Raw genomic sequence first — 115,343 nt, forward strand, 5'->3', positions numbered from 1 at the left:
AAATTAAATGATAAGGTAATTGAGAACAGAGATATGGACTTGGAAGCAATAAAAAAAGCAAATGAAGAAATTGAAAAAGCTATTAATGATCTCTAAAAAATAATTCTTCACCATTTGTGTATATTAAAAATTGATTCTAGAGTATTTAAAGAAAATAATAAACAGTTTCAGAAAACTACCTTATTTGGTATAAAACTGATTAAAAATCATATTAAACCAAATGTTTTTTATATAATCTCTGTAAAAATTAAGCGTTTATTATTTGCTTTTAGTGAAAAGGTTTATTTGTTATTATTAATTTCTTAAAGTGAGCGTTCTTTGATATACTCATCTCGCTGTTCTTTCCCCTCTCACCTTTTATAATGAAATAAAAAAGAATTGCCTTTTACTTTCCCTCGAATTAAAATTGCCTTGTATACTTGTTTTTTGTTTTTACGTTGTGAATTTGGAACACAGTTATTTTAGAACAAATAAAAAAACACCCAGAGGTGTTTTTTTATTTATAAGTTCTCGCTGTAGATTGTAAAACCACCTGTCCTTGCACTCTAAATAATCAAAATATATTTGGTATTCCCCCTTTTTCTTTTTCTTTTTCTAGAGTAATTCAAGATATGCTTTACATATTAAAACACTTCATATCGGAAGCAATTCATTATATCGTTAAATCCCCTTCTCACCCACTTATACTACCGGTTATGAGAATGAGAATTCTGGCTATACTTCGTTAAATATATATAATATATATTATGGGGCTATATATAACTCGTTAGTCTTTAATACATTTGTTTTTTATCCTATATAGAGAGAGATGATTAAACTGACGAACGAAGATAATCAATTAGAAATTCAGAGAAATGCTGTTATGAATGCATTGAAGTGTAAATCTGTAGAAAAATTTGTAGCAACAACGGGAGATTTAGCGCGCATAGATGCTAAAATTGCCAATACTTCCATTATATATATGATAGATGGGAAAATGGTAAAAGAGTATCCTAGTGGGAAAATTATAGAAATTGATGGTGAAATCGATGGATAAGGTAGCAGGATGTCCAATTTTGATTGTGTTTGCAGGTAACAATGGTAGTGGTAAAAGTAGTTTAAGAGGATTTATAGAACCGATGAAACTGAATGTAAAAACACACATAGATCCGGATTTGATAGCAAAGCGATATAAGTTAAATGGTGAAAAAAACCCTAATGGAAAAGCTGGGAGAGAGACTGTTCGATTGATAAATCAACTAATTGAAAAAAAGAAAGTTTCTCTTACGAATGCACTCTTTCGGGTAAAAGCGCAATAGAGCGAATACGAAAAGCAAAAGAAAACGGATATAAAATTATAGTGTTTTTTGTTGGGATAGATTATAAGGGTGAAAATGTAGCCCGTGTAAGAATGCGCGCTGCTCTAGGTGGTCATTATATTCCTGAAGAAGATATTTTAAGAAGAAGTAAATCAATAATGAAAAATTTAATTGAAAATATACAACTCTTTGATTTTCTTTATGTTGTTAATAACGATTTTGAATATCTTAGGGTAGTTATACAACGTGAAGCCTCCAAGTTAATCTATTGTTCCGAAGAATTACCTTCTTGGTGCAATGAACTAGCGGAGGTTCTACGTAAAATAGAAAAATAAGCAATAAATATTATACGGCGCTTTTAACGAGTGCCTTTTTTTATGTTTTCCGTACGTTATATCCATAATTTCATATGCTGTTTCCATAATACAACCCTCTAAAGTAGATACTTCCTAGATATTTAAAAGTTGCTTTACAAATGTAACTTATGAATACCTATTGATTTATTTCACGAATTTCTCAAAAACTAGTAAAATGATTGTAGAATTAACGAGAGTTTAATGAAATAAACTTTCTAGGATATACAACTTTAAAAAGGCTGAATATTACTGAACGAACAATATAGTTTGGAGTTGAAATAATATGAATACGGATTGGAAACAACATTTATCAATCAAAGAAGCGGACATTTGTTTGTCCTTAGCTTGCAAAGTTAATGTGAATAATCAAATAGACCTAACAGAAGAACAAATGTATAAATATTGTCACTATAAAAGTTTTAGATACTTCAAAAATCACTTGTATGGATTAATTGAAAAGAATATTATCATAAAGATTGAAGAACAATCTGATAAACCATACTTCTTTAATCCCAATTATATTAGGTATTACAATGAATTGGGACCAATAATCTTTAACCGTCCTTTAGAGATTTACCAAAACTAAAACTAAATTAAATAAGAGACCGCTGATATATATCATTGGTCTCTTTTACATTAGGGTTTATTTCTTCTTTTCATCTTCTGAAGTTGATCCTACTCCACCAGTTCTAACTCTGTTGCTCTTCACTTCATCTGATAAAGTATAGTACTTTTCAGTTTTCCACTTAAGTAGATTCGTTCCTATTGGTAAGGTAATTGCCTCGTTTTTTAAGTTAATGAGAGCAACGAAGCAATGACCAAAATTGTCTGTATATGCATAGTCTCTATCTATTACTCCATTCTGATTAGCAAGCATCACCTTATCCTTACAGTCTTTATGGGTTGTAATAGATGTCCAAGTTCCTTCATCAATTAAGCATCTTAAACCTGTTGCAAAGATCCTCTTTTCATTTGGTTTGAGTGTGATTGGTTCTTGAATAATATAATCGTAAACATTTGGCTGCACTTCAATTATTTTAGAAGGCATTATATTGTGTTTTTCTGCTTCAGTAAACGGCACATCTTCTATTACAGTTTTACAGATTTCTGGCTTGCTATCTGAAATGATAAATTGAGCAAAGTGCTCCCCTTTTCTTATCAATAAATCTTCTGGTCCTTCGTTTATTAAATCGATTACATAATTTTCTTCTGACAAATCAATCGTTAAACACTCAATATTTTTGTTTTCCTTGTAGACTAGTCGTACGTCCTTCTTTATCCCATATGAGCTTCTGTCAAATAAACGGATTTGAACACCTTGTTCTAAATCTCCATAGAATGTAAATGGTAGTTTTAAGCTTACAATTTTATTTGAAGGTAAAAGAATGTCTTTGTGCGCAAATACATCGTACCCCGCACTACCAATTGTAGACCTCATTGGTGTTTTCATATTTACTTGAGTTGTTTTTATAAATAAGTTTTCTTTAATATTTTGCATAATAAAGCCCCTTCTGCTAACTAAAGTATTTGATATATAAATATTTTACTAAAAAAGAAAAAGGGATTGGAAATTACTTGCCCTTTTTCTTATCAAATGATTAATTATTTATTTTCAGATTTGTACAGTTCCATACACTTATCAATTGTTATTGCTTGTTTTGTTTCTAAGTAACTCTCAAATTTCTTTAACATAGAAATGTTGTGTAATTCCTTCTCTAGCATTGATAAAGTATTTATTTCGTACTCTTTCTCTCCTTTGTCGTGATACAATTTATCAATTAATTGTTCGTTCTCTTCAATTTGTTTCTTGTAAAAGCTTCTATTGATCCTTTCAGCTACTACACTACCTCTAAAAATAAAATATAAAACTGGAAATAATAAAAGGTGTAATCCTACAAAACTAATCGCTAAAGATGCAAACAAACCGATCCACCCGAGGTTAACAACAGTCGCTATCATTTTTTTATGTAAACCAGTTAATGGTTCTTTGTAAATATCACCTATTTGGTCTTCAATCACTTTAAGTTCTTCTAATCCTTTTCTTGTAGCAGAGATGTTTTTGAGTAAATCATTTCTTGTTAACTCTGTTTTAATCATAGAATCCCTCCTCTTTTGATATTTAAGTATGAAAAAAGCATTTCCCTATGTTTTTTACTAAATTTATTTATAGTATGTAAAATTAAAGATAAGAGCATCAAGGGAGGCGAAAAAATGTCTATAGATAATGACGAACAGTTAAACAATGAAGTTTCTGAGCAAGATGAGTTCGATAAGTTTAGAAAATTATTTGAGCAATATATGGATTTTTATATTGAACATAAGAAAGCATCATTTAAATTGGATTACATAAAAGAACAATTTAAAATGCATTACGAGAAACAAGAGGATAAAACACTTAAAGTTGACGGTGTTATAACAAGAGTAAAAAGAAAAAAAGAGTATGTTACGGATGAAGGCATCTACGAATATTTAGAAGATCACGGTTATTTACCGCTTGTTGTGACTGTAAATAAAAGTATTGAGAATCGTTTCAATCTTGAGAAGGCAAAAATTGATTACAAACAATCTGTTCGATTATATACCGGTGGTAAATCTATAGTTGATAGATTTGAAGTGACATCTAAATTAGATTACATTTTAGATTATTCTCTAGAGCAACTCAGTGAATCATTTAAACGTTCCTATACCGATGAGAAATTGAAAAAGGCAAGATTAGATGAAGCCAAAGAGCGTTTAATGGATGGAATGCCTTTTTCATCTTGTACTACCGAATATGGTACCCTGAAGAAAACCTCCTCCTACGATTACGATTTAGATGTTGTATTCGATGGAATATCTGGTAAAAAAGAAATTCTTATAAGAAAGCTTGAAGACTCATTTGAAATTAAACTTTTTCCAGATGATCAAGTTAATACTGTACCTATGAATCACTGTTTTGGAGAAATTAGTTTAGCAGATTTGTATGAAAACAATTTATTGGAACCTGAAAGTGTTTTTATTAAAAAGAGAGAGTTGAAAAAACATTTAAAAGATGGTTTTGTTTTTAATCAATTCGAAGTACCGGTTGATCCCTATGAATTTTATAGAAAATGCCCTATTTCGAAAACAAAAATCAACGAACTTATTCAAGAGGGTATTATTGATGAAAAAGAAATAGAAAAATTCATTGAGGTAACTGAAGAAACGTTTCACACTGAAGTTATTAGTGAGGGTTCTATGGAACAACAAGCGACTTTAAATCAACAAAAATTTAGGGATCGTTCTGAAAATATTCGTCGTAGACACGATGATAATTATGTTGAAACTCATAACCCCTATACTGCACCAAATCCTTATATTGAATTAGGAAATTTTTCATTTTGATTCTAGAAAATAAGAGATGTAGGATATCGATTATTATATCCCTACTCCCTTATTTTTCTTTTAACTTATCGTCCATATAATATTTAAAAATAGAAATGGTTTTTTATTTTTCGTGAGAATGGTTAAAAGAATGCATAGTGAAGGAAACCGTAAATATTTTTTATTTTTTGGTACTTTTATATGAATTAATATGAATTTTTTCTAATGGCCACTCTTAACCAGGAAATACAATTTACAGGAGGTGTAACTCCTGGTTTCAATTTCCTTTAAAAGTTTTGTTTGCTGGTTTTGAAATCTCAATGTTAAGGTTTATTTTTTATATTTATTATAAAATCTTCAACCGTGAGGCATAAAATCCTACTCATCTCCCCCTTCCTGGTCTGGGGGAAAAGTTTTGAAACCAGGATATTATGTGAAAAAAATATCTAAATGGATTATCATTTCTTTTTGTTTGTTCTTAGTAATTTCAGCGCTTCTGTCAGCTCTTCTACCCGCTCTTGCTTCTGCTGAGAAAATTGATGGACCTAAACTATATTCGGAATCTGCATTCCTATATAACTTAGGTACTGATGAGGTGCTTTATCAAAAAGCTGATGATAAACAAATGCCAATTCATAGTTTGGCTTCTCTTATGACTACATACATACTTATTGAAGATCTTGAAAGTGGTAAAGTTTCTCCCAAAGATAAAGCTGATATTAGCGAAAAGGCTTGGAGAGCACCTGAGCCAAGAATGTTTCTTGAAGTTGGAAGAACTGTTACTGCTCAAAAATTACTTGAAGGATTAATAATAGCTTCTGGTAATGATGCTGCTATCACTACTGCTGAATTTTTAAGTGGTAGTACAGATAAGTTTGTAAAGAGAATGAATAGTACTGCTAAAGAGTTAGGTATGAAAAATACTAAGTTTAGCACTCCTAACGGAAGCAGTAGCGATTTATCGAGTGCAAAGGACTTATTCATATTAACGAAGGCTCTTATTGATAAGTACCCAAAATATCTAAAGTATTTTACGAAATCAGAAACGAAATACGACACAAGACCTGGAAAGCCTGTATTGTTACGAAATCAAAATAGCTTTATCAGTGAAAACCCAAATGCTAATGGTTTAAAAAATGGCTGGGGAAAAGGTAGTTATCATTTAATTGGAACTGTTAATAAAAATGGTATGAAATTATTAGCTGTAACACTAGATACTTCAAGTCCTAGCAAACGTTCACAAGATGTTTCAAGGCTCTTAAACTATGGTTATGATCAGTACCAAGTATTAACTATTGCTCGTGCTGGCCAAAATTATTCAGAGTTTGGTGTATATAAAAGTGATACTCCGGGTCCATCAAATGTGATTTACAAAGAAGATACTAAAGTTGTTACACGAAAAGGTGTAAGTATCGATGATTTAAAGAAGGAATATGAAGGTCAAAACTATGTTGCTGGTGGAAATAAAAAAGGCGATGTATTAGGGACAGTTAATATATATCACGAAGATAAGTTATTAACTAAGGCTCCTATTGCTGCTACTGAAACATTTAAAGAAACAACTGGATTTAAATCAGCAATTGATTCTATTGCATTAATGTTTAAGAACCTATTTGATTGGATTACTAATTCCAAGGGTTAATTTTTTAGGAGGTTTTATACTTGAGAAAAGGCGATATAATTTTTGGTGTTTCTGTTACTACGTTGGCTATTGCTGTGCTTGGAGGAATGTACTTTTATAAAGAAAAGGCTGCTCCAGAAGGGCAAAAAACTGCTTCACACGTTTCTGAAACATTCTATGATGTGAATACTAATAAACAACCTATTTTAGGTAAAGAGGATGCCCCAGTAACTTTAGTTGAATATGGCGATTACAAATGTCCTGCTTGTGGATTCTTTACTAATTCCATTATGCCTGAAATTAAAGAAAAATACGTTGATACTGGTAAGGTTAAAGTTGTTTACAAGCATTTCCCGTTTATTGCGAAGGACTCTGCTAGGTCTGCGATATTTACTGAAGGTGTATTAGATAAATTAGGTAATGATGCATTCTGGAAGTTGCACGAAAAATTATTTGCTTCTCAAGAGGATCCAAGTAAAGAAAGCGAAGATCATTTAACTGAAGTCTTCTTAATGAAAACTGCGAAAGAACTATTTACTGAGGACCAAGTGAAGAAATTAGATGGTATTCTTGAAAACAAAACTTATACTACTGATGTAAGTAATGACTACGAAGAAGGTAAAAAAGAAAAAATACAATCAACACCTACTGTATTTATTAATGGTAAAAAGGTCTACAATCCAATGGTAGTTAATGAAGTTTCTGCTGCAATTGATGACGAATTAAACAAAAAGGAGAAATAATATGAATAAGATAAATATGTTTCTCTTTCCTTGGTTAGTTTCCATTGTGGCTACTTTAGGTAGTTTGTACTTTAGTGAGATAATGGAGTTTGTTCCTTGTACATTATGTTGGTACCAAAGAATATTAATGTATCCGCTATCTGTACTATTTGCTTTTGGATTCTTTACTCGCGATCGAAATTTATTTAAATATACTTACCCTCTTATTCTTATAGGGAACGTATTAAGTTTCTATCATTTTGGAATGCAAAAATTAGGTTTTGGTGCATCAATGCCGGTATGCTCACAAGGTGTATCGTGCGCCGGTTTCTATATTAACTGGTTTGGGTTCATCACTATTCCCCTACTTTCATTTGTTGCATTTTCATTGTTACATATTTACTTTTGGATTCAATTCATTAATAATAAAAAGCGCTCATAATCTGGGCGCTTTTTTCATTGATTTGCAAAAAATCATATTAACATATATACAGAAATTGCTCTATGGAGTTTTTTTTTATATGATGGAAGAAATGATTAAATAAGGTGGTGGCGAAATGAGCAAAGAGTTTTCAAATTATATAGATAGAAATGGAAAATTAAATTTTGCCAATGCTAGTGATGACATATTTCTAGAAGCATTTAAAAAGGTTGAACTCTTCCCTCCTGCTAAACAATTATCCGAAAAAACATATGATGGATATAATAAAGATTTAACTATATTTACTCTATTTCTTCATAGAGAGAATATTAAATTGAACGAAGTCAATGTTATTACAGTGCAGGACTATCAAGCATATCTTATGAAACAATATGCAGCACGTTCAGTGGTTCGGAAATTAACAATACTAAAAAGATTAGTTTCTTTTGGATATAAAACTAATTTTTACTCCTTCTCAATGGCGGAATGGATTGAAAAACCGAAAGTACCTAAGTATCATTATTCATCTAAATCCGATCAAAAAAGAAAAGAAATCCGCGAGCTTGATTTAGAAACAGCTAAAATAATAATAAATGCGTTAGACGATGTAGTTGAAACAACTAGGAAAGAACGTGAAGCGCTAAAGTCTAGAAATAGATTACTAGGGTATTTCTTATTAACAACTGGAATGCGTGCAAGTGAAATTAAAGGTCTTTACTGGTCCGATATTATAAAGAAGAAGGGCCGTTTGTTAGTGGAGTTTAAGGGAAAAGGAAACAAATATAGAAAAATCCCTCTAAACGAGCGTGTAGTTGAAGAGATATTTCTTTATAGAAAACTACTAGGCTACTCTGAGAATTTTTTAGACGATGAGCGCCCTATATTCATAGCATTTTCAAGAAATAAGAATGAACAGATAAGTTATGATTTGTTGTATAAGCTAATTAAAAAGGTCGTAAAAAGAGTTGAAGCGAATGAACATATTTCTCCTCACTGGTTTAGACACACCTTTATTACAAGTTTATTAGAACAAGATGTTCCTTTGGCCGTAGTAAAAGAGTTAGCTGGGCATTCAGATATTTCTACAACTAACTTGTATCTTGAAAGATTGAATGAAAATACTGTTGAACGAGAATACGATAAAGTTGATTTCGGCATATAAAAAACCACCAATAGGTGGTTTTTTTGTTTCTGCTTATAAAGTATCTCCATCTGCCATCATAACCTGAATAGGCACTTTAGAAGAAGAACTAACCTTAGCTTGATCAGTAGATTGATTATTGCTATTACCTAATAAAACAAAGGTAAATGCAAGCCCCGCTAAAATGAAGCTCAATTTTTTCATTTTAATCTCTCCTTCTCTTCAATTTTCTTCTTCGCCTCATAGCTTAAGTAGAAGTATTCACTTGCTTTAGCTGAATTGCCAGCCTCCCGGAACTGTAATGCTAAGTATTCAAAATAGAACTGTACATACTCATATAAATTTTCTATTTCGAAGTGTTTGTTTCCTTCTAATATCACAGTTTCTAATTTTTCTATTGGCGCTTTTTCAATCCTTGCCATTAATATTTCTATACGATAAATATATTCTTTATTACCCTTTTCTTTGCAGATGTTATAAGCCATACTTGAAAGTCTGCTCGCTTCTTCTAATTGACCTAGTTTAAACCTCTCTCTAGCCTCGATAAATAATGCTTTATAATGTCCGTCTATATTTTGATTAACTTCTTCTAAGTACCTAACAGCAAGCTCAGATAGATCTTGTTCTGCATACATTAATCCAATGTTATGGCGTACTTTTAGGATTAATTTGTGAGCCCCGTTTTTCTTAAAAGTATCTATTGCTGAAGTAAAGTATTCTTCTGCTAATTCATACTCCCTTAAATATGAACAGGCCAAGCCAAGTAAGTTATTACACGCTGCAATGTTCATTTCGTAGCCACTATGTTTTGAGAATTCATCTTTAGCTTTTGTTCCGTAAGTTATAGCTAAAACAGCTTGATAGTTATGGTAATAGAAAGTAGCTAAATTATAGTTATATTCTGATTTTTCTATATCATCCGTGATGAAATGAATTAGTTGATTGGCCTTATCAAAGTACTCTCTCGCTTCTTTATAATTACTAATACTAGTAGAATGCAAGGCTTTAAAAAAGTTGTAATAAAACGTTAGCTTACTCGCAGCAGGAATTTCAAAGGAGTCTATCTCATTGAAGCTATTATTGTTGATGGAAAGATTATCTTGTAGTAAGTTAAATCTAAAATTTATTAGATGGAAATATAGAAGAGTTTCAGATTCTTCGATGCTCGGATTTTCTTTACTGATCCCACTCTGATTTAATTGTAAAATTTGTTCCTCTAAGGTATTTTTAATTGATTCTGCTTTTTCTATATTTCGTTCCCTTATCTCTTTATACCAGTTGTTAATGGTTTGAATCATCTGCTCATTTGAAATTAAAGGTACGCTCATTTAAACCCCTTCCCCTCGACTATGTTTTGAATATTTAAAATAATGGTAACACTAGTTAACTAAGTGTAGCAAGATATTATTATATGAATGACTTGAGAAATATATTTTGCACTTGAATTTATAAGTTTTCTTTAAAAAAACACAAAAAAACCACCTATTGGTGGCTTTTTGCAACTGAATCTTTTTTATTTTTTAATATGAATTTATTTTAAAGCTTAAAAACATAAAAATCAACTTTTAATCTCTCTGAAATATCGATTAGTATCTCTTCGACTCTTCCCCATTCTCCACCGGCTAAATCTGATCCCAGTTTATATGGAAGCCCTATTTTATACTTTCTGTTTTCCTTTAATTCCTTTTTTAGTAATACTTGTATAAATGAAGTGATACTACTTTCTAAATATAAGTATCTTTCGGCTTGTTCCCTAATACTCTTTGCTTTACCAGGGAAGTTCTGAGCATATAAATTAACAACCCATTTTTCCTCTTCTACTTTTGCAACAGAATATCTCCCTAATCTTTCTGCACCCTTTAAAGGAAACTCATTATCTACTCTCACTACTTGCGGGTATCTCGTAGCAATTTTAAGTGCTAGTCCTGCTCCCATCCTTTTTTGAGAGTTTGCCTGATGAAGAATAAAATTACAATTGCAGTTTAATAAATTACCTCTAGTGATACATAACATACAATATAGCTTCTTCCTATAACGACATATATGTTATTTTATTTTTGTTTTCTTTCATAAAAAAAGAACCTGCTTGTTTTTTCAGTAGTTCGACTTCCCCAGTAGTATACATAATAATATTATGAGTATTCATTTGGGGACTTATCTTTTCTGCTAATTGTGTAAGGTTTGAGATAATATAATTTGCAGGATTGATAAATAATTTGTCGGGCCATACCTTTTTCAGTTCTTTCTCTATTAAAGGATAATGTGTACATCCTAAGATCATAGAGTGCCAATCATCAGCACATACTTCATCCACTTCGTTTCGGAGTTTGATACCGCTGCCTATCGATATAGTACTAGAATCCTCAATTTCTTTTGCTAACCAAGAATTCCCCACCGATTTCATATCGATATCGGAAAATAAGTTTTGGTACCAACCACTTTTCACGGTATTATTTGTAGCTAATAATACAACCTTATCACTCGTAAAGTAACTTTTTTCTAAACCATCAGTTGTTCCAATTACCGGAATTGATAATGATGCTTGTATTCTTCCTTTAAACAATGCTGTCAAAGTGTTACAAGCTAAAACTACCACATCTACTTCCTTTTCTTTAATAACATCTATCCAATAATCCGCGATTGCCTCTAGCTCGGAAATTGATTTGTTTCCATAGGGACAATTTTTCTGATCCGCAAAATATAAGTATGTATGGTCTGGCAGTTCTGCTGTCATCTTCATTAAAAAGCTCCAACCACCAATACCTGAATCTAATAATGCAATTCTCATCGTTTTCACCTGTCTTCATTCAGTCTTTCAATTAAAAATAGAGATACAGAATAATTGTAACGTTTTTTCTATACTATACGGAAAAAACGTTACACAATATGTAGTATGGTCATTTTATTCTTTATAAAAATAAAAAAGGAACGACATAAAATTAGTTTCGTTCCCTTAAAATTTATTTAAATACCAAAAGACACTAGAAGTGCTTCTTCAATATTTTTGTAAAACTCCGCAGTTAAATCTGTATTTTGTACTACTCCTGTTACCCTTTCTTTATCTACAACCCTTACTTGTTCTAACAGCGCTATGCTATCTTTAAAAGTAGGGCTAATTAAATTTCCTGGTATTTCAACGTGTGTTGGTAATCTCTTTTTCTTTTTTAATTGCAATGGAGCTACAATTAAAGTGGTTGAATATTTGTTTCCAACATCATTTTGAATTACTATAGCTGGTCTATTGCCTTTTTGTTCATTTCCCATTCCGTTTAACTCTACCCAAACAACTTGAGGAATCCTAGGTGTACCGACACCAAATGAAATAAGCAGCGCATCATCAATCTCTTTCATAACTTCCTTTGATAAAATTGTTCGTTCAACTTGTATAATTCGTTCTTTTGAAATCACTCGAACTTGTTCACACAGAGCTATGCTATCTACTCTGTTTTTTCCTAATTCTTTTGATGAAATATTTACGTGTGTTGGTATTTCTGTTTTGAAGTTACTTGTAAGTGGAACAATGAGAGTAGTTGTAGAAGCTCTGTTTCCGAAATCATTTTGAACGACTACGGCCGGCCTCTCTCCTTTTTGTTCACTTCCTACGCAATTTCTATCTAAATCAAAATCTACCCAAATAATTTGTCCTTTCACATAATTCATTATGTGACCTCCTATACCATATTTTTATCTATACAACAGCAGCATATATAACATTTAAATACTCGATACTAATCCTTTTTTGGAACCTGATAGGTGGATGAGTGTCTTTATACATTTTTATTTATACTGAAAATTTCGGTTTTTAGAGAAGAATTTTAATTTTTATATACGTAATGGTAAATATTAAAATAATTTGTTTAGAATAAAGTATTGAGATTAATAAAAAGGAGAGAAAAGAGATGCATTTTTTTAGTTTGGATAAAGAGAATAATAAAATTTTAATATCACCTGGAGCTAAACCTGAAGATTTTGTTGCAGTAGAATATGGTTTTGTTGAATTTAATGGAGATCATTATACAATCCACTCAATAAATTCAGAGGATTTGTCAAAACAAGATATATATTCTAGTCTTATTTTTGGTTCTAATCTAGTTAATGATCCTTGTATACATTGTGGACGTATTGGTAATAGAATTCTTTTGGAAGAAGACTGCTCCCCTTGTACATTTATATACAACTATTATGATAGCGTTAATAATGGTTTCACACTTAATATGAAAAAGTTACAAACTGCCCTATTAGAAAAAGGCTACTTTAGAACATCGCTAAGTCAATTTAATTACTCGATATGGAAAAATAATAATTAATATTCATATAAAAACTTTAATATTATTTATATACCTAGGAAAATTCTTATGATTATAAAGCGCTCACATAATTTGAACCAGCGCAAATAAATAGACGTATTATATAATACGTCTATTTTATGTGTTTATTTTTTAGTTCTTTTGCGACACTCGTGATTTTATTTTCGATCCATCAGCTTTCACCGATACATTATCAACACTTACTGTAACGCTTTCGAAAATTTCCCCTAATTCTATGAACACTTCTGGATTATTTTTAATAACACCTACTACTATATCCAATTTTGATTGTGTATCTCTTTCATATGAACTGGAAAGCTCTGTGTTTGATTCTTGATTCTCTTGTGTTTGACCTTTAAGGAAAATTTTTTTTAACGCCTCTAATATATTTTTAGCCCCTTCTTTCGCAAACTCCTGGGCTACAACAGGAGTTACTTTCTCAAAGAGCCATTTCAACATCACAAGCAAAATTTCTCCATTGAATCCGAAATGAAGAAGGCCAGATGTACTGTGTACATTTGATACAGATGGCACTTGGACATAATTCTCCAAGCTTTCTTCTAAGCTATGTAAATGTTTTTTTGCATCATAAAAATCCACAAGTAATCGATTCGTTTCATACCACTCGTCAAATTCTGTCTCGGCCATTGTGAGCAAAGAAGAGAAATAATACGTCGATTTTATAGCTGTTATTAAATCCTTCACCTTCTCTAAAGATTCCTCATTATCCATCATTTGTTCTTTCCATTCATACTGTACTGTTAGAATTGTGTCGTTCTGTAACATACGTATTCTCCTTTTACAATCAAATTATTACCATATATCCATTTTACTATAACACTTGTTCGCCTTACTCGCTTTTGCAAAAATAAAAAGCCACCTAACGGTAGCTTTTTATTTAGAGTGTTATATAATTACGTCTATTTCACACTTAAACTATCATTTTCAACTGTAACAACAAAGGTCTTCTTATCTGTTTCTAAGATTCTGTTCGCAAGTAGATCTGTAATGTTTTCAACCTGTCTTTTAGCCTCTCTTGCACCAAATTCAGGTTTGTATCCTTCTTTTTTCAACCAATCTACTGCTTCCTCTTTAAAGTTTAAGGTATAGCCTTCTTTTGCAACCCTTTCACTTAACTCTTTTATATTTTTATCAATGATCTCTTTCATTGCTTCATCTGTTAGTGCATTGAAAACAATCATTGAATCTAAACGATTTAAAAATTCAGGTTTGAAGAATGAATCTCTTTTAACAAGTTCAATAACTTTTGATTCTATTTCAACTTGCTCTTTCCCTGCGTTATTTACTGTAGAGAAACCTAGATTTTTCTGTTTAGTATATAAATGGCTGCCTTTATTTGATGTAATAATAAATACTGCATTTTTAGCATCAACGGTCTTACCTTTATTGTCGGTAACTATACCGTCATCTAAGATTTGTAACAAAACATCTAATACATCAGGGTGACCCTTTTCTATTTCATCAAGTAATACGATGCTAAATGGTTTCTTTCGAAGTTCGTTTGGTAGTTTTCCTCCCTCGCTATGACCAACATATCCTGGAGGTGAACCAATTAATTTTGCGACACTGTGTTTTTCTGAATATTCTCCCATATCAAAACGAATAAATGCATTTTTATCGCCAAATAATTCTAGAGCTAAAGATTTTGCTAACTCCGTTTTCCCTACTCCTGTTGGGCCTAAGAATAAGAAAGCTCCTGTAGGTCTATTAGGGTCTTTAAGTTTTAATTGGGAACGTTTGATCGACTTAGATACAATTTGTATAGCCTTTTCTTGGCCTTTTACATTTTCCTTAAGGGCGTTTTCTATATTTTTTAGTTTCATCTTATTTTCTTTGTCTAAATCTTTTACAGGGATCCCCGTTCTCTTCTCTAAAATTTCTGTTAGATGTATTACAGATACATTTGAATTATTTCTTTTTTCATCATCGATATTTTGTTTTGTCTCTTCAATCTTTACTACCATTTCTTTTTCCAATCGATATCTTTCTTTTGCCTCTTCGAAACGCTCCTCTAAAATTAGCTTGTCTTTTTCTTTTGCTAACTTCTTCTTTTCGTTTTCAAGATTAGATAATTCTTCAGTTGAAATTGTACTATTAATTTTTCTAAATGCAGCAGCTTCATCAACTAAGTCGAGTGCTTTATCTGGAAGGTATCGTTCTGTTAAGTATCGTTTTGATAACTTAACCGCTTGTGAAACAACTTCGTCTTCGATTTTCACACTATGGTGTTCCTCAAATAGCGGAACTATCCCCTTAATTATTTCAATTGCTTCCTCTTCTGTAGGCTCCTCTACCTGAATGTTTCTCATTCTTCTAGAAAGAGCTCCATCTTTTTGAATGCTAGTTCGATATTCTTCAAATGTTGTAGCACCAATTACTTGGATGTCTCCGCGTGCAAGTGAAGGTTTTAATATATTCGCTGCATCAACTGAACCTTCTGCTCCACCAGCTCCTGTAATTGTATGGAATTCATCTAAGAATAAAATAACATTCTTCTTAGTTTTAACTTCATCGATAATTTTCTTAAGTCTTGCTTCAAACTCACCTCGGAATTTTGTTCCAGCAACTAAATTTCCTATGTTTAGTTCGATAATACGTTTATTTAATAAGTCTGTAGGCGCTGTGCCATTAACTATCCTCTGAGCTAGTCCTTCAACAATTGCAGTTTTCCCTACCCCGGGCTCTCCAATTAATAGAGGATTACTCTTGAATTTTCTGCTTAACATTAATATAGTTTCATCAATTTCTTTTGTTCTACCGATAACAGGAGTCAACTTGCCGTTTCGTGCTAGAGAAGTTAAATCTCTGCCGAAAGTTAAAACAAATAAATCTGACTCTTTTTCCGTTTGTTCTATATTATTAATTAGGCTTTCTTCGTTTAACTCGCCTTTTTCTGGAGTATCCTCTAGCATTTTCACAATCAATTCATATTGTTTTTCACCGAAAGAATGAATTTCACCTTTTCTCATTTTTTCTTCTAAACATATTGTGCAAATTTGATAGTCTTCTCCTAAAATATCTGATATACCTTTAAAAGCCATCCTATCATTACATACTGTACATTTTAATTCTGCATTATGAGTCATTGTTATACCCCCTGTTTCTCTATTAAGGAGTGAGAAAATATTTTAAATTTAATTGTTTTTTTCATAAGTTTTTGCTTAATCCTTATTTTGTTTCTGAGTTTTCATCGCGTACAACTTCGTACAAACAAAGTAAAGATAATTTATTTTATATTTATATACATAGTATTTGCGTATTCTTACTATCCGTTTTTCGATTGGAAGCAGTTTTTGTTTTTAAGTTTTCTTATCTATTGTGTATTAGATGATATTATGCATAGAGAAATCAATATCTTAATACCTCTTTTTGTAACAATTGTCATATTAATAATTAACCCTTCATTATTTGTATTCATTTCCCTTGTATTAGTGTTTTCTCTATTTTACACGCTACCTTTATTTGTTCATCTGTTGAATAAAGTGTTTACTAAAAATAAAACTATAAAAGAATATGATTCTAGGAATAAAGAACAACGTGTACAAGAAAAAGTTGTTGGGTTTCCATCCTATATCTCAAAAGTTTTTAATAAGTACTCAGGAATGGGTGCAGCTGACCCTTGGATTTTTTCTGCATTTCTATTATTTATACCTGTTTTCGATTGGATTTTATATTTACTGATTGTTTGGGTACTAATCATTTTATTCTTTGTTGCAAAGAAAGTCCTAAACATCAAAAGTGAATCAATTAAGATATTTTCCATTGCTAAAAATGCTACAAATGTTAAAACTAACTCTCTTCCTTTAGCCCCGATCCTATTACTTTCATTATCAATTTACCTATTATTCTTGAATTTCTCCTTTTAAATTTAAAGGAAATTTTTTCTTTTGTGGAAATAATTAACGGCAGTACATTACAGGAGGGAAAAACATAAATGACTAACCTTAGAGTAAAAAAAGAAACAAATTATAAGTCTCTAGCAGATGTTATTTCTTTTAAAATGCGTGAAGAGAACGTTATTCATATAGATGGTATCGGTGAAAGACCAGTTTATATCGCAATTAAAGCTATCGCTATTGCCCGCGGTACTCTTGCTTCAAGAGGTATTAACATTACTGCAACTCCTTCATTTGGCGAAGCGGTAATTGATGGTAATGAGCGCACGTTTATGAGATTAACTATTGAAAAAGTAGAGAAGTAATAAAAAACAAGTAGCAATCAGCTACTTGTTTTTTTGTTTAGGTGTTGTAATTTTAACTGCGCAATATAGGCTGTTAACGAACTACCTTTTGATAGGTTTACTAGTATTTCAGGCTCGTTAATTGACCAAACTAGCTCGCCCTCTTCTGTTTTTATTTCTTTGCATAATTGATTAATTATTTTTTTGTTTTTCTTTATTGTTTTTTCTAATTCCTGTTTTAAGCGTTTCATTTCCTCGTTATGTTTTTCGTCTCTCGCGTCCAACATTTCATTTTCATCATAAACATCGTATAGTCCTATGTATTCTGATCTAAGAAATGCTCGATGTCTTGCTCTCTTCCTTGCCATTATAGGTAAATTAGCTCGCGAAATTTGATCAGTGCAATTCATTCTATTTGCGATGCCATAATCAGAGTTTGTTTCATCGTTTGGGAAAACCACAGTCGCTTCTATCCAAACCTGCTCTCGATCTTGAGAAGGTGCATCGCATTGTTTTTCAATAGGATTAATCTTAGGGAACACTGCTCTTGTAGCAGATATCAATTTATTAACGCCTGAATCAGTTAAAATAGGTTTTCTCTTCTTCTTTGAGAACCAAATATCTGTTTCGGGATTAATAATTTCTTTAACAGGCTTAATTACTTCATTATTTTCATTATCCAGTACTCTAATTGAGTGATTAAGTACTCTTTCTATCCAAATTTCCGCTAATGGTTTCTCTTCAGAAGCATCTTCGTTATTAATATCTACTTGCTCGTCGTCAATAAGGCCCTCTTCTTCAGGTTGTTTAACTTCAAGGTTGTTGTTTGAATCTGTATTTGTATTAATTTTTTCCTCTTTTATCTTCTCGTTCAGTGGTTCTTGAATGTTTTTCTCTTTTGATTGGTTACTGTCTGCTGTTTTTGCCATAACATACCTCCAAGAAATATATAAATAATAAAATCGCTTTATTTATAATTTCTTTATAAAATAAAAAACCACTGTTTTATTTATTTTTTTTACCAAAAAAATAAAAAATCATTTAAACTAATTCCATAAGAAAAAGAAGAAACATATATGAAAAATAAAACAAATACATAATTTTAAGGAGTGTTTTTTAATGAATGGTATTCAAATGAAAAAATTAATTGTAGCGGTGTCTAAAGCGATTGCTAATAAGGAGTTTCGTAGTCAACCTCACTTTGTAAAACCTCCATATGTTCTTTGGGGTCCAAAAGGGTCAGGTAAAACTTACACTGTTAAAGCAGCAGGAACAATGAACAAATTTCCGGTAATCAACATTCGTCTAGGACAGGAATTGGCAGAAGATATGTCTTATCCTGAAGTTGTAGAAATTAATAACGAAAAATTCCTTACGAAAATTATCGCTGAAATGTTTCCGCGTTATAACCGTGATGAAGACGGACGACGTATTCCAAGAAAGAAAATTGTTGATGGCCAAGTAGTCACTTGTGAAGACGAATTCCAAATCAACTTTACAAAGATTAAAGAATATATTGAGAACTATGATGAATTAGAAGCATACTATGAATCTCTTGGTCTATCTATTAATGATGCACCTGGGGCTATTGTATTTCTTGATGAAGTAAACCGTATTGAGGATAAACAAATGTTCCAAATGATTTTCCAGTTATTCGATTCTGGTAAATTTAAAGGTTATGTAACACCTGAAGAAATTTCTTTCTTTGCTGCCGCTAACCCTAATGAAGGATATATTGTTTCAAACTGGTTTGCAGATCCAGCGTTTAGTAATCGCTGCATTCACTTAAAAACTCAATATGATTTTAATAGTTGGCTTGATTTCGCAGCTCAACCAGACTCTGGATATGATGATTTAACAATTGAATTCTACAAAGCTAATCCAAAAGCACTGTTTGATGAAAAGGAAAATAATTTTAAACTACCTAAATTCTCATCATCTTTCCGTAATCCCGCGTTCTTATCACTTTATGTAAATGGCGTAGATTATCAAGATGACGAAGTTAAAACTGAAGTATTGACAGCTATTATTGGTGATATGTATGTTGCAAACTTCCACCAAGTTGAAGAAAACCTTCAAGAATATGCTCCTTCAGCAGAAGAAATATTTGAAAGTTATGCTCTATACGATTTAGGATCTAACCCATTAATTCAGAAGGAAACTGGTAAAGCTCAAGATGGTACACCGGTTTATAACTATACAATTGATACTTTGGCTGATGCTATCGATGGACAGGAACAATCTACTCCGTTACGCGACCGAATTTTAAAACATCTTGAAGATAATAGACAAGATGTTATCAATGAGGTTTGTGAAAATATGGTGAATTACTTATATGCTAATTATGATGAAAAAGGATTCTTGACGGATTTAGAAACAAATACTGAAAGAAAGCTAAGATTTATTAGATTTATGTTCGATTTACCAAGAGGTAAATTCGGAACAACATTCCAACAAATTGTTGCCAATCCAGAGGTAGATAAAAAAGAGAAATCTGAAAATATCGCATCTTCTCTTACAAAAGGTGAAGCTGGAAAATACCTTGTAAATCTGATTAAATACAATCAAAAAAGAATTGCTGTAGAAAATTAAATTGTTAAAAGATTGATTCTAAGAATCAATCTTTTTATTTTGATCTTTTTTTGTTTTTTACTAAAAAAATAAAAATAAAACTATAATAAATATATAAAAACATAAATGGAACGAACACGTACATAGGAGGAAGAATAATGAATACTAAATTAAAATTAACAGAGGAACAAGAATACTTACTAAACAAACGTGCTAATAATGCTTTACAAGATAACATCTATCTTATGCTGAAAAATCATCCATTTTACTCTTCATTGCTATCAAATTTTAGACTTGAATTTAAGATTAATTGGATTCCGGTGGCTGCGGTTACAATAGAAAAAGGTTTTCCAGTTCGTCATACTAACCCGGTTGGTTATTTAACTTATCAACGGTTCGAACAAATTTTTATTGATATCCACGAAATTATTCATATTACAGACTGCCATCATTTAAGAATGGTTGGTAAAGATCCTGGATTATGGAATATTGCTACAGATATTGAAATTAATCAGTTGATTCAATCAGTTATTGCAATTTTACCTAAAGATGCTTTGATGTATTATCACTTTAATCTTCCAAAAGGATTAAGTGCAGAGGAGTATTATGACATTCTTGAAAGCAGAAAAGAACCAATTACACTACCTCCTGAATTACAAAATACTTTGATGAATGATATTATAAATGGTCAAAATGGTCAGGATGGTAATGGTAACGGCAATCAACAACAAAATAATGGTGGTACAGGAAATTCAGGGCCTCGTACTAAATCAGAAAAAGCACCTGGTTTCGAAAATCTTCATCCACATTGGGAAGAAGCTGCTAGTAAAAATCCAGAACTTCAAAAAGGTATTATACAAAGTATGGTTCGTAATGCGATAATTAAAAATGCGGGTAAAATACCTGGTGAAATGCAAGAGATTATTAAACGTTTGTTCGAAGCTCAATTAAATTGGCCTGAATTACTATCTACGTTTTCTCAGTCTTTATTAACAACTACTAGACGTAGTACCTGGTCAAGACCTTCTCGTAAGTATGGTAAATTAAAGATGGGTACATTAAGAAGAAAAGAACTAGAACTACTCGTTGGGATTGATACTAGTATTTCATTACAAGAGAAAGAGTTTATGCAATTTATCGCAGAACTTGATGTAATGAAAGATTATGCGAAAATCACTGTTGTACAAATCGACACTCAAATTCAATCAATTGAAACATTGAATGACCTTGAAACTGAAGATTTCACCATTAAAGGACGAGGTGGCACTTCATTCTTACCTTTATTTGAACTTGCAACTAAAGGTCAAGTAGGTGAACACTTTAAACTCGAAAATCGTCCAGATGGTATTGTATATTTAACAGACGGTGAAGGACCTGCTCCTGACCACTGCGATATTCCTACACTTTGGGTTCTTACTCCTGGTGGCAGAAAACCACATACAGTAACAGGTGAAGAAATATCTTGGGGTCAATTTGCATATTTAAACGAATAAAAAATTAAATTAATAAAAGACTGATCACTAAACAGTATCAGTCTTTTTTATTTATATATTAATAGAATTTCAGATTGTCTATGTATTCCATTACAACTCTACCCATATAATGTTGTTTGATATCGAATGTACCATAGTAACGGCTATCGGCAGAAATATTTCTGTTATCGCCCATTACAAATATTTCTCCTTTTGGAACTGTAACTTCATTGAAATTATTTTTAGTCATTGGTTCTTTAATGTAACTTTCTTTTTGTTTCTTTCCATTTAGGAATAATTCACCGTCTTTAATTTCTATCTTATCCCCTTCTGTACCTATTACCCTTTTAATCAATTTGGATCCTTTACTATTTTCAACTACAACTACATCCCCTTTTTTGGGTTCCAAGAACTTTAAGACAACTACTCTGTCGCCGTTTTGAATCGTGTTTTCCATAGAAGGACCTTCAACTACAGCAAAGCTAATAATAAATACTTTTAATATTTGAACTAAAATGAATGCGAATATAAAAGATAATCCCCATTCTTTTATTGATTGTTTGATATCTTTAGGCTTTTTTTCCTTACTTTTGATGCTCATTTCTTCGCCTCCTGTCTTAAGCTATGTAAAACAAAAGAGTGGTGTTTCCTTTAAATTTATTAAGAGATTTGCTAGGTTACACTCACATTTCTATTCAGGGAGGTGTTCTAATGGAGATTGATACGTTGTTATCTTTAGCTTCAAAAAATTATTCTGCGGAACATTCACAGCTGCTCGAACACTTACATAAATGCAGCAACCAGTTAACCTATTCAAGAAATAAAGACGACCTGCCTTTACTTATTTTTAAAACGAAAGAAATTTATCTTTGGATTAAAGATGATTCGGTCTTTGAACATCCCTTTTTGTTTTCTGAACCAGAAGAAATTCTTTATCTGTTATATCAATATTTTGGAACAGGAAACTCGGTGTATATTTCGAACGAGTTACCTGTGTCATTTTCAAAAAAATTTATTAAAGAGCAAATTGAGAAATGTTTATTGGAAGATGATATTGAGAGTTTTAATAATTGGGTCAAACAATTAAAAAGTATTGAGTAAACAATGTATTTTTGTTTTTTGTTAGAACAAAACAAGGAAATAATATATATATTGGGAGGATACAATGAATAGAGTTGCATTATTTGCCCCTTACCACTTAAATGATAAAGAATTAGAAACCGTTTTTGATTTTCTTTATGATGTTATCGATGAAACAAAATTTTCTATCTTGTTCTATCGAACTATTGATTTAGACATAGTTAGATTCTTCTTAGAGCTGCCGGAGGAGTATGCAAAGCATCTTGAAATACACTTACCAGGAACTCTAAACTCAATAGAAGATCCTGCATTAAAACAAGGAATAAAGTTCCTAAGTGAAAACGGAACAGAAATTGTAGAACATTTCTTTACTACTGAAGCTTTAATTGATAACCAATATAACTCCATTTTAAAAAAGATGATTATGAATGTGGATGAAGTTTTAAGCTTCTATAAGAGCGATGCAAAGCAGATCACAAAGCTATTAAGACCTTTCACCTTCTCTAAACAATATAAAAAAATTGGGTATATTAGTTACTTAGATAAAGAAAAAGATATAGAACTTGTCCCTTATTCAAATTAATTTATACTTTTTTTTCGCTTTTTTATATTTTTTTCTTATAATTAATGTATCGAAGAATTTATAAATAGGGAGTTGTTCCAAATGATGAATCGTGTAATCTTGGTCGGCAGACTTACAAAGGACCCTGACCTAAAATATACCCCAAATGGTGTTGCAGTAGCTACTTTCACTTTGGCAGTAAATCGTTCTTTCGCAAACCAACAAGGTGAACGCGAAGCTGATTTCATTAACTGTGTAATTTGGCGTAAACAAGCTGAAAACGTTGCAAACTATTTAAAGAAAGGTAGTTTAGCAGGTGTTGATGGCCGTATTCAAACTCGTAATTACGATGGACAAGACGGTAAACGTGTATATGTGACTGAAGTTCTAGCTGAGAGTGTTCAATTCCTTGAGCCACGTAACGGCGGTAACAACCAAGGTTCTGGTAATAGCGGTAACCAAGGTTCTGGTAACAATGGAAACCAAGGTTTTGGTAATAACGGTAATCAAGGTTTCAGCAATAGTGGTAACCAAGGTTTCGGTAATAGCGGTAACCAAGGAGGATTTACTAAAAATGATGATCCGTTTTCGAATGTCGGTCAACCTATCGATATTTCTGATGACGATCTACCATTCTAATATTCTAGCTCCCAAAGCTAAAATACATAAAAAACCTGCAAATATATCTTTGCAGGTTTTTTTATTGTTTCTTTATGGTGTAAATTAGAATTACACTTCTCTTTATATGTAAGATTACTCATCGAGTGAGACCAATTTAATTTTCAAACCTAAAGCAATCGCAACCTTAAACAGAGTTGTACTGTTGGGTATTGCACCGGAATTTTCTAGTCTCGCTATTGCTGGTTGTTTTAGTTCTGCCTTTTCTGCTAGCTCCTGTTGAGTCCAACCTAACTGCTTTCTTTTCTCTCTAATTACAGTTACGATTTCCGCTAGATATTCTAATTCCTTCTTTTCAGTATCACTGATACTCTTTATTGAAGTTTTAACTTCAGCCCACTTTACCATCTTTTACCTCCGTACAATGCTAAAATTATGCAACCACTTTTATAACACAATAGTTATAATATAACAAGAATTACATAAAATCAACTACAACGTTTTTGATCTTAATCTTATAGGAAGAATAAATGGAGACGTTTTTATAAGAGCTATTCTTTTATGTTAATCTAGATGATTAAACATTTAGATTAGTAAAGAGAATTATCCGTTTTGATGTGCATATCGACTACAAGCAGCAGCAACTAATGCACATAATATATCATCGAGGAAAGTATGAACTTCTCCCGGTCTTGCTTCTTTATCGTTAAAATGACCTATAATGCCTGGTTTGTTAATATCAAAGTTACCAAAATTTGAACTTGCGATACTTCCATAACAGTTTGTTATTGAGAAAGCTAATGTTTCATCCGGTCCATATAAACCTTCATCTCTAGCAATAATATCTTGGATCGGTCCTTCAAGAAGACCTTTCTCTGATGCAATATCAATTGCAATGCCAGTTAATACTGCGTGCTGCACTTCCCTCTTCTTCAAAACAGCTTCAATGTGTTCTAGTGCGATTTCTATTGTTAACTCAGCTGAATGTTTCTTTTGGGCATCATAGACTAAAATAGCTAATTCATTTAGGTCTACTCCCCTACCTTCCAAAGCTTCTTTTGCAGCTTGGAATAAATCTTCATTTTTTTTCATTTTTAACACACTCCTTGCCTAGTAACTTTTTAGAAAATTTATATTGTCCTTGTTAAATAGAAAAAAGGTGGAAAAATTCCACCTTTTTAATTCTTTTTAAAGTAATCATCGATACCTTGAGCAATCGCTTTTGCTACACCATCTTGATGTGTTGGGTTCTTCATTTTATTAAGATCACGGGAATCAGAAATAAAACCAACTTCTAGTAGTGTTGCCGGAACCTTATTTCTTCTTAATACATATAGATTACTATTTTTAACGTGTCTATCAGGGCTACCAAATGCCGGTTGATATCTATTATGAATTGCATTAGCTAATGCTAAACTTTTAGCAGGTTGCGCGTTCACAGTACCATCATAATCATTTGTAGAATTATAATAAGACTCAGTTCCCCACGCTCCAGGAAGAGCTGAGTTGATGTGAATACTTACAAATACGTCTGATTTCGCTGCTAAAGATTTATCTACACGACACTTCAAGTCTGCATTTAATTCGTATGGGATAACACAACTTGTATCTCCATTTCGAGTTACAGCTACTTTATAACCCATTTGTTCTAATTTTTGTTTTACTTTATTTGAATAGCTAAGTGTAAGATCTTTTTCGTAGTTACTACCATTTACTGCTCCGGCATCTACACCACCGTGACCAGCATCTAACCATACTAACTTACCTTTACTGTTTGAACTACCGCCTGTATTTCCGTTATCTCCGGTACTAGTTTCTTCTCTTAAGAATTCACTAGATGCCCAGCCTGTCTTTCCTCCGAACTTCACTTGGCTCCAGCCGTTTGATTTTGAAATCACTTCTACTTTTGTTCCATTTGGCATTGTTGCTACAACTGGGCCATTTATTGAACTACGTAGATTTAATGCTGATGCCGTTACGATTCCATAGGTTGTTACTTTAGGTGGAGTTACCGTTCCACCTGTTCCTCCAGAGTTCCCACTAGTAGTTTCTTCTTTTAAGAATTCGCTAGATGCCCATCCTGTCTTTCCACCGAACTTCACTTGAGTCCAACCGCTCGATTTTGAGATTACTTCTACCTTTGAGCCATTTGGCATTGTTGCTACTACTGGGCCATTTACTGAACTTCTTAAGTTTAGTGCTGAAGCAGTTACAATTGCATAAGTCGTTGTTTTTGGTGGTGTTACTGTCCCGCCGCTGTTTCCACTATTTCCACTGTTACCACCTGTATTAGTATTCGCTTCTTCTTTTAAAAACTCGCTAGATGCCCAGCCTGTTTTCCCTCCATACTTCACTTGTGACCAGCCATTTGATTTTGAAATCACTTCTACCTTTGCGCCATTTGGCATTGTTGCTACTACTGGGCCATTTACTGAACTTCTTAAGTTTAGTGCTGAAGCAGTTACAATTGCATAAGTCGTTGTTTTTGGTGGTGTTACTGTTCCACCTGTCCCACCAGTGTTACCATTATTACCACCTGTATTAGAACCTGCTTCTTCTTTTAAATACTCGCTAGATGCCCAACCTGTTTTTCCACCATACTTCACTTGTGTCCAACCGTTTGATTTTGAGATTACTTCTACCTTTGCGCCATTTGGCATTGTCGCTACAACTGGGCCATTTACTGAACTTCTTAGGTTCAATGCTGACGCTGTTACTTTTGCGTAAGTTGTTGTTTTTGGTGGCGTTACTGTTCCACCTGTCCCACCAGTGTTACCATTATTACCACCTGTATTAGTATTTGCTTCCTCTTTTAAATATTCGCTAGATGCCCAACCTGTTTTTCCACCATACTTCACTTGAGTCCAGCCATTTGATTTTGAGATTACTTCTACCTTTGCGCCATTTGGCATTGTTGCTACTACTGGTCCGTTTACTGAACTTCTTAGATTCAGTACTGATGCTGTTACCTTTGCATATGTAACTTTGCTAGTTTGGTTACCTGATTGGTTATTATTGTTTGTGTTTGTCTTTGAAACTATTAATTTTTGTCCTGATGAAATGATATCATTTTTTAAATTATTCCAATTTTTAATTTCAGAAATTGATACTTTATATTGGTTGCTTATCCCCCATAATGTATCACCGCTTTTTACAGTATGAAAAGTATCTGCTTTAGCAGTTACTAAAGGTGCGGCCATCATTAGGGCTGTTGATAATAACATAACTTGTTTTTTCAAAATGTATTCCTCCAATAATTCGCTTAAATTCAACTTTAATTATTTCATCTTAAATTAGGATTTTTTTTCTTTTCGATTAAAGAAAAAAAGACTACCTAAGCAAAGAAAGGTGATTTATATGAAATCAATTATTAGTTTCCCGTTTCGCTTTATCCTTGCGTTAATAAGGATTGTGTTTGTAGGATTTATTTCTGGTCTATTCTGTGTTTATACTGTTGATTATTTAACATCTTCAGCTTTCGGGACAAAGAACCTTGTTATAATCACATTTTATTTTTCTAGCATTTGTACTTTTTCTGTTATCTTTGTTGAAATGTTTTTATACCTACAAAGAAAATCGAAAAAAACAAATAAAGTAAAAAAAGATACAGAAAAATATGGGTTGAAATAATTTTGTTCGACTAAAAAATAGAGAGAACTTATGTTTTTTCTATTTTTTTTTATATTCACCTAAATTTCTTATAAAATATAAAAAACAGGATTCAAGGAGGATTTTTTTATGTCAGGTAGACCAAAATGCTTACAGTGTGATAATGAAATTAAAGAGGTGCTAGTATTCGATGGTAAGATGCTTCCAATTTGCAAGCAATGTTTCGATAAAGATCCCGAAAAATATATGGAAATTACCGCAAAAGCCAATGCTATAAAGTCAATGTTTCCAGGTTTAGGTGGCAAGGAAGAAGTTAATCCAGATGACTTTCTTACGAACTTAAACAAGGAAGTTGCAGAGGATTATGATCCAGTTCTATTCAGGGAAGAAGAAATAGAAAGAATTATTCAGATTCTACTTAGAAAGAATAAAAGTAACCCTATTATTATCGGTGAAGCTGGTGTTGGTAAAACCGCTGTAGTTGAAGAATTAGCATACCGAATTGAACAAGGTATGATTCCTCATCTAAAAAACTACACGGTATTCTCATTGGATTTAGCTGCTTTAATGAGTAATACAAGGCTTCGAGGAGAGTTCGAAGAAAAAATAACCGCTTTATTAGATGCCTTAGATTCTAAAAGTATTTTATTTATTGATGAGATGCATCTAGTTATGGGTGCTGGTTCAGGTAGTCAAAACGACATTGATTTCGCAAACTTACTTAAACCGCATTTATCTAGAGGGAAAATTAAGATCATTGGTGCAACTACATTAGATGAATTTCAATCTATTGAAAAGGACCCTGCTTTTAATCGCAGATTTCACCCAGTCAAGTTGGCGTCATTAGATAAAGAACAAACTTTAGTTGTTTTGAAACAACTATTACCAACTTATGAGGAACATCATAGGGTATCAGTTTCAGATAAATGTCTAGAGTTGATAGTTAATTTATCCGATGATTATATCAAAAATCGTAACTTCCCTGATAAAGCAATTGATATTTTAGATGAAACTTGTAGTACGATTTCATTAAAATGTAACGAAACATCATCAAGTGAGATCAAAGAATTAAGTAGCTCTTTTAATTCACTAGTTAAAAGAATTGATATTCCGGATCAACAAAAAGATGACATTCTAAAAGAACTCGAAAAGGCACAATCTAAAAGTCAATTTGCTGAGGTAGATGAAGAGACTATCTATGAAGTTGTTGAAAAAATGACTAATATCCCCATTACTAAAATAAATAATGAGGAAAAGCAACAATTGTTACAACTAGAAACTAAACTTAATGAGCATTTGATTGGTCAGAAAGAAGCGATTAGAACCTTAGCTAAAGCTGTTAAACGTTCTCGATTAAAAATTAAAAAGTCAAAAAAACCAACTGTATTATTTTTTGCAGGTCCAACTGGTGTAGGAAAAACCGAGTCAGTTAAATCTCTTAATAATATACTGTTTGGAACGAGTGAATCACTAATCCAATTGGATATGAGTGAATATATGGGTAACAACAGCTTTTCTAAATTAATCGGCGCAGAACCAGGTTTAATTGGATATGATGAAGAAGGCATATTAACGAAAAAAGTTCGTCAAAACCCCTACTCTATTATCCTCTTAGATGAATTTGAAAAAGCTCATCCTAGTGTTGCTGATTTACTTCTTCAGGTTTTCTCCGAAGGAAGATTAACTGACTCTAAAGGTAGAACTGTTGATTTTTCAAATACAATCATAGTTCTTACAAGTAATGTAGGTGTTCAAGAAAAACCTCAAGTAGGGTTTGGAGCTACTTCTGCTGAAGATAAAACTATGAAAGCTTTGCAAGCATATTATAAACCTGAATTCTTAAATAGAATTGATGAATTTATTACTTTTAATTCTTTAACTTCAGAAGATATGATTAAGATTGTAGATATTAAATTAATGGACTACAAAACTTCTCTTTCTTCTAAAGGTATTGAATTGAATGTTGATGAAAACGCTAAGTCCTACTTAGCGAAAAAAGGTTATGATCCAAGTATGGGTGCAAGACCATTAAATCGAATCATAACGAGAGAAATGGAAGACTTAATTGTAGACCATTTGATAGAAAATGATGAATGCAAGCACCTGCTTGTAGAAGAATCAAATGGACGATTATTAATTGCATAAAATATAAAACGCATTGAATATTCAATGCGTTTTTCTTTTTTAGAATCAAGGGGATTTCTAAAAATTACATAAGATAATTAGTATCTTTGGTCTTAGAAATAATCGGAGGTGCCGATAATGGCGAGAATAAAAGTATTATCTGTAATTGGAACTCGTCCTGAAGCTATTAAGATGATTCCTGTGATAAAAGCTTTAGAAGAAGAACCAGAAATTGAATCAATTTTTGTAAATACTGCGCAACATAGAGAGCAGCTTGATCAAGTTTTAGATTTGTTTCAAATTAAGCCTAAATATGACTTTAATATTATGAAAAATAAATCGAACTTAGTAGAAACTGTCTCAACAATTCTAATAGAATTAACAGATGTATTAGACAAAGAAAAGCCGGATATTGTTTTAGTACACGGTGATACAGCAACTACCCTAGCGGGTGCACAAGCTTCTTTCTTTAGTCAAATTCCCGTTGGTCACGTTGAAGCTGGCCTACGTACATATGAACGTTATTCCCCTTTTCCTGAGGAAATGAATCGCCAAGTTACTGGCAGATTAGCATCCCTTCATTTTGCTGCTACAGAAACGAATAAAATTAACTTGTTATCAGAATCGATAAACGAAGATGACATTTTTGTAATCGGAAATACAGTAATAGATGCTTTGTTAGATATCTCAAAAAAATCTCTTGAGATTCATTCTGATGTAAAGAAAATAATTGATTCCCCACTTAAAACTATCCTCCTAACGACTCATAGAAGAGAAAATCTTGAAGATTTAAATCATATCTATGAAGCTATAAACCACTTAGTTGACGAACATAAAGATATTCAAGTTGTGTTCCCAGTTCACAAGAACCCCTCTGTACGTGATAAAGTACGACAGTCACTTAAAGAAAGTTCTAGAATACATCTATTAGAACCAATTGATTATTATTCATTCGCAAAACTAATGAAACATAGTTATTTTATAATTACTGATTCAGGTGGTATTCAAGAAGAAGCTCCTCTATTTAAAAAGCCTATTTTAGTTGCTCGTACTTCTACTGAACGTATCGAAGGTTTAAAGGCTGGCACGTTAAAACTTGTTGGTACTGATAAATTAAAAATCATTGAAGAAAGCCGCAGATTATTAATTGATCCTACATATTATCAATCTTTTTCTCGAAATAAAAATCCATATGGTGATGGCACATCTTCCAAAAAAATTGTAGAGATTATTAAACAACGCTTTTCCAATTAAGGGGTGAACATCTTTGATAAAAAATGACGAATTATTTCATTCTTTAAAGCAATTAAGAAAACCCTCTTTAAATATGGTTTTCTTGAAATACGATTCTAATGAACCGTCGATTACTTCTCATTTAGGCGGTGTTCCTTATATTACAGCGAAGGACCTATGGCCTACTTGTGAAAAATGTAGAAATAAAATGACGTTTTTTATGCAGTTAAGAGAAATAACTAAAGACGAAAACGTTATATTAAGTACTTATTATAAATGTTCTTGTGATTTAAATAACTTTGAACCTCACATTCAAATACTTGAGTACGAAAATCCTCGATTAGAATATTGTGAAGTTCAAGATCAAGGGCCAGAACATTTACCTTTTGTTGAAATAAACTTCCAGGCTTCTTGGTCTATTCCTAGTTGGGCACTTCTACCAAAATATGATGAGGATCTTTATAATAAAGTGATGTCTATGAACGATAATGATAAAGATACTGCTGAAGATTACTACGATTCCTTACGATGGAATGAAAATTATTTAGCCACAGAACCTTATAGTCAATTTAGTGGTTATCCCGAATTTGTTGCAACTCCGAAAACTATTAAATGCGCTTGTTGCTCTAAAGAAGCTGAATTTGTCTTTCAGCTAGACAGTGACGATAGTTTAGGAATTGATTGGAACAGTGGAATTCTGTACTGCTATAAATGTCCTAGAACCACTATACGCCATTTTATAATAAATTAAGGTAAGAGGATTGAATCTAACAAGGTTTAATCCTCTTTTTGTTTGGTTCACTACCTGTCTAGGAATATGGTGATTATTAGTTCTTACAAACGATGCATTGTTTTGCAATGCTATACAATGCTTTGCATTATTTTACATTGCATCATCTGACAGGCCTCTCTTTCCTTGACTTTTCAAAAAAATATATATAATACTTCTAAATTATTAGGCGTGGAGGTGTTCAATGTCACACGAAGATTATTTAAGATCAATTGGTCAAAAAGGTAAAATTATGTCTGTTGAAAAGATAAATTTCGACACTTATTTTTCTAAGGTCACTAAAGACCCCAGAATAGCTAGAAACGCCGTTCAAAGGGTTTATGATATGATTATGTCTTATGGCACTTATACGGATGATTCTAATTGTTTAAGATATAATTTTTTCAAAGGTCGAATGTTTGGTGCTGAGAAACAAATTAATCAAATTATGGATTACTTTAAAGCTGCTAGTATGGGCTTGGACATTAAAAAAAGAATTTTGTTCTTCCTAGGCCCTCCTGGTGGTGGTAAAAGTATGTTTTTAACTTTACTAAAAAAAGGCTTGGCGGATTATACTAAAACTGATAAAGGAGCAATGTATAGAATCGCTGGCTGCCCCATAAATGAAGATCCTCTGCATTTAATTGAAGATGAAGAAACTAGAAAAGAAATATGGGCCAATTACGGTATAAAAATTGAAGGTAAATTATGCCCTGTATGTAAACATAAGCTAGATCACGATTGGAAAAATAATATATCTTATGTTGATGTAGAAAGATTTTTTGTTGATGAAGAAAGCCGTTCTGCAATAGGTACTTTTGCCCCTGCTGAAGAGAATGATATGTCTGAGTTATACGGTTCTCCGAATATTCGCAAAATGAAAGAAATAGGAAATGAGGCGGATCCTAGAGCTTATGACTTTAATGGTGAATTACATAAAGCTAATAGAGGTATTATGGAATTTATTGAAGTGTTGAAGGCTGATTCTGCCTTTCTGCATATCCTACTTACTTTAGCAGAAGAACAACAATTTAAAACACCACGTTTCCCCCTCCAATATGTTGATGAATGTCTAATTGCCCATACTAATGAAGGTGAATTCTATCGTTTCATTGCAGTTAAAGAGAATGAAGCAATTGTTGATAGATTATATATTGTTCAAATGCCTTACAATATGAATTATAAATATGAAGAAATGATATATCACGCTGCCCTAAAGACCAAGCTTGTAGTCAAAGGTATTACGGTTCATCCTGGTGCTGTTCGTTTAGCCTCCATCTTCGCTATTACAACTCGTAAATCTACAGATAACGATGAGTTACGTAATGGAATGCAAGGTATATCTCCCCGCTTCATTCTAAATGCTTTAGCTATATCAATGGTTAAGGCATCCTCCGAAACTGTTACACCTATCGATATGTATAATACATTACATTCTCAAATATCTAGTTATCCTGTTTTAGATTCAGACACCCGAAATAATTATTTAAATATATTAAATACATTAAAGCTGAAGATTGAAGTATTTAATCAAGTTTCGATGTCCGATGTTCTTGAAGAAAAAATTATTAATGGAAAAACTAAGTTATTTGACCGAATATGATTGGCGTAGTGCATATCCTGATGCGCGGTGGAGGGCACAGATTCCACCCTTCCTAATAAGGATGGAATAGAGGATAGAGCATATCCTGTCTAAGCGTATGGAGCCGCTAGTGTTGTGGTACCAAAAGTATTCCTCGAATACATTTGAGTTGCCCAGGTCTCGCTTTACCAACCGTTTCACCACGAAACATACCACAACCCACCTTGCAATGAAGCATCGAGCACGGGGTGTGTTACTCCCAATAAAAAAAGACCGCTCTTATGAGTAGTCTTTTTTTATTGGTTTCACTCTGGGAAGCTAACGCCCTTCTGACGGGCTTACATCACGAGGGTGAGTCGTGGTAGAGCTGGACGAGGAACTCTTACAATGATTTAACGTCTTTTTTGCATAATCTATTGCTTTCCAATAAATTATGGGCACTGGCCAGCTTAATAAAGTTGTACGTTCTTATATATGTATGCTATCAATTTTAAATTTCTTTTTATGTTTTCCTGATAATATATAAAAATAAAAAACTCCTTTTTATATAAAAAAGGATTCTGCTCTATTATATTAGTAAACTTTTAAATAAAACAAATACAATTTCTTCCTTCCTCCTATAAATACGTTGATTTATTCATTAAATACCTGTCCCCTACACTAATACTCCGTTGATTTTCAAGGGTTTATGGCATTTTTTTAGGGATATTATAATTTTTTTTATGAATTAAATTTAAGCATAAATAATCTTAGTTCAGGGATTGTTTATCATTTTTTTTAGGATATAATATGCCCAACTTAAGTAAGTACGGAGGTAATGTAGAAATGGAACTAACAGCGATAAATACACAGCAATTAAATCAGAAATTAAGAGAAAATGGACTGCGGGGCTGGTCGTTTGAATATGATTCCTCAACAGGTCGGTACTGCCTATCTATTTTTGATGCCCACAATCCAGATGATGAACTAGTTTTCTTTTTACATTCTTTTGAACCACATAATATTTCACACGCTATACGCTATAAAAGGGATGGGACGGAAAATCCTGTGGACAAGAAGCATTATTTCTATATCCAAGCAGATGAAATAATTTCTAAATTTATTTAATGTTTTTGACCCTTCCGTTTAATTCCCGTGCGATTTTTTTCGCTTTTTTTAATTCACCGTTTTGTAAGCATATGAATAATTGTTGTTTCATTTTAAAATATGAAACTTGTTTCTTCTTCGATTTTAACTTTTTTTCATAAATATCTAGTTTAGGTAATAGTTGTTCAACTTTCAGTTTGATTTCCTTATACGCATCCATTTTTTCATTTTGTTCTTTAATAAATTCGTAGGCAGCTTTAGTAGGTTTTAGTGGGTTAGTAAGTTGCATATCTCTCGCTTTTTCTTGTTCCGTTCTCATTCGATTAATGTCAAATACATATTCTTTTGGGTAGAACGTGCTTTGATTAACAAAGTCAGTTCTTTCTTCTATCATTTGTTCTAAAGTTATTTGAATTCCTTCCCATTCTTTGAATCCTTTAGCTATAGATTTTTTTAATTCGTTAATTCTTGTGATATCCTCATCGCGGATACCCTTTTTGTCTATCTCTTTCTTCAAATCTATTATTGTTTTATTAGTTTCGTCATAGTAAGCCTTTTCATTTGGTAGTTCGATAGCATCATCTTCAATTGAATCGTTAGGAACAACAGTGTTTATTTTTCCGATATTTTTATTTAAAAGCACTAAAATTAGAATTGCTAAAAATACTATTACTAGAATTGTCAAATGTGTCACTCCTTTCGACCTTATGGAAATCTAACATATAAAAAAAAGAACGCCAATTAAATCAGCGTTCTTTTTTGTTATATAATTACAGCTTTTTTAGAAATAATTTCTACTGCTTCTTGTACCACCTTTTTAAAGTGTTCTTCGTTTTCAGTACCTACACCAATCATTACCGTCCATCTAACAGCGATCTCCTTTACCATATCAGGTAACTGAATTTGATTTTCTAGTTCTTTTAGATGAAGTCTTATTTGTTGGAAATCACTTTCATCTTTGGCGTAGTTCTTGAACCAATTATCAATTTCAGTTCCTTCGTTTTTTGGCTGATATAAATCAAGAAATCTCATTAGTGCTGGATTTTCTTTTTCCGATGCTACTAATTCAGCCACTTTATAAGGTGATAGTAATACAAGTTCTTCGTTAATTACTTCCTTGATCATATTTAACACTTTACCATCGGTTAACTTAAATGTTTTATGATCGATTACTTCTCGCTTAATAAACTTAGTTTTCTTTAAAACCTTGATGAAATCTTCTTTGTTTTCTTTGTTATTAATTAGTTTTTCAACCTTTTTTGTTAACTCTTCTTTATCACTTGCAGCTTCACTTTTAAATTCTTCGATTTTAGCTGCTACTGTTGAACTATCCATATCTGAGAATTCCAATGCTTCCATAGCAGTTTGTAATGAAGAAATCTTAGCATTTTTAATTAAAACCTTATCATACACATCTTTTTGTAACTCCATCATCTCTTCTGAAACTGCTCTTTTTTTCATTTCATTATTTAAGTAATCTACTACTTCTTTTGAATACATCATAATCTCTCCTTAGTATTTGTTTTATTTATTCTACCTTTTTAAAAAATATTTTGTAAAAAAAATAAAAACTCACATTATGCGAGTTATATTTTCTCAATTTCTCTATTCCAAAATCCTCGCCAAGACTTGTCTAGATTTTGAAATTCCTTTTGGATATACAGTGTAATTAATTTTTTATCTTCAAATATATGAAACTCATTTCTTCCGTGAATTTTAATGAAATACCAGTCATTTATTTTCCCTAGATATGCTTTTTCTCCATCTGCCTCGTATTCTTTTTTTGAAAAAGTAAAATAATCTCCTACTGTTTCCTTTAACTCTTGTTCTTTTTGGATTATTTTTTCTGGCAATCCTTTTAATTCTTTAAAATGTGGATCGTTATAAAATTGCTCTACTCTAGTAGTCATTTTGCACCTCTACTTTTTTTTCACTTCGGTTTGGTTCGATAATATAATTAAAGAAAAATCTAAAGGAGATAGTACTTTGATTAGTGAACGGAAAATTGAAGAGTTGTTTCCTTATACAACTCAAGTTGATATAAAAAATTTCAAGAAAGTATTAGAACATATTGGTGTAACAGATCAAGGTATTGATGGGTTTATGCATCCTACAACTGAGCTATTTCATCATCCATTTAGAATGAAAGATATGGAAAAAGCGTTAGATCGATTGCTTATTGCTTTTAAAAATAAACAAAAAGTCCTTTTCTTTGGAGATTACGATACTGATGGCGTTACCACTACTGCCCTCTTTGTAAAAGTATTGCGCGACAAAGGCATTCACGTAGACTATTATGTACCTCACCGTCATAAAGATGGCTACGGTTTAAATCCTAAGAAAATGGAAGAATTCTCGAAGCAATACGATCTAATAATCACTGGAGATACAGGTATTAAAGAATTAGAAACAATACATAATTGTCCTATTGATGTAATTGTTACAGACCATCACGAGCCGTTCGTTACGTCTGATAAAGAGTTAATTGCAAAGTATAATGATGTTGCTGATATTGTTTCTATAGATGGTGAAACAATGTTAATTCCCAAGGCCTTTGCGGTTGTGAATCCTAAACAAATTGATTGTGATTACCCTAATAAATGCTTATCCGGTGTAGCTGTAATTTTTAAGCTTCTACAAGGCTTGTTTATCAAACAAAATTGGGACCAAAACGAATTAATTCCGCATCTTGATATGGTAGCTACTGGATTGGTAGCCGATTTAGTTCCTCAATTTGATGTTGAGCATCAAGACAGCGAAGTCAGATTGATGACAATCGCCGGCCTTCAAATAATGAACTCAAATCCAAAGCCTTGGGTAAGTTCTATTGCTACACTCGCAAAAATTAATGAAATTGATTTTGGTTCTCTTGGTTTTATTTTTGGTCCTAGATTTAATGCACCTGGAAGATTAGATAGCCCTTTTCCAGTTGTAGAGTTTTTATTAGAAGATGATTGGGAACTATCACTTGAAAAAGCAGAGCTACTTGAAGAATACAATAATAATCGTAAACAACTCCAAAAAGATGCTACTGAAAGCATAGTGAATTCCCTTAAGAAACAGGACTCTTCTTGGACAGATAGGATTATTGTGGTCAGAGCAGAGTCTCAGTATCATTCTGGGATTGCTGGACTCGTTGCAAGTATGCTTGTTGGACAGTATAATGTACCCGCTATTGTTCTTTGCGAAAAACAGGTTGATGGAGAAACTTTTTTAACAGGATCCTGTCGTTCTGTTGAGGGTGTAAACATCCTACAGCTCTTACAACTTACGGAGAAAAAAATGGGAAGCTATCGTTATGGTGGACACGAAATGGCTGCTGGTTTAACAATTACTCCTGATCAATTTGAAACATTTTGGGAATGTATTAGAGAAGCTGCCACTAATCTAGATGATTCTTTATTTGAAAGCCAATTGTATTACGAAATTGAAGTTCCGATTAATGAATTAACATTGACTCTAGTTCAATTTATAAGGAACTCTTTCTATAAAATTCGTTTATTGAGTAATGATAACTATCTATACTCTCCCCCTACTCCAATGAGCAGTGAATTAAACGCAAAAGTATTTCTCGAAAAAGACCGGGTGCGTTACATAGCAAACCTATGGGGAACTGGGAAAGAATTATGTATTAAATACTCTAAAGGGTCTTTCAACACACTTGATGTTGTATATAATGCAACTATTTGGAATGATAGAATCTCATTAGAAGTTGAAAACTATAAAATTAAGGGATGAAATTTTTTCATCCCTTTTATTTTGTAATTCGATTATAATTTGTTATCTTATTCTAAATTAGGGGGTGCCTTTTATGTCCGAAGTTTATTCTAAATGTACAGTATGTTATAAGGAGCTAACTCAAGAAGATGAAGAGTTTAATATGCAAGTAGAAAATTTGAATTTTCCTATTTGTATTAGTTGTTTGGAGGAAGCTGCTCATAAGATAGAAAAAGCTATAAAAAAATGAGTCTATAATAGACTCACTCTTTCATTAGTTTTTTAAACTAGGATCAATAAGAATCATCTGGTCTGCAATTTGCTCAATCGCGATATTTGCATAATGACAAGCACCATAGATAATATTTAAAATTTCTTTTCTTGTCTCAATACTTACTCCATCAAGTTTAACAAGAACATTTTTGTTTGCACGGATTTCTTCAACGACAATGTATGCGTCATCTTTATCTTTCATTTCCATCGCACCTACATTTTTGCTCTCGTTGATATAAATCGCTCTACGTGGCTTGTTCTTTTGAGATACTGTATTGATTAATCTACCAGAATAATCATTTTCAGCTTTATTTAAAGTGCGGCTGTATTTCTCCATCTTTTCTGCATTAATTTCTTTTGTATTTTTAGTGCTTGTACTACTTACACTCTCCGTTTCAGCAACTGCTACCTGCTGCTGATCATCACTTTTAAACGCGCTTGATAATGTACCAAATGTTTTCTTGATTTCTGAACCTAACTTATTAGCCATTTGTTTTCCTCCTCTATATTTTCAATTGCCCTAAGGAGGTGTGTTAGTATGAATAACGAACAATTTCTCCCAGGAAAATGGATCGATGAGATTGATGTTATTGATTTTGTTAATTTAAATAAAAAACCTTTCTTTGAAGAACCAATTTTTTTAGTTTCTTCGGAAAAACTTTCACCTTATGTGAATTTTTTAAGTTTATATGTTGGTAAGAATGAAATTTCTCAAATTGAAAATGAACGGCTATTATCCTTAGCTTTTATAAAACAGCATTTAGAAAGCTTACAGTTCGAAGACAAAACGTTCTCATTTTCTTTTACCGAACCTAAACGTTTTAAAGATTTATTTGAGGAAACTAGTTCTTCTGATTTGAGGAAAGCGGTTAAAATGGAGTTATTAGAAAGAAATTTCGGTTTACATATACCGCCTATATTCACACCTGATATTAGACAATTACCTCTTTATGGTGTTAAAAGGCTAATTGCAGATAAAAAGAATCATCTTAAAAGATTAGAAAGTTTTCTACAAACTACAAATTGGATGGAGAAAAGAATTGATTTACATAGACAAATTGAATCGTTAGAAACTTTTGAAGTGAATTTCCCTTTTCCTATGAAAAAACCCGCTATTAATTCTACAGATGCTATGAATGGACTCCTTTCCGCAGTTCTGTATTCTATTCAAGAAAATCCATTCGTCACATTCCATATACCATCATTGATTCATTTTCTAGATGTATATCTTGAAAGTGATATTCAACGTAATAAACTTAACGAAAATGATGCCCAACTATTAGTCAGTGAATTTTATACAAAACTGTTGTTTATACAGTACTTCTTTGAAAAGAAACAAATTAAGTTTCTTGTATTAGAAACGTTATTTTCTGCTGAACCAACTAAAACCACATATCGTTTCCTTCATTTCTATAACCAATTAAAGGGTCTACAATTTCCTTTAATGGTCATTCCTCATAATGAAACCCCATTACCTTTAAAGAATGCATACGATCAATTGATAAAGGAGAAAATGCCTGTTCGTTTTATGCACTCTAGACTATTCAAAGAGAATCAGTTCTACACAATCTCTCATCTTGGGTTTCCTTATAGACCTGATAATGAGGTTATTCTCTATAACAAGCCTTGTAACGCATTAAAATTATTTTATTTGACTATGAATGGTGGAAAAGATACTGAAACAAATCATAACCTCTTCCCCATTAGACAAAGATTTTCTGAGGAGAAAATTAACTTTGGGGAGTTCTGGCAATCGTTTGAAAAGACTGTGTCTTACCTTTTTACAATGTACTCTGAAGCAAATAATTTAATAATGCATCTATCTGAAAAATACTTCTCTCATCCCTTTAGAAACAGTTTTAAACAATACCTTTGGATTTATATGTATCATTTTTCATTCACACAATTAGATGCTTTAGCAAAAAATATACTTGCTATAAAAAACAACGAATTTACATTACATAGAAATCAAAAAGGTTATGTAACGGCAATTCAGCCTCTTACTGAGTTTAATGATGATGAAGTATCCGATATGATTAGCGAACTTGTAATGCTTTTTCAAGAACAAATTGACAGAGTTCCATTTTATCAGTCTGGAAAAGCAAGACTTCACTTCTTCCTTAATCAACCTCTTACATCCGTTAAGAAATACAAATACATCCTCCCTCCTCCGGAATATTTACCTGTACATTTTATTTACCACAATAAAGCCCGCTTCCAAAATTACGATCAGATTTTATCCATTAGTCAATTTGATGTCTTAGACATACAATTTTAGTTTTTTTAACAATTATCCCTATTCATAAATATAATTTCATAAAAACGGAAGGGGAATTATGATGAAAGCAATTCAATTCCACGAAGCACTGAAAAATTCAAATATTAAAGTATCTGATGTAATTACAAAGTTAGTAGAAACTGGTATGCTAACACCTAAAACATATCCTAACGCTTTTGATGAGCAAGGGAAACTTCGACTTACATATAACACGACTAAAAAACTTTTCCACACATATTGCCCTTATCACGATCTACAAAAACACGGAGATGCTTTCGCTATATATAACGATAGTAGTACTGTATTTTGCTATAGTGGAGCTTGCTCTGCTGGAAAACGACCTATGAATCTTATTGAGTTAGTAATTTCCTTAGGTTTCGAACAAGATCCTGCTGTTGCAGTAGATAAAGAACTATCTTTTCCTTACTTTTGGAAGGCAGCGCGTTTTCTTGGAGAACATTTCGGTAAAGAACTAGGTTTAAAATTAGAGGATATTAAATCTGATGGTGTATTTAAAGTCGATAAAAAACAAGAAGTTTTAAAAGCGGCTGCTGAATATTATCATTTTTTAGGTACTAAAACAAACTATGGTAAAAAGCTAGATGCATATATGGTTGAGCATCGTCATTTTAAATTTGGTAAAGTGGATTTTCAGGTTTTAAAAGAACGTTATATGATTGGAATTACCCCTCGTTCTGAAGAAAATAACAAGCTATATCAATATCTATCGAAAAAAGGTTTTTCAGATGATGAAATCCTTGAAGCAAACGTTTGTAAAAAAAGTGAATATGATGGGAAGATTAGAGACTTCTTTAGAAACCATTTAGTTATCCCTTACACATACAAGGGAAAAGTTATTGGTTTGTATGGTAGAAATCTTGATAAAAATTGCGAGGAGAAATATAGACATTTAAGATTGCAAGGTGTAGTTGAAATACCGAATAGTCTTGATGATATTTTTCTGTTTGAAGAATTCTTCTTGGTTGAAGGTGAAATTGATAAATTAGCCATTAATGCTATGGATTTAAGAAACGCTATGGAGGCTCGTGGTACGAAAGGGTTTAAACGTGCTCACGCTGATAAAATCTATCAGTATCGTCTAACGGATCCTTCTAAGTGTAAAAGAGCGTATATGGTATTTGATCCTGATAAACCGGGTCAAGATGCGGTAATGAATATTGCTAAAATGTTAGTTGAAGTTGGTATTGAAGTTTTAGTCATCAAATTACCTACGAAAACTGTTGATGACAAAGTTCTTAAATTAGATGCTAATGATATGCTTGGAGAATATCAAGATCAAGCTAAGGAAGAATTTCTACGTTTAAAAGAACAAGCGATTTCATTTGATGCATTTTGTCTACTGTATAAATTAGAACAAGAAAATGTAACTACACTTTCCGAGGCAAGAATGGCTATTAAACGAGTTTCGGAATACCTTGATGCTATCCCTAAATTAGAAAGAGTGTTCATTCTTGAAGAAGTATTAAACAATCTATCCCCCGCTTTTCTTAAAGTTGGTTTAGATAAAGATTTATTGCGTGATTATCTTAAAGAATTATGGGTTCACCAAGAAGTGAAAAATCCTATTGAAGGTTTAGAAAAAGCTGATACAAATAAACAACCTTCTTGGGTAGTAACTCGAAATGAGGAAACGTATGAAAAATTCAATGATAAATTATCGAATTTACTTTTAGTAAGAAATTTAAGGGTGTTTAAAGAAAAAATGGATGGTAAAAACCTTCTATTCGATGCGTCATTTGATAAGGACGAAATTATTGAATTCAAATCTTATACAAAAGTATTTGTTGGAGAGATAGATGAATCTGGTTCTGGAAAACCATTTCTTGGATCAATAGCACAATTGTAAATTTAAAAAATCCTATTTAATATTTGATAGGATTTTTTTCTTTTTTCTCTTTATTTTTCAATTTAGGTAGTAATATAACAAAAACATTGTGGTGGAATTATACTTTTTTTGATGTAAGAGGTGATTTTATGATTGTCATTAAACAATGTGTAAAGCGCGATGGCCGATTAGTACGTTTTGATCGTCATCGTATTCAAACCGCTATATCGAAGGCATTTAAAGAATCGAATGAGGGTAACCCAAATATCGCAAAAAAGGTGACAGAATCAGTGCTTGAAAGCATTTCTCGCTCTTTTGTTGAAATGGCTCCTAATGTTGAAGAAATACAAGATGCCGTTGAAGATACCCTGATGGAATTGAAATTCCGAAAAACTGCAAAATGCTATATCTTATATCGTGAAATGAGAAATCGTGAAAGAGACATAATCTAAGCACAAAAAATAGCAAAGCTTATAAAAAAGCCCTGCTATTTTTTAAATCTATTTAAAATGTTCATTACCTCTTTTATATTTTCTTCTAAATTTCCAGAAGCATCTACTTTATATACAGGGTGAGTACAAAACTCTTCATAATATTTTAAATAACCTTCTCTTGATTTCTTGTGAAACTCATAACTTTCGTTATCAATTCGGTCTTGTTTTGATGTCCTTTTTGATAGTCTTTCCATAGCGATTTCTGTAGGAACATCTAAATATATTTCAAAATCAGGTTTTTTCGTCAATGCTGGTTTATTAATAGCCCAAACTGTTTCAAACCCTAGGTTTCGAGCGTTTGCCTGATATGCCATTGAACAAGCTACACTTCTAGAACCAATTACTGTCTTCCCCTCTTTTAACATCGGGATTACAAACTTGTTGTTTGTTTCATTTCGAGAAGCAGCATATAAGTAGGCTTCCATCATCCCTACTTCTTTATCAGGTGCATCTTTAATGCTTTTAAACTGGTTAAACATATCGTGTGCTTTTAATACATAATTTTTTGTGATTGGTAGCAAGTCCATATTTAACGCTTGATCAAAGTACAACTTCCTCATTTCATCGTCGATACAAAGGATGATACCTCTAATGATTTCTGCCTCTACTGTTCCACCTGGCTCCCTAAAAGTCTCATACCCTTGCAAAGTTTTTAATACTTCTGATAAGATGCTATCTTTTCCAGCTCCGTCTGGTCCTGTGATATTGAAATAAATATTCTGAAGTTGCAATTAAATTTCTTCCTTTCAAAACTTTTTTCTTTTATTTTTTTTTACTAATTAACAAACAACCAAAAAAGTTATATAATAACACTGATAATCCATTGAAACGCGTTAAATGAATAAGTAAATATCCTTAAATAATCAATAAAAAATAAGTAAGTGGTGTAAGATATATTTACTAAAGTTAAGGAAATATTAATTTAAGTATGATACTATAAAAATCCACGAAAAATTGTTTGAAGTGTATCGGGATTTTATAGTGTTGATAATTTATTCTACCTTTTTATTTATGCGAGGACTATTGTTTGGTAATAATAAGCTATTGAGATAATTTGATACATATAATATAGAGTCGATAAATTTTTCAGTTTAAACACCAAACAATATCAATGGAATTTTATATAAAAATCTGTATATAATTAGTTTCAGGAGGTGCGTTATGCACAACAACAAGGCTAAAATTGTTGCTATTGATGGTGGCAAAGGGCAAGATAAAGAAATGATTACAGTTGGAAATGATGAGGCAGTTTTAATAGTTAATGGACAAGTAACTAAATTAAGTCAATTTATACTATGTGGTGATACTAAAGATACTCAAATTAATAAAGAATCTGACCGAGTACTTATGACATTTAATTGTACTTCTGATAATGCCTCTGGATATTTAAAGTGCCTTGATGTTGCTATAAGTGATAATATAAGAAGAAAATATTTTGGTTCTAGTAAATAGTAAGCCTGGTTACTTTGCGGCTTACTTTTTTATGTTTCTAATGCTGTTTTTTTATTTTCTTAAATAATATAATACCCTCACCTATTAAAAGTGAGGGTATTTTTTATTAATCATTTCTATATTTAAACATATTTTTCATTTGAACTTCAGGGATTGGTGTTGGATCTTTAGCTGGTAAAGGTGTTCTAAACCCTTCAATTTTTATCGTGCTGTAAACCTCTTGTGTCAGGACCATTTTAATATAAATATGTCCCTTCGATGCTTCAAGAACCTTCAATTTTTCTTTTCCGTGTCTATCGGTAACAACCTCAGTTGGTACGAAAATATCAAAAATATACTGACTCCATTTTGGATGTTCAGTTAGTTTTTTTAATTCGTTTGTAACCTTTACTTCGTGCCCAGAAGTTACTGCACAAGCAAACCAACCGGTTTTGTATTTTAAGTCTTCTGTCCATTCTGTCATATTAATCCCCTCTCTTACCTTCAAAAAAGGTTTCATTTCTTTTCTTAAAAATAATAATTAGAAGTCCTTTGACATTTTTATATACGAAAATTGAGGTGAATTCGATGACGAAACAACAGTATAACGAGGAACAAATCAAAGTTTTAGAAGGCTTAGAAGCTGTTAGGAAAAGACCTGCAATGTATATTGGGTCAACCTCTTCAAAAGGGTTACACCATCTTGTATGGGAAATTATCGATAACAGTATAGATGAAGCTATGGCTGGTTTTGGTAACGAAATTAATGTAACAATTCACCAGGATAATTCGATAAGTGTAAGAGATTACGGTCGTGGCATTCCTGTTGGTATACATAAGGAAAAAGGTATCCCCACAGTTGAAGTTGTTTTAACAGTCTTACACGCTGGTGGTAAATTCGGTGGAGAAGGCAGTGCTTATAAATCCTCTGGTGGTCTTCACGGAGTTGGCTCCTCTTGTGTAAACGCCTTATCAGAGAGTATGGTTGCCACGGTAAGACGTGATGGAGAAATTCACAGCATTGAATTTAGTCGCGGAGAAACTGTGAAAGAATTAACCGTTATTGGAACAACTGATGAAAGTGATACTGGCACTCTTATTTGGTTTAAACCGGACGGAGAAATCTTTAAAGAAACCCTGATTTATGATTATGACACAATTTATAAACGTCTAAGTCAATGTGCGTACTTGAATGCTGGTTTAAAAATAACTTTAACTGACGAAAGAGTTGTAAATAGTGATCAAGAGTATAAAAGTGATGTATTTTGTTATGAAAACGGGATTTTAGATTACATTAAATTCCTTAATGAAAAAAAGACCCCTCTTCATCAAAACATCATTCACTTAGTTGATAGTGATGAGGACGTTCGTGTAGAAGTTGGTTTTCAATATACATCGGACTATAAGGAACAAATCACTAGTTTCACTAATAATATTCGAACTTATGAAGGCGGCAGCCACGAGACTGGATTTAAGACTGCTATAACTCAAACCATAAAGAAAATAATTGAAGAAAAAGGTTTACTAAAGAATCCGAATGAGACAATTGATGGCGCGGATACACGCATTGGTTTAGTTGGTGTTATTTCAGTAAAGGTACCTGAGCCAGAGTTTGAGGGTCAAACTAAAACGAAATTAGGTAACTCTGAAGTTAGACCAATAGTACAAAAAATCGTCCAAGATCAATTCAATAAATTCTTAGCTGAGAATCCACAAGAGTTAAAACTAATTATTGATAAAGTAATGGCATCTTATGATGAGAGATTGAGACTAAAAAGAGCGCGTCAAGAAATACGAAATCAAAACAAACGTGAATCTAGTTCATTTATGTTACCTGAAAAATTAGCTGATTGTCGTCAAAGTACTCCTCCTGAAAAAAGTGAGATATATATTGTCGAAGGAGACTCAGCAGGTGGTACTGCGAAGGTTGGTCGCTTTAATGTTTTCCAAGCCGTACTTCCGATGAAAGGTAAAATATTAAACGTAGAAAAAGCTGCTCTAAATAAGATTCTAAGTAACGAAGAAATTAGAAACATTGTAGATGCAATAGGTACAGGTATGGGTGATTCTTTTGATATTTCAAAAGCGCGCTATCATAAAGTTATTATTATGACTGATGCAGATGATGATGGTGCTCATATCCAAATCTTGTTATTAACATTATTCTATCGTTTTATGAAGCCGTTGATTGATTTAGGCTATATATTCTTAGCTCAACCTCCTTTATACGGTATAAAGCGCGGAAGCAACATTTTAAAATTCGCTCGTAATGAGGAAGAACTAGCGCAAGCGAAAAAAGAATTCCCTAATGGATTTGTACAGCGCTATAAAGGTTTAGGTGAGATGAATGCAACAGAATTAAGAGATACTACAATGGATCCTGAATCTAGAATATTAATTCGAGTACGTAGTGAAGATGCTGAGCTTGCGAATGAAATATTCGAAGAATTAATGGGAGAATCCCCTGCAAAACGTAAAGTATTTATCGAAGAAAATAGTCATACAGTAGAACTTGATGTGTAAAGGGGTGTCTTCTCTTGGAACAAATGAATGAAAATATTGTCGATAAAGACTTACGAAGTGAAATGCAATCTTCTTTTTTACAATACGCAATGACGGTTATCAAATCGCGTGCATTACCTGATGCGAGAGATGGTTTAAAACCGGTTCATAGACGCATTATATTTTCTATGTTAGAAGAAAATATGGGACATAATAAAAGTTTTTATAAAAGTGCCCGTATTGTTGGAAATGTAATTGGTAAATATCATCCTCACGGTGATTCAGCTGTATATGAAGCATTGGTTCGTTTAGGACAAGCTTGGAATATGATGGCACCCTTAATTGAGGGACAAGGTAACTTTGGTAGTATTGATGGTGATAATGCAGCAGCTATGCGTTATACAGAAGCAAGAATGTCAAAATTAACAGATGAACTAGTGGTTGGCCTAAAAAAAGGAACTGTTGATTTCCGAGAAAACTATGATGGTAGAAATTTCGAACCAGTAGTTTTACCTGCTAGATTCCCTAACTTATTGGTTAATGGAACACAAGGGATCGCAGTTGGTATGGCGAGTAGTATGGCCCCTCATAATTTATCCGAGGTTATAGATGGAGTTATTGATCAACTTCAGAATCCTGAAATAACAATCGATCAATTGATGGAATATATTAAAAGTCCTGATTTTCCAACAGGTGGCTCAATTTATGGGACTAAAGGGATTGAACAGGCTTATAAGACCGGTCGTGGTAGCTTTACTGTGAGAGGTTCTCTACACATAGAAGAAATCGATGGGTCCCCTGCTATTGTAATTACCCAAGTTCCATACCAGGTAAGTTTAAGTACTCTTCGAAGTAAAATTAGAGAAATTCAAACTATGTTCGATGAGTACAAAAGTAAGAATAAAGGACAAAAGAATCGACGTTTCTACATTGAAAAACCATCAAGAGCGTTAGATTTTGTTGCTCAAGACGGAATTAATGATGAGACTGAAGCTGGAGCAAGTGAACACGAATTAAGACTTGTTATTGAACTAAAAAAAGGCGTTAACCCAAATGTAGTAATTAATCATTTATATAGGTACACTCCCCTTCAATCAAGTTTCAGTATTAACAATACAGCATTAATTCCTGTAGGTAATGGTAAGATGCGACCTAAACTTTTAAACTTGAAAGAACTGATAGATGAATTTATTAAACATCAGAAAGAAATTGTTGTTCGTGAAGCTAAGTATGACTATGAGAAAAAAGAAAAAACGTATCATCAGTTAAGTGGTTTGATGAAAGCACTTAAAGATTTAGATCGTACATTAAAAATTATTCGACAATCGGATACTGATGAAGAAGTTATTCAAGGACTTATCAATTTACTTAGAATTGATGAAGAACAGGCAAAATATATTCTTGATAGAAGAATTCGTACAATCACTAATTCGGAACAAAGTGATTTAAAGGTAAAATTAGACGAGATTACTTCCGAGTTAAATGAACTAAAAGGTATTTTAGAAGATGATGAACTTGTTAAACAAGTTATTCTAAAACAATTGGCAAACATCAAAGAAATGTATGGCCAAGAACGTAGAACTAAGCTTTATCCGGAGTTAAGCGAAATTGTAACTGAAGACTTAATTCAGAATGAGCGTATTGTAGTAACCCTAAGTAATGTTGGATATATAAAATCTACTAAGGAATCACATTATCGTACGCAAAGAAGGAATGGTCGAGGCGTTAGTTCGATGCAATTGGATGATGACGATTTCGTTAAAGAGCTTGAGATTCTATATAAACACGATACCCTTCTACTCTTCACTAACAAAGGTAAAGTGTTTAGTTTAAAAGGATACGATATACCTGATATGCAATCTAGTGCTAAAGGTATACATATATTTAACATCTTACCTGGTCTTGAAGATGATGAACAAATTCAATCTGTTGTTCCCGTTCGAGATTTCTCAAACGATTTATTCTTATTCTTCTCCACTTCAAACGGCATTGTAAAGAAAACCCCACTATCTGCCTACAAAAATATTCATAGAAATGGAATTCTTGCTATAAATCTAGATGAAACTGATCAGTTGGTTAATGTTTCCCTTACCAATGGTGAAAACTCAATTGTATTGGTAACACGTAATGGACAAGCTATCAAATTCGCTGAAAGCAGCGTTCGTGATACCAGTAGAAACACAATGGGTGTAAAAGGTATAGATTTACGTGAAGGCGACGTAGTTATTTCAGCAGACATAGACGAAACCTTTGGTGAATTATTTATTGTAACAGAGTTAGGTTATGGTAAACGTACTTCCCTTTCCCAATTCAAACTCCAAAAACGCGGTGGTGTTGGTAGTAAGGCTATTAAAACAAACGATAAGACTGGTAAAGTGATTGGTTCGCTTGTTCTTGATGTTGAAGATGTGGTATACGTACTATCTTCAAGTAGTTCATTAATAAAACTAAACGCGAATAGCCTATCTGCTTTTAGTAGAAAAGCTCAGGGGACAAAAGTTATTAATCTTCGAGAAAACGATACCGTACAAACTATAGCAAGGTTATCAGACGAAGAACAGGAACCTAGTATTCAGGAGTGATAAAATTGAAAAATAATAAAAGAACCTCTGTCCTTTGGACTGTAATTGCCTCTTTATTAATCCTCTTTTTGATACATCAAAATATGTATGTTGATCATAGATTCTCTAAAGGACATACCAAAAACGATATCCCTGAATCAAAAACTGTTTTCTTTACAGTTAAGGAACATCAATTTAATATCCAGAAAAAAGGATTTGATTCCCTATTTGAAAGTTTAAAATTGTGGGAGTATGACGAAGAAAAAGAAACTGTATACCTTAGGGAAGAATCATTATTACCAACCAAATATACACCCTTAATGGTGATATTTGATAAAGGTAATGATTCATTCGAAAAACAAGAAAACATTCTACCAATCAGTTCCTTCCCGTTTTCTTTAAAAGACTCTGGTTCATCTTTTCAGGTGAATCACGTAGATAAAGATGGAACGGTGTATTTCCAGTATAGAGATAAAGAACTGTCTGTGGCAGAAGGTGAAACTTATCGTTTGCTGTGGATGGAAGGATTCAGATTAAAAATGACAACTATCGAAAACCACGGTTTATTTAATAAAAAGCAGTTTAAAGTACTAAAGTCTGATGATAAATCAAATAATCGCAAATAGATAAACGATAGAAAAATCAGGGATTTCCCCTGATTTTTTTAATTAATTGATAAATGTAATGGGGTTCCCCCCTCTCCCTTTCGAATGCCGCCACATAATAATCGGTAATTCGATATTAATTCAATACTGGAAGGAGTGATTACTTGTGTTCTTTTCGATAGATGAAAAATCGATAAATAGAGCAGTTGATTTTATTCAAAAAGTTAATGGTGATTTGAAAGACGAAGCTGAAAACAAACAGGCTTATGAATTCCATCGTTTTATAGCGAAAAACCATAAAAACATTTTGGCTTCTATTGATGGAAGTCACCAAACTCTAAAAGGTAAAAGTTTTGTATTCTCAGCAATAAATAGTGGATTTGTATTATTCCAAGCTAAAGAGTTTGTACACACTGAAGTAAGTAAAACAAAGATCGAAATCTTAACTAAAGATAACTATAAAAAAAGACACGCAGAATACTATATCAATGTTACGGGTCAACGTCCTCAAGGTGATCTTGATTATGATAAATCCACAGAGCGAATTAGAACCTTATTGGAATGGGATAAAGTTAAGTACTTAATATCTATACTGAATTCCGGGGATATCATTCTGTTCGATGGTTCAATGATTTCAGGGGTAATATCAACTAATAAACAATTTTTTGATTCATTGTGTGAAACTGCAAAGAGTAAAGGGATTATATTAGCTGGATTATCTAAAGATACTTCACTTTTAAAAGATAATATACCGGTTCCGTTGCTGTTAGCCGAGCAGGCTAGACATCAAAACATCGTAGATAATTGGTATAGCTATTATGAACCTGAAAAAACTTACTTTGTAAAGTTTCGTAAAATGATAGATTTAGTGTTTCGATTGGATTTAGTTTTACCGGATAATTTAACAGCAGCAGATGTAATCCCATTGATAGCATCTTATTGTTATGACAGAGGTAATCCTGCGTATCCTTTCCCTCTTCTAATGATCCACGATAGCGTTAGAATAAGTGATCAGCAGTTTCATATTTGCCTAGAAACTTTTAAAGATGAATGTAGATTAAGAAAGATTCCTATGAATTTTGTTGGTGAACTATTTTCTATTTATCACGATCAGTTAGATACTATGTCATACGGTAGGTAGACATAATATTATTATGTATTCTTTTGTTCCATTGCGGATTAACTGCTTTGAATCTTTTCTGCGGATTCAATAATAATATCCGCGTTTTTAATAATTAGGAGTGAATTAATTTAGATGATGAAAAAAGTTTTTATTGGTGGACATATCTATGGGAAAGGCCTTTCAAAGGTACTTTTTGTATACGATTCTATTCAAAAAGTTAATGGTGAAATTATAAGAACCCCTATAGAGAATGGTGAAATACTTATTTCTGAAGAAGAGTATTCTCCTGAGAAATATTTCCTACGAGTTACTGATATCCTATATGGTCAAAGTGAGGCTTGGGCTCTAGAAATGGCTAGAGGTTATAATTTCTATGAGAAAAATAATGATTTAAGTGATGAACACGAAGATCCTCAAAATTTATATCAGGCTCCTCGAGAAGAACAAATATTTAATGTAGCTGTCTGTGAAATACTTGGTATCTCTAGGCAAGATAAGTTCGTATCCGCAAGAAGACCACCTTCTTATTTCTCCAAAGTAAGAAAACTACACAAAGATGATTTATTAGGTCCCCTCTCTCAAACCACTGGTGATTTAAAATTTGCCCATATACGTTCTGGTGAAAGTGTCATAGATTTTGAAGCAGGAATATTTAAAAAGAATATTTCAAAGCATACTTTTATTACTGCAAGAACCGGTGGTGGTAAATCAAATAGTATGAAAGTCATTGAAGGTAAAATAATGGAAAGTAATGGAGATGTTGCATCCCTTATATTTGAGCCTCACGGTGAATACATAAAAGATTTAAAACGTCATCCTTACGCTGCTCAACAACTTATTGTCTATAACCAAGATGGTAGAGATCAAGATAGAAAAATAAGGATTTCATATAGCCGTATTACTATTGAAAACTTACTAAATATAAAAAAACAAATGAAATGGTCTGAACCTCAAGAGCGTTTTATGTTTGAAGCTCAATCTCTTTTAAAGAAAAATTGGTTTAAAACAATTGTTGAAACACCTTTCGATGAGGCAGAATATCTAGCAATGAACGGCGGATTACAAGATGCTAGTAACGGGCTAGAGACATTTGTTCAAAATGAATTTTCAAAGGTAAGGCAAGAAACTCCGATTTACTTAAGAAATATTTTTAGTAATGTTCATCCTGATACAGTTAAAGCTACAAAATCGAAATTACTCCGTTTAGCCCGTTCCCCATTCCTTACTGCTACCGAAGAACAAGATGATATGGATCTCATAATGAAGTATCTTATTGATGGCAAAGTTGTACTAGTTGATATGGCCTCTCTATCAGGTCTTCAAGAATTATTCCTCTCCTCTATTCTTGCTGGTGAAGTATTAAAAAGACAAAAAGCAAGATACTCCAAAGAAAGAGATAACTTTGAAAATGGAAAGTATCCCCCTATCGCAATCGTTATTGAAGAAGCTCAAAGGGTGTTAGGTAAAGGTGAAGATTCTGAAGGGAATATTTTTTCTCAAATTGTGAATGAAGGACGAAAGTTCCTAACGGGATTAATAGCTATAACACAACAACCTAAACTAATGGATCCAGTTGTACTATCTCAAATGAACACCCATATTATTTTAGGTATCTCTGATGAAACGGATTTTGATATATTAAAGGGTCGATGTCAAAAACCTATTCACAATTTAAAACTAGAAATATCTCAATTAATGGCTGGTGAAGCAATAATATCATCTCCTGATTCCCCATTTGCTATGCCTGTTAAAATTTTTGAATATAACCAGTATATAGACAAGCTGAAAAAGAAAATGCCTAAAAGGCAAGATGATACGAACCGTTTTGCTAGCTTTCTTGTAGATTAATTTTCTAAAATTACAAACAAAAAAACAAAGGTGCTAACTCAAAATAGTTAGTACCTTTTTATGTTTAGGTTATCGTGTTGCCCAAAAACCTTTAGGATTGTGTGGGCTATATGTATCTTTGTGAATTATTGCTTTATCTCCAGCTTGATATTTTTCTAACAGTTCATCCCCTATTTTCATACATTCTTTCAAATCGGAGTTTCTATATTCTATATCACAAATTCCTATTTCACCCCTTTTATATAGCTGTACCTTATAACCGCTACCTAAAAGGGGGGAAATATATACATACACTCTACCTTTCACTTTTTGCAGGTGATAAAATCTCTTTGAAAAAAACCAATTAACTCTCATAATATTACCTCGTCTTCTTATATTAATTTTCCGTTATAGTGATTTAATTATATCTAGAAAATAACTAATATCAACAAAGTATATGATTTCCCCACTACCAATATTATCCTCAGATATTATTAATCCAAAATTTATTTATAAAACTTTTTTCATATTATGTTTTTACCTATTTTATAATTTAACTATAAAAATATAAAAAGAGGTGCAATATGGGCAAAAAAATTCGATTTTTACATACAGGAGATACACACAATGGGTACAGCGGAAATGCTAGTTCTCATAATGAATTTGAAGAACTTAAAGTTAATAAGACAACAGAGTCAGGGTTGAACATTAGAACGGATGATGTAAATAAGGCTTTTGCGCAAGTCATTGACATTGCTATTGAAGAAGATGTAGATTTCGTTACTCACTCCGGAGACGGAATGAATCATTGGGGATATAAACATCCAGCTCAATTTAACTTCTATATGAAACACGTAAAACGTTTTACTGACTTAGGGAAACATTGGTTTGAAATAGCTGGTAATCACAACTTCGCGAAAAAGTCTGAAGTTGGTAGTGATCTATTTAAATTATCACTACTACCTAATGTGACTACTGTTTATAAAGGTTTTTATGAGCAATATGAAATCCCAGGTACCAATGTAATTTGTCACGGCCTCCCCTCTTCTTTTAACAAGGACGTATTTCAGTCTGAATTGAAAAAAATTAATAAAGTTGATGACAAAATTAATATTCTTGTGGCTCATTGCGGTGTATCAACTATCCCTCAATATACGAACAATGAAAGTTCTATTGTTGTCCATCTTGACGATTTAGTTAATTTGCAAATGGATTATGTAGCATTAGGAGATTTCCATCGTTTTACTGACCTAGGGCATAACATTATTTACCCGGGACCGATTGAACATCTAGCTTTTGGCCAAGAAGAAAACCCGCGTGTTCTAATTGTTGAAATCGATACTGAAACAAAAGAAGTAACGATTAAACATCGTTTTTTAAATGTTAGACCGATGATTGATATGAAGCCGATTGATGCTAAAAATAAAGAGTTAAAAAACATTCAAGAACAAATCCTAAAGAGATTTAAAGAATGTGATGTTGATGGAGCAATTGTCCGCTTAAGAATAGAAAATTTATCAAAAACTTTAAAACATAGACATTTATTTTTAACCGATGAAATCAGAGAACAAATTGATAGATGCTTGTACTTCAAATTTGAGTTCAAAAACAAAATAGAACTGTCTGAAAGTATCCGGCTTAAAGACGATATCCCTTTTGAAAGTTTACAAGATGGTTTAACTAGTTTCATTAAACAAATGCCTGAGGATCCTAACTACTCTTTAAATGAACTACAATCGTGTGCAGCAAAGTACTTATCGGAGGTATTAGAAAATGATTTTGAATGAGTTAACTGGTGAATATGTACGTCAATTTAAAACAAATCTAACTGAAAACCCTATTGTTTTCCCCGAGGGCGGATTGATTAATGTAAATGGTGATAATGGTGGCGGAAAAACAACAATCTTTATGCTTGTTGAGTTAGCCCTGTTCGGAAGTATTACTGGTGTGAAAGCAACGGAAATAAAAAATAATGAAGCCAAAAAAAATCAAAAGTGGTTTGTAAAATTAACATTCACCATCAGCGAAAAACAATACACTGTCTATAGACACGAAACTACTGCAAAAGCGTATCTTGAGTATAATGGCGAACAAATACAAACTGGTCAACTCGAAGTTACGGATTACATTGAAAATACAGTATTAGGAATGGATCAAAAAACATTTGTAAATACTTTCTATGCAAAGCAAGATGAATTTGACAACTTAATTAAAATGACAAACGAAAAGCGCAAAAAAGAAATCTCTCGTCTACTACGTTTTAATCAGATTGATAAAGCGCTCGAAAACGTTCGTAGAGATAAAAATAAATTAGTAACTGTAATCGATGAAAGTAGTAGACATATTAAGGATCCTGCACTTTTTACTGAGAGAAAAAGTGAACTGAATACTTCTATTACCGATTCAGCTGCTAAGTTAAGTAAACAAGCGGACTGCGTAAAAGAAAATGAAAAAATATATAATGAACTTTTACTTAAAAAAGAACGATTAGATGAACAATTTCAACAGTATCAGCAAAAAAATTCACTTTGTAGAGAATTAAACAAAGAAAAAAGTAATTTAAATGAACTGACATTAAAAAACGTACAAGTTCAATTGGACGAAATTGAACATCTAAAAAAAGAATTCTCAAGTTTGCAGCAAGAAGTAATGGATTTTGATTCTTTGACAAAACAATTACAAGAAATGCAAAGTAATAGAGTTGTATTTGCACAAAAAGAACAACTGCGTGAACAAACCCAAAATTTAAAACAAAGATTAACGTCTAAGAAAGAACGATTAGATAATCTAAAAGAGAAGTTATCGTCGCAAGACTTTAGTGAAAGAATCTTTGAGTTAGTCTCCTCTATTTCTAACGTTGAACAAGCAATATCAACACTTAATGACGAAATAGTCGATATCAGAAGTACACTGGCTTATGTAACTAATGAAGGAAAAAGATTAAAAAACGAACGAAGTCATATCCAACAACTTGGTGCGGAATCTTCTTGCCCTACTTGTAAGCGCGCTATGGGTGAGCATTTCAGTGCTCTTACAAACCACTTTAACGATAATTTGCAGAAACTTTCTAAACAATTTACTGATTTAAATACACAACTTAAAAATAAAGAAAATGAAAAGATTAACAAACAAAATGAAGTAAACACTTTAAAGCAAGAAAAAGGAAATGTTGAATCTGCGCAGCACTCAGCGCGTATTACTCAAAATGAATATCAAACGTTACAACAAGATTTCCAAAATGATAAACAGTTTTATTTATCTACTCAAAAGCAATATGAAGAAATGGAAGATGTTACTTTTGATTTAAATGCATTCAATGATTTATCAAATAAAATTACAGAATTACAAGCTAAAAAAGAAAGATATAATTACATATCTGCGGTTATTGCAAATGAGTCCCCTCTTAAAGAACAAAAGAATGAAGTTATTAAAAGAATTGATGAAATTAAAGATCAGATTAAACATATTGAAAAAGATATCGAATCATTAAACTTTGATGAAAATACATATAAAGAATTCCAAAGTAATATTAATGAATCTGTTGCTGCCCTTCGCAATTCTGAAAAAGAATATTCTTACCTGAATGAGAATGTGAAAACCTATGAAATACAATTAAATCAACTTCTTGATGAAGAAAAAGAAAATGAATTAAAACAAAAAGAATTGGATTCGAGAAAGCACCAACTGGGTCTTTTACTAATGACAGAGGAAATATACAAAAATTATAAGATTGATCGGATGTCTAAAATTGCTCCTTCAATTGCCCGAATTATGGAAGACTTAATCTCCTTTATGACGAACGGGAAGTATGACCGTGTTGATTTAGACGATCATTATAATATTTTCGTTTATCGAAACGGGATAAAACAACCGTTCCACCTATTCTCTGGTGGTGAACAGAAAATGATTGCTTTGTGTATGCGTCTAGCCGTTTCAAGAATTTTATTATCTCAAGGTAATCATAGACGTTTTGATTATTTAGCCTTAGATGAAGTTTTAGGTTCGATGGATGAGAATCGACAAGTTTCAATTGTTAATGCGTTGAAAAAGTTACTTGCAGTATTTAAACAAATCTTTATGATTACTCATAATTCGAATATTAAAGACCTATTTGATTACACTTTACAGGTTGAACAATTAAACGATTTATCCTCAAGAGCCTTTTGGATTGACGAGGCCGCTTAATCAGATTCTCGAAGACATAAAAATTTATAAATAAAAGAGCAGGAAAAGTAATTCTTGCTCTTTTATTTATGTTTTCTATATAATATAATTTCACATAAGAAAACATATTTATATTTATCTTTTATTTTTTACATAATTATCAAGGAAAAAATATAAAACATAACAAATGTTTTAGTGATGTTATTTGCTGAAAGGGGTGCACAGTCGCGTTATTTTCGCGACGATTAAAATATGAGCGTTCAATTAAAAACTGATTCTGTTATTGTTTCTGGCAATACGAAACTATTCGGTACTGTTACAACACAAGGAAGTAAAAATGCAGCATTACCTGTATTATCTTCATTGGTTCTTGTTCCGGAAGTTGAGTTATCCAATCTACCTGATTTATCTGATATTCACGTTATGGTGGATATTTTAAAATACTTAGGAGCAACCGGTTCTTTTAAAGAAGGTGTGCTTCGGTTAGATTTAAGAAATTTAAAAAGTCGCCCTATCTCTGAGGAATTCTCAACAAAACTAAGAGCATCTTCGTTATTTATGGGCCCGTTGCTTGGTAAATTCGGCGAAGCTCGAGTTGGAATGCCTGGTGGTTGTGTAATTGGTAGTAGACCGTTAGACATTCATTTAAGCGGTTTTAAATCCCTTGGCGCGGTTGATCATAAAGACTCTGGAAATATTACTGTAAGTGCGGAATCATTACAAGGCCAATTCACGTTACCGTTCCCTTCTGTAGGAGCAACTCAAAACCTGATTTGCGCATCAGTCTTTTCCCCTACTTCGGTTCAATTAAATAATATTGCTGTAGAGCCTGAAGTATTTGAATTGGTTAATTTCCTTAATGCTGCTGGAGCGGATATTACTTTTTCACATCCTAAATCACTTACTATTAAAGGTGTAAAAGAATTAAAACCTGTTAAATTCAAAATTCAACCAGATCGTATTGAAGCATTCACACTACTTGTTGCAGGAGTTGCATCAAAAGGTTCTGTCAAAGTTACCGACTGTGTTCCTGAGCATTTAAGTGCTCCGCTTCAAGCAATAGCTGATATGGGCGTTAAGGTTGAATACGGAGAAGATTGGATTAAAGCTTCTTATGTTGGTCCTTTACAAGGTATTCAAGTTGAAACGGGTGTTTTCCCTGCTTTCCCTACTGATTGCCAACAACAAATTTCTATTTTAATGACTATGGCAGAATCTGATTCTATCTTAGCTGAAAAGGTGTTTAATAGTCGCTTCCGTCATCTTGATGACTTAAGAAAAATGGGCGCAGAAATGAAGATTGAAGGTAATATTGCAGTAATCCAACCTTCAACTTTAACTGGTTGTCGTGTAAACAGTTATGATCTTAGAGGTGCGGCTAGTATGATTATTGCTGGCATTACTTCTTCTGGTGTCACTACTGTTAAAGATTTAAGATATCTATATCGCGGATATGAAGAGTTTATCGAGAAATTAAACTACTTAGGTGCAGAAATATCTTACCGTTAATTAGATACTAAACACCTTCAAATAAAATGTAATATAAAAAGAAGAGAGTGGATTCCACGCTCTTCTTTTTATTTCGATTTTTATATAAAGGGTATACTAAAAAGTTGTATAATATAACAACGGGTGCAAAACCCTTAATATTATGCAATCAATAGATTGTTTTGGAGGTATTTTACAATGAATAAAACAGATTTAATTAACGCGGTTGCTGAGCAATCAGAACTAACAAAAAAAGACGCTACAAAAGCAGTTGACGCAGTATTTGATTCAATCACTGGAGCATTAGCAGCTGGCGATAAAGTTCAATTAATTGGCTTTGGTAACTTCGAGGTTCGTGAGCGCGCTGCACGTAAAGGCCGCAACCCACAAACTGGCGAAGAAATCGAAATTGCAGCAGCTAAAACACCTGCTTTTAAAGCTGGTAAAGCATTAAAAGATGCCGTTAAATAATTAAATAATTTAATTACATACAACATATATTAAAAACGAGTTCTTAACGAACTCGTTTTTTTATAAATTCAAATTAAATTTTATGAGTAACAAGTTAGGGGCTATTTTTTTGAAAGAAACAGATGAAATGTATGATTATTTCTATAATGTTGGTAAAGAAGCTATCCTTGAAATGGGCGATAACTTTAAGCCTTATTTATCTATAATGTTACAAAAAGGGATTAAGAATCATAATGAGAGCGTTATCTTGTTTGGAGCATACTTATCTAAAATAAATAAAGATAATGCGGGTTATAAAATGATATCCAAATTTAATTTCGAGGAATTCATCGATGAACTAATAGCTTTAGAATAGTGAAAAACCTCTTGAATTCAACAAGAGGTTTTAACTACCGGTCTATTTATTTTTTTGATTCATTAGTACTACGTTATCTGTGTTATCTTCACGATCGTTATCAGGCTGAACTAATTCTCCACCTTTTGGTGAACAATTTATACACTTCTTCATACCTGGTGCTGTCATTTTATATTCATTATCACATACTTCGCAATGTGCAACAGTGGGTTTTCTTCTCATACGGTGAACAACGGCTTCTCTTTTATGTTCTTTCTCACTTTTAGCTGCACAAGACTTACAGAAAAATTGAGCTGGATGATCTGGACTAAAGATTTCATTGCACTCAGTACAATTTCTATCTTCAGGGTTCCAATTGATTTCACGTTTCACAGGAACAAAAGTCTTCATAGAATCATTTTCAATTACAAATTGTTTTAAATCGTCTTCTGAATTAAAGACTTGAAATTTTGTTTTTTGCATATTATCCCCTCCTAATAAACGATTACTTTAATATATTTTTCAACGGTTTTTTATTTTTTATACATTTTATGATACCAAGGTTTTTTAAATAAAACAACTAAATATTCTTTGGGTGATATAAATGAAAATAGATCGTTATGATATGTTTTATGGTATATCTGAAACAACTAAAGAAAAAATAATGTATTGGATTTATTCAACTATATTTTCTGTAATATTAATGTGTTGGATTAAAGAAAAAAATGAAACGTTTTTACAATTAAGTATATCTTTGAACCCTAGACTGGTTGCTTCTCTCTTTCTAAGTATATTTATTCTTGGTTTAATTTTGTATTTTATTGTACTAGTTGTTATGAGTGTTCTTGACCTAAAACATTTTAAAAAAATCAAAAGTAGATACTTAATACAAACTAAAGTATTAAATCCATCACAAAAAGAAAGAGCTTTAAAGAAGATTCAAATGAGAAAAGGATTATATTCTGTAGTCCTTTCCCCAAGAAATATTTCTTCTAATAAAAAGTTAAGCAGCAAACAATTAGAATTCTATACAAAAAAATTGGGTACTAAAAATGAAATAGCATCTAAAATGAGATTCTTAGAAATTGTAGAATCAAAAATCGTTCAAGAGGTACAACTAAAAAATAGTGAAGTAGAATATCTAAATGACTTATTATTCTCCAGCGAAGATATCAAATTGTTCCAACGTTTACAAAAAGATTTAAAAAAATAAAACCTTCTTTCATAATTGAAAGAAGGTTTTTTCTTATACGCTTTTAATTTTTTCTAATACTTCGTTGTAAATTGTATCGAATAGTTCTGGGTTTTCCATCAAGAAAGCTTTTGAGTTTTCTCTACCTTGTCCAAGGCGTTCTTCTTTGTATGAATACCAAGCACCGGACTTCTCTATAATACCTTCTTCACATCCAATATCTAAAAGCTCTCCAGTTTTAGATATGCCTTGTCCATAGACAATGTCTACCTCAGCAACTCTAAATGGTGGAGCTACTTTATTTTTAACGACTTTTATTCTTGTTTTGTTACCTACTATGTCATTTCCAATTTTTATAGCTTCTGCTCTTCTAACATCTAACCTAACTGTTGAATAAAATTTCAACGCGCGACCCCCGGGCGTCGTCTCGGGCGAACCAAACATCACGCCCACCTTTTCACGGATTTGGTTAATGAATAAAGCGATACATTTTGATTTATTAATTGCTCCTGAAAGTTTTCTAAGAGCTTGTGACATTAATCTTGCTTGCAAGCCAACGTGAGATTGCCCCATATCCCCTTCAATTTCTGCTTTGGGAACAAGTGCAGCTACGGAATCGATTACAATCATATCGATTGCCCCACTTCTCACCAATGCTTCTGCGATCTCAAGTCCTTCCTCACCAGTATCAGGTTGAGCTAGTAATAATTCATCAACATCTACACCTAAACTTCGAGCATATTCAGGATCCAAAGCGTGCTCCGCGTCTATAAACGCTGCTTTTCCACCGTTATTTTGACACTCTGCAATTGCGTGTAGGGTTACTGTTGTTTTACCTGAACTTTCCGGTCCATATATTTCTACGATACGTCCTTTAGGATAACCGTATACACCTATCGCTCTATCTACCGCTAATGAACCCGAACTAGAAACCTCAATTTTAGTAGAAGTTCCCTCACCCAGTTTCATAATAGATCCTTTTCCGAATTGTTTTTCAATCTGTTTTAATGCCATATCTAAAGCTGCTTGTCTACTCATAATAATACCCTCCATTAAATGTTCTAAAAATATTATACTTTGTTTTTATACACTTATTAAAAAATATAAGAAAAAATAAAAAGAGCCGAATAACGGCCCTATTTATTTTTCACTTTTGATTTTTTTATGCTTTTCTTTTCTTTTTTTCTTTCGTTGTTTGCAATGATTGCATCAGCGATTGATTTAAAAATGTTCCCCTTTTTGCTTGGTTCGTTTGTTCCTTTGTTCATCATCATTTGTTCTTTTTTGGCTAACCTTTGTTTTTTATTAGTTAATCTTGATGTTAGTGCTAATAAAAATCCGATTACTAAGTAGCTAGCAATTATTATACGATTAACAGCCCAATCCATTTCGGTATATTGGTTTACATATAGTAGGAATAGTAAACTTGTAATAAGTGAAACAATAATTCCGTTAATTTCTGCGTACCTTTCACTAATTGTACCTGTATAAAAGGTAGAAATCCCCATTACCACTACTAAAACAATGCTAAATAATAATAGAGAGACTTTAAATCCTGTTACAACTAGAAAAGCAATTACAATCATATGTAAAATGACACTAAATATAGTACCCTTTGCAATTACGTGAATATTATTTATTGTTTCTTTCATAGAAACCTCCAGCAAATATTGAATTTGTCCTGCATTGGGTTTTCTTTATGAAAAAACTTAGATTTACCTTCTAGTTTAGTTGTATAAAAAAGATATTTGTATTATTAATGTAACGTTTGTAAGATTTTTGTTGCAAAATGTCGATATTCATTGTTATAATGAAATCCGTTGATTTGAAATTTCTATGAAGAGTTACATCTATTGTGTTGCGGAGGTTATTTTTATGAGGTTGGCATTGAAAAATATGGTACAAGCTGAACAAGAGTCTGGTACTCATTTATTAGCAATAAAATCTGAGTTATTTAATTTAAAGCAAGAAGGAGAACTATTCTTTCGTGCAGATTTAGCTTCTATGACTGAAAATGAAGATATTAATCTTTATTATTCTGGGTTTCCAGGTTCAGATGCAGATAGAGGTGCCTTCCCTGTTATGAATGAAACGTGTGTAGTTCCAAAAAATGAGGATGAAAGATTCCTATTTTTTAAAAAGCATTATGAGGCATATTATCCAGATTCAGAAATGGATATAAATGAATTCCGTAAATTCGACAGCAAGCCGTTTCGCGCAAAGAAATGCGTATGGTTTTATAGAAACGAAGGCTGATTAACATATGATGATCCAAAAGTACATATTAAATAGAGCGTTAAACAAAACGTTATACATATAAGAGCTTTCTTCTATAAAATAAGAGAGCTCTTTTTTGCTGTGCTTTAGAACTTTTTTTGTCTTCTTTTTCTTGAAATTCTTAGTGTTTTATATAGTATTACTTGTAAATTAGGAGGTGTTACTCTCTATGGAATTTGATAAGATAGTTACTAATTTGCAAGAAGCACATAAAAAATATGATCCGATATTAGTAAATAGAAAAGAAATTATTGACGAGGAAGTAAATCTTTTGCTGAAATTTGTGAAAAAAATATTTGATTTCACAACTAAAAAAACTATCAATAGTCGTGAATGCATTCTGATATATATGTTTCCAGAAAACGATAATGATCTGATTAGTGACGATGTTTATTTATCTCCTGATGGTTACATTACATATCAGGTATATAATGAAATTGCATATAAAGGTTTCGTACCTGAAGCAATAATTGAAAATGGCTATGTTAAAGTGCCAATTCATTATTTTCTTGAGAATGTTCCTTTAATAAAGATTATAAGTTTCTTTGAAAAACGACCTTCTATTTTAATAAATCGATCGTATGAAATTGATGAGCTAAACGATAAAAGAAAAGAATTTATAAATAACTTAAATGAAATGCTTTAATTTTAATTTAGTATCATTTGTAATCTAGTTTAATCTCTATAATTCAGTTCTATTTCCTTTTGGTTAATAACTTAGAAAACTGGCGCGAACATAAATGTTTGTGCCAGTTTTCTACTTAATGGAAGTATTTTAAAAAAATCTGTATAAATATCGATATAAAATTCTAAAGACTTAACTATTGCAAACTGTTGAAATTGAATTTTTATAGCTTCTACTATCTTATTGCTATCGTTGATTTTCTATGAGTTTGACTATCATTTTGCTATCGTTGATTTTTTATAAGTTTTACTATCATATTGCTATCGTTAATTTTCTATGAGTTTGACTATCTTGTTGCTATCGTTGATTTTCTATAAGTTTTACTATTATTTTGCTATCGTTGATTTTCTATAAGTTTTACTATCTTGTTGCTATCGTTGATTTTCTATGAGTTTGACTATCATTTTGCTATCGTTGATTTTCTATGAGTTTGACTATCATTTTGCTATCGTTGATTTTCTATGAGTTTGACTATCATTTTGCTATCGTTGATTTTCTATGAGTTTGACTATTATTTTGCTATCGTTGATTTTCTATGAGTTTGACTATTATGTTACCACTATTGATTTTCTATGAGTTTTTCTTTTTTGCGTCTAATTATGAAATTATTAGCTTAGCTGTGTTCCCTTCCCCTATTTGTAAGCTGTTACATTTCTTGTCATTAGCTTAAAAATAACAAGAGTTTTTTTGTTTAGTTATTCTATTGTTTTTAACTTGATCGGTTAAATATAATCTCTATGAAATTACAATTAAGAAATTAAAAGTTACTTATATAAAGACTCAATTAACCCTTTCACCATAGTAATTCGTTTGCAAATTACTTTTTGGGGGGGTCAAAATAAAAAAAGTTTATTTTTTTTTAAAATACTCCAGAAAAGTTTAGAAAGGTGGTAATCCTTTTTTAAGGGAAATTATGAATCCAGTAATTAATCAAGAAGAAACTAATCAACTACCAATCACATTATCCGATAATGAGCTATTAGAAATGTACAAAGAAACATTCGACGTAACTCTATTAAGAATTATGTATTCAAGGAATAAAGAAAACCTTTCTAATCTTTCTGAAGAAATGTTAATCGTATTGCTTCAAAATAGTTATGAAAATGTTAAACCTGTCATTTACAACTTAGTAAAAGAAAATAATTACGAATCATCTGATGAGTCCCTTGCTATTATGGCTCAAGAAGGCGATTCTATCGCTAAAGAGGTTATTGCCCTACGTTATGTAGAATACGTTAAGAAGGTTGTTATCGCCCTTAAAAAGCGCGGTAGATATAATCGTGGCGATGATGATGAAGATTTAATTCAATCCGGATATATTGGCTTTTTCAAAGCGATACGCGATTTTAAGATTGAAAAGAAACGTCCGTTTAGAATTTTTGTGCAGCACGTTATTAAGCGCCACATTGATTCAATAATAAGTCGCTCTTCCAATAACAAATTACGTACTTTAAATGATGCGTTTAGCTATCATTCCCCCGTAAGTAATAATGATTCTGAAAATACATTTGAACAATTACTTCGCTCTGAGGAATTCCAACCTGAACATCATCTTGTTGAAATAGAAACATTTTGGGAAATGTGGGAACTGTTATCCGAAACAGAAAAAAGCGTACTATGGTATTACTCTGAAGACTATGCTTATGAAGAGATTGGCCATTTCGTATTTCGCGATACCCACTCTACAGTAGATAAACAAATCAAAGCGGTGGATAATACGATGCAACGAATTAAAACCAAACGTATTGAATTTATTGAAGCTATGAAAAAGTCTAAGTAGAGGTATTCCCAATGAAATTCATCAAATGGAAAATGATTCTTAAATGGGTAATACTATTACTAGTCGGTATTTACTTAATTCAAATTTGTAATACCTTTTTTTCTAAAGTTACCTTCCGAATTCCTTCAGACAAAACTGTTGAAAAGGTTCCCTACTCTAAGTTTGTTAAAGAAATAGATAAATCTTTTAATAAGAAGAAAGAGCAATCTTTAACTGAAACTGATAAAGGTAGATTGTATTACTATGATGGAAAAAAATATTACGAAACTCAGATCCCTTACTATGATGCTGAACTAAATGGGAAAAGAACTGATGAAGCTACTCAAATACTTGATAAACATAATTTAAAATATGATTATAGAGAATTTGATTATCTAATGCTTTGTGTATTTATTTTCGTTATTATTTTATCAATATCTGCTTTCATTTCTATTGCATTCTTATTAAATGAACTTTTAGGTGAGAAAAAGAAAAATGAAAATGATTTAGAAATAGAAGAAAGTAAATTCTTATCTGAAATACCTAAAGTTAAATTAGATGAAATTGGCGGATTATCCCCTGAAGTGATTGAAGAAATTGATCAAACTATTCTACTTTTTAATAAAGCTAAAGAAACAACAGAATTCAAAATTAAACCGATTAATGGGATTCTTTTGTCCGGTCCTCCTGGAACAGGGAAAACAATGTTAGCAAAGGCGGTTGCTAATAAGATAAACGCAAGTTATTTTCAAGTTAGCGGATCTGAATTTGTTGAAAGATACGTTGGGGTTGGTGCAGCTCGTGTTAGAGAATTATTTAAAGAAGCTAAGAAAAAACAACCTAGTGTTATTTTTATTGATGAAATTGATGCAGTTGGTCAAAGTAGAGATGGTGACAGTAATTCGGAAGCAAGAAGTACTGTGAATCAATTACTAATTGAACTTACTGATATACAAAATCAACAAATTTTAGTACTTGCATCTACCAATCATTCAAAAGGTTTGGATCCTGCATTAACTCGGCCAGGTAGATTTGATTATAAAATTACGATTGAACTTCCCGATATAAAAGGAAGACAAGAAATAATAAAAATTAAAACTCAAGGTGTCAAAATGGCAGAGTCTCTTCAGGATAAATTAGATGATATCGCCCGCTCTATGTTTAGAATGAGCGGTGCGGATATAGAAGATGTGTTTCAAAAGGCTCAAATTAAAGCTTTGATGTCTAATCGTGACTATATTACTTATGAAGACGTACAATCATCAATTGAACGCGTTATTCTGGGTACGAAAGGTAGAATTGTGACTTCCGAGAAAGTTTTAAAAAGAGTTGCATTTCACGAAGCCGGTCACGCTTTGTTATCTTCTATTTATTTTCCGGGTTCAATTCAAAAGGCTACAATAGTCCCCTACTCCGGAAGTTTGGGATTAGTCTTATCTAAGGAATCTGAAGATAATTCATTAAAAACAAAATCAGAGCTTTTACATAAAATTCAAATGCTCTTGGCTGGTGGAGTTTCTGAAAGAATTTTTTTTGCAGAACATTCTGTAGGTGTTTCCCAGGACTTTGAACAAGCAAAACAAATTGCTGAAACTATGGTAACTAAATTAGGAATGACGCTAGATGATTTTTCTTTTACAACAAAAAATAATCATCAAGATGAGATAAAACGTATTTTGGATCATTGTTTTACTCAAACAAAGTCTACTATCGAAAATAATAAAGTAGCAATGAATATTATTTCAGAGGCATTATTAGAGAAAGAATCGATCTCTGGTGATGAAATAGATACAATAGTAACCAATAATCTCTTCGCATAAAAATTATTAGGTGTTTATTAAAGGGTGTTAATTAAAAATGTTCAAAAAGCTCTTTGTTTTACATAAATACAAGCAAAAAAGCAGATGATTTTATTTAGAATCATCTGCTTTTATTTTTTATTCTTTCGTTCAATCGAATCGCATTCCAAAATCGATATAATTAAGCCCTTCATATCTTCCGCCATCTTCATAGAGATAACTGTCATCAAATACTTTATCAAGTGTTCCCCATATTACTGGGTACTCGTACCAAAATTGCTTGGTTGTTATATCTTTACCGAATAGCAATCCGTTCTTATTTTGTTCTTCAATACTATCTTTATATTCCAGTGAAGTAAGATTTAATTCACTGCGGCCTAATAGCTCTTTATATGAATTGTCTTTTGTTGAAAATTCGATAATAAAGCCGTCTTCAGGATCTGTTCTCATTCCCCACTCTTTAACATATCGTATACGACTTATATTTAAGTTATTTACATCAATATCACTCGGAATTTTGCTCCAAGCTCCAATATATTTTCGTAAACTCTCTTCTATCAATTCAAACATTCCTTCTTCTAATTTATCAATTTTCACTATTTATTCTCCTTTTAAATCATTATTTCAAGATTTTTGTTGTTCAATAGTTTTCTATGTTACCTCTTACATTTTATTCATTATTTTTTCGTAATGTAAAAAACATTACATTTTAGTGCTGTTGAAGGAATGGATTGTTTTTAATACTTAACTTTTCCACTTGTTTTATCGTTTTATAACACGTTTTACTTTACTGGATACTACATCTGTTAATGTATGTGCTGTAGATGCTAGAATATTTCCTCCTACAAATGCTATTACACACTTCTTATGTAATGTGATAAATGTTTCAAATTGAATTATTAATTTTAGGTCTAAGTTAAATAGGGAGAAGAAAAGAAATTCTATAGCAGCAAGTAGTACGTAAAGAATAGTAATTAAATATGCGTATCTAATCAAATCACTTATTACATATCCGTGAGTCCATACTGATCTATGTTTAAACGTTTGATATGGCTTCCAAATGAATCTAAGCTTTTTCCATCTTCTATATGGTCTACTCCTTAAATCTAAGTCGGGCCCAAAGAAATAGGTTCCAAAAAAATATCCTAATATTATAAAGATACTTTCAAAGTATAATTGCAAACTTAGTACAAAAACAGAAACGCTAATTCCAAACAACAATAATAATATATTTAACTTTTCGTGTGTTTTTCCGCTAGCCATTACTTTCCCTCCTAGTTTCTAAATTATTTTTTCATAAAAAAATAAACGCATATTTCAGCGTTTATTGGAGGAATGTTCCTACTACCCATCCTATCGAACCTTTTGAATCTTTTACCTCTATCCACTGTGCTCCTCCAACAGTTGAAGTTTGCCCTGTAGGTGTTACTTGTTCCCCTTTTGACAATTGACGTACAACCTGTGCTGAAGCAGAAGCTGAAGACCTCATATTTAAATTACTTGCTCCTACTGTTTTTGGTGCCGGTGCTGGTGGTTGTTGCGTTGACGGAGGGTTAGGATTTGATGGTTCTTGATTATTAGATTTATTTTTGCCGTTTACTTGGTTTGATAATTCACTAGTTTTTACCTTCAGCTCTTTTACTTGTTTATCAAGTTGTTCATATCCCGTTTTTAGTTTTGTGACATCTTCTTGACCTTTCCCTTGTGAGAAAGCCATAAAGATTAATAAAACCGATATTAAAGAGATGAAAAGTAGAAACAATAGAATAACTGAAAGTTTCTTGTTCATAGTGTTTCACCGCCTCTTACCTTCTATTAGTATCTTTTTATTTTTTTCCTTTTTGAAAAGGATTTCTTTCTAGTTTGGGTTAAAAAATATAGGAGTTATTTTTAGGGGGTTTTTAGAATGCCGAAAATCGGTGACATCGTTGAACTAAAAGTTGTAAAAATTCTACAAGGTGGAGCAATTCTCTCTGCTGGAGATAAATTTGATTACTTTTTACCAATAAAAGAGGCTGCTGAAGGATACGTAAATCGTATGGAAGATGTTGTGAAAGCAGGTTCAGTTATTAAAGCTAGAATTACACGTTCTAAAAATCATAGAGGAAAGATATCATTCCAATTATCTTTAGCTCTATTAGATGAAGAAAAGTATCAAAAGAAGATCTTTGAAGAAAAAATGCAACGCTTCTTAAAATCTTCGGATGATGTTCAAAGACAATTAAGACAGAATCGTGAAAGAAAACAGGGCGGTCGCAAGAAAAAGCCTCTTAAATAAAAATAAAGCTGGATTCTTTAATTAGAATCTGGCTTTATTTTTGAGTCTCTAGAAATTTTATAAACTTTTCTTTTTCATTAAAAGTTTTCAATCTAAACAAACATTCCTGTTCTGTATTGCTTCTACATCTTCCATTTTGAACTGAAGTAATGAAATGCGTTTTGATAGTTTGTAGACGTTTCATACCATCACCCTCCTCGGTTGACCAAAATATCCAACTACAAGCACGACTAGAATTGATGTTAGGTTATTTTTTTGTTTTTTTGTGAAAAAAGACAAAAAATCTCTTGATTATATTTCAAGAGATTGATTGTCTTCCAATATTTTTGTTCTTATATTTACGGAATCAGTGTAATCTAGACTTCTGAAAAAACGAGCTTTAAACGGCGATTTTCTAACGACTACTGAGCGAATATCATTTAATTTAACTTCCCTACCATCACAGGCAATTCTAATAGGTATTTTCTTTTTATGATACGGTGAAATCGTAATTTCATTTGTATCTTTTAAAATAACAGTATGAAGTAAAGAATGATATGCTCTTGTATGAATAGGATTAAGTGGATTTAGTTGTATTACATCAGCGCAATCGTACGAAATTGCCCCTTTAGTAGAAATAGCATATGCTGTTGATCCAAGAGATGAAGATATAAGTATTCCATCCCCAGAAACCGTTCCAAACTTTTCATCATTAACTTGGATAGCGTTATGAATAATTTTAGTAGTCTTTCTTTCAACTGAAATATCATTAATAAAATACATTCTTTTAACCTGATTTTTCGTTGTGATGATTGCTTCGTAAATAGGTATTGATTGAATTTTGTATTGTTTTTTTCTAATCATATCGAAGATTCGGTCTACATCATCTATATAGAATTCAGATAAAAATCCTAAATTACCAGTATTTATTCCTATAAATATAGGATTCTGTTTCATATTCCTTTCAATAGCCTTTAAGTAGGTTCCGTCTCCACCTAATACAAATATTAGGTCTCCGTCTTTTCCCGTTGAATAACCGTTATCTTTAATTTTTTGCGATAAGTTTTCTCTTCGAGTTTTGTTATCATTTGTATTGTTATTATAGATACTAATTGTTTTCATCGTTATCCACCTCTTCGTTTTCTTTTTGTAAAGTATTGTTTTTCCTTCAAAGTCATAAGTCGGATATGTAAATTTCGGATTTTTAAAGGGAATTTAAAAATTATTTCGTAATATGATTTTGACTTATGATTTATATTGAGAGGTGTATACAATGGACCAAATCGAAATCCATTTAGATAAATTATTTGCTTCTATTCGTAGAGTAGCTGAAAATACAGGAAACCTTGATAGTTTTTCAGATATATTAACAATTAATCAAGATGAAGCTACAGAATTTAGTGATATGATTCTTCAAGCTATAGAGGAACTACTTGAAGAAAATAACGAAGAAACTATTGATGACCAAGAGGAGTATATGGATAGTCCAATCTATATGCTTAATGATGGCGACGATGACGATGATGAAGACGATGATGAGGACGACGAATAAAAAATAAAAGGTGGTTAATTAATTATGATATCGTTTATTCTTCTTGCAGCATTATGTATTCCCTTTGCGATAAAATGGAGAGCTTCTGATTTCCTATATTCAGAAAAAAGATATGGAATCTTTTTAATCTGGCTATCCAGAATTCTAACAAGTTTCTTTATTATATCCGCGGCATATTATTGGTTCGGAGAATACTCTTACTATTTAGGAATAGCTTTTCTTATTAATTTCGCTATTTCTATTTATCAAGAGAGGCGTTTATATTTACCACGAAAACAGAAAAAACAGTACTTGTATAGTAATGGGTTATCTAATTAAATAAACCACTTAACAACTTAATAAATAATAGAAAAAGCAATTGATTTTAATATCAATTGCTTTTTTACTTTACTATCCATTCAATATGCGACTTATAGGGTTCGACATATTATTTAACTCCTATGAGTTTTTTTAGTGTATAAAAATCCTCTTTTCCCAACATCTTATATAGCAATCCCGCGGCATAAAAACCACTGCCATATAAAATACCTCTTATAATTTCTTCAACTTCTTCTTTTCCGCCGAATTCCTCACCATACTCTTTAAAAAACTCTACATATTCATTGTTATCCAAATACTGTCGTCTAGTCATATGTCTAGTATCCTTACTATAAATGAGTTTAAGGATATCGATCAAATTTGGTTTCCCCATTTCTGATGATGTAAGTATTTTGAACGGTCTTCTTTTTCTTTCTTTATAAATTAACTGTACTTCCCATACGTTACAATCCCAATTAGGATATAATCCAACGTATTCTATAAACGGGAATTGGTTGCCCCCTTCATTATGTCGTTTAACGTGAGTAATAGTACAATCCAAGTTTTGAAAAATATATTCATAAAAATCCATATTATCATTTCCTTCTGTATAAGATTAGAGTATAAAATTTAATTTCATAAATTAATAATAATTGCAGTAGAAAGTTTAATTTCTGATTGCATTTTACCTTCTAAATTTTTTAAATGTGAAAAAAACAAAATTTATACTCTAATATATTGTTTTTTAATGATGTTCTTGCGGAGATTTCAAAATTCACTTCCTTTTTATTGAAGTAAAAAAAGGGTTAGTTGACGCTTTTTCTATGTCAACCTAACCCTTTCCTAGTCTGTAATATTTTTTATTGCATTACAAAGTTCTCTACATATATTTCCTTAATAACTGGCTCATCAAATCCTAAATTTTTATTAATACCATTTTTTAAGTAAACTTTTAATTTATCACGATCTGATAATTGTTTCTCATCAGCTTTCATCATAAGATTACCAATTATATCGTTTATTTTTAGTTCCATAGGTGTAGCTGCTGCCTCTTTTTTACTTTTACCTTCTTCCCCTTTTTCAGCTTCTTTCACAGAAGAATATCCTTTATATTTGTAATATGATTCTTCAGATTCAAAATCCAAAGTAACACTCATTTTAACTATATACTCTCCTTTACTTGCGCTTGCTAAGTAATCGGTAATAGTTACTGAATGATGATCTTCAATTGCATAAGGATTCCATTTGCCGCCTACTTGATTTTGTTCCAACTTTGTAATTTCTTTCTCAGCGTCCTTTGTTTTATATAGGAACCCTAATACGCCTCCTATAACTAATATTCCAATGCCTATAAATAAAGCTATTTTTTTATTCAATTGTTCGCACCTCCTCTTTTAGTTTGTAATAGCCCATCCGAGTTTTGTCGCTTAATTACAATTTCAACTCTTCTGTTTGTTTGTTGGCCGGCTAACGTGTTATTATCCGCGATTGGCTGGAATTCTCCATACCCTGATGTAGAGAATCGCTTAGGGTCAATTTTCGGTGTGCCTGAAACCATTTCACGAAGTACAGATAATGAACGTGCAGCTGATAAATCCCAATTCGAAGGATATTGACTGTTATTAATAGGAATATTATCTGTGTGCCCTTCTATTGATACTGGGTTGTCTATTGTTGATAGAATTATCCCTATTTCATCAAGAAGTTTTCTACTAGTTGAATTGTTTAGATTTGCTGAAGCGCTATCGAATAAAATTTCATTAGTTAAGATAATCTTCAAACCTGCATCCGTTAGGTTTGTTTTTACTTTTCCGTTCAGGTCTTTGCTTTCTATCTCTTTATCTATTTGTTTTTGTATTTTTCTTAGACTATTCTGCTCTGAGATAGCAGCCATTGTCTTTTTTTCGTTATCTGTTAATTGTTCTCGATGTTTTCTTACTGAAGTTTCTTTATCTGAAGCTAATGGGGGCATTATTGAAGAAGCTTGTGGGTGGAAAGCCATACTTAGTGCGTTGGCCATTTGTTGCATCTTCTGTGCGTCTGGGGTACTCATTGCATATAAAATAATGAAGAAAGCTAAAAGTAATGTAATTAAATCCGCATATGTTACTAAATATCTTTCGTGATTAACGTGTCCGTGATTTTTTTTCTTCATTACTCTTTCTCTTTCTCGTTAGAAGCTTCTTCAGCTTTCATTGATTCAGGTAGATATGCAACAAGTTTTTTTCTAAGGATCTTTGGATTTGTTCCTGTTTGAATACCTAAAATTCCTTGAATAGCAATTTCTTTATATAAAGTTTCTTTTGAACTTTTTCCTTTTAGTGTTTCAGAAAATGGAAGTGCAACTAAGTTAGCGAACGCTACGCCCATTAATGTGGCGATAAATGCAGTAGCTATCCCGTGTCCTAATTCTTCAATATCTGCTCCACCTAGTCCTCCTAGTACAACAACTAGTCCTAGAACAGTACCTATAATCCCCATTGTCGGACTAAATCCACCAGCTTGTTCAAACGGTTTTGTACCAGTATGATGTCTTTCCATCATTGCTTCTACTTCCTTCTCTAGTAGTTCTTTAATAGTCTCATAGTCGCTTCCGTCTAGTATGTATTCAATACCTCTTTTTATAAATGGGTCTTCTATTTCGGTTGCTATTTTACCTAGCGCTACTATTCCATCTCTTCTAGATACCTTTGTCCACTCACACATATTATTAATTAACTCTTGAAAATCATAGTTTGAATCAGTGAAAATGATCTTAAACAACTTAGGTAAGTTTTTGACATCGGATTGATTCATTGTTATAGCTACTACGCCTATTGTTCCACCGAATATAATTAAAATAGGTGACACTGCGAGTAACGCTGAGAATTCGCCACCTTCCAGGAGATAACCTGTTCCTATTCCTAGAAGAGCCAAAAGTAAACCTCCGACTGTTGTTAAGTCGAGTTTTCTTTGTTTCATCAGTCGGTTCCTCCTCTCTAACTGGAAGTACCTTATAAAATTAAACTTGAAAAGACAAGTTTTTATTACAATTTTTTATAGGAGGTTTTTATGAAAATTCAAAAAGAAATACACCTCTATTCTGCCTTTCCACTTCTGGATGCAAAACCTTATTTTATAAAGCGTGCAATAGTCCCCATTGAATGCAAACGTGAATTGGATCCGTTGACCTTTTTACCGATCCGGCCAGGCTTCCCGAATAGTTTTCTACTTCAGATTGAACACGAATTAGAATTAAATGACACAATCTCCCTCTACAGTACTTTTATTAATAATGGTGATTTTGAACCAATAATTAAAATTGCAAATGAATTTAACGCAGTATTGCATTTAACGTATTTAGAGAAACCTATGCCTAATTTGTTTGAGTTATATAAAAGTACTGGTGGTAACCTTACTTATTTAGAGTTTACAAGGCGTTATCAAAATGCATTTTCTTTCCCCAGCAGCGGAGTTAAAAAGTTATCATTTGAAAAATTAATATAACTACTGTTCCCTCTACTTTTTTTAGATTCTTAAAGAATATAATGTGTTCGGTAAAAATAGACAGGGGGAATTTCTTGTGAATTATATTCCATATGTAACTGAGGAAACTCACCGTGGTGAAAAGACTTATGATTTGTTTACTCGATTACTACAAGATCGAATCATTTTACTTAATGGTGAAGTGAATGAAAATATGGCTTTATCAATCACAGCTCAGCTGCTGTATCTAGAAAGTCAGGATCCTGATAAAGATATTACTATCTATATTAATAGTCCTGGTGGTTCAGTTGTAGATGGTATGGCTATCTATGATACTATGAATTTCATTAAACCAGACGTTAGTACGGTTTGTATGGGCTTAGCTGCATCAATGGGAGCATTTCTACTTTCATCAGGTGCAAAAGGCAAACGTTTCGCATTACCAAATGCTGAAATTATGATTCATCAACCTCTTGGCGGTGCTCGCGGCCAAGCTACAGATATCGAAATTTCTGCAAAACGTATTGTGGAAATGAAAGAGCGCTTAACTCGAATCATTGCCGATAATGCTGGGCAAGATTTTGAAAAAGTGCTTAAAGACTGTGAACGCGATTACTGGATGATGGCTAATGAAGCTAAAGAATATGGCATTATCGACGATGTTATTGTAAATAAAAAACATAATCAGTAAGTTCATATCATTATTAATAGCAAAAGAGGGTCCAACATTTTTATTGTTGGGCCCTCTTTTGCTAACAAATAAAAAAAGCCTGGTTAATTTCGTAACTAGGCTTTTTATCGAATAAGTTCTGGTTTTTGTTTAACTAATTCTTTCATAAATATATCTCTAGAATGCTGGGGAACGATTTTAAACACTCTTTCTAAGCTGTTTTCTCTAATTGCCATTTGAATGTCTTGATTAAGTAAGTATTTTTTGTACATAAATCTTTTGAATTGTTTTTCGATCCAGTAAAATGTTTTTTTCATATTAACTACCATCCTTTTGTATTATTAAATTTAGGTTAATTGTATTGTATTGAATTTAATTTCTATTATAAACAAAAAAAGCGTAAATTTACCACATTTTATTCAAATGTATTAATAAACTTGAATTTTAATTATTTTGTTTCATATAATGTGTTCAATTTGGAAACCAACGTAGAGGAGTGAGAGAAAATTACAAACGCAACGGAACTACTTAAAGATATTCGACGAATGAAGGAAAGTTTAAACAAAAGGAACACTAGACCGAAAACAGAGAAAAGAGAACACTTCATTAAACGTAGATCAAAATATCAATGTGTATATTGCTTAAAACGGTATGATAGCAGTTTGTTAAGAACCGCAATTGAACCCTTTCATATGATTGAAAAGTATGAAACCCTTCAGCACGTATTAAACCATTACTCTATTAATATGGAGACTTTAAAAAAACTCAATCCAACAGTGGATTTAAAAAAGGCTCGATATGGAACTGTTTTACGTGTTCCGGAGCGTTATAAAATATTTACAACATCTCACGGGATTTGTTTTTGTGAAAAGTGTGGAAGACATAGAAAAAAACTAGACTTTGATCACGTTGATTACTTAAGCTATTTATTAAAGAAACGGAAAATAATTCGTGGGTCTATTACCAAAGAACGAAAACTAAAAGTCTTTAAGCGAGATGAACATAAATGTGTTTATTGTGAATTTGAATATGGAAGAACAAAGCCTAACGCAAAGCTAACAGTTGATCATAAGGTTCCAATTGTTCGTGGAGGTAAAAACAATCTGAAAAATCTAGTCACTGCGTGTTATCATCATAATCAACAAAAGGATGGATTGACATATGATGAATATATTAAAAAATTAACTGTGAAAAAACAACGTAAGGGACAGGTTCTGTCGTAAGTTTTTTGATTTATTTTCTCAAAAAAATCTATGAGGGTATACAATAAGAAAGATTTTTGAATAGAGGAACTCCCCTATTCGAAAATCTCTTCTTCTATTTGTTTTTTTGAAAGGTTTCTTTCTCTGAAAGGAATCTTTTTTTTGTAATTAAATTTATATTAGTAGATAGTTTTTTATTTTCCCAAGGAGGATTTATGAAAACAGAATTACTGCTGTCATTAAGAGATATTGCCCTGAAACAAAATCATATAGCGTATATTTTAAACTCTCACTTAATAATTCAATTCTTTCAAGCTCCATCCCATAATATTGATGAGGCTATACAATTAAAAATAGATGGTAATGAAAATGAATTGACGATACAGGTACAGTATAAATTGGGTAGGATCCAAATATCCGAAGAAGGTGAGAAAAAACTTACAAATTTATTTAATACTTTTATCTTAACCTATGACTATAAAGGTGTTATTCGTCTTAATGAGAATGCCGATATTGAATATTGTGGTATAAAACTTTCTTTTTTCGACTTCTTAAATCAACAAAAGGTTCAGCTGAAAATATCTGATCTAAATAAGTTATCTTCCCTACTCAAATTTCCCCACACTATTAAAAAGGATACGTATTATGTTATTTATGATGAAACAAACACTCTTCAATTTCTTGATATCACTACTTATATCCGGCCTCTCCCTCAAGGGAAAATAGCAATGATTCAAAGATTAAGTGAGCATTCGATAACGGTATTTGAATCATTAAAAAACTTTGCGAAGTTTCTAAATGATTGTTATGAAAAAGCGAAATTAATCCGAAGTAAATGGCAACATATACTAAATGGTTCTGTTCATCATCAATTTATGTTAGAAAACAAAACACTTATATTTTCTTCCGGTTACTCAATGTCTCCAGTTAACAAGCAATTTATTGTGTTTACGGATATGATACTTAAAGCAAAAAACTATTTTTGTAATTTAAATTTGGAACTAGAAGAGCGAATTGAAGTTTTCTTTGGCAATAATTTCGAGATAAACTCCTATATTTTAGATTACCAAAAAGGTTTTAATTTATTGCCTTCTATCAGCGATAATGGATTTATTGTTTTCACACTGGAATATAAGTTTATGAACAAGCAATATATTTTAAAATTACAGTTCGATTCATTAATTAGTTCGTTCGTACTTCAAGTAAATGATCAAAGTTATGTTTTTATTGTTAATGAAGAAAATAAACTGGATTCACTTTTAGATAACATTAATTTAAAAGTTAACTCCTATTTAAATTCATTTTTTGATGAGTTACTAAATGGAAAAGAACTAATTGATAATCTGTTAAGAATAAATACTTTTAACTTAAATGATTTTGAAATTAGGATCTTAGGTTGTGATACATATCTTTTATGCGAATCGCCTGAGTTAGCCTCTATGCCATTTATTTCTATACAGGAGTTAATTGGTACTAAGACATTTACAAGTAATGAATTATTGAATTACATAAAGGAAATCATAGAATTAAATAATTGTATAGAACATACGCTGCTTAAAGTGATTAATCACTTTAATTATCAAAGAAATTATGATCCTAATGAAGTATTTATTTCTATTGAAAACAACAATCTTTATGTTAATACTCCGTATTCTATATCTTCTATGAAATATAGAATACTCGAGGACAATACAATTAGTTTAATTTTGACTAAAAATGCTATTGAATATTCATTTCCGATAATGCGTACTGATTTTATTTATACATCTATACGTGCTATAGAGAGTTTTGAAAGTACAACGATTCTCACTTATGCATTTGATCAAGAGTCCAGTACAAGAGATATTGCGTATATTCTTTCACGCTACACATTAAATAGATTGTTCGAGATTAATAATAAAACAAATTTAAGTGATGAAGAGATACAAGCATATATAGAGAAAATATTATATCAATGTCAATTCCCCTTTACCGAACCTTATTCTATGAAAGATTTAATTAAATGGAAAACGAAAAAAATTTCAAAACTTCAGGATATCTTCCATAATAGTGAAATATCATTGGTTTACAACGAAACCTATCACTCGATAAACATTGAATAAAAATAAAAAAGTCCAAATGGATTCTGAGATCCATAGGACTTTTAGTTTCTGGCTATATACCTTTTCATTACTCTTAGGGAAATATAAAATGCTTTTAATCTCTTAACACTAAATTAGAATTTAGTATTTTGCTTAAATGCATCAATATACTTTCCAATGTCCCCTGCCCCCATAAATAGTAAAACTGAATTACTGTGAGGATCAAGATTACGTATTGTATCCATAGTTAATAAGTCTGAGTTTGGAATTAAATCTAATAACTCATTAGTGCTTAAACTTCCCTTTTGCTCTCTTGCTGATCCGAAAATTGGACATCCATATACTTTATCGGCAAGTAATAATGAATCTCTAAATTCATTTAAAAATGTAGCTGTTCTGGAAAATGTATGAGGTTGGAATATTGCTACTAGTTCTTTACCCGGGAACTTTTGACGAGCTGCTTCAATAGTTACTTCTATTTCTTTTGGATGATGAGCATAATCATCTACAATAATGTTCCCTTCCCATTCCTCAATATTGAAACGTCGTTTAGCTCCTTCGAAAGTTTTAAAGTGCTCCTTAATCTCTCCTATTTCAATACCTTCTAGTAAACAAACTGTTAATACGGCTAATGAGTTTTGTATTGCGTGAGTGCCGTGGAATGGGATATGGATTCTCCCCATATCAACACCTCTATACAAAACATTAAATGAAGTCTCTTCAGGATTTACATCTACGGATGTAGCATTGACTATATTATGTTCACCAAGACCGTAAGTAATCATTTCTGAGTAATTTGATAGTTTTTTTGTATGAATGTCGTCACCACATACAATGACATTTTTCTTTGCCTTCTTTGCAAAATCATCAAATGCTGATACTACATCTTCTAAGCCAGAAAAATAGTCTGGATGATCAAAATCTACATTTGTAATAATCGCGTAATCGGGGCTGTAATTTAAAAAGTGTCTTTTATATTCACAGGCTTCAAACACGAAATATTTACTATTGGGATTTCCGTAACCTGTACCATCTCCAATCAGTGCACTAATTGGTTGATGTTTACCAAGTGAGTGGGCTAATAAGCTAGAAGTTGACGTTTTTCCGTGTGCTCCACTTACTCCAATTGAAATAAAATTATTCATAAGTTCACCTAAGAATTCGTGATAACGATACGATTTATATTCATTTTTATGAATTGTATTAACCTCTTCGTTTTTATCGTCAAAAGCATTACCAATAATAAACGTATGTTCATTTGATATGTTATTTTTTGAAAAAGGGAACATTGAAATGTTTCTTTTTTCTAGACCGATTTGTGTAAAAGTTTCACTTTCAATATCGGATCCTTGAACTTCGTACCCATTATCAAACAGAATTTGAGCTAAGCTACTCATTCCAGACCCTTTAATTCCAACAAAATGATATTTTTCTTTCATTTTCTTCTCTCCTGCGTATTGTTTTTATTATTAAATATTGATTTTAATTTTGGTTTTTATTTTTCTACTTTTCGGTATAGAAGGTTTTTTATCTACGCCGATGAAAATTTACAGAAATATAAGAGAGGTGTCGATATGTTCAGAATACAGATATCTAGTCATCAGGAATACTATAATTTTCTCAGCAAAAAGAACGTTCCTAAGAATGGAGATACATTTGAGTTTCTCCACTCTAGGCATTTTGTGGATCTTACCTCAATCTTTGCTACAGCATATATTGTACAGAATGAGGTTAATAAAATGGTGCAAAATGAAATGGTCTCGAATGAAGAACAGTCTATGCTTATAGCCTGTATTGATGAAATTTTTCTAAAAGAAATTGAATTCTTCGCTTTTCATAGTTTATATCCCGTTATTGAGAATGAAACTAATTTTTCAATTGACCAGTTTATTAATTTCACAATGAGTGATATCCAAAAACAAATCCAAACACTGTTTTTAGAATCACTCCCCTATTTAGCTGAAAAAAATAATGAAATATTACTCGGAGATGAAAAAGAGGACGTTCTATATATGATAGTTTCTTCTAATGGCTTTGTAACAATAGAGAAAAAGGATTGTACACAAATTAGCGGCAATCCATACGATCAGCAAGAACAATCTATTGCTGAAATTCTTTATCTAAATCCATCTCTATTAATTGTATACGATGCTATGCGATTATTAAAACCAGAGCTAGTAATATGTTTAAAAAAATTTTTAAGAAAAAAGGTGGTTTTCCTTGAAGAAGAACATCCCATACATAAAAATAGAAAAAAATAATGATAGTTTTCAATTTTACCTCAATGAATCCCCCATTCATCCCGATCGCTTATTCCCAAGATTAAACGAAGAACATCCAAATATTATTTTTGTAGAAGTTTATAAGGTAAATAAATTATATTGGGAAGCATTTTATCCGATTCGATGCAAAAATGACATTGAAAAATTGATTTGGAAAGCCTATAAATTCAAGCTTTAAGTACCTTTTTAAGTGTTTATTTTTTGTTTTTTGTTGATTAAATGATATTTTTCGTTATTATGCTAACCCGAAGGAGGGATGAACTATGAAGAAAACTGCTTCATATTTATTATCCGCTGCTTTAACGGTTAGTATGATGGCCCCGGCCACGATTAGTGTTAAGGCTGCTACGGGTAATGAACCGATATACTCTTCCCCTATTTCAGTTAGACTGGGGTATTCAGCTTTCCAAAAAGACAATTACACCTTTGAGGTAACTGGAAAATATTTATTGAAACAACAAAATAATATTGAACTAACAAATGGTACTTACACTATAAAAAAAGTTTCGAATAACATACAGATCGTAAAAAACGGTACAGTTGTTTATACCGGGAATCAAGTAACAATTTATCCAGAAGTTTATGATCGTAATCATACAATAAAACTAGGTTCATATTCATTCTTAGGACATATGACATTTAGAATAAATGGCAATAATGTTCTACCTGTTAATACTTTAGATCAAGAGGATTATTTAATGGGTGTTGTAGGATATGAAATGTCCGATTCTTGGCCAGTTGAATCCCTAAAAGCCCAAGCTGTTACTGCAAGAAGTTACTCAAGTGGCGACATTGGTAAAGAAATTGATAATGGAGAAAATTATCAAGTTTATCACGGTTATAATAAAAGTTTTTCAAATGTAATTAATGCCGTAGAGTCTACTAGAAAACAGATTATGAAATATAATGGCGTTTCATTAGGAACTAACGCATTCTTCTCTGCATCAAATGGTGGAACTACCCTTACTAAGGTTAATTCTTGGGGAAATGCAACTGCTAATGTTCCTTACTTAGTTAGAAAGGAAGATCCTTATGATGCTAGATCTGCTCAAGTAGGAAATAAAAATGCTGATTGGTCGTTCACTATTGAAAAATCTCAATTATCTCTATCTGGATTAGATTTAACTCATCCAGGAAATTGGTGGGCTACTACTCAAGAAAAAGAAATTGATAAAACTAATGGTATCAAAAACTTTATTAAGCGATATAACAGCAATTTAAATAGCTATGAGTTAAAGATTGTAAGTGTAGATTCAGTTCAATTTACTAATCATAGTGGTTCTGTAGCTGCTGCTGATACGTTAACTGGTACACTAAATGCTACTTATCTTGCGTACAACCCTACTACAAATCAATTTGAGAAAAATGCTGATGGTACAATTAAAATGAACAAATTCACAAAACAAGTTAGAACATATGATTTTTACACATACAAAGCGTTTGGAACGAAAGATAATAAATCAATACTCCTTGGACCTAACGTAAAAAGTGTATCTAGTACTTCCACTCAATTTATTGTAAAAGGTGGCGGTTGGGGGCACGGTATAGGTATGAGTCAATATGGTGCTTATCAGATGGCGAAGGAAGGTAAAAAATATACAGATATTCTTTCTTTCTATTACCCTTCTACAACAATAACTCCAGTGGATTCTAACGGGAACATAACACCTCCACCAACTGTTATACCTACAAGATATTTAGCCTATCCTAATGAAGCTATAAATCTGAGATCTAGCGGTAGTTGGTCAGCTACTCCTATTACTGTAGTTCCTAAGAATGCAGAGATGAATGTTTTGGATATGAGTACTGATTGGTACAAAGCATCTTATAATGGCTATGTTGGCTATGTACATAAAGATTTCGTTACTTTAAAAGATACTAACACTCAAAATCCAACACCTTCTCAATTGGAACTAAATCTAGGTAAATTTACTAGTACTAATGATGTTTTTGCTGGTGATTATAAATTAAATCAAAAAGCAAACATTGCAATAACTTTAAATGGACCTAATAACATTCAGAAATTAACGTTTGTTAACACTATGGATGCTGGTGTACATTCTTTTGGTGGCCCTATTTCTCAATTACCTGCTGGTGATTATAAATTAACAATCAGGGCAGAAAAAGATAAAAATACAGCGAAAGAAACTGTAGTTAAATTTACTAAAAAAGGAACTGTGGAAACACAATTATCAGATGTATCTGTTACAAGTAGTACTTTTTCAGGACAATTCACTGTGTCGCAAGATGCCGATGTTTCCTTGTATCTAACTGGACCAAACGTTCAAAAATACTTCTATCATCAAAAAGTAGAGAAAGGTACACTTCCTTTTGGCGGACCACTTAATGATTTTCCTGATGGAAATTATGTAGTTCGTATAGTAGCACAAAATGAAAATGGTACAACAGAGACTACAAAATCATTTAATCTAAAAAGAAATAATCCAACAAAATTATCGCTTCAATCATTTACTTTCAAAGATGGAATTTTTTCTGGCACATATAGTATTGATCAAGAATCGCTAGTTTCAGTGCAATTAAATGGGCCAAACGGCTTACAGAAGCTGACTTTCTTGCAAAAACTTTCACCAGGAACACATCCTTTTGGAGGTAATATATCAACATTTGCAAAAGGAAATTATCAAATTGTAATTACAGCCACTAATAATTCTGATGTTCGTAGTGTAACATCTACATCATTTACATTTGGTAATACTGCAACTGCTAAAACTTATACTGTTATATCCGGAGATACTTTGTTTGCAATTTCAAGAAAGAACAATATATCAGTAGATACAATTATGAAATTAAATAATCTTACTTCTACATCAATACGTGTTGGACAAGTATTAAAAATTTCATAGAAAAAAATGGAGAGTATAAAATATACTCTTCATTTTTTCATAAACTTAGCTGTAAAAATAAGTATATGTGTTTACATAAATATCCAAAAGTAATATTATTTATATTGAGAAATAATTTACTGGGGGTAATATGGATGTCTTTTACGGAAAGGGATGCACTAAAACTTAGACTAGTACAAATTGATGAATCTGAAAAAAGAGTTATGGGGCTTTATAATGAAGAAAGAGAATTGATTTATAAGAGGTTTAGAGAATTGGATTCACTTCAAGTGGGCTATACGGGAGATAATGCCTTTAAGAATAAAAAAGTTAGAGGTTCGTATAAAAAGAAACCTTTAAAACTTCAATCAGCTGATAAAGCTGCTATTGAGTTCTTAAAATTTCAAACAGTAACTGTACCCTCTTCTCTTATTTGTGAAATGGTTGAAAAACAAACGGGTGAAAAAATTCAGAATGGTACACAATTTATGCAGAGATTAATGAAAATAGACCCGAACATTACCAAACCGTATAGAGGGCAATATTTTTATAACAAAAATAGTTTAGAAAAAAAAGCGGAGTAATACAAAAAGGTGTCCTTATTGGACACCTTTTAAATTACTTCCTTGATACTTGCTCTTTAAAATACTTTCCACGTTCCTCAAAGTTTTTAAATTGGTCCCAACTAGCGCAACCTGGAGAAAATAGTAGCACTCCACCATCTTTAATAAGATTTTTTCCTACTTGAATCGCTTGGCCAATATCTTGTATATGCATTGCTTCTGTATGATACTTAGCTTCATCATATATTTTTTCGCCACTTTCGCCGAAACAAATTACTGTTTTAACTTTTTTCCAATCTGATCGTAATCCTTCATAACCGTTTCCTCTATCTAATCCGCCCATCATCAATACAACTGGCTCTTCGAATGCTGATAGTGCTGCTTTAACTGATGTTATATTTGTTGATTTAGAATCGTTAAATATCTTTAACGTATCAGAATCAATTACTTTTTCAAGCCTATGTTCTACTCCGTGAAAAGAGTTTAATTGTTTCGTGATGATATCCTTCTCTACGAATTCTATGGCTGTTAAAATTGAAGCTAATGCATTCTGGATATTATGTATTCCTTTTATCCCCATCGCATCCTTATGGAACCATCTTTCTCCTTCAATCCAAATATACTGTCCATCAAAATAAGCGTCTGCTGCCGGATTAATTAAAGAGAAAGATTTCTTCTTTCCTTTTTTAAGTTGCGCTACTTTACAAATGTTTTCGTCATCTTGATTGTATATGAACAGTTGGTCTTCCTTTTGATTTTTACAAACATTTGCTTTTGAGTGTAAGTAATCATCAAATGTTTTATGATAATCCAAATGAGCTGGGAAGATGTTTAACCAAACTGAGACATCAGGACTAAATGTATTCAAATCACGTAATTGGAAACTAGACAATTCAGTGATTAATGATTTTTCTTGTTTAATAGCCTCGTCTAAAAAGGAATTACCTATATTCCCTACTGCTGTAGCACAATTGTTTTCTGCGTTAAGAATATGCTCGATTAAACTGGTAGTCGTTGTTTTGCCGTTAGTGCCGGTTATAGCTATTAGCGGCTGTTTAATATATTGCAGACCATATGCAATTTCATTAGAAATCTGTAAATTGTTTTCATAACATTCGGCTACTAATGGGTGTGAAAATGAAATTCCTGGACTCTTAATTATTGATGTGTAAAGGTCTAAATTCACATCATTAATAGTTCTATGAACTGTTAATTTTTCGCACTTGAATTCATCAGGTAACTCACCATTTTCTAAAAATAAATCGAACTTAATATTCTTTCGTAATAAATCTTTTGCTACAGCTAGATTTGATTTTCCTAGCCCTAATAATAAATAGTGTTCCAATTACGAGCATTCCCTTCTTTTATATGCTTTTCGCATTATATTTCATAATCTTCCCCTTTTACAAATTCAATTAGGAATCCGTATTTACGGAAGTGGTACTCAATATCTGGCAAAGTATTTTTAATATCTTCGAGCAAATCTTTTTGGTTTTGTATTTCTATGATTTCTTTTTCCAGAACCGTGATTTCCTTTGAAATATTAGCAATCGTATCCTCTATACGACTGAATACCTTGCTATATTTTACTTTCTCTAAACCTTGTTTACTTTTGAGATAATTTTTATTGTCTATATACCTTTGTTGTGTTTCTGTGATTTTTCTTTTTAGATTGGCTAATTTGACTTCACGCTCTCGTTCCATTTCTGTAAAATCAAAATGGAATTTAAGAGTTCTTTCGTATGGATCCACTGATGCAAAAGATAAAATGAATTCCCCTTTTACATAATCTAAAACAAGTTTTCCATTCTGCTGTAATTCAGCCTCATTTAAATAAAAACCTAATTCTCTAATTAAGGGTTCAAGTTTTTCACCTAATATACGTTCAATTATATTATCTTCGTTCATAATAAGTGATGGTAGATGCACTCCATTTTTCGTTTTTCCTGTTTGAAAATAACGAAGTAGAGAATCTATAGTTCCTTGCTGAATTAAATCAACTGACTCATCAAGCCATCTTTTTGCTTCTTCTAAATTATTTAAAGAACTGTTATATCGCACTTTATTCACCTCTTGAATGTTTTTCCTTTTCTCATCATTAATTCCTTTACTGTTCTATGTATAAAACCCCTGTATATAAATTCATACAGGGGTTTTATATAGATAATGTATAGACTAGAAATTAATGAAATAAATCAATGATCCATTTGAAGCTAAAGTTCTCAAAAACAATTCCTGATACTTTGCTTACTTGTAGCGGTCCAAAGTCTCTGCTATCCGTATTTCCTAGTACGTTGTCACCGATAACAAATATTTCGTCTTCCTTTAGTAAATAGTTTTTCGGCTGTGGGTTTGTTTCGATTACTTTGTTTTTTAAATAATTATAATTTGTTTTAATTCCGTTTCTGAATATCTCACCGTTTTTGATTTCGATTTTATCCCCAGGAAGCCCAATTACTTTTTTAACACTTTTCATTGAGTCTGATTTTTTTGCATCGGGAACGTTTCTAATTATAACTGTGTCATCAATACCTATACCGTCTCCTACTTTTTTAAAATGAACTTTCCACTTATTAACTAGTAGTACGTCATTCTCTTTAATAACGGGGTTTATTGCATTTTCCGGAGCAATATTAATCTCTACAAAAAAGATTTTCACTAAAATAATGATGCCTAAAAATATGCAACTGGTTCGTATGAACTTCAAAAATCCCTTACCAATGCTTATTTTATAGTTTTTCTTATTTTTCACTTTTTACTTTTTCCCACACTCTTTTACGAGCGTGATTTTCTAATTTATCGTTTAATGGGTTCATCCATTTTTGCGCAGCTTCTTTTCCATAACGATTTTCAATTGCTGTTTCTATTAAGAAGTCAGTAATTGCTGGATTTTTAGGTAAAATCGGCCCGTGTAAGTATGTTCCAATTAAGTTCTTATAAAATAATCCTTCTTGTTTGTTAAATTCTTCGTTACCATATCCTTGTACTACGTCACCTAAGTATTCGTAAGAATGATATGTTCTTCCCCCGTGATTTTCGAATCCGACAATCTCACCGAACTTTTCGGATTTCAGTAATACATTCCCTACTAATCTTGGAGATTTAGCTATAGTACGAAAATCTAAGATACCTAAGCACTCTAATTTATTTCCTTTTGCATCTAAATACTCTGTTCCTAGGAACTGGTACCCGCCACAAATAGTAAGTGCTGGTACTCCATTTTCAATTTTTTCTTTCAGTATGTCTTTTACTTTTTTTAATTCTTCTGTCGCTAAACTTTGTTCTCTATCACTTCCTCCACCAATAAAGAACATATCCATATCTTCCATTTTTAAACCGTCTGTTTTTTTAATTTCTTTTACCTTTAACTCGATACCTCGCCATTCACAACGTTTTACTAAACTAATTATGTTACCTCTATCGCCATATAAATTTAATTTATCTGGAAAAAAGTGATATAAAGTTAATGTTTTTTTCAAAGTTGCATCCCCTTAGTTGTTTTTTAATCTTTTTACTAATGCTTTTCTAGTTGGCTCAAGTACTGTATAGTTTGGAACTACGTAACTATTAATGTTATGGTTTGTAAGTTCATTAATAGCACTGTCTATATCCTCAATAATTTCAATCTTCTCTTCTGGTATTCCAGCATATTTAATACGAACGGCCATATCTGCTGCGCGAATCCCGCTACATATAACACGCTCAGTTAAAGATTCATTAATTTTTTCAAAATCAGCATCCCATATCCAAGAAATATCTCTTCCATCGTATGCTAAATCATTAAGAGCGAATAAGTATTGTCTTCTCTCGTTGTTATAGTTGGATTCCGATAAACTTACATTTACACCTGCTGGGTTCTTAGCTAAATTTAAAATCACATTGCTATCACTATTTTCAAAGCTTTCCATTCTTCCGTTTTCTACATTAAATGTGTTTAATGCATTCTGAATCTGTTCTGGTGTTAAACCGAATTCTAAACATACGCTTATAGCTGCTAATGCGTTAATAGAATTATAAGATCCTAAAATAGGTAAAGAAAATGTCTCTTCATTTAAATTTAGTGTCAGACCTTTTTTAATATCTATATTTACTTCTTTGATTTCATATTTCGGCTCCACTCTACTAAAACCACAAGCACAGTGGTAATGTCCTAATTGACCATAATGAATATGATCGTACTCCAAAGCTTTTCCACATTCAGGGCAAAATGTCGATTCAATCATATTATGCTGTTCAAACTTAAATGACTTTGTTCCTAAACCGAAATATTCTGCTTCCATTCCAATTCTGCCTAAACGACTTACAAATGGATCGTCAGCATTTAATACTAGTTTGCTATTTGTCTCTTTAATAACTGAGCCAATCTTCTCAACAAGAGTATCTATTTCTCCGAATCTATCTAATTGGTCTCTGAAAAAGTTTGTGAAAACCATAATATCTGGTTGTACTTCTTTTGTTACGCGTGCGATTGAACCTTCATCTATTTCGATAACAGCTACATCCGCTTTTTTACTTAGTAATACACTCTCATTGTCAATGAATGCTGTGGTGATGCCGGTGATCATATTTGAACCTTCACTGTTATGGATAGTTCTTAAACCGTTTGCAGCGAAAATGTGACCTACAATTTGTGATGTTGTTGTTTTTCCATTGGTACCACTTATAAAGATTATCTTTTCTGCTCTTTTTGATAATTTATGTAATATGTTTTTATCTATTTTACGAGCAACCACACCAGGTATGTTGCTACCATTTTTATTTAGTAATCTACTAGCTTTTTGCGCCATCTTGGCTGCTACAACTGAACATTTTACGGGCACTTTTAAATTCCCCTCTCATCTTGTATCTAAACTAAATTTCCTAAAATTTTTTGCTTTTCCTTATTGAAGGAACTATAATTACGAAAATTTAGAGGGGGTGTTCAGATTGACGCAGTTTTATGAAACAATTCATTTGGTTGCGAAAACAACGTTGGAATCTATTACTGGTTATTCTCCTGATGATTTTGAAATAATAAGGGTCTCTGCGGAGTCATCTATGCTCTTCCAAGAAATACAAATTTTATTTTCCTATCGTTTAGATAAAGGCTTGTTCCGTACAGATAAGCATTTGAGGGAATTTAGATATGACTTTTCAAATAAGTGTGGAGTTATACTTCAGGTAGCGGATAAAAACGATCCTAATGCAAAAGTTCTTAAATGTTTCGGTGATGAGGGTGTATTAGCTGAAAAGGATTGGATATAGAAATAAAAAAAAGACTGCGAAGGCAGTCTTTATGTTTTTATATGTTTTTTATTATAAGAGTACTAATTTTGGTTCAAAAAACATTACTAATTATTACCTTTATAACTTTTGTTAATATCTAAAGTATGTAAATTTCTTATTGTATTGATAAAATTAACCACGTAATTGTGATAGTTAGTGCTATAACAAATAAACCGTTGAAATTTACCGTTTTTGTATGAGAAGGTTCATTTGAATATTCTTCAATATACTGGTCATCATATTCTTCTATTTGTTCTTCGGAATTACCATAATAGCAATCCATACAAATTTTTTTATGTTTCACATAATAATTTTCAGGTACATCCTTCCAACATTTTTTACAAGTTTTAAGGTCTGAATGGATATTATAGTGATTGAAATTCTTTTCTGGATACTCTATTGTTTGATTTCGCTCTTTTTCTAAACAGCCTAGGCATTTTTCAGTTGTTTGATCAAAGTAACCATCCTCGTGATATTTTTCGCATACAAAACAATAGTTTAGATCTTGATTAGAGTTATAGCTCATTTTTATCTCTCCATTTTCTTTTTTTTGATTATATTTGTAAATTTGTCTTTATGTTAAAAAACAAAAAAAGCTCATTTAAATGAGCTTTAAAAGACTTGAGTTATGAAATCGCTTTGGTTGTAATCGTACTTAAATGTTCCTGAATTTTCATTGGTATCGAAATTTATCATAATATCTGATAGCAAATTACTGAAGAATTCTTGCAATTCGTCTACTAATTTACTTTCCTGTTCTGATTCCATTTCAAACCTATCAATTAGAATGTTCTCATCAACTTCAAAAGTGAAAGAATGAGGGTTTAAATTATATATTTCTTCCCCACCTACAATAAGTATTTCCATATGCAACTTTAAGATTTCCTGAAAGTTCCTCTCATTTCTCCACTCAGAAATTTTTTCTTCTATTTCCTCAATGTTGTTGAGTTTTATTTTATTTTCATCTAATACGACCAATACATCTTGTAGATCTGTATAGTCTTTGATTTCAATATTTAAAGTAGCTTGCATATTATCGACCTCCGAACACATCTGGAATGTATAGGGCTAAAGCAATTTCTTCAGCCATTTTTCTAGCTGCTGAGATTAATTCATTTGATAAATTCGCTTTATTCATTGCGAAGCCACTCCACTTTTGATTTGTAATGTTAATATTTATGCCTAATTCATACGAACATCCATAATTTGATTCCGTTCCTATTTGGATCCCTACAATAAATTCTCCTCTATTGTTATAGGCAGTAAGGTAACTTCCTTTCTTATTCCACGTTTCTTCAAATACATTAAGTTTACCTTTGATGATTGTATTAGAGGTTTTATTTAATTCCATTGCTTTCATTCCTTATTGTTTTGTTTTATTTAATTGTAAGAGAAAACAAATGTGAGTAGTAAAAAAGAATTGTTTTTTTTCATTTTAATTTCTTAGTCAGGTACAATAAAAAAAACAATATCTACGGAGTGAATAAAATGACAGAATATAAGTTTGATGGAATTGAAATTATACATATCTCACACGATGATCTTGATGGTAGAGTACCTACAATTTTATCGAAAAAAGCTTTTGGTAAAAAGGTACACACAATTAATGCTTCGTATCATAACATTAATGAGATTATGACAAGTGTTCTAAAAGAAAATACGGATTTAAAAACAAAAATATTCATAACTGATATTTTTGTGAATGAAACAGTCTCCGAAATGCTTGAAGAGCGCATAAGAAATGGGCAAGAAATAGTGCTTATCGATCATCATAAAGGTAATCTTGCTGCGGCAGAAAAATACAAATGGATGACTGTAGTTGTTGAAGAGAATCAAAAATTAGCGGCTGCTACCCCTCTCTACTATCACTATTTAGTTCAAAATGGTTATTTAGATCGTACACCTGTACTTGACGAATTAACAGAGATGGTTCGTTTGTATGATACTTGGGATTGGTTCCGTGAAAATCACCAAAAAGCAAAATCTCTTAACGATCTATATTACATTATTGGGGCAGAGCGTTTTGATGATGATTTGATGGTGAGATTGAATGATAATAATGCAACCTCTTTTGAGTTTACTGCAATTGAAAGTGCGATTCTTGACTTAGAAAAAGAAAGAATCGCGCGTTACATCGAGAAGAAAGAAAAACAATTAATCATTTCTAAATTTGAAGAGGTGGATTTCAATTATACAATTGGGGTTCTTTATGGAGAGCAATATCATTCCGAATTGGGTAATAAAATATGTCTAAACCACCCGGAAATTGATTTCGCTGTTATCGCAGATTTGGGTGCTAAGAAATTTAGTTTCCGTGCTGTAAAACCTGAAATGAATACAATACCCGTTGCTAAACATTTTGGTGGCGGAGGTCATCCCCCTGCTTCTGGATGTCCATTAAGTGAAGAGAGCTACAATGCTTTCGTTAAAAATATTCTTTCTAAAGGAGAATAATCAATGAAGCCTACAATTGATTATTTGACGGATAAAAAGGAATATAACAAACAGTCGATTAAAATCGCTGATTTTATCTATACTAGAGTACAAGACCAAGCTATCAAAAATGGATCAGTAAGCGAAACTTGGATTCAAAAAGTTTTCAATGTAAATTATTTAACTGCTTCCTGGATAATTGGTCGTTTGTATGCTGAAAATATATGTGGTGAGTATATTCCAACCGCTCAACACAGAAAAATTTTATAAAGATAAAAACCTTGGCTTATAGCCTAGGTTTTTTATTTTGTTAATATTTAAGTAACATATTAAGGGTTCTATGTTACAAAGTTTAAATGAATCGTGATAAAGACGAACATTACACGTCTGAAAGAAAACTGTAAGATAAAGTAATTAAAGGTGAAAATTTATATTTGGAAAACACAACTAGTAATGACTAATTATAAATATCTTTTATTTTTTGTTTAAAGTTGGGGTGTTCCATATATGAAAAAAATCTTAACCTCTATGTTTAAAATCATTTTACTGATAGTGGCGTTCTTTATCTTATGTTCTTATTGTGAGAAAAAAGCTAAATTTGTTCAAATGTTACTTGGTATGAATGAGAATCCGTTTATTCATTTTTTGAACGGGTTTAGTATACATACTCTTTTAACGGATATTTTTATGAGAGTATGTGACATTGTCAGCTTTATTGTTCACACGTTTTAAATACAATTGAAGATGGTCCTCTATCTTCACCTTAAGTTTTTTGGTCTACACATTTTACATATCGACAATTCAAAATCATATATTAACAATAAAATAGCGTGAATAAGCATTTACACTATTTTATTGTTTATAGTTTTTTCTGTAGTCAACTTAGAAATTATTGTATATAATGATTAATGGTTACTTTAATAGTCTAAACAAAATATACCCGCCAGTATATTCTGTTTGTTATCGTTTTTCCTTTTAGAGACCACAATTTCGACAACAGTTGAAATTGTGGTCTTTTTTACATTAATATTTTGTCTAAAATAATTACTTGCTTCTTGTTAAATTCTGTTTATACTCAGATTGTTTTCTTAACTAGGGGTGATTGAATGACAAATAAATTACATTCATTTTTGAATCAAGAGGTTTCTAACTTTACTGTTTTATATGAGAAACTACATCACTATCATTGGTATGTGAGTGGATCAGGTTTCTTTACTTTGCACGAAAAGTTCCAAGCTGATTACGAACAAATTACTGAGTTTGTTGATGAATTAGCTGAAAGGTTACTAATGATTAATGGTACTCCTGTTTCAACTCTATCAGAGTACTTAAAACTATCGACGTTAACAGAAAATCAAAAATCGACTACAGATGCTGAATCTATGGTTAAAAATTTAGTTTCTGATTATGAGCTTATAGTTAAAGAACTAAAAGAAGGTATTTCTATTGCTGATGAATTAGAAGATCCGGTAACGGAGGATCTATTTATACATATTACAGCTGAGCTTGAAAAGAAAATTTGGATGTATAAAGCATATTTAAGTAAATAACAATATGCTTTTTGTGGGAGAAGTCTTTTGACTCCTCCCTTTTTTTATTAGAGTTGCTAGTTATGAATAAAGTAAATTTAAAATTACATAGGAACTCTTTAACTTATTTGGTATGTATTATTAAAGAGGTGATCAATCTGTATTTTGTAATTATGCTAACTAAATTAGAGAAGAATGACGTAACAAGTAGCTACAACTTTGGTTATAAGCGTGTTGTCGGAGCATTTTCAAATATAGACGAAGCACGAAATGCAGTAGTTGTTAATTCTTGTGACATTTGCGAGAAAACGTATAAATACGCTTTAATTGAGGAAGTAGAGATAGGATTATATCCGGATGTCCTTCTTCAAGAACTTTATGTTACTAATAATATGATGAAAAAAATCTTAGATAAGGAATTCTATAATGCAAATCTGACGTTCGAAAAAATGGATATACCTAAACACTTTCCTGCGTACAGTCTTGTTATTGCGTAGTAAAAATCATACGGAATATATATGATAAAAGGAACTTCGAATTATTTGAAGTTCCTTTTATCGAAAAATCGTTATTTTTTTATCGTCCCTAGTTCTTGTAAACATTCAACTATTTGAGGGTCAGTAACTGGCTCTGAAAGTAATCTCAGAACTGGATAGATCGTTGAATCTTTTTGTTCCCCAACGCGGGAATAGCAAGGTTACTCTCTTGCTATTGGATATATTATACTAATTTTTATTAAACGTGTGGTTATGCGGCTTCAAATCTTTTAATTATCTCGCTAAATAGTATGGGTTTATAATTAATACATTCTACTGACGCACAAGCATATACCTTTTTATCTAATCCATCTGTTTTATTGTGAACGTGGCCGTGAATGTTTTTGTAACCCATTTCCTTTGGTAAGTAATAATGACTTATTGCATACTGCTCATTTTCGTGTTCCACCACAACAAACTCGTGTGGGTTTTTAGTTTTCGTAAGAACTCTTTCGAATCCGATATTACCCCATTTTGTCACTGAATTAGAATAATCGTGATTGCCTCTAATCAACCACTTTCTTCCGTTCAATTGGCTTAGAATCCATTCAATTTTCTTTGTTTTTGCTAGTGCTACATCTCCGATATGTATTACAATATCATCTTTTTTTACGGTTTTATTCCACTCTTCTATCATTTTATAATCCATTTCATCAACACTATCAAATGGCCTCGAACAAAGCGAAATTATTTTTTTATGACCAAAGTGAGTATCTCCTATCACGAAGAAATCTACATCTAATTTTAGCACCTGTAATTCCACTACTGCTCACTCTCTTCTATTATTAATAATTTTTTTTGTTCATTATATTTGTATCTATTGAGAAAAACATCGTTATTTTTTTGAAACTACGAATTCATAAGTATAATGTTTTCGCTTTTCAAAGGCGGTGATATATTGGGCGCTATTATAGCAATCATATTAATAATTGGACTAATTATTCTATTAAAATTATCGAAAGCACGTAAACCTTCTGCTGCTGAAATGAAAGGGCTAGCTGGTGAAATGAAGGTAAATAAGATTTTAAAAGCACTGAAATATACCTATTTCCACGATACCTTATTAAAACAAGGGTCCGTATCAAGTCAATTTGACCACATAGTAATTTTCCCTGATAAAACAGTCGTGGTTATTGAAACGAAAAATAAAGATGGGTTTATTACTGGCACAGCTACAGATGAACGTTGGTTACAAGTAATTGGTAAAAATAACTATCAATTTTATAACCCTATCCTACAAAACCAAGGGCATATAAAAATGCTCTATAAAAAAATGGATAAACATAAATTGTATGGGTATAAAATTTTGTCACTAGTTGTTTTTACATCTGATAAATCAACTTTAAAAAATACGCCGTCAGGGGTTATCCATATCAATGAATTAGAGCGTACTCTTCGTTCACTATACAGAAAAAAACTCTTTAATCGTTCAAGAAAATTCAATAAAATGTTGTTATTGGAGGATTACTCCAGAAATAAACGTGAAGTTCAAAAACATAAAGAATTTGCAATGAGAGCTCGCTATCATAAAAAATAGTTTTTTCACTCAAAATCAATAAAAGCCATTTATAATACTTAAAAAGTATTGTAAGGCTTTTGTTTTACAATGAAAACTAAAGGAGCGAGTAATATGTATTTTGAATTTAAATTAGATAAAGAAATTTCTTTTAAGGAGTTCATTCAACAACTAGAGAAAGTAAACGTTATTAATGGCAGTGAGAATTCAGTGAAACTTGTTGAAGAAGTTAATGGTTTAGAAATTATTCACGATGTTAAGGCAGATAGAATGTCTGATGTCACTGTAGAAAATATTGAAGAGTATGATGACATTGATACTGTAAATATGGAAGTTGTTTATGAATTCTTCCTTGCTAAACCGGATGTAGTAAAGCTATCATTTGATCGCTATACTTGTTTTGGGCCGGATAATACATACGATGTTGTGATTAATGAAAATGATTCACCATACAGAAAAACTAGAGATTTCATAATTAAAAAATTTGCAGAACTAGGATGGATTTTAGTATTTGAAGGTGACATTAAGCCTATGTATCTTTGGAGAGCGACTTTCCAAGCTACAAAGTCTGATAGTGAAGAAAACTATGAACATAACGGAAAAGGGTTCGCTGTATTAGAAGATATAACTGATCCAGCTGTCAAAAACGATCCTGATTACGGATATGTTCGCACTTACAGAATTCGTTTGGAAGACGGAGTTGAAATTACCGCTTTAGAGGTTGAAGTGGAAGATTTCCCTTCCTAATGATTAATCACAAATTTATATTTAAAAACATCAGTCAAATGACCGATGTTTTTTTCTTTACTTAACAAGTTGTAATGATTCAAAGCCATTTCTAATATTGCATAGTTGTATAGCTATTTTCAATACTTTTGCTGCATTTCTGGCATAATGCACAGTAACAGCATTACATATTTGCTGTTGCATAGAGCTTTTGCTCCCTTTGAACACGAAAGTATCCGGGAGTCCGAACAGACGAGCACACTCTCGAATTGTTAATGATCTGTTTTCAGTTGGATGTGTAATATTACTTTTACGTACGTTTGTTATCGTAATAGCTGGTTCATCCCATCTTAATCTTTTATAAACAGAACTATGTGTTTTTCCAGTTAACATTCCATCAGTTTTCAACTCATCTGGAATATCACGCCAGTTACCACCTTGTGGAACGTGTTTCATACGTTCGATAGTATCCGCCTTACCTTTAGAATAATCCAATTGGTTAGGGATTGAATCGTTTAACCCTTCAAATGCTTCACCTACTGTTACATATTCCTCAGGCTGTAATATAGGCTTTGGTAATTCCAATTTTTCAATTTTCGAACCGATAAAGATTGCACGCTTTCTATGTTGTGCTGATCCCATATCTGCTGCGTTAATAATTCCTGTAGTGATATTAAATTCAGACAGTTCACTAATAATCTCATCTCTAAACTTCCCATCACCTGCGGTTAATATCTGAGGCACGTTTTCCAAAACAAAGAATTTGCAATGTTTATTCGCCTTAATAGCTTCGATAAAGTATCTAACTAAGATATTATTTGGGTTATCAAGGAAGTTAGTATATCTGTTCGAATTCGAAAATCCTTGGCACGGTGAGCCGCCAAACATAACCGGTGCGCCAATCTCATTGAATTTGCTAAAATCAAATTTTGTAATATCTTCGTTAACAATATGGTCACCAAAGTTATAACGATATGTTTCGCAAGCCTCTGGATCCTTTTCTATTGCAAGTGCAATTTCGAAGCCCTCTTCAACAAATCCCTGATCTAGAACGCCAGCTCCAGAAAAAAGCGAAATTGCTTTTAAAGGAATTTTAACATTATCAAGCGCTTCTTTAACTGAAGAATAATCGGCACCAAAATGAGATTCATTTGATTCTAGGAAATCAAAGATTGATGTTTGTACAAATGATCCTCCGACTACCTTATCTAATTGCTTTTTAGATAAAACAAATTCAAACTTCTTCTTAGCGTTTAAAACCTTAGTAAAATCAATTACCTTTGCTTTTCTATTAAGAAGGTTAGATACTACTTTTTTCGCTTTAGAGAAAATTGAGGCTTTCTCTTTTTGCACTTCTTCATTCTTTTCTTCTTTTTTATCTTCTTCGTAACCAGTTACAAGTACTTTATCCTCGAAAATTTCGACTTCTAGGTAATCAGCACCTTTAAAAGGTTTAAGGGCAGCAGTATCTCGAATATCGATTACAGGTTTTTCTCCTGACTTAATCTTTCTCTTAGATACTTTGTTACCTTCTCCATCTGTAGGTACAATTGATACTTGTTTATTCTTCTGGTCAATAATGTACTTATATGATGAACCTGGTTTAAATACTGTTTCTTGTAATTGATTATCTTGTAGGTAAATTCCTCGTGCGCTATTCTTTGCTTTTCTTTTTTTAATTAACATATCTATATGGCAACTCCTTAAAGTTCATTTTTTCATATTCTAATTACATAAAGAACTTTAGGGAGAAATAATAAAAAAACACCAGCTGATTCCTAGTGTTTTCTGTTCTTATTCATTCTATTTTTCTATGTCTTTTCTGAGTTCCATTATATTTTTTGGGTTTTCCAGATCCATTTCATTAACTAAAATAATTTGTTCAATTTTTGTTCCAGCTAAATACTCGCCGATAATATCTTCTATTAATATATATGTGATTTCTTCGTAAAACTCCAATTGTTCAATTCTATCGAATTTTATTCCTTTTATATTCAATAATATATCCCACTTGTCTGGAATATCTTCTGACTCCTCTATTTCATAAAAAATATCCTTAGTTTGAATAGAAATCCCCTCATAATTAATATTTAATTCTTGATTACTTGGCTGTCTTAAAGCTGTAAATATCCATCTATCTTTTAATTTTACTGGTGCAGCATTAACTAAATTGAATACTGTTTCAAATAATTCCTCTGCTCCATCAGCAGTTACAATTAGTTCTCTCTTTCCATCCTGAAGCTCACTAACAAATTCGAATCCTATGTATTTATTATATTTCTCTAAATACTTTACTACTTTATCAAAAATTCGATTCATATTCTCTTCGTTTATATCGTAAAACTCTTTCTCGTGATATGAGAACCAATCCCAAAAACGTTTAGGGTTTCTAGCGAAGAACATTTAATCCCCTCATTCCTGATAAGAAACACAAATATTATAAATATATTTTCTTAAAAACAAACATTTTCTTTACTTTTTATCACGCTCATTTATGCTACAAGAAAAATTAAGGAGTGTTACAAATTATGTTATTACAAGTTATCAACGCAATTAATAAAGGTGATCTTATTGGAGAATACCACGAATTGGATTTGAAGGTTCTTACTCTAAATAACGAACATATTAAGCATCCTTCTTTTGGATTGCTGGTTGCTGCTAAAGATAGATTTATTGTACATATTACAAATAACATTGATGATTTAATTGGAAAAATTCCATTAGAATATGAGAGCGAATTATACACAGTAGAATATTCATTAACTCTAATGGAAGAACAGCACCGTATATATTTCTAAGAGAACATTTTCGTTCTCTTTTTTATTTTTCCGATGTATAGAGATTTCATTTTACAATTAGATTGAATTCCATTTTATAAGTGGAAAGATATTTAAACTTTAATGACTAGGTGGTATAAGGATGTATGAATTATCGTTATTAAGAGAAAACATTTTGTTAATTAGTGAAGAAGGTACGCTTCTAACTGTTCAAGTCATTGAGAGAGTACTCAAAGAAGAATCGGTAGAAATTGAATTTGAAACGTATTATAAAGATGAAGTATTGAATGAAGAATGGTTTATTGCTAAAGAAGACGATTGGGAAATTGATGCGAGGCAGATGCTGAAAAACCATTTACAGGATTCGTTTAATGTTGATGCAGCCCCGGGATGGATCCAATCTGCTCTTGAAGCTATGGAATCCATAGACTTCAAAAAAATCCAAAGTATCATAATGGAGCAAATGAAAAAAGTGAATGGTGTTTCTAAATTTTATATTAAAGGCGAAAAAGTTAACATAAAGTAATGCGATGCAATGCAATTTAAAACAATGCTTTGCATTGCAAAATAATGCAAGGCTTAGCATTGTTAATAAATTTCATTTCTGAGGTCTATTTCATTTGAAATGGACCTTTATTCGTTGTGTTGAATCCCTTTATACACTCTTGCTTCGAAAGGTTGTAGCGAGGCCTCTTCAACCTCTGTATAGTTAGATAAAATTACATCGGCTGGATTATGGAAAGCAAAATTAAATTCAACTTTATTAGGCGTCATATTTACAACAACCCAATAAACTTCATTCCTCCAACTGCGCTTATACATAAAGATTTGTTGGTTATCTCTTAGTTCAATATTGAAGTCTCCATATATTAACCCTTCATTAGCTTTTCTAATTTCAATCATTTTTTTATAGTAATGATAGATTGAATTCTTGTCATTTTTTTGACTTTCTACATTTAGCCATTCATAATTTGGATTCACACCAAACCAAGTTTTATCTGCTCTAGAAAACCCACCATTTTTTTGGTTTCCCCATTGCATAGGAGTTCTTGAATTATCTCTTCCTTTTTTCCAAATGATTTGCATTATCTCATCTTTATCTTTGCCTTTTTCAATTTCAATTTTATAAAAGTTTTTCATACCTACATCATCATAATCTTCTATATTATCGAATTGAACATTTGTCATTCCTATTTCTTGGCCTTGATAGATAAATGGTGTTCCTTGCATAAAGAAATACATTGTGCCTAATGCTTTTGCAGACTGTTCCCAGAACACCTCATCATCGCCCCAGCTAGATACACTTCGCGGTTGGTCGTGATTTTCTATAAACAGTGCATTCCACCCGTTATTGTGCAAACCTTTCTGCCACTTTTCCATTGTATGTTTTAAACCGATAACATCTACACCGTCCGTATCTTCTTTGTCCCATAGGCCTAAATGTTCAAATTGAAAAATCATATTGAACTTTCCGTTCTCTTCTCCTACCCATTGGTCTGCATCTTCGATTGTAACGCCGTTCGCTTCACCGACAGTCATTATATCGTATTTTGAGAAGGTTTCATTTTTCAATTCTTCTAAGTACGTTTGAATTCCCGGTCTATTCATATGTCCTTCAAAAGATGGTACGTATTCTAATTGATTTGGATTAGGTAAATTAGGAAGCCCTGGAGTTTTCTTAATATGCGATATTGCATCTACTCTAAAACCATCTATACCTTTCTCTAACCACCAATTAATCATTTGGTATATCTCTTTTCTAACATCAGGATTTTCCCAGTTAAGATCAGGTTGTTTTGTTGAGAAAATATGCATAAAATATTGTTCTGTTTCTTCATCCCGCTTCCAAGCTGAACCGTTAAAAATTGATTCCCAATTGTTAGGCTCTTTTCCGTTTACACCATCTCTCCATATATACCAATCGCGTTTAGGATTATCCTTAGAGCTACGTGATTCAATGAACCAAGGATGTTCGTCTGAAGTATGATTAATAACTAAGTCTAATATCAGTTTCATATCTCGTTTATGTACTTCTTCTAAAAGTTGATCAAAGTCACCCATTGTTCCAAACTCTGACATTGTTTCTTGATAATCGCTGATATCATACCCATTGTCATCGTTTGGTGATTTATACATTGGGCAAACCCAAATAACATCAATTCCTAATTCTTTTAAGTAATCTAATTTTGAAATTATCCCCTGAATGTCCCCTATTCCATCGTTATTCGAGTCCATAAAACTTCTAGGATAAATTTGATATGCTACGGCTTCTTTCCACCAAGTTTTTTGCATTTAATAATCCCTCCCTTGTTATAAAAATTAATAGAAAAGAAAGCGTTTCCTTAATATTTTCAATAAATTATTTAGGCAATTTTTATATTCAAGGATGCTTTTTTCGTTTACATATAACTGTTATAACCCGTTATCCCCGTAGGCAAACACACTTATCCCCTATGTATTTTGTCTTAATCTCTAGGTAATTTTCCTTACCCCCTAGGTAATTCGTCTTATCCCTTAAGTAATTTCCCTTACCCCCTAGGTAATTCGTCTTATCCTCTAAGTAATTTCCCTTACCCCCTAGGTAATTTGTCTTACCCTCTAAGTAATTTCCCTTACCCCCTAGGTAATTTGTCTTACCCTCAAAGGTTCAAAAAAAAAGAGCAATTAAGCTCTTTTTTACTGAATTCGTTCTTCTGATTCCTTATCGAAGAAATGTACTTTATTCATATCGAATGCTAATTTAATAGATTGACCAATTTTCACATCACTGCGTGAATCTATCCTAGCAACTAAACTATGATTATTTAAATTTGCATAAAGAATAGTTTCTGCTCCTAGTAATTCGAAGTTATCTATAGTGATGTTTACTATGCTTTCTTTGTATGAATCGAGAACAATCTGCTCGTCGTGAAGATCTTCCGGACGTATACCTAAAATAACATCTTTGTTGTTGTATCCTTTTTCCTTTAATAGTTTCCATTTGCCTTCTGTGACTTTAATTTTTTGGTCACCTGTTATGAAATATCCATCCTTCAGTTTACCTTGGACAGAATTCATAGCTGGAGAACCAATAAATTCACCTACAAATACGTTATTCGGATAATCATAAATTTCTTTTGGTGAACCTACTTGTTGGATTACGCCATCTTTTAGGACAACTATTCTATCAGCCATTGTCATAGCTTCTGTCTGATCGTGAGTAACGTAGATTGTTGTAGCGCCTAGATTTCTGTGTAACTTACTAATCTCTGCACGCATTTGCACGCGAAGTTTTGCATCTAGGTTAGATAATGGTTCATCCATTAAGAATACTTTAGCGTTACGTACAATCGCTCTACCTAAAGCAACACGTTGACGTTGACCGCCTGACATTGCTTTCGGTTTTCTATCTAAATAAGGCTCTAACCCTAAAATTTTTGCTGCATCCATTACCCTTTTATGTATTTCTTCTTTAGGGTGTTTACGAAGCTTTAAGCCAAAGGCCATATTTTCATAAACAGTCATATGGGGATACAAAGCATAGTTTTGGAATACCATTGCGATATCTCTATCTTTTGGTGCTACATTGTTCATTTTCTTTCCATCTATAATGAAATCTCCTTCAGAGATATCTTCTAACCCTGCAATCATTCGAAGTGTCGTAGATTTACCACACCCACTTGGTCCTACAAATACTACGAATTCTCCATCTTTAATATGAAGATTAAAATCTCTTACGGTTTTAACGTTACCACTATATATTTTTGCGATGTTTTGAAGTTTGATTTCAGCCATTGTATATTGTCCTCCTATTGAGAATTAATTAACCTTTATTTGCTCCAGAAGTAAGTCCTTCTGTTAGTTGTTTTTGGAAAACCATAAATAATATTGTGATTGGTATTGCTACAAGTACAGCCCCAGCTGCAAATGTTGTGAACTCAGTATTCCCTCTACCGGTAACCATATTAAATAGTCCTACAGCTAGTGTCATATTTTCATCACTAGTTAATACTAGTCTTGCGAAAATGAAATCAACCCAAGGTGTAATGAAAGTATTAATAGCAACGAATACAAGTACTGGCATTGATAGTGGCATCATTACTTTAAAGAATATTGTAAAGTGCCCTGCTCCATCGATTTTTGCTGCTTCTTCTAAACTCCTAGGTAAACCATCGAAGTATCCTTTTACTAACCAAGCGTTAAATGGAATTGCTCCACCAGCATAGACAAGTACAAGTCCCATATGGCTATCTAATAAACCGATTTGTAATAGTAAAATATAAATTGCGATCATCCCCATAAATGATGGGAACATTTGAAGAATTAACATAGTCATTAAACCAGATTTACGTCCTGGGAAACGGAAGCGGCTAAATGCATATGCACAAGTTACTACTAAGAAAGTTGATAAGAACATATTAGCTACCGCTATTTTCAAGGTATTTTTATACCAAATTAGATAATCTGTTTCCTTAAATAATTTTATGTAATGATCCAGTGTTAAGTTGTCAGGTATAAATTTTGTAGCAAATAGTGTATTACCTGGATTCATTGAACCTATAATAATCCAAGCTATTGGTAAAATTACAGATAGAGATAAAAGCGTGAGTATTGCATAGAGAATGGTTTTGATTACTATATTTTTTGTTTTCATCACGACATCATATCCTCTTCTTTGAAAGCTTTAGTGCGTCTGAAGTTCCAGACAGAAATAGTTGCAACTACGATGAAAATCAAAATAGATACTACTGAAGCCATCGCAAATTGACTTTGATCAAGTGTAAGCTTATAAATCCAACTTATTAATATGTCTGTGTGCCCTGCGTAAATATAATCAGGGTTAGCTGGCCCACCTTCTGTTAACAGATAGATAACGTTGAAGTTGTTGAAGTTAAAGGCAAATTGCATAATTAATAATGGTGCCGTTGAAAATAAAACAATAGGAAGCGTAATTTTAAAGAATTTTTGTTTTGCGTTTGCGCCGTCTACATCAGCAGCTTCATATAGTTCTTTGTCAATTGAAGTCATTACTCCACTCATAAGAACCATCCAGAACGGGAAACCGAACCACATATTTACTAATACAAGTGTTATCTTTGACATTAATGGATCTGATAACCACGGAATGTTTGAAGATATGACACCTAAATCCATAAGGAATTGATTGATTGGTCCGAATTGACCGTTAAACATATTTCGGAAGATTAATATACTTACAAATTGAGGGACTGCCCAAGGAAGAATAAAGATTGAACGCCAGAATTTTTTTAGACGTATACCTTTTTGGTTTAAGATTACTGCGAAGAATAATCCACTAAAGAATGTAGTAACAGTAGCAAGTATGCCCCATAATACCGTCCATCCGAAGACACCAATGAATGTGTCTTTCCAAGTAGCTAATTGGAATAAAGAAATGAAACTATCAAACCCTACCCAATCAACTAGGTTTTTAGGAGGTATATGGTTTGGTGCAGAGTAGTTTGTGAAGCCAATTGCGATACTAAAGATATTTGGTAATAGCACTAGAAACAGAACGAACAGAATAGATGGAGATAGTAATAAATACGCAAATCCATTTTCTATAATGTTTTTATAGGTTTGTTTTAGATTGTTTGGTTCAATACCTAACTCTCTTTTTTTACCTACTTTATATGCATCCCTAACATTCATTACGTATACAAAAAGAATGATTCCAATGGCGATTAGTCCAATAAATCCTTCTATCATTAAATAAATTGAGTGATCGCCGGCTATGGTATCGAAACCAACTCGTTTTTGAGTTTGCTCACCCAATGTAATTAATCCCCACATCGCGTGTCGTAAAGTTGGAATCCAGAATAACATTAAATATAGTTCTGATAGGATGAAAAATAATCCTTTTAAATATTGTCTATTGTAAAGCTGACCTAGACCCATCCAAACCCCGGAAAGAAGAGCTGCAATGGTACTGTGTGATCTTGCTTTTTGAGTTGTTTCCAAGTTGATCACTTCTTTCACTAAAAATAGTTTCTAAGTTTAAAGGAGCCGTTACCCCTCAATTGAAGATAACGGCTCTATTAAATTATTTTTGCTGAATCTTAATTGCTTCATTTATTTGTTTAACGCCGGCATCTAGTGATTTTTTCACATCTGCTTTATCATTCCAAATAGTTGTGAAAGCAGTTTCCATTGCTGGCCATACTAATTGCATTTCTGGAATAGAAGGCATTGGAACGGCTGATTTAGCTTGTTCTAAATATGCAGTTGCTACTTCATCCTTCTTAATTTTTTCCTCTTCTAATAGTCCGTTGTGTGCTGGAATTTGATTTGTCATTTCATAACGTTTTAATAGCATCTCTTTGCTAGTTGCGAATTTTGCATATAATGATGCAGCTTTCGGGAACTTAGAGTTTGCATTTACATAGTATCCTTTAACACCTGAGAAACTAGTTGGCATTTTTCCATTGTCTAGTTTAGGTAATGGTGCTACCCCAACATTAATACCAGCCTTTTTAGAAGCTTCAATGTCCCAAGGACCAGTAATACGATACATAGCTTTACCTTCATTGAATAAAGATCCAATTACATCGCCTGTAAGGTCTTCTTTCTTAAGAGGTAATAATTCTTTATTAATTCGTTGCATTAGCTCGCCAGCTTTTACTGCGTCTTTTGTATTTAAACCGATATCTTTAGGATTTGTACCTTCATCACCGAATACGTATCCCCCGTAACCACCAAGGAATGAATGGTTGAAGTAATAGTTACCTGGTTCAATTAATAGACCGTATTTGTTTTCTTTCGCTTTTGTAAATTCTTTTGCTTGTGTAAATAATTCAGCCATAGTTCCTGCTGGTTTTTTAACTAAATCTTTATTGTATAGTAAAGCATAAGTTTCAATAGCTAATGGATAACCATATACTTTTGTTTCCCCGTCTTTATCTTTATATGAAACAGCGGAAATAGCTGATTTCATAAAGTCATCTTTATATTCTTTTTCGAATACGTTCTCCATAACTAAACCTGCGTTTACTAATTTACCTAGTGCGTCGTGAGGAGCATCAACAACGTCAGCACCCTTACCGGCAGGTCCATCTTTTTCTAATTTAGCCATTACCTTTGTATGATCTACGTTTTGATATTCAACCTTTACTCCGTACTTTTCCTCGAACTGTTTTGCTACAAATTGTGCCCATTGTTTTTCACTGTCTTTGTTATCCCAAACGACAAGCTTTGCGCCTTCTTCTGGTTTTATATCTAAGGCAGTTTCACTAGTGCCTTTATCAGTGTTCTTACTTTCATCAGATTTATCGTTTGAAGAACATCCTGTTACAAGTGCTGAAGCGATTACTCCTGTTGCTAGAACGGAAAAAACTTTTTTAAGTTCCATTCAGTCATTCCTCCCAAAAAATAGAATGTAAACGTTTGCGTCTATTACACCAATATCATTCTCAATAAGTAAACTATTACCTTTTCTTTTTTCTAAGTTTTCTAAGAGTACATACAAAGGCTCTTTAATGCATACCTTTTTTAGTAATTACCAATAGAATTGTTTTTTTGACTTATAATCTTAAAGAATTTCTACAAAGGAGCGAATAATGTGAGTAAACATAATAATGAGATACATTGGCTAAAGTCTTCTTTAATGATTCAAATACATAGAGTAAGACAAGGCGAAAGCGAAAGGTTTCCTTGTAACACTGATTTTGAAAAGGAGGCTTCGCTAAAGGCTATTAGGGGTTTTCAAAAGTTAATTGATGAAAGTAAAGAAGCTTACAGCTAATTAACTTTATGTAATGAAGATAAAAAAATAAAAAGAGTGACTTGTACACTCTTTTTTGAAGGTAAAATTATTTGAACTGCATTTGATATTCTTGGCAATATATTTTATCAACTATATGAATTTCATTTTCATTATCTACTGGATCCTCATTTTCTTTGAAATGAACCTCGCTTTTATCGCTTAGTTTCACATCAGCTAATCTTGCCTTTAGGAATTTTATAGAATCATCATCTTTTTTATAGTAAACCTTCACTTCTTTACCATCTACTACAATTTTTAATATCGTTCTAATTAATGACTTCATAATTTCATCCCTCCCCTGACATATGTATTATACTTGTAAGCCGTATCTATAGAAGAAAAGAGGTAATTTTAAACTTTAATTTCTTATAATACGATCGCTAAACTAATGGCAGATAGAATTAATCCTGCAATCCAAAATCCTTTAACAACTTGAGTTTCTGAGAATCCACTAAGCTCATAATGATGGTGTAATGGACTCATTTTAAAGATACGCTTTTTACGAGTTTTGAAAGATGCTACCTGTAAGATTACTGAAAGTGTTTCTATGACGAACACTCCTCCAATTAGGGCCAGTAGGATTTCTGCTTTTAAAATTACTGCTATCCCTACAAGCGCACCCCCAACTGCAAGTGATCCTGTATCCCCCATAAATACTTTTGCTGGGTTTTTATTAAACATTAAGAATCCGAACAAGCCGCCAATAAATGCTGCTACGAATAAACTAATGTTAACATTACCTAAGTTGTATGCAACTACACCAAAAGTTCCTAAAGCTATCATACTAGTTCCTGTTAACAATCCATCTAGACCATCGGTAAGGTTTGTTGCATTTGTAGTACCAATTACTAGAAGGATTACAAATACGTAATAGAACCAAGATAAATTTAAAGAAAGGTCTGTCCCTGTAATATACAGATTTGTGTCCAATCCTTGTTTCTGTAAGAAGAATAGGAAGATCAATGATACCAAAAGCTGACCCACTAACTTTTGTTTGCTTGTTAATCCTAAATTTCTTTTAAAATGAATTTTAATAAAATCATCTAGGAAACCAATTGCTCCATTACCTAAAGTAAGAAATAGAATTAATAAAATCTCTGGTTTTAGATCTATAAAAGCAAGTGTAGATATAGTTAATGAGAACAAGAAGATTAATCCTCCAAGAGTTGGAGTACCTGATTTTTTCTTATGAGATTCTGGCCCCTCTTCTCTTATGCTTTGACCAAATTGAAACTTTTTCAGAAATCGAATGAAATATGGTGCAGCAAGAATTGTAATAATAAATGAAGTAATAAATAGTAATAATAATTTCATAGTTTGTGCTGTCTCTCCCTAACGTGAACTTTCCATTTAGGACATTTGTATAGTCTTCTCATTTCCCTTTAATAAAAATCTTTTTCTTATGTGCACTATGCTTCTACGTCATCTATGTAACAAATTACATATTTTATCGTTTATTATTATTTTGGGGATTTTTCCAGTACAATATATAAAACTAGTGTCATTTGGGAGGATTTTTTATGTACCGATATGTGTCTGATGAAGAAAAAGAGTATATTGCAGGAGAACTAATGGAGAAGTTTGAATTGAAAGACTTAGTCTTCTTTACTAAGACAGCTTATGACTTCTATGAAACCTTCGATGAATTTACAGCTGATGCTATAATGGCTACTTTTAGAAATAAATTAGATGAGAAATATAAAAGTGAGACTAACGAAGCTATTACTATAATGAGAAGAAAAGCCAAACGCATTGAAAAATCCATTCAATTAATATCAATGATTCGTTCTGAAATACAAAGCTCATCTACTATGGATCAAGCTGAGAAACAATACATTGAAGAGCAATTCAAACAATTATTTAAAGAAGTGCTTGTAAATGATGATAAACAAGAAAACTTCTGGAATAAATAACAAAAAAACCTTGGATATCCAAGGTTTTTTTTATTATAGTTGAGGATCATTCTTAAAGTTTACTGGTATATGATTCTTAGAATCATATACTTTGAAAGTATAGCCTTTTTCACGTAGGTACTTAATGATTTGTGGTAGTGCTGCAACTGTACCTGGTTTTTCGTGCATTAAAATTACTTCTTGTTTGCTATTGCTTCCGTGTCTTTCAATTTGTTGTTTTATGTTGTTAAAGATAACGTTTGGAGAATTGGAATGTTTCCAGTCCACACTGTCTATTGTCCAATCCCAAAGTTTGATATTGTTTTTCTTCAGATTTTCAATGACATTCGGTTTTGCATATGTACTTCCATAAGGAGCGCGTGCAAAGTTCGTTTCATATTTAAAATCGTCTTTAAGTATTTTTTGGAGTTGTTGCATTTCGCTTACGAATCCAGGATTTTGCGCATTATAAAGTTTTCTTTGATCGTGTGACATTGAGTGCATTCCTATTGGATTGCAGCTATCAGCAAGTTTTTTCAATGCGTCTTTGTGTAGATTTACATTGCTTCCAATTACGAAGAATGTACCTTTAATCTTTTCTTTTTCTAATGCATTAATTAATTTTTCGGTATAAATACTTGGGCCATCATCAAAAGTTAGATAAACCTCTTTATCCGCTTTAGTAGCTGGGATCTCGCATCGAGGTTTGTTCTCTTCTTTTTTTACATCTGTTACAGATTTACTTATGTGTGTTTTATCTGCGTTTTCTTTTGAAGAAGCACTTTTATTGAAACTTGTAATTCCAAATACTCCTGCTGTAACGATTGTTGTACCTAATAAACCTAACCCTATGTTTTTCCAATCTAATGTTTTTAAATTCAAATTAACCACTACTCCCTAAATTGTGTATATATGTTAGCATTAAACCCGTTAGTCTTGATTAGTGGTTATCCTTTAAAATTGTTAAATATGTTACATTTGTGTTACAACGCTAGAAATGTAGGTTCTTTAACTTTAGTTTATATGTTACCTCTTACTCCTTTTAATACCAAAAATAATATCCTTTGCATCACTATGGCGACATATATAATAATGAAACAATTTGTCGTTAAGCTTGTTACGTGCTGAACAACCGCCACTCCGAAGATATCACTCGAAAAAGAAATAATCTGTCCTAAAACTAATCCGATCAGGATATAAATAAAAAAACACCCTTTCATTTTTAGACCAAGAGCCAATACAAATTAATTATATGATTTAAATTAGTTAAAGTGAAAAAAACATAATCCTAATACAATGAAACTAAAAATCTAATTTATTTATGATTTTTTATTAATAAGTTTTTATTTATTTTTTCTTTTATTAGCTTTGATATTACTATACCTTTTGTAACGTGATTATAATTCAGTCTTACACTATTTTCAGTGAATATATCAATTTCAAAAAGAATTGCATCTTTTATTTTTTCTAATCCTTCTTTAGCTACAAACATTTTAAACTTACTTGTTGATAATTGTTCTTCTACTATTAATATATCCGTTTTTCTAACAATTCTTTTTCTGTTTTTATTTATGTCAATTACTCTTAGCTCACTTGTGGTATAAGCCGTATCTTTATACTTCATCTCTTCACTCCCAAGAAATGCATTTATAGATATATTTTACTATTATTTGTTTTCGTTGCAATAAAAACCCCTATACGCATAGAGGTTTTTGTATCAATATACTACTTCCATTTACTGTTTTCTAAATCAATATCTGGTGAGATGGTATTTAAACCATATGGGCTATATCCATCATTTAATTCAATTAACTCTAATTCATTTAAATCATCAGGGGTAATCTTGTCAAAGAAGTGGAGTGTATCCTTATTTAGATTTCCGCTCCCCTTTGTTTTGTTTTCTACATTTTTCTTTTTCATATAATTCCTCATCTACTCTATCTAATCATTTATTTTTTATTTTTAATGATTATACTATCTTTGCAAAGAGAGATGAGAAAAAAATAAAAAGCTATCATAAACAGATAGCTTATTTCTTTATTAATTGTTTTCGAATGTTTTTTGGTGCATTTTCTTAGTAAAAGTAAATAGTTCTCTAAACCAATTATCTTCTTCTGGAATTATAGCATCATCTGTTTCTACAGCTTCGTTAGATAATGGAATATCCATAAATAACAGTTGAGATCCGTTAGAAGTGCTATGGAAGTAATAAGATAATTTATCTTTTTGACTCTCTTCATCAATATGACTGAACTGTATATGCTCTTCTAGGTATCTAAAGATATCTTTTACGTTGATACCTTTGTTTGTTTTTTCATATTCAATTTGTTCTTGTTCTAATCGTTTTAAGTCTTCGTCTGTATAAATGTATCCATTATTTTGTGACATTTTCACTTCTCCTCAATATCCTTAATTTTGATATCTGACTCATACACATAATAGAACTTAGCATACCACGATTTGTTAGCTCCGTAATCAGTTCCAATTCTAAGTATCGCAAGCTCTTTACCTCTTTTATGATGGAAAATGTAACTTGCTTCTTGATTCATAGTTTGACCTTCGTTGTCTATATTCTTTAATATTTTTATTTCTTGATTAAGTTGAAGTTCCAAGTTTTTGCTCCTTTGTAACTATCTTTTGTTTTATTATATACAAAAAATAATTTCATAAAGAAGTTTAGCTCCCCACTGCAACTTTTCTTTTTCTAGATTTTTTTAATACTTTCTCTAGGCTAATCGTTACACTTTCTACAATCAAAGCGTTCATTCCCAGCCCAAACATTGCTCCTTTTTGAAGTGCTTTATTTATATCTGCAACGCCTTTGTTTTTTCTAAATTCCCACTGATTTTTCATTCTTTTGTCTAGTTCCTGTTTATTAATCTTAGCGCATACCAATAATTCAGCAATATCTTTTAAGGAAAGAACTTCTCCAGGTTCTGTAACAGGAATATCCTGTATAAGAGAAGTACTTTTATTACTACCACTTTTTTCTTTTAATACGCTTTTAAGATAATTTGCAATAGCTTTCACCTTAAATTTGATTCTTCCTAGTCCGATTCTTTGACCTTTTTCAACAGCTATCATCACATCATTGAATCCCTTGTTTTTTCTATATTGCCATTGTTCATTGATCCGATTAAGTAATTGTTTTTCTGTTCTAATCGATGCAAATAAAATTTCTTCAGCTAATTCTTCTAATGTAATTTTCATTGTTTTCTCCTTAGAATTGAAATGGGCTAGTGCTAACAATTTCAAATTTCTTAACTGAAGGAATCTCTTCACCTTCTAATACAATACTCCAATGATCCATCAAATTAGGGTCATTTAAATCGCGAATTAGTTCTTCCATAAATTGCTCTACAATTTGTTTTGATTTTTTTGTGTCGTCACCTGAAGTAATAAAGTTTATAAAGAATTCTCCTTTTGGACCACAGCCTAAACAGTTTACTGATTCAAACTGCTCTGTTAATTCACTTCCTGCTACACCACAACTTTCTAATTGGTCTGTTATTATTTTATTGAATGAATCTCCAACGTTCATATTTCCTAGTTGTACCTTTACTTCTACTACTGTATTTTTCATCATTTTTATCATCCTTCTTTTCGAATTTTTCATATTCTAACAGCTATTACGAAGAGTAGATGAAAAAACAAAAAAAGATCGTACAAAGGGATACCCTTTCACGATCTTTTTTTGTTGAAGTTAAGTATTTTTTCTTGTTGTAAAAATAGTAAGTATGTTGTTGTGATTTAGTTATTCTTAGTGAAGACGTCCTGATAAAGTTTGCTCAGCTAGTGCTACTAATCGTTTTGTGATTTCGCCACCTACAGAACCGTTTGCGCGTGCAGTTGTGTCTGGTCCTAATTGAACACCAAACTCAGTTGCGATTTCGTATTTCATTTGCTCAATTGCTTGCTCAGCGCCGTTTACTAAGATTTCATTTGAGTTACTTTGTCTCGCCATCATAATCCCTCCTTCCGTTGATATGCTTACTATTTGTAAATTTTTCTATTTTATTCATTAAGATTGCAATAAATTTAATTTTCCTTGATCAAATTTGATTTTACTTCCAAGAATAGATAGTGTCGCATTTTGTTTTAATTCTAATTTCGTTAATTCGCTTAGCGATACGCTCATATCAGTTTCAAGTATCTTTTGCTTTGTGCTGCTATGATTAGTACTTGCGATAACATTATTTTGCAAACGAAAATCTATTTTATTCAACATTGAACCCGAATAAGTTCTTTGAGCAGTTAAAGTATCTATAGCGCGATCCAATGTATTTAAAAACTCCGGCCCAAGATTATCAAGATTTTCTAATCCTAAATTGTTCATTGTTATCATAGGAAAAATAACGTTCAAATAATTTTCTAAACCGTCTTGTCCTGTATGGAAATTTAAAAATTTGTTTGATGTTGCGCCTTCATCCTCAACTATTTTAGCTCCTCCGCTAATATAACCATTGTTTCCGTTGCCACTTGTATCAAAAATTGTGCTTCCTCCACCCTCATTAAATAACCATTCACCAACAAGACCATCTCTAGTTACATTCCCGTCTTTATTACCTTGTATTTGCTCTTCATTAAGGGCTTTATTGTAGATTCTCACATCGTCTATACTACCTTGAAATTGTCTTGGTTTATCTGGTGTTTCGTAACCTATATGTAAATCTTGATGATTATCTTGGAATCCACCTTTTGATAAAGGAAATTCAGAATCTAGATTCCCATTAATATATATTCTTGCTTTATTATCGTCAAATGAGGCTGCGATGTGTGTTTCTGTACCAATAGGAACCTGAATACTAGACTTCCAATACTTTTCTGGAACAGATCCATATTTGTAAATAGCTACTTTTCTATCTGTACCTATAGTCAAGTAGTAGTTTTGATTCTTAGAAACTGCAATCCATCTATCCGTAACACTGCTATCTGGTGCAGAATCGATGGTTACTTTAGCTTCCATTGTGATTTCGTTACTAATAACTGAAACTCTAGGGTTATCTTTTATGACCACTACATCTCCGGTATCCTTTAATACTAATTTCCCCGGTATCTCGCCCATCGTAACATTTTTATTGTTGTAAGTTATATTTTGTAATGTCCTGTTAAGTTCTATTTGATTCATATATATTTCTTGCTTAATCATATTTTTATCCAGGTCTGATAATGTGCCGTTTTGATACTGAATGGACAATTCTTTCATTCTTTGAAGAATAGCTGTACTATTTTCATATTTACCATCTACTGTTTGGATCATTGACTTTGCATCAAGTAAGTTTTGTGTTCCCTTATTGAATGTATTTATTTTAGTTTTTAATCTTTCTGATACCATTAATCCGGCTACATCATCAGCAGCTACGTTAATCCTATTCCCTGTAGATAATTCTCTTTGTAAACGTTCCATTGTTTTCATATATGTAGAGTTTAAATTTCGTAATCGGGTATATTGTGAGTTATTTATAATCATCTAACTTACCTCCGCCTGAATAATCGAGAAGGATACTAGTTGAAATGTGGAATCTTATCAAGAAGTTTTATAATGTTTTTATTTTTTGACTAATGTTTTTTTCAACTATTGCAAAACAAACTATATAATTTTATCAAGCAACCATATAAGGGAGAGGCGTAAATGATTAATTTTAAAGATTATGGAATTGAAGTTATCTCAAAGTGCAGCCGTTCTGCGAAAATGAATGAGGCGACAAATGAGTTGGAATACAGCTCTGTAGAAAGTATAGGTTCTTCAATTTCAATACACATATATAAAGGTGGACAAAAAATCATTGATTTACCCTTGGAAGATTTAGAATTATTACCCCATAAAGAAATAGACGATTTTTCAAATGAAAACATAGCTCTTGAAAAAGAAATAATTATTAAAGCAATCGTCGAATATGAAAAAGAAAAACAAGGTCTGGTATTTGTAAATAAACTCTATCTAAGAGACTTGTATCAGCTATCTCAACAATACATTAATTCTACGGCTGTTCCAAATGAAGTTATGGTTATGATGAACGTTATTATTCTTCGTCAAATCAATAATAAAATGCCATTAAGTATTCAAAAAGCATATAAAAATGATTTACTACTATTAATAAGGGAGACTTCAATTATTGAAATTGAAAATGCGTTTATTTTATCCCCTATGAAAAATTGGGTACTAAATAATTATAAAGCAGAGGAACTTTCAGAGAACGTTAGGCATCTCTTCGTGTAGTTCTCTCTTTTCAAACAGAATTGTATATAATGAAAAAAACACAACTATATAAAGTTGTGCTTTTTTGTTTCTGCCGCAGCGGTTGGCCCTTCCGCATCCCTTAGAAGACTTTGAACCAATTATTATAATAGTGTTCGTCATTATAATTGGTTCTAAAGTGTGATAGCTGCCTGTTCTATCCTTACGGCATTGTTTTTTGTTGATATACAATTCCCTTATCATCTTGCAATTAAGCTGTTTTTTAACCCGTCCTACGATCCAGGGAAATCCTTATGCATCCAGATCCAAAAATCAGACAGGTGTGATAAGAGAATTCTACATCAAGCCATATAATAAGTTTGTACCTAATTTGTTTTATTTAAAATAAAAAACTCCTATTAAAAAAACCGAAGACTTTAACAGTTTCGGTTTAAATTCTTTAAAAGTCTAAAGCTTCTAGGATGGTAATTATTTTATCTGCATCAAAATGAAATTCAAAACCGTGGTCTATTTCTAGAACTAAGACCTCATCGGATTCTTTATAACTTAAATTTAATT

The 115,343-nt window shown here is 32.0% G+C and carries 129 protein-coding genes (2 of these 129 running past the window's edge); 66 read left to right on the forward strand and 63 right to left on the reverse strand.

Annotation, left to right across the window (positions count from 1 at the left end):
• The 5 genes from VF726_RS13485 to VF726_RS13505 form a co-directional block, all read left to right on the forward strand.
• Positions 1-96, forward strand: the final stretch of a protein-coding gene (locus tag VF726_RS13485) for a DEAD/DEAH box helicase (RefSeq protein ID WP_440168858.1). Its footprint begins 2,001 nt before the window's first position; only the last 96 of its 2,097 coding nucleotides appear in the window; its start codon lies off the left edge, out of view; the stop codon is at positions 94-96.
• Between the two features lie 712 nt (positions 97-808).
• Positions 809-1,036: a hypothetical protein gene (locus VF726_RS13490; protein ID WP_440168860.1), complete on the forward strand. Its 228-nt coding sequence runs from the start codon at positions 809-811 to the stop codon at positions 1,034-1,036.
• Positions 1,029-1,298, forward strand: coding sequence for a hypothetical protein (locus VF726_RS13495; RefSeq protein ID WP_440168863.1), 270 nt, complete (start codon positions 1,029-1,031; stop codon positions 1,296-1,298). The genes VF726_RS13490 and VF726_RS13495 overlap by 8 nt, the downstream gene beginning before the upstream one ends.
• A gap of 41 nt (positions 1,299-1,339) precedes the next feature.
• Positions 1,340-1,633 (forward strand): hypothetical protein, encoded by a 294-nt coding sequence (locus VF726_RS13500; RefSeq protein ID WP_440168865.1) that lies wholly within the window; start codon positions 1,340-1,342, stop codon positions 1,631-1,633.
• 304 nt (positions 1,634-1,937) lie between these two features.
• Positions 1,938-2,240, forward strand: coding sequence for a hypothetical protein (locus tag VF726_RS13505; RefSeq protein ID WP_440168867.1), 303 nt, complete (start codon positions 1,938-1,940; stop codon positions 2,238-2,240).
• A 57-nt stretch (positions 2,241-2,297) separates the two neighbouring features.
• On the opposite strand, the gene VF726_RS13510 is transcribed toward VF726_RS13505, so the two are convergent.
• On the reverse strand, positions 2,298-3,152 hold the full coding sequence (locus tag VF726_RS13510) for a hypothetical protein (RefSeq protein ID WP_440168869.1): 855 nt from the start codon (positions 3,150-3,152) through the stop codon (positions 2,298-2,300).
• Between the two features lie 104 nt (positions 3,153-3,256).
• Positions 3,257-3,751: a hypothetical protein gene (locus VF726_RS13515; protein WP_440168871.1), complete on the reverse strand. Its 495-nt coding sequence runs from the start codon at positions 3,749-3,751 to the stop codon at positions 3,257-3,259.
• Between the two features lie 114 nt (positions 3,752-3,865).
• On the opposite strand from VF726_RS13515, the gene VF726_RS13520 reads away from it, so the two are divergent.
• The 5 genes from VF726_RS13520 (at position 3,866) to VF726_RS13540 (ending at position 8,922) form a co-directional block, all read left to right on the forward strand.
• Positions 3,866-5,017 carry a hypothetical protein gene (locus VF726_RS13520; protein ID WP_440168873.1) on the forward strand — a complete coding sequence of 384 codons (1,152 nt, stop codon included), beginning with the start codon at positions 3,866-3,868 and terminating at the stop codon, positions 5,015-5,017.
• Between the two features lie 394 nt (positions 5,018-5,411).
• Complete coding sequence (locus tag VF726_RS13525) at positions 5,412-6,638, forward strand: D-alanyl-D-alanine carboxypeptidase family protein (RefSeq protein ID WP_440168875.1); 1,227 nt, start codon at positions 5,412-5,414, stop codon at positions 6,636-6,638.
• Between the two features lie 20 nt (positions 6,639-6,658).
• Positions 6,659-7,360: a DsbA family protein gene (locus tag VF726_RS13530; RefSeq protein ID WP_440168877.1), complete on the forward strand. Its 702-nt coding sequence runs from the start codon at positions 6,659-6,661 to the stop codon at positions 7,358-7,360.
• Between the two features lies 1 nt (position 7,361).
• Positions 7,362-7,781, forward strand: coding sequence for a disulfide oxidoreductase (locus tag VF726_RS13535; protein WP_088362474.1), 420 nt, complete (start codon positions 7,362-7,364; stop codon positions 7,779-7,781).
• A 115-nt stretch (positions 7,782-7,896) separates the two neighbouring features.
• Complete coding sequence (locus tag VF726_RS13540) at positions 7,897-8,922, forward strand: tyrosine-type recombinase/integrase (RefSeq protein WP_440168879.1); 1,026 nt, start codon at positions 7,897-7,899, stop codon at positions 8,920-8,922.
• A 33-nt stretch (positions 8,923-8,955) separates the two neighbouring features.
• Here the strand turns inward: VF726_RS13540 and VF726_RS13545 are convergent, their stop codons facing one another.
• From VF726_RS13545 to VF726_RS13565, 5 genes are all read right to left on the reverse strand, one after another.
• Entirely contained in the window at positions 8,956-9,105 is a 150-nt protein-coding gene (locus tag VF726_RS13545; protein ID WP_176397800.1) for a hypothetical protein, read from the reverse strand.
• Entirely contained in the window at positions 9,102-10,229 is a 1,128-nt protein-coding gene (locus VF726_RS13550) for a tetratricopeptide repeat protein (RefSeq protein ID WP_440168882.1), read from the reverse strand. The genes VF726_RS13545 and VF726_RS13550 overlap by 4 nt, the downstream gene beginning before the upstream one ends.
• A 208-nt stretch (positions 10,230-10,437) precedes the next feature.
• Complete coding sequence (locus tag VF726_RS13555; protein ID WP_440168884.1) at positions 10,438-10,788, reverse strand: hypothetical protein; 351 nt, start codon at positions 10,786-10,788, stop codon at positions 10,438-10,440.
• Positions 10,789-10,930: 142 nt separating this feature from the next.
• On the reverse strand, positions 10,931-11,689 hold the full coding sequence (locus VF726_RS13560; RefSeq protein ID WP_440170172.1) for a glutamate racemase: 759 nt from the start codon (positions 11,687-11,689) through the stop codon (positions 10,931-10,933).
• Between the two features lie 176 nt (positions 11,690-11,865).
• Positions 11,866-12,561, reverse strand: a complete 696-nt coding sequence (locus VF726_RS13565) for a type II toxin-antitoxin system PemK/MazF family toxin (protein ID WP_440168886.1) — start codon at positions 12,559-12,561, stop codon at positions 11,866-11,868.
• A gap of 239 nt (positions 12,562-12,800) precedes the next feature.
• Here VF726_RS13565 and VF726_RS13570 point away from each other — a divergent pair, with 239 nt between their 5' ends.
• Positions 12,801-13,208 (forward strand): hypothetical protein, encoded by a 408-nt coding sequence (locus VF726_RS13570; RefSeq protein ID WP_440168888.1) that lies wholly within the window; start codon positions 12,801-12,803, stop codon positions 13,206-13,208.
• Positions 13,209-13,340: 132 nt separating this feature from the next.
• Here the strand turns inward: VF726_RS13570 and VF726_RS13575 are convergent, their stop codons facing one another.
• Together VF726_RS13575 and VF726_RS13580 are read right to left on the reverse strand one after the other, a co-directional pair.
• A complete protein-coding gene (locus VF726_RS13575) occupies positions 13,341-13,994 on the reverse strand; it encodes a hypothetical protein (protein WP_440168890.1) in 654 nt (217 codons plus the stop codon).
• A gap of 134 nt (positions 13,995-14,128) precedes the next feature.
• Positions 14,129-16,315, reverse strand: a complete 2,187-nt coding sequence (locus tag VF726_RS13580; protein ID WP_440168893.1) for an AAA family ATPase — start codon at positions 16,313-16,315, stop codon at positions 14,129-14,131.
• Between the two features lie 207 nt (positions 16,316-16,522).
• On the opposite strand from VF726_RS13580, the gene VF726_RS13585 reads away from it, so the two are divergent.
• Together VF726_RS13585 and VF726_RS13590 are read left to right on the forward strand one after the other, a co-directional pair.
• Positions 16,523-17,095, forward strand: coding sequence for a hypothetical protein (locus tag VF726_RS13585; protein WP_440168895.1), 573 nt, complete (start codon positions 16,523-16,525; stop codon positions 17,093-17,095).
• A gap of 68 nt (positions 17,096-17,163) precedes the next feature.
• A complete protein-coding gene (locus VF726_RS13590; protein WP_088362484.1) occupies positions 17,164-17,430 on the forward strand; it encodes a stage V sporulation protein S in 267 nt (88 codons plus the stop codon).
• 17 nt (positions 17,431-17,447) lie between these two features.
• Here the strand turns inward: VF726_RS13590 and VF726_RS13595 are convergent, their stop codons facing one another.
• Positions 17,448-18,338: a hypothetical protein gene (locus VF726_RS13595; protein WP_440168898.1), complete on the reverse strand. Its 891-nt coding sequence runs from the start codon at positions 18,336-18,338 to the stop codon at positions 17,448-17,450.
• A 190-nt stretch (positions 18,339-18,528) separates the two neighbouring features.
• Between VF726_RS13595 and VF726_RS13600 the strand changes: the two genes are divergently transcribed.
• Complete coding sequence (locus VF726_RS13600) at positions 18,529-20,001, forward strand: AAA family ATPase (protein WP_440168900.1); 1,473 nt, start codon at positions 18,529-18,531, stop codon at positions 19,999-20,001.
• 137 nt (positions 20,002-20,138) lie between these two features.
• On the forward strand, positions 20,139-21,473 hold the full coding sequence (locus tag VF726_RS13605; protein ID WP_440168903.1) for a vWA domain-containing protein: 1,335 nt from the start codon (positions 20,139-20,141) through the stop codon (positions 21,471-21,473).
• A 58-nt stretch (positions 21,474-21,531) separates the two neighbouring features.
• On the opposite strand, the gene lepB (VF726_RS13610) is transcribed toward VF726_RS13605, so the two are convergent.
• Positions 21,532-22,053 (reverse strand): signal peptidase I, encoded by a 522-nt coding sequence (lepB, locus tag VF726_RS13610; protein ID WP_440168905.1) that lies wholly within the window; start codon positions 22,051-22,053, stop codon positions 21,532-21,534.
• 110 nt (positions 22,054-22,163) lie between these two features.
• Here lepB (VF726_RS13610) and VF726_RS13615 point away from each other — a divergent pair, with 110 nt between their 5' ends.
• From VF726_RS13615 to ssb, 3 genes are all read left to right on the forward strand, one after another.
• On the forward strand, positions 22,164-22,553 hold the full coding sequence (locus VF726_RS13615) for a hypothetical protein (RefSeq protein WP_440168907.1): 390 nt from the start codon (positions 22,164-22,166) through the stop codon (positions 22,551-22,553).
• 64 nt (positions 22,554-22,617) lie between these two features.
• The gene (locus tag VF726_RS13620; protein ID WP_440168910.1) at positions 22,618-23,115 is read left to right on the forward strand and encodes a hypothetical protein; all 498 of its coding nucleotides are present in this window, start codon (positions 22,618-22,620) and stop codon (positions 23,113-23,115) included.
• An 81-nt stretch (positions 23,116-23,196) separates the two neighbouring features.
• Positions 23,197-23,733 carry a single-stranded DNA-binding protein gene (ssb, locus tag VF726_RS13625; protein ID WP_440168913.1) on the forward strand — a complete coding sequence of 179 codons (537 nt, stop codon included), beginning with the start codon at positions 23,197-23,199 and terminating at the stop codon, positions 23,731-23,733.
• A 114-nt stretch (positions 23,734-23,847) separates the two neighbouring features.
• Here ssb and VF726_RS13630 read toward each other — a convergent pair whose 3' ends face one another.
• From VF726_RS13630 to VF726_RS13640, 3 genes are all read right to left on the reverse strand, one after another.
• Complete coding sequence (locus VF726_RS13630) at positions 23,848-24,120, reverse strand: helix-turn-helix domain-containing protein (protein WP_440168915.1); 273 nt, start codon at positions 24,118-24,120, stop codon at positions 23,848-23,850.
• 195 nt (positions 24,121-24,315) lie between these two features.
• Positions 24,316-24,804: a phosphatidylglycerophosphatase A family protein gene (locus tag VF726_RS13635; RefSeq protein WP_440168917.1), complete on the reverse strand. Its 489-nt coding sequence runs from the start codon at positions 24,802-24,804 to the stop codon at positions 24,316-24,318.
• Between the two features lie 86 nt (positions 24,805-24,890).
• Positions 24,891-26,951 carry an SH3 domain-containing protein gene (locus VF726_RS13640; RefSeq protein WP_440168920.1) on the reverse strand — a complete coding sequence of 687 codons (2,061 nt, stop codon included), beginning with the start codon at positions 26,949-26,951 and terminating at the stop codon, positions 24,891-24,893.
• Between the two features lie 499 nt (positions 26,952-27,450).
• Between VF726_RS13640 and VF726_RS13645 the strand changes: the two genes are divergently transcribed.
• The 5 genes from VF726_RS13645 (at position 27,451) to VF726_RS13665 (ending at position 34,136) form a co-directional block, all read left to right on the forward strand.
• Entirely contained in the window at positions 27,451-29,466 is a 2,016-nt protein-coding gene (locus tag VF726_RS13645; protein ID WP_440168922.1) for an AAA family ATPase, read from the forward strand.
• A 117-nt stretch (positions 29,467-29,583) separates the two neighbouring features.
• The gene (gene wecB, locus VF726_RS13650; protein WP_440168924.1) at positions 29,584-30,699 is read left to right on the forward strand and encodes a non-hydrolyzing UDP-N-acetylglucosamine 2-epimerase; all 1,116 of its coding nucleotides are present in this window, start codon (positions 29,584-29,586) and stop codon (positions 30,697-30,699) included.
• 13 nt (positions 30,700-30,712) lie between these two features.
• Positions 30,713-31,429, forward strand: coding sequence for a DUF1963 domain-containing protein (locus tag VF726_RS13655; RefSeq protein WP_440168926.1), 717 nt, complete (start codon positions 30,713-30,715; stop codon positions 31,427-31,429).
• Between the two features lie 223 nt (positions 31,430-31,652).
• Entirely contained in the window at positions 31,653-33,050 is a 1,398-nt protein-coding gene (locus tag VF726_RS13660; protein WP_440168928.1) for a hypothetical protein, read from the forward strand.
• Positions 33,051-33,854: 804 nt separating this feature from the next.
• A complete protein-coding gene (locus VF726_RS13665; RefSeq protein ID WP_440168930.1) occupies positions 33,855-34,136 on the forward strand; it encodes a hypothetical protein in 282 nt (93 codons plus the stop codon).
• On the opposite strand, the gene VF726_RS13670 is transcribed toward VF726_RS13665, so the two are convergent.
• The 3 genes from VF726_RS13670 to VF726_RS13680 form a co-directional block, all read right to left on the reverse strand.
• Positions 34,129-34,800 carry a hypothetical protein gene (locus tag VF726_RS13670; protein ID WP_440168932.1) on the reverse strand — a complete coding sequence of 224 codons (672 nt, stop codon included), beginning with the start codon at positions 34,798-34,800 and terminating at the stop codon, positions 34,129-34,131. The two genes, VF726_RS13665 and VF726_RS13670, sit on opposite strands and share 8 nt — an antisense overlap.
• Before the next feature lie 77 nt (positions 34,801-34,877).
• The gene (locus VF726_RS13675; protein WP_440168934.1) at positions 34,878-35,618 is read right to left on the reverse strand and encodes a hypothetical protein; all 741 of its coding nucleotides are present in this window, start codon (positions 35,616-35,618) and stop codon (positions 34,878-34,880) included.
• 83 nt (positions 35,619-35,701) lie between these two features.
• A complete protein-coding gene (locus VF726_RS13680) occupies positions 35,702-36,025 on the reverse strand; it encodes a hypothetical protein (RefSeq protein WP_440168936.1) in 324 nt (107 codons plus the stop codon).
• A gap of 76 nt (positions 36,026-36,101) precedes the next feature.
• On the opposite strand from VF726_RS13680, the gene VF726_RS13685 reads away from it, so the two are divergent.
• Together VF726_RS13685 and VF726_RS13690 are read left to right on the forward strand one after the other, a co-directional pair.
• The gene (locus VF726_RS13685) at positions 36,102-37,853 is read left to right on the forward strand and encodes a single-stranded-DNA-specific exonuclease RecJ (RefSeq protein ID WP_440168938.1); all 1,752 of its coding nucleotides are present in this window, start codon (positions 36,102-36,104) and stop codon (positions 37,851-37,853) included.
• A gap of 73 nt (positions 37,854-37,926) precedes the next feature.
• Positions 37,927-38,082: a hypothetical protein gene (locus VF726_RS13690; RefSeq protein WP_440168941.1), complete on the forward strand. Its 156-nt coding sequence runs from the start codon at positions 37,927-37,929 to the stop codon at positions 38,080-38,082.
• A gap of 24 nt (positions 38,083-38,106) precedes the next feature.
• Here VF726_RS13690 and VF726_RS13695 read toward each other — a convergent pair whose 3' ends face one another.
• Entirely contained in the window at positions 38,107-38,595 is a 489-nt protein-coding gene (locus tag VF726_RS13695; RefSeq protein ID WP_440168944.1) for a cell division protein SepF, read from the reverse strand.
• A gap of 48 nt (positions 38,596-38,643) precedes the next feature.
• Between VF726_RS13695 and VF726_RS13700 the strand changes: the two genes are divergently transcribed.
• The 3 genes from VF726_RS13700 to VF726_RS13710 all read left to right on the forward strand — a co-directional run bounded on the left by VF726_RS13700 (position 38,644) and on the right by VF726_RS13710 (position 42,681).
• Positions 38,644-40,383 carry a pyruvate formate lyase family protein gene (locus VF726_RS13700; RefSeq protein WP_440168947.1) on the forward strand — a complete coding sequence of 580 codons (1,740 nt, stop codon included), beginning with the start codon at positions 38,644-38,646 and terminating at the stop codon, positions 40,381-40,383.
• A gap of 61 nt (positions 40,384-40,444) precedes the next feature.
• Positions 40,445-42,250, forward strand: coding sequence for a toprim domain-containing protein (locus tag VF726_RS13705; RefSeq protein ID WP_440168950.1), 1,806 nt, complete (start codon positions 40,445-40,447; stop codon positions 42,248-42,250).
• A 128-nt stretch (positions 42,251-42,378) separates the two neighbouring features.
• The gene (locus tag VF726_RS13710; RefSeq protein WP_088362508.1) at positions 42,379-42,681 is read left to right on the forward strand and encodes an ATP cone domain-containing protein; all 303 of its coding nucleotides are present in this window, start codon (positions 42,379-42,381) and stop codon (positions 42,679-42,681) included.
• Between the two features lie 35 nt (positions 42,682-42,716).
• Here the strand turns inward: VF726_RS13710 and tmk are convergent, their stop codons facing one another.
• On the reverse strand, positions 42,717-43,454 hold the full coding sequence (gene tmk, locus VF726_RS13715) for a dTMP kinase (protein WP_440168952.1): 738 nt from the start codon (positions 43,452-43,454) through the stop codon (positions 42,717-42,719).
• Between the two features lie 430 nt (positions 43,455-43,884).
• Between tmk and VF726_RS13720 the strand changes: the two genes are divergently transcribed.
• Entirely contained in the window at positions 43,885-44,175 is a 291-nt protein-coding gene (locus VF726_RS13720; protein ID WP_440168954.1) for a hypothetical protein, read from the forward strand.
• A 106-nt stretch (positions 44,176-44,281) separates the two neighbouring features.
• On the opposite strand, the gene VF726_RS13725 is transcribed toward VF726_RS13720, so the two are convergent.
• Entirely contained in the window at positions 44,282-44,638 is a 357-nt protein-coding gene (locus VF726_RS13725) for a transcription termination/antitermination NusG family protein (protein WP_440168957.1), read from the reverse strand.
• A 104-nt stretch (positions 44,639-44,742) separates the two neighbouring features.
• Here VF726_RS13725 and VF726_RS13730 point away from each other — a divergent pair, with 104 nt between their 5' ends.
• The 5 genes from VF726_RS13730 (at position 44,743) to VF726_RS13750 (ending at position 52,793) form a co-directional block, all read left to right on the forward strand.
• On the forward strand, positions 44,743-46,677 hold the full coding sequence (locus VF726_RS13730; RefSeq protein WP_440168959.1) for a DNA gyrase/topoisomerase IV subunit B: 1,935 nt from the start codon (positions 44,743-44,745) through the stop codon (positions 46,675-46,677).
• 23 nt (positions 46,678-46,700) lie between these two features.
• On the forward strand, positions 46,701-49,238 hold the full coding sequence (locus VF726_RS13735; RefSeq protein WP_440170174.1) for a DNA topoisomerase (ATP-hydrolyzing): 2,538 nt from the start codon (positions 46,701-46,703) through the stop codon (positions 49,236-49,238).
• A 5-nt stretch (positions 49,239-49,243) separates the two neighbouring features.
• Entirely contained in the window at positions 49,244-49,843 is a 600-nt protein-coding gene (locus tag VF726_RS13740) for a hypothetical protein (protein WP_088362514.1), read from the forward strand.
• A gap of 145 nt (positions 49,844-49,988) precedes the next feature.
• Positions 49,989-50,963, forward strand: coding sequence for a DNA double-strand break repair nuclease NurA (locus VF726_RS13745; protein ID WP_440168961.1), 975 nt, complete (start codon positions 49,989-49,991; stop codon positions 50,961-50,963).
• Between the two features lie 114 nt (positions 50,964-51,077).
• Complete coding sequence (locus VF726_RS13750; RefSeq protein WP_440168963.1) at positions 51,078-52,793, forward strand: ATP-binding protein; 1,716 nt, start codon at positions 51,078-51,080, stop codon at positions 52,791-52,793.
• 69 nt (positions 52,794-52,862) lie between these two features.
• Here the strand turns inward: VF726_RS13750 and VF726_RS13755 are convergent, their stop codons facing one another.
• Positions 52,863-53,087, reverse strand: coding sequence for a hypothetical protein (locus tag VF726_RS13755; protein ID WP_440168966.1), 225 nt, complete (start codon positions 53,085-53,087; stop codon positions 52,863-52,865).
• Positions 53,088-53,356: 269 nt separating this feature from the next.
• Here VF726_RS13755 and VF726_RS13760 point away from each other — a divergent pair, with 269 nt between their 5' ends.
• From VF726_RS13760 to VF726_RS13780, 5 genes are all read left to right on the forward strand, one after another.
• Positions 53,357-54,559, forward strand: a complete 1,203-nt coding sequence (locus VF726_RS13760; protein WP_440168968.1) for a metallophosphoesterase family protein — start codon at positions 53,357-53,359, stop codon at positions 54,557-54,559.
• Positions 54,546-56,957 carry an AAA family ATPase gene (locus VF726_RS13765; RefSeq protein ID WP_440168970.1) on the forward strand — a complete coding sequence of 804 codons (2,412 nt, stop codon included), beginning with the start codon at positions 54,546-54,548 and terminating at the stop codon, positions 56,955-56,957. Before VF726_RS13760 ends, VF726_RS13765 begins: the two co-directional genes overlap by 14 nt.
• 231 nt (positions 56,958-57,188) lie before the next feature.
• Positions 57,189-58,445, forward strand: coding sequence for a UDP-N-acetylglucosamine 1-carboxyvinyltransferase (murA, locus tag VF726_RS13770; protein WP_440168972.1), 1,257 nt, complete (start codon positions 57,189-57,191; stop codon positions 58,443-58,445).
• Positions 58,446-58,622: 177 nt separating this feature from the next.
• The gene (locus VF726_RS13775; protein ID WP_088364005.1) at positions 58,623-58,895 is read left to right on the forward strand and encodes an HU family DNA-binding protein; all 273 of its coding nucleotides are present in this window, start codon (positions 58,623-58,625) and stop codon (positions 58,893-58,895) included.
• 109 nt (positions 58,896-59,004) lie between these two features.
• Entirely contained in the window at positions 59,005-59,250 is a 246-nt protein-coding gene (locus VF726_RS13780) for a hypothetical protein (protein WP_440168974.1), read from the forward strand.
• Positions 59,251-59,292: 42 nt separating this feature from the next.
• On the opposite strand, the gene VF726_RS13785 is transcribed toward VF726_RS13780, so the two are convergent.
• Positions 59,293-59,712: a hypothetical protein gene (locus VF726_RS13785; RefSeq protein ID WP_440168976.1), complete on the reverse strand. Its 420-nt coding sequence runs from the start codon at positions 59,710-59,712 to the stop codon at positions 59,293-59,295.
• A gap of 121 nt (positions 59,713-59,833) precedes the next feature.
• Here VF726_RS13785 and VF726_RS13790 point away from each other — a divergent pair, with 121 nt between their 5' ends.
• On the forward strand, positions 59,834-60,442 hold the full coding sequence (locus tag VF726_RS13790; protein WP_440168979.1) for a hypothetical protein: 609 nt from the start codon (positions 59,834-59,836) through the stop codon (positions 60,440-60,442).
• A 33-nt stretch (positions 60,443-60,475) separates the two neighbouring features.
• Here the strand turns inward: VF726_RS13790 and recA are convergent, their stop codons facing one another.
• Together recA and VF726_RS13800 are read right to left on the reverse strand one after the other, a co-directional pair.
• On the reverse strand, positions 60,476-61,462 hold the full coding sequence (recA, locus tag VF726_RS13795; protein ID WP_440170176.1) for a recombinase RecA: 987 nt from the start codon (positions 61,460-61,462) through the stop codon (positions 60,476-60,478).
• 95 nt (positions 61,463-61,557) lie between these two features.
• Entirely contained in the window at positions 61,558-62,073 is a 516-nt protein-coding gene (locus VF726_RS13800; protein WP_440168981.1) for a hypothetical protein, read from the reverse strand.
• A 223-nt stretch (positions 62,074-62,296) separates the two neighbouring features.
• Here VF726_RS13800 and VF726_RS13805 point away from each other — a divergent pair, with 223 nt between their 5' ends.
• From VF726_RS13805 to VF726_RS13820, 4 genes are all read left to right on the forward strand, one after another.
• Entirely contained in the window at positions 62,297-62,677 is a 381-nt protein-coding gene (locus VF726_RS13805) for a hypothetical protein (protein ID WP_440168984.1), read from the forward strand.
• A gap of 190 nt (positions 62,678-62,867) precedes the next feature.
• Positions 62,868-63,344 carry a hypothetical protein gene (locus VF726_RS13810; RefSeq protein WP_088364010.1) on the forward strand — a complete coding sequence of 159 codons (477 nt, stop codon included), beginning with the start codon at positions 62,868-62,870 and terminating at the stop codon, positions 63,342-63,344.
• 952 nt (positions 63,345-64,296) lie between these two features.
• Entirely contained in the window at positions 64,297-65,163 is an 867-nt protein-coding gene (locus VF726_RS13815; RefSeq protein WP_440168986.1) for a sigma factor, read from the forward strand.
• 11 nt (positions 65,164-65,174) lie between these two features.
• Entirely contained in the window at positions 65,175-66,962 is a 1,788-nt protein-coding gene (locus tag VF726_RS13820) for an AAA family ATPase (protein WP_440168989.1), read from the forward strand.
• 129 nt (positions 66,963-67,091) lie between these two features.
• Here VF726_RS13820 and VF726_RS13825 read toward each other — a convergent pair whose 3' ends face one another.
• The 3 genes from VF726_RS13825 to VF726_RS13835 form a co-directional block, all read right to left on the reverse strand.
• Positions 67,092-67,538, reverse strand: a complete 447-nt coding sequence (locus VF726_RS13825; RefSeq protein WP_440168991.1) for a hypothetical protein — start codon at positions 67,536-67,538, stop codon at positions 67,092-67,094.
• A 165-nt stretch (positions 67,539-67,703) separates the two neighbouring features.
• Entirely contained in the window at positions 67,704-68,204 is a 501-nt protein-coding gene (locus tag VF726_RS13830; protein ID WP_440168993.1) for a metal-binding protein, read from the reverse strand.
• Positions 68,205-68,265: 61 nt separating this feature from the next.
• Entirely contained in the window at positions 68,266-68,730 is a 465-nt protein-coding gene (locus tag VF726_RS13835) for an SH3 domain-containing protein (protein WP_440168996.1), read from the reverse strand.
• 117 nt (positions 68,731-68,847) lie between these two features.
• On the opposite strand from VF726_RS13835, the gene VF726_RS13840 reads away from it, so the two are divergent.
• On the forward strand, positions 68,848-69,219 hold the full coding sequence (locus VF726_RS13840) for a S1 RNA-binding domain-containing protein (protein ID WP_440168998.1): 372 nt from the start codon (positions 68,848-68,850) through the stop codon (positions 69,217-69,219).
• Positions 69,220-69,253: 34 nt separating this feature from the next.
• Here VF726_RS13840 and VF726_RS13845 read toward each other — a convergent pair whose 3' ends face one another.
• Positions 69,254-69,403: a hypothetical protein gene (locus tag VF726_RS13845; protein ID WP_440169000.1), complete on the reverse strand. Its 150-nt coding sequence runs from the start codon at positions 69,401-69,403 to the stop codon at positions 69,254-69,256.
• A 107-nt stretch (positions 69,404-69,510) separates the two neighbouring features.
• Positions 69,511-70,320: an NAD(+)/NADH kinase gene (locus tag VF726_RS13850; RefSeq protein ID WP_440169003.1), complete on the reverse strand. Its 810-nt coding sequence runs from the start codon at positions 70,318-70,320 to the stop codon at positions 69,511-69,513.
• Between the two features lie 151 nt (positions 70,321-70,471).
• On the opposite strand from VF726_RS13850, the gene VF726_RS13855 reads away from it, so the two are divergent.
• Positions 70,472-70,750 carry a hypothetical protein gene (locus tag VF726_RS13855; RefSeq protein ID WP_440169006.1) on the forward strand — a complete coding sequence of 93 codons (279 nt, stop codon included), beginning with the start codon at positions 70,472-70,474 and terminating at the stop codon, positions 70,748-70,750.
• 427 nt (positions 70,751-71,177) lie between these two features.
• Here the strand turns inward: VF726_RS13855 and VF726_RS13860 are convergent, their stop codons facing one another.
• The 4 genes from VF726_RS13860 to VF726_RS13875 form a co-directional block, all read right to left on the reverse strand.
• Positions 71,178-71,639, reverse strand: a complete 462-nt coding sequence (locus VF726_RS13860; RefSeq protein WP_440169008.1) for a hypothetical protein — start codon at positions 71,637-71,639, stop codon at positions 71,178-71,180.
• A 268-nt stretch (positions 71,640-71,907) separates the two neighbouring features.
• Positions 71,908-72,423 (reverse strand): flagellar basal body-associated FliL family protein, encoded by a 516-nt coding sequence (locus VF726_RS13865; RefSeq protein WP_088361909.1) that lies wholly within the window; start codon positions 72,421-72,423, stop codon positions 71,908-71,910.
• A complete protein-coding gene (locus tag VF726_RS13870; protein WP_440169010.1) occupies positions 72,420-73,202 on the reverse strand; it encodes a flagellar motor protein MotB in 783 nt (260 codons plus the stop codon). Before VF726_RS13870 ends, VF726_RS13865 begins: the two co-directional genes overlap by 4 nt.
• On the reverse strand, positions 73,202-74,008 hold the full coding sequence (locus VF726_RS13875) for a motility protein A (protein ID WP_176397755.1): 807 nt from the start codon (positions 74,006-74,008) through the stop codon (positions 73,202-73,204). The genes VF726_RS13870 and VF726_RS13875 overlap by 1 nt, the downstream gene beginning before the upstream one ends.
• 90 nt (positions 74,009-74,098) lie before the next feature.
• Here VF726_RS13875 and VF726_RS13880 point away from each other — a divergent pair, with 90 nt between their 5' ends.
• Together VF726_RS13880 and VF726_RS13885 are read left to right on the forward strand one after the other, a co-directional pair.
• On the forward strand, positions 74,099-74,533 hold the full coding sequence (locus VF726_RS13880) for a hypothetical protein (RefSeq protein ID WP_440169012.1): 435 nt from the start codon (positions 74,099-74,101) through the stop codon (positions 74,531-74,533).
• Positions 74,534-74,609: 76 nt separating this feature from the next.
• Complete coding sequence (locus VF726_RS13885) at positions 74,610-75,203, forward strand: ATP-dependent Clp protease proteolytic subunit (RefSeq protein WP_440169015.1); 594 nt, start codon at positions 74,610-74,612, stop codon at positions 75,201-75,203.
• Positions 75,204-75,307: 104 nt separating this feature from the next.
• Here the strand turns inward: VF726_RS13885 and VF726_RS13890 are convergent, their stop codons facing one another.
• Positions 75,308-75,499 (reverse strand): hypothetical protein, encoded by a 192-nt coding sequence (locus VF726_RS13890; protein ID WP_088361914.1) that lies wholly within the window; start codon positions 75,497-75,499, stop codon positions 75,308-75,310.
• Positions 75,500-75,727: 228 nt separating this feature from the next.
• Here VF726_RS13890 and VF726_RS13895 point away from each other — a divergent pair, with 228 nt between their 5' ends.
• Both VF726_RS13895 and VF726_RS13900 read left to right on the forward strand, forming a co-directional pair.
• Positions 75,728-76,405 carry an HNH endonuclease gene (locus tag VF726_RS13895; protein WP_440169017.1) on the forward strand — a complete coding sequence of 226 codons (678 nt, stop codon included), beginning with the start codon at positions 75,728-75,730 and terminating at the stop codon, positions 76,403-76,405.
• 194 nt (positions 76,406-76,599) lie between these two features.
• Positions 76,600-78,486 (forward strand): hypothetical protein, encoded by a 1,887-nt coding sequence (locus tag VF726_RS13900; protein ID WP_440169020.1) that lies wholly within the window; start codon positions 76,600-76,602, stop codon positions 78,484-78,486.
• Positions 78,487-78,599: 113 nt separating this feature from the next.
• Here VF726_RS13900 and murC read toward each other — a convergent pair whose 3' ends face one another.
• Positions 78,600-79,904 carry a UDP-N-acetylmuramate--L-alanine ligase gene (gene murC, locus VF726_RS13905; RefSeq protein ID WP_440169021.1) on the reverse strand — a complete coding sequence of 435 codons (1,305 nt, stop codon included), beginning with the start codon at positions 79,902-79,904 and terminating at the stop codon, positions 78,600-78,602.
• A 300-nt stretch (positions 79,905-80,204) separates the two neighbouring features.
• On the opposite strand from murC, the gene VF726_RS13910 reads away from it, so the two are divergent.
• The 4 genes from VF726_RS13910 (at position 80,205) to VF726_RS13925 (ending at position 84,174) form a co-directional block, all read left to right on the forward strand.
• On the forward strand, positions 80,205-80,726 hold the full coding sequence (locus VF726_RS13910) for a hypothetical protein (RefSeq protein ID WP_440169023.1): 522 nt from the start codon (positions 80,205-80,207) through the stop codon (positions 80,724-80,726).
• On the forward strand, positions 80,686-80,925 hold the full coding sequence (locus VF726_RS13915) for a hypothetical protein (protein WP_440169026.1): 240 nt from the start codon (positions 80,686-80,688) through the stop codon (positions 80,923-80,925). Before VF726_RS13910 ends, VF726_RS13915 begins: the two co-directional genes overlap by 41 nt.
• Positions 80,926-81,061: 136 nt before the next feature.
• A complete protein-coding gene (locus VF726_RS13920; RefSeq protein WP_440169028.1) occupies positions 81,062-83,611 on the forward strand; it encodes a SpoIID/LytB domain-containing protein in 2,550 nt (849 codons plus the stop codon).
• A 134-nt stretch (positions 83,612-83,745) separates the two neighbouring features.
• Positions 83,746-84,174: a Rok-like winged helix domain-containing protein gene (locus tag VF726_RS13925; RefSeq protein WP_440169030.1), complete on the forward strand. Its 429-nt coding sequence runs from the start codon at positions 83,746-83,748 to the stop codon at positions 84,172-84,174.
• 34 nt (positions 84,175-84,208) lie between these two features.
• On the opposite strand, the gene murD is transcribed toward VF726_RS13925, so the two are convergent.
• From murD to VF726_RS13950, 5 genes are all read right to left on the reverse strand, one after another.
• Entirely contained in the window at positions 84,209-85,498 is a 1,290-nt protein-coding gene (gene murD / locus VF726_RS13930) for a UDP-N-acetylmuramoyl-L-alanine--D-glutamate ligase (protein WP_440169032.1), read from the reverse strand.
• 35 nt (positions 85,499-85,533) lie between these two features.
• Entirely contained in the window at positions 85,534-86,214 is a 681-nt protein-coding gene (locus VF726_RS13935; protein ID WP_088361922.1) for a hypothetical protein, read from the reverse strand.
• A 121-nt stretch (positions 86,215-86,335) separates the two neighbouring features.
• Positions 86,336-86,905: a signal peptidase I gene (gene lepB, locus VF726_RS13940; RefSeq protein WP_440169035.1), complete on the reverse strand. Its 570-nt coding sequence runs from the start codon at positions 86,903-86,905 to the stop codon at positions 86,336-86,338.
• A complete protein-coding gene (locus VF726_RS13945; protein WP_440169037.1) occupies positions 86,895-87,632 on the reverse strand; it encodes a type 1 glutamine amidotransferase in 738 nt (245 codons plus the stop codon). Before VF726_RS13945 ends, lepB (VF726_RS13940) begins: the two co-directional genes overlap by 11 nt.
• Positions 87,633-87,644: 12 nt before the next feature.
• A complete protein-coding gene (locus VF726_RS13950; RefSeq protein ID WP_440169040.1) occupies positions 87,645-88,973 on the reverse strand; it encodes a MurT ligase domain-containing protein in 1,329 nt (442 codons plus the stop codon).
• Between the two features lie 106 nt (positions 88,974-89,079).
• Between VF726_RS13950 and VF726_RS13955 the strand changes: the two genes are divergently transcribed.
• On the forward strand, positions 89,080-89,397 hold the full coding sequence (locus VF726_RS13955) for a hypothetical protein (protein WP_440169042.1): 318 nt from the start codon (positions 89,080-89,082) through the stop codon (positions 89,395-89,397).
• A gap of 136 nt (positions 89,398-89,533) precedes the next feature.
• Here the strand turns inward: VF726_RS13955 and VF726_RS13960 are convergent, their stop codons facing one another.
• From VF726_RS13960 to VF726_RS13970, 3 genes are all read right to left on the reverse strand, one after another.
• The gene (locus VF726_RS13960; protein WP_440169045.1) at positions 89,534-89,944 is read right to left on the reverse strand and encodes a hypothetical protein; all 411 of its coding nucleotides are present in this window, start codon (positions 89,942-89,944) and stop codon (positions 89,534-89,536) included.
• Between the two features lie 86 nt (positions 89,945-90,030).
• Positions 90,031-90,450, reverse strand: coding sequence for a hypothetical protein (locus tag VF726_RS13965; RefSeq protein ID WP_440169047.1), 420 nt, complete (start codon positions 90,448-90,450; stop codon positions 90,031-90,033).
• 1 nt (position 90,451) lies between these two features.
• On the reverse strand, positions 90,452-90,769 hold the full coding sequence (locus tag VF726_RS13970) for a hypothetical protein (protein ID WP_088361929.1): 318 nt from the start codon (positions 90,767-90,769) through the stop codon (positions 90,452-90,454).
• Between the two features lie 137 nt (positions 90,770-90,906).
• Here VF726_RS13970 and VF726_RS13975 point away from each other — a divergent pair, with 137 nt between their 5' ends.
• The 4 genes from VF726_RS13975 to VF726_RS13990 all read left to right on the forward strand — a co-directional run bounded on the left by VF726_RS13975 (position 90,907) and on the right by VF726_RS13990 (position 93,877).
• Entirely contained in the window at positions 90,907-91,872 is a 966-nt protein-coding gene (locus VF726_RS13975; protein WP_440169050.1) for a DHH family phosphoesterase, read from the forward strand.
• Positions 91,873-91,875: 3 nt separating this feature from the next.
• A complete protein-coding gene (locus tag VF726_RS13980; protein ID WP_440169053.1) occupies positions 91,876-92,121 on the forward strand; it encodes a hypothetical protein in 246 nt (81 codons plus the stop codon).
• 836 nt (positions 92,122-92,957) lie between these two features.
• Positions 92,958-93,401: a Dps family protein gene (locus tag VF726_RS13985; protein ID WP_440169055.1), complete on the forward strand. Its 444-nt coding sequence runs from the start codon at positions 92,958-92,960 to the stop codon at positions 93,399-93,401.
• Positions 93,402-93,553: 152 nt separating this feature from the next.
• Positions 93,554-93,877, forward strand: a complete 324-nt coding sequence (locus VF726_RS13990; RefSeq protein WP_440169058.1) for a hypothetical protein — start codon at positions 93,554-93,556, stop codon at positions 93,875-93,877.
• A gap of 250 nt (positions 93,878-94,127) precedes the next feature.
• Here VF726_RS13990 and VF726_RS13995 read toward each other — a convergent pair whose 3' ends face one another.
• The gene (locus VF726_RS13995; protein WP_440169060.1) at positions 94,128-94,679 is read right to left on the reverse strand and encodes a metallophosphoesterase; all 552 of its coding nucleotides are present in this window, start codon (positions 94,677-94,679) and stop codon (positions 94,128-94,130) included.
• A 135-nt stretch (positions 94,680-94,814) separates the two neighbouring features.
• On the opposite strand from VF726_RS13995, the gene VF726_RS14000 reads away from it, so the two are divergent.
• Positions 94,815-95,453, forward strand: a complete 639-nt coding sequence (locus VF726_RS14000; RefSeq protein ID WP_440169063.1) for a nuclease-related domain-containing protein — start codon at positions 94,815-94,817, stop codon at positions 95,451-95,453.
• A 93-nt stretch (positions 95,454-95,546) separates the two neighbouring features.
• Positions 95,547-96,179: a hypothetical protein gene (locus VF726_RS14005; protein WP_440169065.1), complete on the forward strand. Its 633-nt coding sequence runs from the start codon at positions 95,547-95,549 to the stop codon at positions 96,177-96,179.
• A gap of 57 nt (positions 96,180-96,236) precedes the next feature.
• On the opposite strand, the gene VF726_RS14010 is transcribed toward VF726_RS14005, so the two are convergent.
• Entirely contained in the window at positions 96,237-97,844 is a 1,608-nt protein-coding gene (locus VF726_RS14010; RefSeq protein ID WP_440169067.1) for a DNA cytosine methyltransferase, read from the reverse strand.
• Positions 97,845-97,961: 117 nt separating this feature from the next.
• Positions 97,962-98,561, reverse strand: coding sequence for a hypothetical protein (locus VF726_RS14015; RefSeq protein ID WP_440169070.1), 600 nt, complete (start codon positions 98,559-98,561; stop codon positions 97,962-97,964).
• Between the two features lie 125 nt (positions 98,562-98,686).
• On the opposite strand from VF726_RS14015, the gene VF726_RS14020 reads away from it, so the two are divergent.
• Complete coding sequence (locus VF726_RS14020) at positions 98,687-98,956, forward strand: hypothetical protein (protein WP_440169072.1); 270 nt, start codon at positions 98,687-98,689, stop codon at positions 98,954-98,956.
• Between the two features lie 121 nt (positions 98,957-99,077).
• On the forward strand, positions 99,078-99,461 hold the full coding sequence (locus VF726_RS14025) for a hypothetical protein (RefSeq protein WP_440169074.1): 384 nt from the start codon (positions 99,078-99,080) through the stop codon (positions 99,459-99,461).
• Between the two features lie 107 nt (positions 99,462-99,568).
• Here VF726_RS14025 and VF726_RS14030 read toward each other — a convergent pair whose 3' ends face one another.
• The 5 genes from VF726_RS14030 to VF726_RS14050 form a co-directional block, all read right to left on the reverse strand.
• The gene (locus VF726_RS14030) at positions 99,569-101,227 is read right to left on the reverse strand and encodes an alpha-glucosidase (protein WP_440169077.1); all 1,659 of its coding nucleotides are present in this window, start codon (positions 101,225-101,227) and stop codon (positions 99,569-99,571) included.
• Positions 101,228-101,611: 384 nt separating this feature from the next.
• Positions 101,612-102,709 carry an ABC transporter ATP-binding protein gene (locus VF726_RS14035; protein WP_440169079.1) on the reverse strand — a complete coding sequence of 366 codons (1,098 nt, stop codon included), beginning with the start codon at positions 102,707-102,709 and terminating at the stop codon, positions 101,612-101,614.
• A gap of 28 nt (positions 102,710-102,737) precedes the next feature.
• Positions 102,738-103,568 carry a sugar ABC transporter permease gene (locus VF726_RS14040; RefSeq protein ID WP_440170179.1) on the reverse strand — a complete coding sequence of 277 codons (831 nt, stop codon included), beginning with the start codon at positions 103,566-103,568 and terminating at the stop codon, positions 102,738-102,740.
• Positions 103,568-104,902: a carbohydrate ABC transporter permease gene (locus tag VF726_RS14045; RefSeq protein WP_440170181.1), complete on the reverse strand. Its 1,335-nt coding sequence runs from the start codon at positions 104,900-104,902 to the stop codon at positions 103,568-103,570. Before VF726_RS14045 ends, VF726_RS14040 begins: the two co-directional genes overlap by 1 nt.
• A gap of 73 nt (positions 104,903-104,975) precedes the next feature.
• Complete coding sequence (locus tag VF726_RS14050; protein ID WP_440169084.1) at positions 104,976-106,280, reverse strand: sugar ABC transporter substrate-binding protein; 1,305 nt, start codon at positions 106,278-106,280, stop codon at positions 104,976-104,978.
• Between the two features lie 210 nt (positions 106,281-106,490).
• Between VF726_RS14050 and VF726_RS14055 the strand changes: the two genes are divergently transcribed.
• On the forward strand, positions 106,491-106,673 hold the full coding sequence (locus VF726_RS14055; protein ID WP_440169086.1) for a hypothetical protein: 183 nt from the start codon (positions 106,491-106,493) through the stop codon (positions 106,671-106,673).
• A gap of 67 nt (positions 106,674-106,740) precedes the next feature.
• On the opposite strand, the gene VF726_RS14060 is transcribed toward VF726_RS14055, so the two are convergent.
• Both VF726_RS14060 and mraY read right to left on the reverse strand, forming a co-directional pair.
• Positions 106,741-106,977, reverse strand: a complete 237-nt coding sequence (locus tag VF726_RS14060; RefSeq protein ID WP_440169089.1) for a hypothetical protein — start codon at positions 106,975-106,977, stop codon at positions 106,741-106,743.
• Between the two features lie 83 nt (positions 106,978-107,060).
• Complete coding sequence (gene mraY, locus VF726_RS14065; protein WP_440169092.1) at positions 107,061-108,008, reverse strand: phospho-N-acetylmuramoyl-pentapeptide-transferase; 948 nt, start codon at positions 108,006-108,008, stop codon at positions 107,061-107,063.
• Between the two features lie 206 nt (positions 108,009-108,214).
• Here mraY and VF726_RS14070 point away from each other — a divergent pair, with 206 nt between their 5' ends.
• A complete protein-coding gene (locus VF726_RS14070) occupies positions 108,215-108,607 on the forward strand; it encodes a hypothetical protein (RefSeq protein ID WP_440169094.1) in 393 nt (130 codons plus the stop codon).
• Between the two features lie 33 nt (positions 108,608-108,640).
• On the opposite strand, the gene VF726_RS14075 is transcribed toward VF726_RS14070, so the two are convergent.
• From VF726_RS14075 to VF726_RS14115, 9 genes are all read right to left on the reverse strand, one after another.
• Entirely contained in the window at positions 108,641-109,468 is an 828-nt protein-coding gene (locus tag VF726_RS14075) for a polysaccharide deacetylase family protein (protein WP_440169097.1), read from the reverse strand.
• A 433-nt stretch (positions 109,469-109,901) separates the two neighbouring features.
• Positions 109,902-110,210, reverse strand: a complete 309-nt coding sequence (locus tag VF726_RS14080; protein WP_440169100.1) for a hypothetical protein — start codon at positions 110,208-110,210, stop codon at positions 109,902-109,904.
• Positions 110,211-110,311: 101 nt separating this feature from the next.
• On the reverse strand, positions 110,312-110,506 hold the full coding sequence (locus VF726_RS14085; RefSeq protein WP_440169103.1) for a hypothetical protein: 195 nt from the start codon (positions 110,504-110,506) through the stop codon (positions 110,312-110,314).
• 120 nt (positions 110,507-110,626) lie between these two features.
• Complete coding sequence (locus VF726_RS14090; protein WP_440169106.1) at positions 110,627-110,974, reverse strand: hypothetical protein; 348 nt, start codon at positions 110,972-110,974, stop codon at positions 110,627-110,629.
• Between the two features lie 2 nt (positions 110,975-110,976).
• Positions 110,977-111,198, reverse strand: a complete 222-nt coding sequence (locus tag VF726_RS14095; RefSeq protein ID WP_440169108.1) for a hypothetical protein — start codon at positions 111,196-111,198, stop codon at positions 110,977-110,979.
• Positions 111,199-111,262: 64 nt separating this feature from the next.
• Positions 111,263-111,796 carry a hypothetical protein gene (locus VF726_RS14100; RefSeq protein ID WP_440169111.1) on the reverse strand — a complete coding sequence of 178 codons (534 nt, stop codon included), beginning with the start codon at positions 111,794-111,796 and terminating at the stop codon, positions 111,263-111,265.
• 10 nt (positions 111,797-111,806) lie between these two features.
• Positions 111,807-112,169 (reverse strand): hypothetical protein, encoded by a 363-nt coding sequence (locus VF726_RS14105; protein ID WP_440169112.1) that lies wholly within the window; start codon positions 112,167-112,169, stop codon positions 111,807-111,809.
• 177 nt (positions 112,170-112,346) lie between these two features.
• A complete protein-coding gene (locus VF726_RS14110) occupies positions 112,347-112,550 on the reverse strand; it encodes a small, acid-soluble spore protein, alpha/beta type (protein WP_440169114.1) in 204 nt (67 codons plus the stop codon).
• Positions 112,551-112,607: 57 nt separating this feature from the next.
• Positions 112,608-114,056, reverse strand: a complete 1,449-nt coding sequence (locus VF726_RS14115; RefSeq protein WP_440169117.1) for a LamG-like jellyroll fold domain-containing protein — start codon at positions 114,054-114,056, stop codon at positions 112,608-112,610.
• Positions 114,057-114,218: 162 nt separating this feature from the next.
• Between VF726_RS14115 and VF726_RS14120 the strand changes: the two genes are divergently transcribed.
• On the forward strand, positions 114,219-114,806 hold the full coding sequence (locus VF726_RS14120; protein ID WP_440169120.1) for a hypothetical protein: 588 nt from the start codon (positions 114,219-114,221) through the stop codon (positions 114,804-114,806).
• 418 nt (positions 114,807-115,224) lie between these two features.
• Here the strand turns inward: VF726_RS14120 and VF726_RS14125 are convergent, their stop codons facing one another.
• Positions 115,225-115,343 carry the 3' portion of a hypothetical protein gene (locus VF726_RS14125; protein ID WP_440169122.1) on the reverse strand. It continues 256 nt past the right edge of the window, so 119 of the gene's 375 nt are visible here — the last part of the coding sequence; the start codon falls outside the window, past its right edge; it ends in the stop codon at positions 115,225-115,227.

This window comes from Bacillus sp. Brlt_9, assembly GCF_051948935.1.
Taxonomy (GTDB): domain Bacteria; phylum Bacillota; class Bacilli; order Bacillales; family Bacillaceae_G; genus Bacillus_A.

Excerpts from the sequence above, each read along its gene's own strand:
- VF726_RS13700 (WP_440168947.1), top strand. The coding sequence starts at position 38,644 with ATGAATAACGAACAATTTCTCCCAGGAAAATGGATCGATGAGATTGAT.
- VF726_RS14010 (WP_440169067.1), bottom strand. The coding sequence starts at position 97,844 with ATGTTAATTAAAAAAAGAAAAGCAAAGAATAGCGCACGAGGAATTTAC.
- VF726_RS13790 (WP_440168979.1), top strand. The coding sequence starts at position 59,834 with ATGAAAATAGATCGTTATGATATGTTTTATGGTATATCTGAAACAACT.
- VF726_RS13785 (WP_440168976.1), bottom strand. The coding sequence starts at position 59,712 with ATGCAAAAAACAAAATTTCAAGTCTTTAATTCAGAAGACGATTTAAAA.
- VF726_RS13710 (WP_088362508.1), top strand. The coding sequence starts at position 42,379 with ATGATTGTCATTAAACAATGTGTAAAGCGCGATGGCCGATTAGTACGT.
- VF726_RS13925 (WP_440169030.1), top strand. The coding sequence starts at position 83,746 with ATGTCTTTTACGGAAAGGGATGCACTAAAACTTAGACTAGTACAAATT.
- VF726_RS14050 (WP_440169084.1), bottom strand. The coding sequence starts at position 106,280 with ATGGAACTTAAAAAAGTTTTTTCCGTTCTAGCAACAGGAGTAATCGCT.
- VF726_RS13960 (WP_440169045.1), bottom strand. The coding sequence starts at position 89,944 with ATGAGCTATAACTCTAATCAAGATCTAAACTATTGTTTTGTATGCGAA.
- lepB (WP_440168905.1), bottom strand. The coding sequence starts at position 22,053 with ATGAGCATCAAAAGTAAGGAAAAAAAGCCTAAAGATATCAAACAATCA.
- VF726_RS13845 (WP_440169000.1), bottom strand. The coding sequence starts at position 69,403 with ATGAAACGTCTACAAACTATCAAAACGCATTTCATTACTTCAGTTCAA.
- VF726_RS13985 (WP_440169055.1), top strand. The coding sequence starts at position 92,958 with ATGACAAATAAATTACATTCATTTTTGAATCAAGAGGTTTCTAACTTT.
- VF726_RS13895 (WP_440169017.1), top strand. The coding sequence starts at position 75,728 with ATGAAGGAAAGTTTAAACAAAAGGAACACTAGACCGAAAACAGAGAAA.
- VF726_RS13875 (WP_176397755.1), bottom strand. The coding sequence starts at position 74,008 with ATGAAACAAAGAAAACTCGACTTAACAACAGTCGGAGGTTTACTTTTG.
- VF726_RS13645 (WP_440168922.1), top strand. The coding sequence starts at position 27,451 with ATGTCAGGTAGACCAAAATGCTTACAGTGTGATAATGAAATTAAAGAG.
- VF726_RS13775 (WP_088364005.1), top strand. The coding sequence starts at position 58,623 with ATGAATAAAACAGATTTAATTAACGCGGTTGCTGAGCAATCAGAACTA.
- VF726_RS14105 (WP_440169112.1), bottom strand. The coding sequence starts at position 112,169 with ATGAAAAATACAGTAGTAGAAGTAAAGGTACAACTAGGAAATATGAAC.
- VF726_RS13900 (WP_440169020.1), top strand. The coding sequence starts at position 76,600 with ATGAAAACAGAATTACTGCTGTCATTAAGAGATATTGCCCTGAAACAA.
- VF726_RS13720 (WP_440168954.1), top strand. The coding sequence starts at position 43,885 with ATGCACAACAACAAGGCTAAAATTGTTGCTATTGATGGTGGCAAAGGG.
- VF726_RS13800 (WP_440168981.1), bottom strand. The coding sequence starts at position 62,073 with ATGAAAGAAACAATAAATAATATTCACGTAATTGCAAAGGGTACTATA.
- VF726_RS13870 (WP_440169010.1), bottom strand. The coding sequence starts at position 73,202 with ATGAAGAAAAAAAATCACGGACACGTTAATCACGAAAGATATTTAGTA.
- VF726_RS14120 (WP_440169120.1), top strand. The coding sequence starts at position 114,219 with ATGATTAATTTTAAAGATTATGGAATTGAAGTTATCTCAAAGTGCAGC.
- VF726_RS13855 (WP_440169006.1), top strand. The coding sequence starts at position 70,472 with ATGGACCAAATCGAAATCCATTTAGATAAATTATTTGCTTCTATTCGT.
- VF726_RS13765 (WP_440168970.1), top strand. The coding sequence starts at position 54,546 with ATGATTTTGAATGAGTTAACTGGTGAATATGTACGTCAATTTAAAACA.
- VF726_RS13815 (WP_440168986.1), top strand. The coding sequence starts at position 64,297 with ATGAATCCAGTAATTAATCAAGAAGAAACTAATCAACTACCAATCACA.
- VF726_RS13750 (WP_440168963.1), top strand. The coding sequence starts at position 51,078 with ATGATGAAAAAAGTTTTTATTGGTGGACATATCTATGGGAAAGGCCTT.
- VF726_RS14090 (WP_440169106.1), bottom strand. The coding sequence starts at position 110,974 with ATGTCACAAAATAATGGATACATTTATACAGACGAAGACTTAAAACGA.
- VF726_RS13830 (WP_440168993.1), bottom strand. The coding sequence starts at position 68,204 with ATGGCTAGCGGAAAAACACACGAAAAGTTAAATATATTATTATTGTTG.
- VF726_RS13550 (WP_440168882.1), bottom strand. The coding sequence starts at position 10,229 with ATGAGCGTACCTTTAATTTCAAATGAGCAGATGATTCAAACCATTAAC.
- VF726_RS13630 (WP_440168915.1), bottom strand. The coding sequence starts at position 24,120 with ATGGTAAAGTGGGCTGAAGTTAAAACTTCAATAAAGAGTATCAGTGAT.
- VF726_RS14110 (WP_440169114.1), bottom strand. The coding sequence starts at position 112,550 with ATGGCGAGACAAAGTAACTCAAATGAAATCTTAGTAAACGGCGCTGAG.
- VF726_RS14015 (WP_440169070.1), bottom strand. The coding sequence starts at position 98,561 with ATGTTCTTCGCTAGAAACCCTAAACGTTTTTGGGATTGGTTCTCATAT.
- VF726_RS13820 (WP_440168989.1), top strand. The coding sequence starts at position 65,175 with ATGAAATTCATCAAATGGAAAATGATTCTTAAATGGGTAATACTATTA.
- VF726_RS13510 (WP_440168869.1), bottom strand. The coding sequence starts at position 3,152 with ATGCAAAATATTAAAGAAAACTTATTTATAAAAACAACTCAAGTAAAT.
- VF726_RS13980 (WP_440169053.1), top strand. The coding sequence starts at position 91,876 with ATGAAGCCTACAATTGATTATTTGACGGATAAAAAGGAATATAACAAA.
- VF726_RS13490 (WP_440168860.1), top strand. The coding sequence starts at position 809 with ATGATTAAACTGACGAACGAAGATAATCAATTAGAAATTCAGAGAAAT.
- VF726_RS13545 (WP_176397800.1), bottom strand. The coding sequence starts at position 9,105 with ATGAAAAAATTGAGCTTCATTTTAGCGGGGCTTGCATTTACCTTTGTT.
- VF726_RS14030 (WP_440169077.1), bottom strand. The coding sequence starts at position 101,227 with ATGCAAAAAACTTGGTGGAAAGAAGCCGTAGCATATCAAATTTATCCT.
- VF726_RS13690 (WP_440168941.1), top strand. The coding sequence starts at position 37,927 with ATGTCCGAAGTTTATTCTAAATGTACAGTATGTTATAAGGAGCTAACT.
- VF726_RS13560 (WP_440170172.1), bottom strand. The coding sequence starts at position 11,689 with ATGAGAATTGCATTATTAGATTCAGGTATTGGTGGTTGGAGCTTTTTA.
- VF726_RS13725 (WP_440168957.1), bottom strand. The coding sequence starts at position 44,638 with ATGACAGAATGGACAGAAGACTTAAAATACAAAACCGGTTGGTTTGCT.
- VF726_RS13760 (WP_440168968.1), top strand. The coding sequence starts at position 53,357 with ATGGGCAAAAAAATTCGATTTTTACATACAGGAGATACACACAATGGG.
- VF726_RS13910 (WP_440169023.1), top strand. The coding sequence starts at position 80,205 with ATGGTGCAAAATGAAATGGTCTCGAATGAAGAACAGTCTATGCTTATA.
- VF726_RS13680 (WP_440168936.1), bottom strand. The coding sequence starts at position 36,025 with ATGACTACTAGAGTAGAGCAATTTTATAACGATCCACATTTTAAAGAA.
- VF726_RS13880 (WP_440169012.1), top strand. The coding sequence starts at position 74,099 with ATGAAAATTCAAAAAGAAATACACCTCTATTCTGCCTTTCCACTTCTG.
- VF726_RS13860 (WP_440169008.1), bottom strand. The coding sequence starts at position 71,639 with ATGGATTTTTATGAATATATTTTTCAAAACTTGGATTGTACTATTACT.
- VF726_RS13990 (WP_440169058.1), top strand. The coding sequence starts at position 93,554 with ATGCTAACTAAATTAGAGAAGAATGACGTAACAAGTAGCTACAACTTT.
- VF726_RS13890 (WP_088361914.1), bottom strand. The coding sequence starts at position 75,499 with ATGAAAAAAACATTTTACTGGATCGAAAAACAATTCAAAAGATTTATG.
- VF726_RS13605 (WP_440168903.1), top strand. The coding sequence starts at position 20,139 with ATGAATACTAAATTAAAATTAACAGAGGAACAAGAATACTTACTAAAC.
- VF726_RS14040 (WP_440170179.1), bottom strand. The coding sequence starts at position 103,568 with ATGAAAACAAAAAATATAGTAATCAAAACCATTCTCTATGCAATACTC.
- VF726_RS14085 (WP_440169103.1), bottom strand. The coding sequence starts at position 110,506 with ATGAAAAAGAAAAATGTAGAAAACAAAACAAAGGGGAGCGGAAATCTA.
- VF726_RS14025 (WP_440169074.1), top strand. The coding sequence starts at position 99,078 with ATGTATGAATTATCGTTATTAAGAGAAAACATTTTGTTAATTAGTGAA.
- VF726_RS14035 (WP_440169079.1), bottom strand. The coding sequence starts at position 102,709 with ATGGCTGAAATCAAACTTCAAAACATCGCAAAAATATATAGTGGTAAC.
- VF726_RS13810 (WP_088364010.1), top strand. The coding sequence starts at position 62,868 with ATGGAATTTGATAAGATAGTTACTAATTTGCAAGAAGCACATAAAAAA.
- VF726_RS14100 (WP_440169111.1), bottom strand. The coding sequence starts at position 111,796 with ATGAAAATTACATTAGAAGAATTAGCTGAAGAAATTTTATTTGCATCG.
- VF726_RS13595 (WP_440168898.1), bottom strand. The coding sequence starts at position 18,338 with ATGGCAAAAACAGCAGACAGTAACCAATCAAAAGAGAAAAACATTCAA.
- VF726_RS13675 (WP_440168934.1), bottom strand. The coding sequence starts at position 35,618 with ATGATGTATTCAAAAGAAGTAGTAGATTACTTAAATAATGAAATGAAA.
- ssb (WP_440168913.1), top strand. The coding sequence starts at position 23,197 with ATGATGAATCGTGTAATCTTGGTCGGCAGACTTACAAAGGACCCTGAC.
- VF726_RS13495 (WP_440168863.1), top strand. The coding sequence starts at position 1,029 with ATGGATAAGGTAGCAGGATGTCCAATTTTGATTGTGTTTGCAGGTAAC.
- murA (WP_440168972.1), top strand. The coding sequence starts at position 57,189 with ATGAGCGTTCAATTAAAAACTGATTCTGTTATTGTTTCTGGCAATACG.
- wecB (WP_440168924.1), top strand. The coding sequence starts at position 29,584 with ATGGCGAGAATAAAAGTATTATCTGTAATTGGAACTCGTCCTGAAGCT.
- VF726_RS13540 (WP_440168879.1), top strand. The coding sequence starts at position 7,897 with ATGAGCAAAGAGTTTTCAAATTATATAGATAGAAATGGAAAATTAAAT.
- VF726_RS13535 (WP_088362474.1), top strand. The coding sequence starts at position 7,362 with ATGAATAAGATAAATATGTTTCTCTTTCCTTGGTTAGTTTCCATTGTG.
- murC (WP_440169021.1), bottom strand. The coding sequence starts at position 79,904 with ATGAAAGAAAAATATCATTTTGTTGGAATTAAAGGGTCTGGAATGAGT.
- VF726_RS13840 (WP_440168998.1), top strand. The coding sequence starts at position 68,848 with ATGCCGAAAATCGGTGACATCGTTGAACTAAAAGTTGTAAAAATTCTA.
- VF726_RS13600 (WP_440168900.1), top strand. The coding sequence starts at position 18,529 with ATGAATGGTATTCAAATGAAAAAATTAATTGTAGCGGTGTCTAAAGCG.
- VF726_RS13975 (WP_440169050.1), top strand. The coding sequence starts at position 90,907 with ATGACAGAATATAAGTTTGATGGAATTGAAATTATACATATCTCACAC.
- VF726_RS13665 (WP_440168930.1), top strand. The coding sequence starts at position 33,855 with ATGGAACTAACAGCGATAAATACACAGCAATTAAATCAGAAATTAAGA.
- VF726_RS14115 (WP_440169117.1), bottom strand. The coding sequence starts at position 114,056 with ATGATTATAAATAACTCACAATATACCCGATTACGAAATTTAAACTCT.
- VF726_RS13515 (WP_440168871.1), bottom strand. The coding sequence starts at position 3,751 with ATGATTAAAACAGAGTTAACAAGAAATGATTTACTCAAAAACATCTCT.
- VF726_RS14060 (WP_440169089.1), bottom strand. The coding sequence starts at position 106,977 with ATGAAGTCATTAATTAGAACGATATTAAAAATTGTAGTAGATGGTAAA.
- VF726_RS13635 (WP_440168917.1), bottom strand. The coding sequence starts at position 24,804 with ATGAAAAAAAATGAAGATTTATTCCAAGCTGCAAAAGAAGCTTTGGAA.
- VF726_RS13705 (WP_440168950.1), top strand. The coding sequence starts at position 40,445 with ATGAAAGCAATTCAATTCCACGAAGCACTGAAAAATTCAAATATTAAA.
- VF726_RS13505 (WP_440168867.1), top strand. The coding sequence starts at position 1,938 with ATGAATACGGATTGGAAACAACATTTATCAATCAAAGAAGCGGACATT.
- VF726_RS14020 (WP_440169072.1), top strand. The coding sequence starts at position 98,687 with ATGTTATTACAAGTTATCAACGCAATTAATAAAGGTGATCTTATTGGA.
- VF726_RS13735 (WP_440170174.1), top strand. The coding sequence starts at position 46,701 with ATGAATGAAAATATTGTCGATAAAGACTTACGAAGTGAAATGCAATCT.
- VF726_RS13965 (WP_440169047.1), bottom strand. The coding sequence starts at position 90,450 with ATGCAAGCTACTTTAAATATTGAAATCAAAGACTATACAGATCTACAA.
- VF726_RS13970 (WP_088361929.1), bottom strand. The coding sequence starts at position 90,769 with ATGGAATTAAATAAAACCTCTAATACAATCATCAAAGGTAAACTTAAT.
- VF726_RS13620 (WP_440168910.1), top strand. The coding sequence starts at position 22,618 with ATGAATAGAGTTGCATTATTTGCCCCTTACCACTTAAATGATAAAGAA.
- VF726_RS13660 (WP_440168928.1), top strand. The coding sequence starts at position 31,653 with ATGTCACACGAAGATTATTTAAGATCAATTGGTCAAAAAGGTAAAATT.
- VF726_RS13850 (WP_440169003.1), bottom strand. The coding sequence starts at position 70,320 with ATGAAAACAATTAGTATCTATAATAACAATACAAATGATAACAAAACT.
- VF726_RS13575 (WP_440168890.1), bottom strand. The coding sequence starts at position 13,994 with ATGTTACAGAACGACACAATTCTAACAGTACAGTATGAATGGAAAGAA.
- VF726_RS13590 (WP_088362484.1), top strand. The coding sequence starts at position 17,164 with ATGACTAACCTTAGAGTAAAAAAAGAAACAAATTATAAGTCTCTAGCA.
- mraY (WP_440169092.1), bottom strand. The coding sequence starts at position 108,008 with ATGAAATTATTATTACTATTTATTACTTCATTTATTATTACAATTCTT.
- VF726_RS13565 (WP_440168886.1), bottom strand. The coding sequence starts at position 12,561 with ATGAATTATGTGAAAGGACAAATTATTTGGGTAGATTTTGATTTAGAT.
- VF726_RS13570 (WP_440168888.1), top strand. The coding sequence starts at position 12,801 with ATGCATTTTTTTAGTTTGGATAAAGAGAATAATAAAATTTTAATATCA.
- VF726_RS13580 (WP_440168893.1), bottom strand. The coding sequence starts at position 16,315 with ATGACTCATAATGCAGAATTAAAATGTACAGTATGTAATGATAGGATG.
- VF726_RS14080 (WP_440169100.1), bottom strand. The coding sequence starts at position 110,210 with ATGAAGTATAAAGATACGGCTTATACCACAAGTGAGCTAAGAGTAATT.
- VF726_RS13615 (WP_440168907.1), top strand. The coding sequence starts at position 22,164 with ATGGAGATTGATACGTTGTTATCTTTAGCTTCAAAAAATTATTCTGCG.
- VF726_RS14070 (WP_440169094.1), top strand. The coding sequence starts at position 108,215 with ATGTACCGATATGTGTCTGATGAAGAAAAAGAGTATATTGCAGGAGAA.
- VF726_RS14005 (WP_440169065.1), top strand. The coding sequence starts at position 95,547 with ATGTATTTTGAATTTAAATTAGATAAAGAAATTTCTTTTAAGGAGTTC.
- VF726_RS13730 (WP_440168959.1), top strand. The coding sequence starts at position 44,743 with ATGACGAAACAACAGTATAACGAGGAACAAATCAAAGTTTTAGAAGGC.
- VF726_RS13695 (WP_440168944.1), bottom strand. The coding sequence starts at position 38,595 with ATGGCTAATAAGTTAGGTTCAGAAATCAAGAAAACATTTGGTACATTA.
- VF726_RS13920 (WP_440169028.1), top strand. The coding sequence starts at position 81,062 with ATGGCCCCGGCCACGATTAGTGTTAAGGCTGCTACGGGTAATGAACCG.
- VF726_RS13835 (WP_440168996.1), bottom strand. The coding sequence starts at position 68,730 with ATGAACAAGAAACTTTCAGTTATTCTATTGTTTCTACTTTTCATCTCT.
- VF726_RS13805 (WP_440168984.1), top strand. The coding sequence starts at position 62,297 with ATGAGGTTGGCATTGAAAAATATGGTACAAGCTGAACAAGAGTCTGGT.
- VF726_RS13520 (WP_440168873.1), top strand. The coding sequence starts at position 3,866 with ATGTCTATAGATAATGACGAACAGTTAAACAATGAAGTTTCTGAGCAA.